A 115,343-nucleotide genomic window follows, 5' to 3' on the forward strand; every position below is an offset into this window, starting at 1 on the left:
ACACCGGCAGCTTACCCTGAAAACAGAACATGCCTTCCGGTCTTCCCAAAACCATTACAGAATCAGAAAAACAGAAAACCTTCGATAAAAATATTGGGAAACCTCCAAAAATGAAAAAGCCGCCTCAGTTATTTTTGAGACGGCCTCTTTTTTATTTTACACAAGGGTTAAACTGAAAACATACGAAATCTTTTAAAAGCGAAAGCCGCCGTTATTTTATGCATTAAATACAATTAAATTTATTTAAATCGTTAACTTTGAGACCGAAACTACAATACTTTTTTTATGCAATACGACGTAATCGTTATAGGAAGCGGTCCCGGTGGATATGTAAGCGCCATTCGCTGTGCCCAACTTGGACTTAAAACGGCTGTAATCGAAAAATATAGCACTTTTGGTGGTACCTGTCTGAATGTAGGGTGTATTCCATCCAAAGCATTGTTAGATAGCTCAGAGCATTATCACAATGCGGCGCACAATTTTGAATCACACGGCATCGGTTTAAGCAACCTAAAAATAGATGTGAAAAAGATGATGGAACGTAAAAATGAGGTCATTTCACAAAATACGGCTGGTATTACGTTTCTTTTTAAGAAAAACAAAATAGACACCTATGAAGGCGTTGGCTCTTTCATCGATAAAAACACCGTTAAAGTAACCAAAAACGACGGTAGTTTAGAAGAACTAAAAGCAAAAAATATAATCATAGCCACAGGTTCAAAACCTACAGCACTTCCTTTTTTGCCAGTTGACAAAAAACGAATTATCACTTCCACGGAAGCATTAAATCTCCCTGAGGTGCCAAAACACCTCATCGTTATCGGCGGCGGTGTAATCGGGCTGGAATTGGGTTCTGTTTACGCTCGCCTTGGTGCAAAGGTGTCGGTCGTAGAATTTGCTAAATCGATTATTGGCACAATGGACGGCGGCTTAGGGAAAGAGCTGCAACGTGTGCTAAAGAAAAATCTAGGTATGGAATTTTTCTTAGGGCATAAAGTTACAGGTGCTACTGCAAAAGGCAAAAAGGTGACCGTAACCGCTGAAAACCCCAAGGGTGAGACTGTTTCCATAGAAGGGGACTATTGTATTGTCGCCGTGGGAAGGACGGCCTATACAGAAGGTTTAGGGTTGGAGAATATCGGTATCCAAACCGAAGAACGAGGAAACAAGATCTCGGTTAATGAGCATTTGGAAACTTCGGTAAAAGGTGTTTATGCAATCGGCGACGTCGTAAAAGGGGCGATGCTTGCGCACAAAGCAGAAGATGAAGGCGTCTACGTGGCAGAGCATATCGTGGGCCAGAAACCACATATCGACTATAATCTAATCCCCGGTGTTGTATACACTTGGCCAGAAGTGGCTTCCGTGGGAAAAACAGAAGAACAACTGAAAGAAGCGGGTTTAAAATACAAAAGTGGCTCGTTTTCTTTTAAGGCATCCGGACGTGCGAAGGCTTCTGGAGACACTGATGGTTTCATCAAGGTTTTGGCGGATGCTGAAACAGATGAAGTATTAGGCGTACACATGATCGGTCCACGCGCGGCTGATATGATTGCAGAAGCCGTTGTAGCAATGGAATACAGAGCATCAGCTGAGGATATAGGCAGAATATGCCATGCCCATCCAACATTTACCGAAGCTATAAAAGAGGCTGCATTAGCCGCGACGGCAAACAGAGCAATTCACGCTTAAATCATAAAAGGCAAGATCGATCATCTTGCCTTTTACTTTTTTGGACAATAAAACGAAAAACACAAACCTTTATGAATTTTCACACCCGAAAATGGATAAAACCGGAGGACTTAAATCCCAACGGATCGCTATTTGGTGGCACGCTACTGCGCTGGATTGACGAAGAAGCCGTCATCTACGCGATTGTGCAACTTGGTAACCCAAAGGTCGTCACAAAATACATCTCGGAAATTAATTTTGTAAGCTCCGCACAGCAAGGAGATATTATAGAGATGGGCATTGAAGCTACCAATTTCGGACGAACATCTATCACAATGCGCTGCGAGGTCAGAAATAAAATTACCCGCAAAACCATTCTGTCGATTGATAAATTAGTGTTCGTCAATTTGGACGAAGACGGCACCCCTGTCCCACATCATAAAACCGAAATTACATATGCTTATATGGGTATTGAGAAAACCGGAAAATAAATCCTACTTCTCAGGAGAAATGATTAATTTCTTTACATCTCGCTCAACCCAAAAGGACACAATCGGTATTAACGATGCAAGAAAGTACTTTATTACCCGGCTAAACGGCCACTTATATTCGTTCCAGCACATAATTAGTAGGATGACAAAAAGCACGACGAGAAAACCGTGAATGGAGCCGGCGACACGAACGGCCTCCGGAATATTTGCTAGATATTTTAAAGGCATAGCAACAAAAAAGAGAACAACAGTGGAGACAGCTTCCCACAACGCAATCTGTTGAAAAATCCGTAGCATAGTGATCGATTAAAAGTTTTCGCAAACTTACGGTCTAAAGTCCAATAGCGTCGCATTTTAATTATCTATTGACCAAAGTTTGACATGCAGGTCAAAACATCTTGTCCTGGCCTATCGTCAAACACGAAAAACGGTGTTTGATACGGATAGCTTCATCACCTTAAAAACATTTATACAGATGAAAAAAAATATGTATTTTTGGAACGTTCGCTATGCGCACAAGTCTTTTACTACAAAAACATTTAAATTATATGCACACTTGGAATATACCATGTACAATGCATACGCTTAAAAATAACACACATTATGAACTACGACATCATAGTAATCGGTAGTGGTCCAGGAGGATATGTCGCTGCTATCCGCGCCTCTCAATTAGGCTTTAAAACAGCAATTGTAGAACGTGAAGCGCTCGGCGGTATCTGCTTAAACTGGGGTTGTATCCCGACCAAAGCTTTATTAAAAAGTGCACAAGTATTCGAATATTTAAATCATGCCGAAGAGTACGGAATCAAGGTTCAGGGCGGCGAAGCGGACTTCTCTGCGATTGTGAAGAGAAGCCGTGGCGTAGCTGACGGCATGAGCAAAGGTATTCAGTTCTTGATGAAGAAGAATAAAATTGATGTCATCATGGGTACTGCTAAGATTAAAAAGGGCGGCAAGGTCGAAGTAAAAGGTGCCGACGGTTCAACAAAGGAATACAACGCTAAACATACTATATTGGCGACCGGTGCGCGGTCCCGTGAGTTACCTAACCTACCCCAGGATGGTAAAAAAATCATCGGGTACCGACAAGCAATGAATCTTCCTAAACAACCCAAATCACTAGTTGTTGTAGGCTCGGGAGCTATTGGCGTTGAATTTGCCTATTTTTACAATGCTATCGGTACAAAAGTGACCATCGTAGAATTCATGGACAGAATTGTGCCTGTGGAAGATGAAGAGGTTTCCAAGCAATTGGAAAAATCATTAAAAAAAGCAGGTATCGATATCATGACTAAATCCGAGGTACAATCAGTCGATACCAAGGGCGACTTGTCGAAAGTTTCCATCAAAACGGCGAAAGGCACGGAAACGATTGAAGCGGAGGTTGTTCTTTCTGCTGTCGGTATCAGCCCAAATATTGAAAATTTAGGTCTAGAAGAAGCAGGCGTTAAAACGGATAAAGGCCGCGTAGTTGTAGACGATTTTTACAAGACAAATGTTGATGGCGTATATGCTATCGGTGACATCGTAAAGGGTCAGGCCCTAGCACATGTCGCTTCTGCAGAAGGAATAACTTGTGTGGAAAAAATCAAGGGTCTACACGTTGAACCTATTGATTACAATAATATTCCCGGATGTACGTACTGTTCACCGGAGATAGCTTCAGTAGGTTATACGGAAAAAGCGGCTAAAGAAGCTGGCTATGAGCTAAAAGTCGGTAAGTTCCCGTTCTCAGCGTCGGGTAAAGCTTCTGCAGCCGGAGCCAAAGATGGATTTGTTAAATTGATTTTTGACGCTAAATATGGTGAACTTCTTGGAGCTCACATGATCGGTGCCAATGTTACGGAAATGATTGCAGAAGTTGTTGTTGCCAGAAAATTGGAAACCACAGGACACGAAATGATTAAGGCCGTTCACCCACACCCAACCATGAGTGAAGCCATTATGGAAGCTGCTGCAGCGGCTTATGATGAGGTCATTCATTTATAAGAGCATGCGAAGCAACTTGGATACGCCGAGTTGCTTCTCCTATTTTAACACCAGTTTTGATTCAAAAACCACCGTTTCTGGCTCGACTTGATCGTCCGAACCAATACGATTGAATAAAATTTCTGCAGCTTTACGTGCCTGTTGGTCGGGATATTGTTCTATACTCCCCATAGGTGGATTCTCCATGTACTTCCATAAGGGATAATTGGCGTAGCTGATGAAAAACACATCTTTCTTTTGCACTAGCCCTTTCTGACGAACGTATTTAATTACATCTAACGTGACAAAATCGTTAAATGAAACGATGGCGGACGGACGCTGGGGCAACGTCAGCAATTTGTCTATCGCCTCGACATTCCCTTGTTCCGTTAAATCCGTATGAATTACATAGCGCTCGTTATATACTAGCCGTTCACTTTCCAGCCCATTTTTGTAAGCTGCAGCACGCTCCTGTGACGCTAGTAAATTCGCTGGCCCATTAATCAACGCAATATTCTGATGCCCTATCGAAGCAAATGCTTGAATGGCTTCCCGCATGCCGGTAGCAAGGTCACTATATACTTTATTGACCCCTTCAATTTTTGGAACACAATCGAAGAAAACAATTGGAATTTCCGCATCGTTTAACATTTCGACAAAACTCAGATCTTCTGTATTTTTCCCTAAAGACATTAAGATACCGTCCACTCGATGTTTTTTAAATGTCTGAAGTATCTTTAGTTCGCGCGCGGCATCGTCATGCGATTGTCCCATAAGCACTGTATAATCGTGTTCTCCCGCGACTTTTTCAATTTCGCTGATAGCAGAGGAAAAAAAAGGTTCCGAAAGACTCGGAAGAATGACACCAATCGTGAACGTTCGACGCTGTTTAAAAAAAATAGCTGTCTGATTCGGTTCATAGTTCAGTTCTTCGGCAACTTTTTTCACGCGCATCGTGGTTACTAATCCAATACTTGGGTGGTCGTTTAATGCCCGTGAAACGGTGGAAGGCGATATCTTCAATCTACGCGCAATTTCTTTTATCGTTGCCGGTTTTTTCTTCATACTGTGTTCTTTTTATTGGTAAAATCATCTATCAAAACTCGAGTCTTTTCGCCGTAACGACTTGAATTTCTTCTGTCGACACCTGATACTCCCCCATCAAATAGTCAATAGGATTGATATTTCGGAATTCCAATTCGCGTATAAAAAACACTTTTAGCGAAGGCAGAAATGCTGACAGCTCTTGCCAGTCGATGTGTTTAAGTTTATTTAGTTGCTCTACCGGGTTTCCATTTGTCAGGATCCCCACATTTTTTTCTTTCTCGAATAAAGATAACAATAATGTTTTAATATCGTCGTTTAAAAAAAGTTTCAATGGTAAATGAGCATTAGCTTTCAGCCTTTCGAAATTTTCACAATATCCCTCATTTAGTCCAAAATGTAGTATTGTCTTTTGCAGTACTGCCTTCTCTCCCACTGTTTCCAAAGCTTCTTTCATAAAGTGCACAATATCCGCTGATAAAGCCCGTCCTTCCGTATATTCTACAAAATTCGAAAACAAATAATATATCTGTAGCAGGTAATCCCGTTTGGGATACAACACGTCGTCGATTTCAAAAACGTAAACCGACTTATCTAAAGAAAAATCACTATTACTCATCATCTAAATTAAACACAGAATCGGATCTTCACCTGAATCAGACAACATGCCCACACCCGAAAAGGAACCATCACACAATTGTTCGTCGGTCAACATATCTTTGCCAGCTTTCATTACATGAACCGCTCCAGATGGATTTTCAAGCATGAAGCAATCTTCTAGATTTCGAGGTAATAGTACCGTTATTCCATACTCGTCCAATAATATCTCAGCCTCGTTCAATGGCTGCAATTCCATGTTACCCAAAGGGAGTATCATCTGGTACCCATTATCCAAACACAGTTTCAACATTTCATGTGCAAATGTCGGGTTTGCTCCCGTAGGAATACGATGGTAGCTTTGCTTTAACAATATATCTGGAAATGGTTCCGAACTGGCGTAAGCTATTTCATAACGAGAAGACAATAGCCTACCCACACGCTGTGCGAAAGGTCGGGTCCCGTATGTAATTAAAATCGTGTCCATCATTTATCCAGAATCTCTCCATCACGCATATGAACCGTCCTGTCCGAGATATTGGCTAACTCTTCATTGTGCGTAACGATGATAAATGTTTGATCAAGCGAGGCGCGCAACTCAAAAAACAACTGATGTAAAGAAGCGGCATTCTCCGAATCGAGATTGCCGGACGGCTCGTCTGCTAAAATTAAAGAGGGGTTGTTTATCAAAGCACGTGCTACCGAAACCCGTTGTTGTTCTCCTCCCGACATCTCTGACGGTTTATGTTGGGCTCGATGTAGAACTCCTAACCGTTCCAAAAGCTCCATACCTCTTGTTTCCGCCTCTTTTTTTCCTACATTGCTGATAAATGCCGGGATACAAACATTTTCGAGCGCAGTAAATTCGGGCAATAGATGATGAAATTGGAAAACAAAACCGATATGCTTATTGCGAAATAAGCTCATCTTCTTTTCATTCAGCTCACTTACGTTGGTGCCGTTAATGGCGATGCGTCCGCTATCCGGCCTGTCCAATGTACCGATAATATGCAACAATGTACTTTTACCTGCCCCCGATGCGCCTACTATGGAGACAATCTCTCCGGTGTCCACCGACAGGTCTACACCGCGCAAAATCGGCAACTTTCCGAAAGACTTATATATTTGGTTTGCCTCCAATATCATAATGCGAAGGTAAGAAACCGCCTTGATTTTCGAAAATCACATCGTATTATATTTAATTCATGGCAGCTTCATCGCCTTCTGTAGACAAACTACGTTAATGAAAAAAGGAAGAAAAGATTACTTGCCCTTTCCATTTAAAAACCATATTTTTACCACAAATTTTTTAAGATGAACATTCACGAATATCAAGCAAAAGAAATACTTAAAAGTTTTGGCGTAAGAGTTCAAGAAGGAATCCTTGCAGAAACTCCGGAGCAGGCTGTCGAGGCGGCACAAACACTAAAACAAGATTTTAATTCGGATTGGGTGGTTGTAAAAGCACAGATCCACGCGGGTGGCCGGGGTAAAGGAGGCGGCGTGAAACTGGCTAAAAACCGTGACGAGGTATCTCAGCGTGCGACAGACATCATCGGCATGCAGTTGGTTACTCCGCAAACAGGCCCCGAAGGGAAAAAAGTAAGTAAGGTTTTGGTTGCGCAGGATGTATATTACCCTGGAGAGAGTGAAGTCAAAGAATTTTATGTTTCAGTTTTACTAGACCGGGCAACAGGACGTAATATCATCATGTACTCTACCGAAGGAGGTATGGATATTGAAGAGGTTGCGGAAAAAACACCTCACTTGATCTTCAAAGAAGAAATAGATCCTAAAGCAGGCTTACAAGGTTTCCAAGCACGTAAAATTGCTTTCAACCTAGGTCTTTCCGGCGCTGCACATAAGGAAATGGTGAAATTTATCGCCGCTTTGTATAAGGCTTATGATGCTATCGACGCTTCGTTGTTTGAAATCAATCCTGTATTGAAAACATCCGATGATAAGATATTAGCTGTTGATGCAAAAGTTAATTTTGACGAAAATGCATTATACCGTCATGCAGACTACGCTGCTTTGCGTGACTTGGCGGAAGAAGACCCTACGGAAGTAGAGGCGGGAAAATCCAACTTGAATTATGTAAAGCTGGATGGTAACGTGGGTTGTATGGTAAATGGAGCCGGTTTAGCTATGGCTACTATGGACATTATTAAAATCGCTGGTGGTGAACCCGCGAATTTCTTAGATGTAGGAGGCACAGCAAACGCAGAAACGGTAAAAGCTGGTTTCAATATTATCTTGAAAGATCCGAATGTAAAAGCGATCTTGATTAATATCTTCGGTGGTATTGTTCGTTGCGATCGTGTAGCACAAGGAGTAATCGATGCTTATCAAGAAATTGGAAATATTCCGGTGCCTATCATCGTTCGCCTTCAAGGTACAAACGCCGCAGAAGCAAAGAAACTGATTGATGATTCTGGCTTACAGGTTTATTCTGCTATTTTATTGAAAGAAGCAGCAGAATTAGTAACGAAAGTACTGAAAGGATAGTAAAGACAATATTATAAAAAGCCGGTTTCCTTTCGAAAACCGGTTTTTTTTATTAAGAGGTTATTTAACTTCTTTTTTTCGCTCAAAAAAAAGAAGCAAAAAAAATCGTCGCTTCGGATATTTGAGATAATGGGGTAGTACTAAGAATGAGTTCCTACAGACCTCAAACATCCGGATGCGACATCAGAGGTTAAGAGGGGGATGGTGCATTGCGTGCTGAAAGACAAACTGGCCGTGTGTACTGCGTAAATAAATGCGATCAGTAAGGTAAGTAACGACGCGGACTAAAACGACCTTATATTGTTCTGCGGCCATTTTTATGCAGACTATTCCGTTAAAAACAGCATGCTGTTTGAGCGAAGCGAGTTTCATGCTGTTAGGCATAGGCAAACAAAAATAGCAGAACCATATTCAGTCTTGATTTTTTTGCTTCGTTTTTTCATCGAGGAAAAAATGAAGTGAATCTTTTCATCAAGAAAAAAATGAAGAAAAGAAAATATTATTAAAATGGAACACACACGTATAAAAGACTTATTAAAATCAGAAGAATTCGATAAAGAAGTCATCGTAAAAGGCTGGGTACGAACCTTCCGCAACAACCAATTTATTGCTATCAACGACGGTTCGTCCGTAAACAATATCCAAGCTGTTGTAGATTTTGAGAATACAGAAGAGGCTTTGTTGAAAAGAATAACAACGGGTGCGGCGGTACGCGTAAAAGGACAACTTGTGGAATCGTTGGGAAAGGGCCAGCGCGTAGAAATTAAAGTGAACGAGCTGACTATCCTAGGGGATTCAGATCCGGAAAAATATCCGTTGCAACCGAAAAAACATAGCTTAGAATTCTTACGGGAAATAGCACATCTACGTTTCCGTACAGGTACATTTAATGCCATCTTCAAGGTCCGTAATGCACTGGCATTTGCCGTACATAAATTCTTCAACGAGCGGGATTTCACATATATGCATACGCCCATTATTACCGGATCTGACGCGGAGGGCGCTGGCGAAATGTTTCAGGTCACGACCTTGGATTTGAACAATCCCCCTCGCACGGAATCGGGCGAAATAGATTTTAAAGAAGATTTCTTCGGTAAACCGACAAACTTGACCGTATCGGGCCAATTGGAAGGTGAGCTTGCGGCGATGGCATTGGGAAACATCTATACATTTGGCCCTACCTTTCGAGCAGAAAACTCCAATACAACACGCCACTTAGCTGAGTTTTGGATGATAGAACCAGAAATGGCTTTCTATGAACTAGACGACAACATGGATCTTGCTGAGGATTTGTTAAAATACGTCATCAAATATGCCCTCGACACCTGTCCTGAAGAAATTGAGCTGCTGAACAACCGTCTACTGGAGGAAGAGAAGTCAAAACCTCAGAACCAACGTGCTGAAATGGGGCTGATTGAAAAATTGAATTTCGTTGTCGAAAACAATTTCGAACGTGTTACCTATACGGATGCGATTGAAATTCTGAAACGGAGCAAGCCTAACCAGAAAAAGCAGTTCAAATACCTTATCGACGAATGGGGCGCTGATTTGCAATCAGAACATGAACGCTATTTAGTAGAGAAACACTATAAAAAACCGGTGATTCTTACTGATTATCCGCGCGAAATAAAATCGTTTTATATGAAACAGAACGAGCCGGATGCACAGGGGCGTCATACCGTACGTGCGATGGACATTCTGTTTCCGGGGATTGGTGAGATGGTGGGAGGTTCACAACGTGAGGAAAATCTGGACAAGCTGCTCACACGTATGGCAGAAGTGGGCATTCCCGAAGAGGAAATGGATTGGTTTTTAGATACGCGTCGCTTTGGGTCTGCTCCACATGCTGGTTTTGGTGTGGGTTTTGAGCGTCTTGTGCTATTTGTAACCGGCATGACTAACATCCGGGATGTCATTCCATTTCCGAGAACACCCAAAAACGCAGAATTTTAACAAATACAGATTAGAGACGCAACTTTTTGCGTCTCTACGTTGTTATAATGGTATGCTAGTCAGAATATACGAGGAAAACCCCAACCCAAAATTTATCGAACAGGCAGTAGATGTCCTTCGAAAAGGTGGCGTCATTATATACCCTACGGACACCGTATACGGTATAGGTTGTGATATCACGAACCAGAAAGCTATCGAACGCGTTTGCAAAATACGGGGTCTTAAACCGGAGAAGTCCAACTTATCTTTTATATGCTATGATTTAACTGACATTTCACAGTATACCAAACCCTTCGATACCGCGGTGTTCCGCGTGTTGAAAAAAACACTGCCCGGTCCTTTTACGTTTATTTTTAATGCCAGCGGCCAAGTCCCCAAACTGCTAAGCACCAAAAAGAAAACGGTGGGTATCCGTGTCCCTGACAACAATATTGTTCGAGAAATTGTCAAAGAGTTGGGCAATCCGATCGTTACTTCTTCTATTCGTGATGAAGATGATATCATCGAATATTCGACCGACCCGGAGCTCATTCATGAGAAATACGAGGACCTGGTCGATCTCGTAATTGACGGCGGATATGGCGACAATATAGCATCTACTGTAGTCGACGTGACATCAGGTGAATTTGAGATCTTGAGAGAAGGAAAAGGTATTCTCGAAGTGTATCTATAGAATTACGAATTCTTCCACGACCACGTGCCCTACATATTCGTTCACACGTCCAATAATCTGACGGCGCATCAAGGCCAACTCATTTTTAATCACTGCTGATTCTACCTTAACAAAGAGTTTTTTATCGCGAATATAAATCTGCTGCGTGCGATTCGCAATGGCTTTTCCGATAATATCGGGCCAAGCATTGACTATCGACGATTCATCGTATTTGGAGCGTAAGCGATAGGTCTCGATCCATTTTTCGATAACCTCCTTAATGCCTATGTCGTCTTTCGTAGGAATTTCATCCAGCTTCTTCTTGTACATCTATAGTTCCCTCTTTCACCTCAAAAATACGAATTGGCTGCGCTATTTCATCGAAAATATCTTTTATTCTTTCTGCGTCCGTGTCTGTAATAAAAATCTGTCCAAATTCGTCTTCTGAAACAAGCTGCATTAATTTTTTCGTGCGGTTGGCGTCCAACTTGTCAAAAATATCATCCAATAGCAGTATCGGCTTGCATGTCTTGTTGTTTCGGAGGAAACTGTATTGCGCTAATTTAAGGGCAATTAAAAATGACTTTTGTTGGCCTTGTGAACCGAATTTCTTTAATGCCATATTATCATGAATGGTAAATAAAAGATCATCTTTATGGATCCCTTGCGAAGTTCGCTCCAGGACACGATCTTTCTCCATACTATCGCGAAGCAGGGTTGCAAAATCTGTCCCCATCAATGGAGACTCGTAAACCAATGAAACCTCTTCTGCTCCTTCTGTTAGGAACGCATAGTACCGTTCAAATTCAGGCAGGAATTCGGCCATAAACTGTATTCGTTTTGCAAATATCCGCTCGCCTACTTCTGCCAGCTGAAGGTTTAGGATATCTAATAATCCAAGATCCAATACCCCTTTTTCCTTGACCTGTTTGAGCAGCACGTTGCGTTGCAAAAGAATCTTATTATATTGAATAAGGATATCTAAATAATGGTTATCGGTTTGAGAAATAACATTATCCATAAATTTGCGCCGTTCTTCGCTTCCTTCAGTCACGATAACAGCGTCATTAGGAGAAATCATGACCAATGGGAATAAGCCAATATGATCTGCAAGACGTTGATAATCTTTTTTATTACGCTTAAACTGCTTTTTCTGATTTCTCTTTAAACTGCAAGAAATAATATCAGGCATCTCATTGCGCTCGAACTCACCTTGCACCATGAACCAGTCAAAGCCTTTTTTTATATGTTGAGAATCTATTGGGTTGAAATAAGACTTACATAGAGCGAGATAGTGGATAGCATCAAGTAAATTGGTTTTCCCTGCCCCATTAGCGCCAGCAAAAGCATTTATCTCTGGCAAAAATTCCAAAGATGATTCTGTATAATTTTTAAAATTGAAAACAGCGAGTTGCTTCAACCACATTTTGCAAAATCAAAAGTAAAAGAGTGGGATAGCAAATCGATCATTTAATCTCTTCGAATTCGATAAATTCCCCCGCAGTCTGTGTGCCTTTCTTTAATTTAGCTTCCTCTCGTGGCACGTAGTCCACACGTACCTCTCCCTCATTTTCAGGTGGTGTTTGTTGCTTAAATTGTTCAAAGGGGTTTCCTCCGGTAGTATAAGAATATGTCCCGCTCCGCCCTCCTGCAGATTGTTGCTGTTGCGCTTTATTCGTGAGGCGTTCCATCATTTTACGCAAAGCAAAAGGCATCAGCAAGCGGAACAAATATTTCAATCCATAAAAGACCAGCAAAAATATAGCGAGTATTTTAAGTAATTCCATGCTTTTTTAACGTTTTCCTCAAATTTACTAATTTAATTCGTTTTCCTCCGTCAACAGAATGTCAGCATCAAAGTCCTTAACAAAATTTAAGTATTCAACCTTCGTTTAGCTTCCATAACCGCTCGAGCTAGTTCTTCTGCTTTATGCGAACCAATAATATATGTCAAACCTTCTTTATCCGTCAGCCACACTGCATCTTTCCCACCAGAATAAAAACGGATTTTCCCTCCTTTATGCAAATTGTAAACCGGATTATTGAAAATAAAAGTATTATACGGTTTTAATTCCACTTTCGCAATATTATACAGGTCAATTTTAACTAGCTTAGACGACCACAGGCCACTCAGGATCAAGAATTTACCTTCTACTGTTGTTTTATAGTGCACCATGTAAATCATGATGATAGAGATTACAATGATACTTGTCCCCACGATGAAGAACAATTGTCCTGAGGGCAGATTCTCTATATTTAAATAATATGCCACAAAACAAAACAAAGCCAAAATCATCCGCACACTAACCCACGTAGCATCCCGTCCTAAATACTGCTTTTCCTGAAAAAGATAATGTCCGTTCATAGCTTCTATTTACAAACTAAAGTAAAGACTTTTTTTGTACTTTTCGTTATCTTGTACCGATTATCTGCACGATAATTGACAATCCATAAAACATCACCATTTCCGTTTATTAAGATAGGAATCGTATCCTTCTCATACCGTCCTATTTTCTTCTGGATAAAGTAGTCACTTACTTTTTTACGTTTCCCTCCCATGCCCAGTGGATAAAAATAATCACCTTCTTTCCAGAAACGTAATACCAATGGAAACTGCAATTTCTCAAAATCCGCCTGTAAAACATTCTCTGATCGACGAAGTGACGTATCCCCGTCTATCGAAACTGCGAACTCCCTATTTGCAAAAGAAAACGCAGCCGTGTCTACATGGATTTTAACAACATGAGAGCACTGTTTTTCCTTTTGCACTTTCAGCCAGACGTCTTCCCTATCCAGTAACAGCTCATATTGCGTAGAACAAAATATTTTACCCGGTTCTCCATTCCAATGCTTCCGCATATCCGCTAAAACACTCTTCGAAAAACCATACGGCTTGAACAGTTCAAATAATAAAGGAAGTCGTTGAAGATGAGGTTCCAATTTTGCTTTGCTAATTCGAATTAAACTGCCTACGGGAATAAACGACTCGTTTCGGATCGGTACAACAAATGATTGGAGCAAATCATACGCTTCTTGAAAATGAACAATATTCTCGCACATGATATCGTCAAACTCTGGACTGATTTCCCTGAATTTCGGAATGATTTCCAGGCGTACTTTGTTTCGGGCATATTTTGTAGAAAAATTTGATTGGTCATCCCGAAATGGAATCTGCAATTCCTCTACACTGGTTGTGATCTCTTCCGATGACAAAAAGAGTATGGGTCTAATTATGTTTCCTCTTTTAGGAAGAATACCTTGTAGACCTTGCAAACCTGTCCCCCGTGTCAGATTAAGCAACACCGTTTCAATATGATCATCCTGATGTTGCGCAATGGCAATCCACAGGGCTCCTTGCTGTTCACGTAATTCCTTAAACCAAGCATAGCGCAGCTCACGTGCCGCCATTTGGGTGGATAGGCCGTATTCTTCTGCATAATCATTGGTCTGGAAATGCCGCACAAAAAAAGGCACTTTATGTTGTTCAGCAAATTCTTTTACCAGTTGCTCATCCAAATCAGCATCCACTTCCCTCAAGTGAAAATTACAATGAGCTATCACACAAGGATAACCTGCCGCTAAAAACAGGTGGGCCATTAACATAGAATCCCGCCCACCACTAACTGCTAGCAACACTTTATCATTCACACTAATGCCCAGTGTTTCTTGCATATATCGTTGAAAACGGTGAACTAGATTCATAAGTCAAAGTTAATAGATGTTTTTCTTAAACAACTTTTTTTAGAAAAAAGTTGTGCAAAAAAGCGTCCTTCGAATCTTTGAGAAGGGGGATATTACTATGGACGTCAGAGATTAAGGGGGGATAATACAATTGCGTGAACCCTTCTTTAACCTCTAAATGCCACATATAAAATTTTGAAATATGTAGAAACATTATAGATACACTATCCCCTCCATTCAAAATTTTAAAGTGGCGAGCTTTTATGGATAAGTGTTTATTTTGGCATCCATGAGCTCACTTCGTTCGGTTTGGTTCTTTTCGCGGGGGAAAAAGAACATGAAAAATTTACTTTAACAAATTTTTGCTATTTAAATACCTATTTTTGCTCCCGTGAAATACTGCTTTGCGCTTATCTTAAATCTCATATGGCTCACATCGTTGTTTGCTCAGGAAGAGTTGCGTTTAATCTCTTCTAGGTATAGTACGATTATTGACCAACAGGGGTTCAGCAGTATTCAGCCTGTTTACGCGCACAAGGGTAATACGTTATCCGCTGATAGCGGCATTATCTACGAAGACGAGGTTGGTCGGCAGTTCTTTGAGGCGTTTGGAAATGTAGTTATTACCCAACCGTCCGGAACAATTATCTATTCCGATCGGCTGCATTATGATGCCTCCCCGCAAATTGCAACGTTAACGAATAATGTACGGATGGTTGATGCGAATTCGGTATTGACAACCAATCATCTCATCTATAAGATGCGCGACAAAATAGGCAACTATACCGGCGGTGGAAGGATTATATCCAAAGGTGACACCATTACCTCCCGAAATGCCTACTACTTCGAAAACACGCAAGATGCCTATTTTCGCAATAAAGTCGTGGTGCGCACGCCCGATGTAAAGATCTATACCGATACGATGCGTTACAATTCCGACCAGCGCATGACCTATTTCTTTGGACCAACAAACATCAAAGGAAATAACGGAGAGAACCTATATACCGAAAGAGGTAATTACAATACAGAAAAAGGTGTCGCCAACTTCAACAAAAACAATTTATATACCGAAGGAACGCGTTTTTTAAAGGGGGATAGTCTTTACTATGATCGTGCTACGGGTGTAGGAAAAGCATATCGGAACGTCGTATTTGTCGATACCTTGGATAAATTCTATGCCTACGGTGGCTACGGCCTATATGATCAAGCGGATGAGTCTATTACCATGACCGACAAGCCTGTGATCACAATGGTGGTAGAAAACGACTCTACCAGTACCGTACCTACCGACAGTTCCGCAATCGCTTCAGTAGATTCCCTTGAATCCAATCTAACTGCAACAAAGGAGGACACTGTAGTGCAGGAAGAAATCGTACAAATCGAAGAGGACGATATCGTTGCCGACAAAGAAATTATCACCGCAACAGATTCTACACAAACAGCACTTCCCCGAGACACCGCTAAGGTAGATTCTGTATATATGACGGCCGATACGCTCTATTCGCGCATGATTATGCTTCGTGATTACGAAGCGCTAGACTTCAAACTGGATCGAAGCGGCGGAGAAATTGAGACTGACGACGATGTCGATTACGGAGACGAGGAAGACTATGGATCGGACGACGAGGGCATGGCTATGGACAGCATTTCTATGGATAGTATATCCATCGATAGCACAATGATTAATCGTATTGACGCAGATAGCGTGGAGGCCGCCGTGGCAAAAAAAGTGGAAGAGAAGGTAGCCATCGCGAAGCCGGCGGAAATCAAGAAAGCAATACCGGTTGACTCCAGCAAAAAACTGGCTATGAAGGAGACGGCGCGGGCAGATATTGCACGGAGCATGGCCCAGGATTCTATATTACGACAACAAGCTGACATGCCCAAAGAAGCAACCGCAGACAGCCTGATCAATAAAGCCATATCGGTTGCACAAATGCCCGACACAACGTTCAAAGACACCACCGACCAAGCATATTTGGATACCGCCAGGACACGTATTGTCAAAGCTTACTACAATGTCCGGATGTTCAAATCTGACCTGCAAGCGGTAGCTGATTCCGTTTATTATGGGATGGCAGATTCTATGTTCCGTTTTATGGGTCGGCCCATGATTTGGGCAGAAGGATCACAAATTTCGTCCGACACGATCTATATGCAGATTCGAAACCAGCGAATGGATAATGCGCTATTGATTAATAACGCCTTTATGGTAAACGCCGTGTTGGACACCGTTAAATTCAACCAGCTTAAAGGCCGAAAAATCACCGCTTTCTTTGCCAACAATTCCATTGATAGGATGTATGTGGACGGGAATGCGGAGAATTTAAGCTTTGCCACGAACGATAAAACCCACCGGATAACAGAGATGTTCCACGACCGCGGCGCACGTATCAAAATCAAGATGGAGGGTAAAAAAATTATTGACTACATCACCATACGGAAAGTAGACCAAAAGCTTTATCCCTTCAAGCAGGTGACGCAGGAAAATGAAGTTTTGCCTGGGTTTGTCTGGCGACCGCAGGATCGGCCGAAATCGAAAGAAGACATGATGAACCGGAAAAGGGAGGTCGAAAAACCAGCGGCTTCTACTGAAAATCCCGGAGATGAAAGCTCCACTGGAAATGTCGATGACATTGTAGAAAATGTGGAAGAGACATCAACGCCGGTAGAGGAAGACGAAACAGCAGCTCTGCAAGAGGAGGAGGCTCCAATAACTACTGGAGAAAAAGAAGCGATGCCGAAGGAAGTCGCGCCTGTGAAGCCGATGGAGGAAGAAAATACGCCTCACACGGAGTAACGGTTATGAACAATCGTGAATGCGCATATGGGGGCGCCATCAGGCTCTTGAGGTATCTCAAAATGACAGAAATTCCGCTAACTTCCCTACCGCGATAGCTCGATGACTGATTTGATTTTTCTCTTCGGCCGTCATTTCCGCAAACGTTCTGTCATACCCTTTAGGAATAAAAATAGGATCGTAACCAAAACCGCCCGAACCCCGACGTTCCGGAATGATATCTCCTTCGATAACACCTTCGAAGAAATGTTGCTGTTTATCTCGAAAAAGGGAAATGACCGTTCGAAAACGGGCAGTTCGGTTCGGATTATCGCCTAATTTGGCTAGCACCAAATCGATGTTTTTTTCCATATCACGTGAACCGGAATAACGTGCGGAATAGACACCAGGTTCTTTATTGAGCGCATCTATCTCCAATCCGGAATCGTCGCCGAAACAATCCAGCCCGTATTTATGGAAAAGATAATCTGTTTTCTGTTTGGCATTCTCTTCAAAGGTCACGCCTGTTTCGGGGATATCATCCGAACAACCGATATCGGTTAAAGATTTTATAGTAAATTTATCCCCAACAATCGCTTGAACTTCTTCAAGCTTATGGGCATTATTCGTTGCAAATACTAACTCCATGTTTACGATACAATAAATGTCTTGAATTCATTCCAAAATAGCCTTTTCTTTTGCACGTCTGCAAACATTTCCTCAAAACTAAACGTATTGAACACCGTTGCGACCTTGCCCTTCATATACGCGTTGTGCGCAATTTCGGGTAGTTTAAGTGAGATAGGTTCTACGCCAAGCAAGGTAATTTTAGTCGGTTGAAAAAATTGCATGATCCGCTTGAAATCATTGGGATTGTGCGGATTCGCTAAGTTAACGACCGCAACATTTTCAAACGAAAAGTTAAGCGCTCCCAAAGTTTTCACAAAGGCGTCTTCCGCCTGCGGTGAAAAATAAGGATAGTCCGGGTAACGCAAGATAAACAAGATGCCGGTCGATTTATCTCCTTGATAAATAAACTCTTCTGCTTTTTCTCTGCTTGCATCATCCACTACACTGCCTACAGGTGAAACCGCTGACTCCACTTTCTCTTTTGGAATAAAAAGCGTCTCCGATAATAGGGCTTGTAGTGCAATAGGGTTGTCTGTTTTTAAATGGCTCATCGGTGGGGAGAAAGGTTAATGAAAGAAACGATGAGTAAGACTACAGCATGTATAGCCCTACTCATCACTTAATTCGACACGCTGCTAATGTCCTAAGATATAGGAGAAAATCAACGGTGCCACTATAGTAGCATCAGACTCCACCACAAACTTCGGTGTGTCTATATCCAATTTACCCCAAGTAATTTTTTCATTGGGAACAGCCCCCGAATACGAACCATAGGAAGTTGTTGAATCCGAAATCTGGCAGAAATAAGACCAAAAAGGTACGTCTTCCCATTCTAGATCTTGGTACATCATCGGCACTACACAAATAGGAAAATCACCCGATATACCGCCACCAATTTGAAAGAACCCCACACCTTTTCCACTAGAATTTTCACGATACCATTCGGTTAAATAGATCATATATTCGATACCTGACTTCACTGTGCTGGCTTTTAGGTTACCTTTAATCACATTCGAAGCAAAGATATTTCCAGTTGTCGAATCTTCCCATCCTGGACACACAATAGGGAGATTTTTCTCTGCCGCTGCCACAATCCAAGAGTTCTTTGGATCAATTTCGTAATATTGTTCCAACACCCCCGAATTCACTACTTGATATAGAAACTCATGAGGTAGATAACGTTCACCATTCTCTTCTGCAGCATGCCAAACATCTTCCAAATGTTTCTGTAAACGACGAAAGGCTTCCTCTTCCGGAATACAAGTATCCGTTACCCTGTTGTAATGCTGATCTAGCAATCCACGCTCTTGTTCGGGCGTTAAATCACGATAATTCGGCACACGTTTATAATGTGAATGGGCCACTAAATTCATCACATCTTCTTCCAAATTCGCGCCTGTACAAGAAATGATGTGAACTTTGTCCTGGCGAATCATTTCTGCCAATGAAATTCCCAACTCAGCGGTGCTCATAGCACCGCCCAATGAGATTAACATTTTTCCACCCTCCAAGAGGTGTGTCTCATATCCTTTAGCCGCATCTACCAAGGCAGCTGCATTGAAGTGCAGGTAGTTTTTCTCAATAAATTGCGAAACAGGACCTTTTTGTGTACTCATAGTCTCAAATTTTCTATTCTATGAACAAAGGTACGGATTACTTCCTCTTCAACAAACGACTAAAAACAATCCCAAAAAAAATCAATATAAATACCAAAATAGATACAATAACAATCTCCTCTCGACCTATTGTCCATATAAGTATATCCATATCCAAAGGTATTAATTTATAACATCAAGATAGCTTTCAAAAACCTATTTTTAAAATCCAACCATAGATTGTATATTTGTTTAGGTTACAAATTCTCGGAAGATATGCCGTACAAAGAACGTGAAATAAATAAGCTCTATTATACCATGGGTGAGGTGACGGCCATGTTTGGTGTGAACGCGTCACAGATACGTTTTTACGAGCGGGAGTTTGATATTATACAACCGAAGAAAAATAAAAAGGGAAATCGGCTTTTCACACAAGACGACATCGCCAACCTAAAAATCATATTCAATCTTGTCAAAGACAAAGGGTACACATTGCAAGGCGCGAGAGATTACATCCGTTCTAATAAAAATGAAGTAAAAGAGAACCAGCGAGTTATCGATTCACTGGAACGTTTAAAGAAATTCTTGGTTGAGGTCCGGGACAGCCTGTAAGCTGTTGCGTTATCGTATTCCCAATTCGATCACTTCCATATTCTCTATCTTATCACGGTTAATATCAAAACGCATCAATGTACGCACCTTATGCCACCCTTGTTTCCCTGCGGCACCGGGGTTGAGATGCAACAAACCCAGTTTAGGATCAAATTGCACCTTTAAAATATGGGAATGTCCACAAATAAAAACCTTGGGTGGGTGGAGAACAATTTCAGGTTTTACTTGCGCCGCGTAACGCCCCGGATACCCTCCGATATGGGTCATCCACACATCCACGTCTTCGCAATAAAAACGTAGGTGTTCCGGGCATACTGCACGGACGTCCTTCCCATCAATATTACCCCATACACCCTTGAAAGGCTTAAAGGCCGCTAGGGAATCTATTATAGCGACAGATCCGAAATCTCCTGCATGCCATATCTCATCACACTGGTCAAAGTATTTGAAAACGGCGTCGTCCAAAAAACCATGGGTATCCGATATTAGTCCAATCTTTGTCATATCAGAACGCTAAAAAATAAGGTTTCACTAATGCGCTATATTGAGCAGAATAAGTTCCTTTTTCCGCATAAATAGCAAAATCGTGTACTTTTAAAGGTACTGCTTTCTTCCCAATACCCCATATTTTCCTCATCGGTAACTCCCCTGCAAAAGAAGATATCCTCATTTCATGCTGCACATGCAATTGATAGTCGGAAAGTATAGGGGCAATTTCCTCATCTGCCAACGTAGCTGGAATAATCAGCCTAAATTGGCCTTTATTTGTAAGGTAGTGCGACACGAATGACAACAACCGCTTAAAAAATAATATGTCCGTGTGTTTAGCCAAACGTTTTCGCGCATCTGGATTATGTAATGAATTTGTATAAAAAGGTGGATTAGATACAATTAAATCATAACACCCAGCTGGCTTCATGTCGATAAACGAGCCCCGGAAAACTTGCAAACGATCCGAAAAATCAGAAACCTGAAAGTTTATTTTAGCTTGCCCGTACGCATTTTCATCAATTTCGACCGCATCCACACGAGCACGGGGGTGGCTTTGCGCCAGCATAAGGGCAATCACACCAGTGCCTGTGCCTATATCCAATATGCGCTCCGCTTCCGGAAAACAAGTTGACCCGCCTAACAACACACCATCCGTATTGATCTTCATCGCACAATTGCCCTGGTCTATCTCAAACTGTTTAAAACGAAAAATGGAACGCATACTGCAAAAGTACCTTTTTTAACTTCTTTTTCCCGTAAAAAGAAGCAAAACCTCGTCGCTTCAAATCTTTGAGGAAAGGGATAGTACTAAGGATGGGGCTCTACAACCTCAAAAATTTGCATGCGACATTCAAGGTTAAGAATGGGACAATGCATTAATGTACAAACCCTCCCTTAACTTTAAAATGTCGCATTCGAATGTTTTACAATGTACAAACTAATTCTTAGTACTATCCCTAATGTAAAACATTCGAAGCGGGAGTTTTTTTGTTTACTTTTTTTTCCGCAAAAAAAAGTAAAATAAAATTAATTTCCTTACTTTGGACAGCGATTTGTTGCACCATGGCTAAAATTTTAACTGTTCTTCTGTTTCTACAACTTGTTTGTACTTCTTTCTATAGTTATGGGAACGAAGAATATGATACGCCGGGGAAATCGCAGGACTGTGAGCAAGTCACAAATGTAGCCTTGAAAAAACTTGTCGACATTTTCCGCAAAAATGATTTTGAAAGCCTAGATCCTGTTTTAAATACGATTCAGAGCGGCTGCGGTGAAAATGAATTTATACAGCGCCTCCGTATTCTCCGTTTATTGATCGAGAAAAAAACGACAGGAGACATTATTGCTGATTATCTATCCAAGAATTATCAGGAGGTATTGGTGATGCGCTGGGACTATTCTGAGGAAGAAAAGTATGCACAAATTTACCAAAACAACAAAACTGATTTTGACTTTGTCCCGCTACGTCATGCTATTGATTCATTGACCAAGATTAAGGCTTTAGCGCTGTTAAATTCATCATCTTATACACTTACCGAACAAGAAGAAAAAATAGCTTTGTTATTTGCTGACCATATCGAAGAATTTTATCAAGTACACAAGCAAACAGCACCTCAACCGTCAAGTAAAAGTAAAGAGGGGCCGGCATCTGACAGGTATTACGGTAAATACCGTCATGGCGTCAACGTTTATGCAGGGGCAGAATTCCCATTAACAGGATCAGATCCTGTCTTTAAAACAAGCCCGACATTAGGCGTCTTCTTTTCTTCCAGGCTCTCCAATCCTTTCCTGTTTGAGGCAGGAGTAAAGGTACGCATCAACAGCAACGACAGGGAGGTAGAATATAGGTTATATGATGAGGTAGAAGTCATTCGATCGATGGCAAGTCTTGGCATTGGCGGTACAGTGGCTTATAAGATTTTCGACAACGATAAATTTATTATTGCCCCTAAAGCAGGTTTATTCTGGGAAATGGCAACGACAGGGCTTTCAGAAGTCAATGAAGGCTACTACGATGATGGTTATGACTACTACGAAACACGATCCGTCCGTCATTTCTATATAAATACCATGCGCAGTACCTTGGCGCTGGCTGCTATGCGCCATCTTTCGAGAAAAACGTATATAGGTCTCGAAGCTGCTTATCATTTCGTTCCCTACAACTGGGACAGTAACCTTATTACATCGATACAACCCAATTACGGCAGCTTGCAACTGTTTTTTAGATTCTAGACAAAACTTCAATATTCTACGGTCGCACTCCCCCCTTCTCTATCCTATGCTTATTGCACAAAGAAAATAACGCGCTATACGAGATTGCACTACCCTTCCTTAACCCTAAAAAAGTCGCACCCAGATGTTTGAGGCATGTAGAAACTCTTCTTAGTACTATCCACTATCTCAAATATCTGAAGCGACGAGCTTTTTGTTTCTTTTTCGCGGGAAAAAGAAAAAACCTAATTCTTTAATAACCGCTGTATTTCATCCAATTTCATCAATGCTTCCACCGGTGTCAGGGTGTTTACATCCAGGTTATTCAACATATCCCTTATTTTTTCCAAGACAGGATCATCGATAGCAAACATCTGTAATTGATAGGCCTGCTTTTGTATTTTGCGCATACTATCTTTAATCTGTTCTCCCCCTGTACGTTCTTGCTCCAACCGTTTCAGAATCTCGTTGGCACGTGCGATTAATTTCGCTGGCATCCCGGCCAATTTCGCAACGTGAATTCCAAAACTATGTTCTGATCCGCCAGGAACAAGCTTCCGTAAGAAAATCACTTTATTATTCATCTCCTTGACGGTTACATTGAAATTTTTGATACGCGTCATCGAATTCGTGAGCTCATTAAGTTCATGGTAATGCGTTGCAAAAAGCGTCTTAGCACGAGCAAATGGATGATTGTGAAGAAACTCCGCAATAGCCCAAGCGATAGATATCCCGTCATAGGTGCTTGTTCCCCTTCCAATCTCGTCTAATAATATCAGCGACCTGTCAGATAAATTGTTCATAATACTGGCGGTTTCATTCATCTCCACCATGAAGGTAGATTCGCCGGATGAAAGATTATCCGAGGCACCTACCCGTGTAAAAATTTTGTCCACCAAACCGATGGAAGCTTCTTTTGCGGGCACAAAGCAGCCTATTTGTGCCATCAATACAATGAGGCCTGTTTGGCGCAATAACGCTGACTTACCAGCCATATTGGGTCCGGTGATGATGATAATTTGCTGAGTTTCGGGATCCAATAAGGTGTCATTTGTAATATAATCTTCGCCTATTGGTAGATGCTTTTCGATAACCGGATGTCGACCTCCCTTGATATCAAGCACTTTCCCTTCGCTGAGTTGGGGCTTGACGTAATAATTCCTCTCTGCAATCAATGCAAAGTTCAACAGCACGTCCAACTTAGCTATTAATTGTGCATTCAATTGAATAGGTTTGATGTAAGCAGCGATGTCGAGCAAGAGTTCAGCGTAAATACGATTCTCAATAGCCTGTATTTTCTCTTCCGCGCCTAAGATCTGCTCTTCATACTCTTTCAACTCTTCCGTGATATAACGCTCGGCGTTTACCAGCGTCTGTTTTCGAAGCCAAGAAGCAGGCACTTTGTCTTTGTGTGTATTAGTCACTTCCAAATAATATCCAAACACATTGTTGAACGCGATCTTCAAAGACGGTATACCCGTTGCTTCCGATTCCCGGCGCTGAATTTCCAGTAAATAGTCCTTTCCGCCAAAAGCTACTTTGCGTAATTTATCCAGTTCGTCATTCACACCATCTGCAATCACATTTCCTTTGTTAAGAGCTACTGGCGGTTCAGCTTGTAGAGTTTGCTCCATTTTATCCCGGATGATCTCGCAAACGTCCAGTTGTTCCGAAATGACACGCAATGCGTCGGAGGCTTCTTGATTCGTCAGGGCTTTGAGCTTTTCTACGGCATATAAAGCCCGTTTTAACTGTGTTATTTCACGGGGGTTCGCTTTTTGAAGGCCAATTTTAGAAATCAAACGCTCCAAATCGCCAACCTGCTTAATTTCTTTTATCAGCTCGTCCCGTATTTCACGGTTACTATAAAAATACGCCACAATGTCCAGTCGCTCGTTTATAGATTTCAAGTCTTTCAACGGCATCACGATCCAACGTCTCAGCAGGCGTGCTCCCATAGGTGAGGCAGTTTCATCAAGTATGTCACCTAACGTAGCAGCATTTTCATTCGTTGAACCGATAAGTTCCAAATTACGTATTGTGAAACGATCCAACCACATATGGTTGTCCTCCTCGATACGAGAAATATTCGATATATGTTGCAGATTGCGGTGCTCCGTTTCGTTAAGATAATGTAGGGCCACGCCGGCAGATAGTGTACCTAGTGGCATCCGGTCAATACCGAACCCTTTCATGGATTTAACCTCAAAATGTCTTAACAGAGTCTCTGTAGCGTAATCTCCTGTATAAGGCCATTCATCTAATGTATAGGTATAATACTGGGTACCAAACTGCTCCGAAAAATCTTTATATTGTTTTTTAGGGAGGATAATTTCTGTCGGTTTAAATCCCTGTAAAAGTTTATCTACATAGTTAGCACTTCCCTGAGCTACCAGAAACTCCCCTGTCGATATATCCAGAAAAGCCACTCCACACTGTCCCTTATCATTAAAAATCGATGCCAAATAATTATTGGCTTTCTGTTGCACGATGTTATCGTTGTAGGATACGCCGGGAGTTACAAGTTCTGTGACACCGCGCTTGACAATGGTTTTAGTCTGTTTAGGGTCTTCCAGTTGATCACAAATAGCAACACGCTGTCCTGCCCGCACCAATTTTGGTAAATAAGTTTCTAAAGAATGGTGCGGAAAACCTGCTAGCGCTGTTTCCGATTCCGTTCCATTCCCTCGCTTAGTCAATACGATGCCTAAGATTCCCGCCGCCTTGACGGCGTCTTCTCCGAAAGTTTCGTAAAAATCACCTACACGAAACAGCAATAACGCCCCAGGATATTTCGCCTTAATTGTATTATACTGCTGCATTAAAGGTGTTTGCTTCTTCGCCTTTGCCAATGGTTTTATGATTTTTAATGAACCGTAAAAATAAGGGAAATGAAGTGATTTGACAAGATGAATGCTATTTTGAAAAAAATCTTCTAGTTTTGCTTATCGAACCAGAAAAAAATGGCAATCAAACGGTCATCGACGAAAAAAAACACCAAGAAAAAAACAACCCGTAAGGCGTGGCGTACATCGATTAAAAAATGGTCGATACGTCTTATTATCGGCTTTTTTGGCCTGACTATTACCTGGGTCATACTACTTACCTTCATCAACCCTCCTCTCACCTATCTCCAGATTAAACGGGCTTTTGAACGAAAAGCCGTTGGCAAAGAATGGAAAATAGACAAAAAATGGTTGAGCTACGAGGATATATCAGATAATCTCAAGCGCGCCGCTATCGCCGGGGAGGACGCCCACTTCCTAACCCATAGCGGCTTCGATACCAAAGCGATTCAGAAAGCAATGGAAAGAAACCAAACAGGGAAATCACTACGCGGTGGCAGTACCATTAGCCAACAGGTCGCTAAAAATGTATTTCTATGGCCGCAGCGTTCCTGGCTACGAAAGGGGTTGGAGGCTTATTTCACCGTGCTGATAGAAGCTCTGTGGACCAAAAAACGCATTTTGGAAGTATATCTGAATGTCATCGAAATGGGGCAAGGAGTATATGGAGCAGAAGCTGCAGCACAGTATTATTTTCATAAATCCGCTAAAAGCTTAACCAGAAAAGAAGCCGCATTGATTATTGCCATTCTGCCGAGTCCGCAAAAGTGGGACGCTAAACGCCCGTCAGCTTATGTTAACCGACGGGCAAATGGCATTGTACGGTATATGCGTCATTATAACATACCGGAATAGTATGTATTACAGATTTTTGTTGGGTCGAGCGCCCATCTTAAACTGCAAGTGTCCGCCGTTCATAATATCGTTGTGTTTAATGGTAAAGCCTTTTAGCGGTTTACCGTTCAGCAAGACTGCCTGGACATACATATGCTTAGTACTTTGATTAATAGCCTCAACACGGAAAACCTTTCCGTTTTCCAAATGAATAGAAGCCGACTCGACGATTGGCGCACCCAACCAATATTCATCCGATGCGGGGGCAACAGGATAAAAGCCCAAACTGCTAAATAAATACCAGGCGCTCATTTGTCCACAATCATCGTTACCTCCTAATCCATCATAACCATTATGGTACTGATCCTGGAGAATTTTCCGAACCCATTCATGTGTTTTCCATCTTTCTCCCGTGAGTTGATATAAATATACGACATGATGTGCGGGTTCATTTCCATGTACGTAATTACCAATAATACCTTCTCGGGTGATATCTTCCGTGTGTTCAAAGAATTTATCCGGTAAGTACATAGTAAACAAGGAATCCAAATAAGTTGACAGACGTTTCTTCCCACCAAGCAGTTCCATCAGCCCCTGTGGATTATGTGGAACGTACAGACTATAGTTCCAGGTATTGCCTTCGATGAATCCTTGTCCGTGTGTTTCCAGCGCATCAAACTTCTCACGGAATTTACCCGTTGCATCTTTCGGGCGCATAAAACCAATAGAGGTATCAAAAACACTTCGCCAATTTTCGGCACGTGCTGAAAAGGTTGCATATATATCCTCTTGGCCCAAGTATTTAGCCAGTTGTGCTATGCACCAGTCGTCATACGCATACTCCAACGTGTTGGACACAGAAGTACCATTCTTTTCATCGGGAACATACCCCAGATCAATATATTCTCCTATTCCTTCATAGCGACGGAAGTTAGCCGTAGCTACACAAGCATCCAACGCTTTATTGGCATCTCCTGTATAAACCCCTTTAATAATTGCGTCCGCAATGACAGACACGCTATGATAGCCGCTCATACACCAATTTTCATTCGCATAATGGCTCCAGATAGGTAGTATCCCTAATACGTTCTGTTCATAATGTGCCATCATCGACTGCACCATGTCTGCATTTCTGGATGGATTAACTAAATTCAAGTAAGGATGGAAAGCCCTGAACGTATCCCATAGTGAAAATGATGTATAGTTGGTAAATCCTTCGGCCCGGTGAACCTGATGATCCACTCCCCGATAGTCTCCATTCACATCCATATATGTTGTCGGCATTAATGCCGCGTGGTACATGGCCGTATAGAAGTTGATATAATCTTCCCGCCTAGACATCTTGACTTCGATGCGGCGGAGTTCCTTTTCCCACAGCTCTTGCCCGGTATTTTTTATTTTATCAAAATCCCAATGTGGAACTTCCTCCTCCATATTAGCGAGCGCGTTATCCATACTAACCGGAGACAACGCAAACTTTACAAGTAGCTGTTCACCAGCTTCCACGTCAAAATCAAAATGCATCCGGAGTTTGCTTCCGGCAAGATCAGCAAAATTATCCGTCTGATCAAACTTCCGCCAAAACCCTTTATATACCTGATCTTTTTCAAAGTTTCGGCTACCGTAGTTCTTGAAAGGTTTAGAGAGACGCATGGCAAAATAGACAACACGGGTTCGAGCCCAGCCATTTGTCTGCCTATAGCCGACGACGGTACTATCGTTTAATATCCGCGCTACACTCCAAACGGTCTTCCCGTCATAATTATAGATGCCGTGCATGAGGTCCAAAATGATATGGCTTTCCGCAGGTTTTGAAAATGTATACCGATGGAAGCCGACACGGCTGCTGCTCGTTAATTCCGCTGTAATGTCGTGCGCGTCCAGTTTAACTTTATAATAATTTGCAGCAGCATACTCGTTATCGTGGCTATACCGTGAACGGTACCCCTTATCTGGCGCATCAGCTGTTCCTGGATTCAACTGGAGAGCACCACTCGTTGGCATCAGCAGAAAATCACCCAAATCAGCATGTCCTGTGCCACTAAAATGTGTATGACTAAAGCCGACTATAGTGGGGTCATCATACTGATATCCTGCGCAGTATTTATAAACATCCGCATTATAACGACCGTTGACAGCGTAAGGAATCGTGTCGGTATCGGGACTCAATTGCACGGCACCGAATGGCACGGTGGCGCCGGGGAAAGTATGCCCCATCTTGGCCGTACCGATCATGGGATCTACATAATCGACTAACCGCGCAGACTGTCCTTGCGCAGAAGCAGCAGCCAGCACGAAAAAGCCACAGACTAGACTCACGCAACTTATTATGTTTGGAAAAATTCTCATTGTCTGTCGTTCTATTCTGCCGCTATTTCCCAAGTAAGCGAATAAGGTAGATCATCCTGTGTTATCCCCCTATTTCTATTCGGTTGGGCACTCATGTCAAACTCCATCTTGGCTCCCTCCAGCAGATCTTCATGTGTAAGGTAGTTTTTGGTATAATGCTTACCGTTCAACGACATCCTGTCGATATACCGTTTGTCCTCGCCATTTTCTTTTGCGACAATAGAAATAGTCTCTCCATTTGTCAGAGTGATCTCCGCATTCTCAAACAGCGGAGCACCTATAATATATTGATTTGTCGCTGGACAAACAGGATAGAACCCTAAGGCAGAAAACACATACCAGGCCGAGGTCTGTCCATTATCCTCATCGCCACAATATCCGTCGGGATAGGGCGTATACATCCGATCTAAGGTTTCACGAACCCAATGCTGTGTTTTCCAAGGCTCCCCGGCATAATTGTACAGATAAGTCATATGTTGTATCGGTTGGTTACCATGCGCATATTGCCCCATATTTGCCACTTGCATCTCTCGAATCTCATGGATAACGCCGCCATAGTAACTTTCATCAAAGATGGGAGGAAGGATAAATACCGAATCAAGTTTATTAACGAATGCCTTATGACCACCCATTAACCTTGCGAGCCCCTCGATATCGTGGAATACCGACCAAGAGTAATGCCAACTATTTCCTTCGGTAAACGCATCTCCCCATTTAAATGGACTGAAGGGTGCTTGAAAGGATCCATCTTTATTCTTTCCTCTCATCAATCCACTAGACGGATCAAACAGATGACGGTAATTCTGACTACGCTTACGATACAAATCCAGGTCTGCCTTTGGTTTCTTCAACTTTTTTGCCAACTGATAAATCGCAAAATCGTCGTAAGCGTACTCCAACGTACGAGCCGCATTTTCATTAATTCCGACATCATAAGGCACATAACCCAAATCAACATAGTAGGGAGCCCCCGCCCTGCCAACGGCTGTCATAGGGCCTTCGTTATTTGCACCCTTTAACAAGGCTTCGTACAGAGTTTCGATATCATATCCGCGAAGGCCTTTAATGTAGGCATCCGCGACAACCGAAGCTGAATTATTTCCTACCATAATATTAGCATATCCGGGACTACTCCATTCCGGTAGCCAGCCACCTTCTTTGTATGCATTGGCTAAGCCTTCCTGCATCTCCACATTGATTTCGGGATAGACCAGATTTAGAAAAGGATAAAGTGCTCTGAAAGTATCCCAAAATCCGGTGCCACCAAACATGCGGCCCGGCAATACCTTGCCATTATAAGGACTCCAATGAATTATCTCGTTCTCTTTGTTTATCTCATACAACTTATTAGGGAACAGCACAGTTCTATAAAGACAGGAGTAAAATGTCTTAAGCTGATCATGGCTACCACCAGAAACCTTGACACGGCTCAACGTGCTATGCCACAAATCCTTTGCCTGCTGTTTCACCTGTGCAAAACCCCTTTTTCCTATTTCGCGGTCGAGGTTAATCTCCGCCTGTTCATAGCTGATGAAGGAAGAGGCAACCCGCATATTCACTGTTTCTCCACGCTTGGTCTTAAATCCAACGATCGCTCCAGTATGATTTCCTTTAGTTTCAGCTAAAGATGCTTGTTGAAAGACACTGTCCTTCCATATCTTCGTAAACTCGATATCTTTATCAAAATATATAACAAAATAATTCTTGAAGTTTTCGTACTTGCCCCGGCTGTAGCGACTAGAATAACCAATGACTTTATTCTCTTCGGGAAAAACCTTTATTTCGCTTCCCCTATCAAATGCGTCAATGCTTACAAATGAGCTATCACTTTCGGAAAACGTAAAGCGGAACATAGCTGCCCTTTCTGTAGGCGTTATTTCCGTGGTTACGTCTGCATCGGCTAAGTATACGCTGTAATAATAAGGCGTGGCAGTCTCCGACTTATGCGAAAACCAACTCGCGCGCTGATCTTGATCGATAACAGGTTTATGGCTCCCCGGCATAATCGAAAACTGTCCGTAATCATTCATCCAAGGAGAAGGTTGATGCGTCTGTTTAAAGCCGCGGATTTTATCTGCAGCATAAGTATACATCCAACCGTCTCCCATTTTACCGGTCTGCGGGCTCCAGAAATTCATACCCCAAGGCACGGCTATCGCCGGATAGGTGTTCCCATTGGAAAAAGAAACTTTAGAATCTGTACCCATTAAAGTATTCACCCACTCTTCGGGACGTTCGACATCGTGAATTTTTTGCCCGTATAGATTGACACAACAAATCAGCCACAGCGCGAACAAATAAATTTTTCTCATATCAGGTGGTATTTTATTATTCTAAATTACTATTTTAAATTGGAAGTGCTATACATGTTCCACAATTGGTCCAGGGTTTTACCCGTATTCTCCATCCAGATATTCGCTGTGTATTTCTTATCCCGTAGCGCTGTATCCAATTTCTTGATCAGCCCTCTTTTTTGCGTAGATTCTGCCCAGTCCAAAAATCGGGCGGCAATTCGGTAGCTATTCGTGTAATGATGTTCCTCCTTAAAATCAGGAAGCCGCCAATTTGCTGCACCGTTATCCACGCCGTATTTATAGCGCACATAATCGGCAATGCCCTCCACCAGCCATCCCGGCCCGCTACCGCCAGGATAGTCTTGCACGATATGCATGACCTCATGCGTGACTATATCAATATCATGTGGGTTCTTGACAAACCATGCCGGATTAAAACGCACGATACCTCCAGCCGTAGCAGCGATACCTTCGTAATCAGGATCGATCACAAACGTGATTTCTTTTCTGGTATATCGATTGTATTTCTTCGCCAATTTTGGATAATTGACGAAATGAACGTCGATTAACCGCTCTTTTAGTTGGAGATCAAAATCTTTATCCTTGTTAATCCAGATCAAGGTAAACCCCTTTTTCTTGATCGTATCCACTTCGACTGCAACCTTGCGATCGTCGTCGGTATGACGCCAGTTGTTTTGGGCATGTAGTACACCGATGTTTATCATAAAGAAAAACACAGTAATCCACTTTACTATCCGTTTGTTTCCCATAAAATCGTTTCCGTTTAAGATGTTTCAGACACCATCATCTGTGCCAAAACTATGCGTAGATGATATACCAAATTGTTAAGTGGATGTTAACGCATGAAGAAAAGGATCAATCTTTATCTCTTCATTAACCAGTCGTTAACAAATCGTGAGCGCTCTACGCATAACTTCGTCTATACAAATAAACTTAAAAGCAATTTTTGGAAAAGCTCGTAAACACTACTACGATCGCCTTCTATGTGCACGGCTCACCATAAATGCAAAAAAGAAGTTGTGCGTCACAATCGATTAGGGCCCGCAAAAACTGATAACTAAATATATACTCTATGAGAATAGCTAAACTTAAACAAGAAAAGATCCATCTTCTGACCAGAAAGTTCGTTCTACTACTGTGTGTTACCCTATGTTGTGTGACGAGTGTTCAGGCACAACAAACAGCCGTTGAAGGAACTGTCAGAGACGCGAAAACAAAGGATGCTTTGGCGGGAGCCACTATCCAATTGAAGGGAGAAAGTACAAGTGTACAGACAGATCAATCAGGAATCTTTAAAATCAATGCGGCACCTTCCGATATTCTGATCATCTCTTATATGGGATACAAAAGCAAGGAGAGTAGTATCGACAATCAGCGTTCCATCGACATTTTACTGGAATCTCAATTTACGGAAGTCGAAGAAGTTGTGGTTCAGGTGGGATACGGAAACCTAAAGCAACGTGAGGTAACGTCTGCTGTCGCCCATGTGGACTCTTCCCAATTTAGACAGAGTGGCGCCCGTAGTCCATTGGATTTAATACAAGGAAAAGTTGCCGGTATGCAGGTTACCAGAACGAGTGGATCAAATCCCAATTCAAGCCCTAATGTACAATTACGTGGCGTCGTTTCGGTCGCGGGTTCAGCAAGCCCTTTATATGTCATTGACGGTATCCCTGGAGGAAACATGGACCTGCTTCAGCAGGATGACATCTTGTCTATTGACGTTTTAAAGGATGGCTCAGGAGCTGCTATTTACGGCTCAAGTGCTAACGCCGGAGTTATTCTCGTTACAACAAAAAAAGGGAAGGCTGGCCCTGCACAATTTTCTTACAACAATTACATCCGTAAAGAGTATTTACAAAGAAGACCTGACGTTTTGTCCGCACGAGAATTCAGAGAAAAAATCGCTACGGGGGAACTCCCTGAAAGCGTAGCCGATCGAGGTTATAACACCGACTTCTACGATATGATCATCAATCATAACAATATTTCTCATAACCATAACTTAGCAATGAGTGGGGGAACTGCCGAAACAAACTACAGGGCGAGTGCTAATTATAGAAACCTCGAAGGCATTGGGCTGGAGAATGGCAGGCAGGAGTTTGGCGCTAGGTTAAATATTAATCAACGCGGCCTTGACGATAGACTAAATATTATGATGAATCTTGCCACAAACTTCAACAACGCAAATTTGCTAGGGGGCGGTGGATGGGAAAGTGAAGCGTTTAAAAATCCTACATTCTCTAATTTTAATGATGATGGATCTTATTATTTCGACCTCCAAAGCACGAACCAATACGCCCGCCTTATGCAGGAGACAAGTCGCAGGAAACAACAGACGACATCCGCGGACTTCAAAGCCGACCTAGATATCCTACCCGGATTAAAGGGATCAGTATTCGGGTCTTATCAACGGAATGCATACAACGATAGCCAATACGCTCCCCAAAACAGCGAAAGTTCGCTCGAGAATACCGATTATCCAGGGGGCGCATATGCAGCAAAAAGCGACTTTCTTTCACAGTCTTATGCTTTCGAACCGACGCTCCATTTCAGCAAGCTATTGGGAACACAGCACAATTTTACAGCTATCGGTGGATACAGCTATCGGTACTATATTGAAGAAGGAATGAATGCTTCAAATCGAGGCTTTATTAACGATCTTTTCCGTGAAGATAATCTAGGTCAGGGAGAAGCACTCATCGATGGAAGAGCTACCATGGGTAGCTTTAAAAACGATAACACCTTAATAGCTTTCTTCGGTAGGGTTAACTATTCCTTTGCAGATAAATACATGTTTCAAGCAATTGTGCGCAGAGAGGGATCAAGCCGTTTTGGCGAAAACAACAAGTGGGGAACATTTCCTGCCGTGTCCGCCGGCTGGAATTTATCCGAAGAAGATTTTATGGAAGAAATGGATTTTGTAGACTTCTTGAAACTGCGGCTGGGATATGGCGTTACCGGGAATTCAGGATTTGCCAACAATGCCTCTCGGGTCACATTAGGTGGAGGAGGTCGATATCTGTATCCTGACGGCCAGTATAGAGAGACGTATGGTCCGAACAGAAACCCAAATCCCAATTTACGTTGGGAGACCAAACACGAGGTAAACCTCGGTGTGGATTTTACCCTTTTCAGACAGCGATTATCCGGGAGTTTGGATCTGTTCCAAAGGAAAACAGTCGATCTATTGGATACGTATGACTCTCCCCAACCGCCATTCATACAATCATCCATTTATACCAACGTGGGAACGATATCTTCAAGAGGCATAGAGTTAGCTTTTAATTACAAAGCTATTACAAAAGAACATTTCAAATGGGGTATTGACGTAGCAGCTAGCACAACACGAAATGTATTAGATACCTATTCCAATGATGTATATACCCGGGAATATAAAGATTTCGGAAGTATCGGTGGCGCAGGAGATCTAGGAAATGCCTTCATTACGTATGAGGGCGAAAAAGTCGGTCAGTTTTGGGGGAAACGCTTCGCAGGTTTTACAGATGAAGGAAAGTGGTTATTCTATAATAGGAATGGAGAAGCTGTCCGTAACGATCAGATAAACTACTCGAAAGATAGGGACATGACCGACCTCGCCCCTATAGGAAATGCTGTTCCAAAGTACTATCTATCCTTGAACAACAGTTTCAACTATAAACGTTTTGATTTTCGGGTGTTTATGCGCGGAAAATTCGGTTACGACATATTAAACACCACTGCTTTGACCTACGGAAATAAAGTCTGGACAGGCAACCTCCTAAGAGATGCGTTTACAAAATATGATGAAATTGATGACACTTACATGTATTCTGACTATTATCTAGAAAACGGTAGTCATTGGAAACTTGATGAAATAACTGTTGGCTATACCTTTAATATACCTTCAACAACGATTAAAAACCTCCGTGTTTATTTAACTGGCCAAAACTTGGCAACCATTACAAGTTACTCTGGTAGCGATCCTGATTTTATTTCTGATACGGGACTAGGAAACGCAGATGCAAACGGCCGGTCCCTGGGGATAGACAGCCGAGGTGCTTATCCCAGTACACGCTCGTTCTTGTTTGGAATCAATTTTGGCTTTTAGCCATAATCCTTGGCGAATTATCGAACTACCTATTTAAATTAATTAATATACGAAGCTCTTGAGCACCTCTTTGTTAAACGTCGGTAAACCAATTGGTAGCTTCATCACTATTAAAATTTTATACGAATGAAAAAATTTATAATAATAACATACGTCATTGCGGGTCTTTTCGGGGCAACCGCTTGTACAGATTTGACTGAAAATGCATATGATCAACTGCTCACAGATAACTTCTACAACAATAGAAACGAAGTCATATCAGCTGTTTTGCGTCCTTACACACACGCAAACGCATGGATAACACCGTCTGGACAGGACGGCTGGTGGCGACCCGCAGAACTTTCAGCTGACCAGCTAGCTTGGCCTACTAAGGGCCGGCACGGGGAAGATGGAGGAAAATGGAAGCGACTACACTACCATACGTGGACCGTTGATGAAGGTGGACTCGCAAACGCGTGGCGATTAATGTATTGGGGTATGGGGTTATGCAACGATCCAATCGCAAATATTACGGAGCGCGCAAGTGCTGACATGGGTATTACAGATGAGGAAAAAGCATCTTTTATCGCAGAACTGAAGTTGCTACGTGCATTCCACTACCTTAAAATAATGGATCTATTCGGAAACATTCCCGTGGTCACGGTAGTTGGTGAACCCCAGCAACCAGAAACAGTAGTTCGGGAGGAGGTCTTCCATTTTATAGAATCGGAGATTTTAGAAAACATCGAACTTGTACCCGAACTCTCTTCCGCCATGCTTGGAAGAATGTCCAAAGCCGGAGGTTATGCTATGCTCGTAGAGCTATACCTTAATGCAGAGGTTTGGACAGGTACGCCAAGATGGGACGATTGTATCGCCGCGGCGGACCATCTTATAAATGGACGAGGTGGCGCTCAAAATGGTGTAATGGAACTAGACCCCAATATTGAGGATCAGTTTGGCACCACCAACCATTTGTCAAAGGAAGTTATTTTTTCTATTGCTTATGACTATTCCAGAGCGAACTTCCAACCGTCGTGGACTGGCGAATTCTATCATTTCCAACAACGTGAAATCTATGGTGGCGGTCGAAATGGGAACAATGGTGTCGTCGTGATCCCAGGAGTGTATGAAAAATATGCAGATGAAGATTTACGAAAATCTTCTTGGCTTCTGGCCGGGGATCAATTAAATTTCGCTACCGGCGAACCTGTTCTTGGATCAGAAGAATATAATGGGAGGCCTCTCGTATTCGTAGACGAAATAAGGCGGATATCGGCAGGGGGTATATCCTCGACCATGAGCGATGGTGAGGAAAATTCCGGTATCCGCTTTAACAAATATAAGCTTGGTAATCAGCTTGAAGGAGTCGACGGGACGCCTATCGATGAAAACTATAATAACACGGATTGGAATGTATACCGTCTGACATGGATATATTTCGCCAAAGCTGAAGCGCTTATGCGCAAAAACAATGGTATAGCTACGCAGGAAGCGGTTGAGCTAATTAATCTGTGCAAAGAAAGAGCCTTTACGGAGACTGACTGGCAGGATCATGCATACACAACAAGTAGCCTAACGTTAGAAGAACTGCTCGAGGAAAGAGGAAGAGAATTTATTTTCGAAGGTTTTCGACGGAACGATCTCATACGCTTTGATAAGTTCCATAGCACGACCTGGTGGGATCACAACACAAGCGATGCTTACCGCACATTATTTCCTATACCACAACAACAACGAGATATGAATCCCAATCTCCAGCAAAACTCGGGGTATCCAGGATAGCAACGATAAAACGATAGCGATACTTCCTATGTTTGTGGTTAACAAATGTAGGAATATCCTATCCTGTTTAAAAAGATCGCGCTTTCATAATGAATCCCACTTTAAATACTGTTTCCAATTCCACAGATTCGGAGAATCGAAGAATTTTGCGTATCCGACTGATAAACACATCCAAGCTACGCCCCAAGAAATAGTCATCATTGCCCCATATTTCTATCAAAATATCCGATCTCTTCAACACGGTGTTTTCGTGTGCGAGCAGGAACTCCCACAATTCGAATTCCCGCGTAGTGAGCCTATACTGTTTTTGCCCGCCAATAGTCAAACGCATCGTATTACGGTCTAGCACTACGTCACCTAGTCGCAATTCTCCACGTGTAGCCTCGCCGCTATTCCTGTTTAAAATGTTATGGATACGCCATACCAGTTCTTCGGCGTCGAAAGGCTTGGTTATGTAATCAGCAGCCCCCAGTTTTAATCCTCTTAATCGGGTCTGGCGTTGGTTTCTAGCTGTCAGGAATAAAAAATCCACCGATGACTTTATTTTCCGTATGTCCTCAATCAATTCAAACCCATCCATGCCGGGCAACTGTATATCAATAATCAGCAGATCAAAATCCTCCGCTTTACAACTCTCTATGGCTCCAAAACTACTAGGTACCAATCGTGTCGTGAAGCCTACTGCGTTTAGATAGTTTTTCACCTCCTGACCTAGATCTTGATTGTCTTCTATCAATAAAAGCTTCCCTTTCATCCTCAAATAGGTCTTAAAACCGAACTTTACGTGATTGCCAGCTAGCGGCTTTAGCTAAATGGAGTCGCCTAAATCTCCCGTTTGTTCCACCAAAGCTAGCGTTCATCCCTCCGTAAACTTGTTAACGAAATGTTAACAACAAAAAGAGAACCAATACGGGGAGAAAACAAAGTTATTTCATTATTTATAGGATCTCTTACGGAATCATGATGGTAATTACCGTGCCACCCTCGGCTTTATTTTTCATCTCCAGTTTCCAGCCGTGAATACGTATCATTTGCTCCACATAGTAAAGTCCCAAACCAAGGCCTCCCTTTTCTTTACCCAATTTTCCTTGATAAAACTTCCCGAAAACGTGATGCCGTTCCAAACGGTCTATCCCCACCCCATTGTCCGAAACCTCTATGATAATATGGTTATTTTCCAAAAATAACCAGACCGTGACTTCTTTCTTTTCATTATCATTATGCTTTACGCCATTATCTATCAAATTATTGATCGCCGTTGTCAGCAGAAATAAGTCGTAATTTGCAAAAAAATCATCTTTTCCCACTTCTAGATCAAGGAAAACATCCGGTGCATGAACATATTTCAAACGCAAATCGTACACGATGGTGTCCAGATCTTCCGACAGACTCCGATATTCCATAGACACTTGATGGGGATTGAACATCGATATACCGATTGCCTGGTCAATCAAGTGATCGATGCGTTGCGACTGCCTTTCAATAACCTCTATGCTCTGCGATACACGCTTGTTATGGAGGCCTTGTGTTTCCCGAACCAGATTTTTTACGGAAACGGCTATAGAAGCTATAGGTGTTTTAAATTCGTGGGTAATACTATTCAAGAAATCTTGTGAGATCTCATTTAGCTTTTTCTGCTTCTGCCAATTGCGAAATGTACGTATATACGTAACAGCTATTACCAACACACTGATCGCTGAGAGCGCCAACAATGGAAAGATCTTTCTAAAAACCTCGTATCCATGGGTTAGATTCAGACCATAAAGGGTAAACTTAACAAGATAGCTATATGCTGAAGAAGAGCTTACAGAAACCGAGCTAATGATATTATTGGAACTGACATAAGTACTGTCACCGTCAATAAGTGCAGGCAGCGGTCGATCCTGCGCAACCAGACTGAAATAATTTCTGCCATCCATCGATACAGCTAAATCATCAAGCGTTAGAGCATAGCCATACATTTCGCGATCCAAATGCAACGGTTCCAAAATAGCACATAATAAAGAATCTATGTTCGATTTTATACGTAATTCGGCAACCACATGGCGGTGGATAGCCCGCAAAGAATCGGTTAACACAATATGGCTGCTACTGTCCGCCCGATATAACGACTGCAAAATCTCCTTAGACAGGTAGCGGTCAATTACTTCCTGTCCGCCCGGGTATAACTTATCGTTGATGATGGCGTGTTCGTACGCGTCTTTTACGCCCTTTTTCTCTGCTTTCGAATATTCCCTATTTTCAATTTCGTAAGAACTTGACAGGAGTTTATATTGAAGACAAAGCAGCACGAAAAAACAGACTGTCGCTAATACCCGCAATATGCGGTCACGCTCCATGTTGTTAAGAAACCGTTTTTTCATCTCATCTATCTTGCCCTTACGAGATTGTACTCATGTGCATAAAGGCTGAGCGTCTAAAATAACCTCCCGAAATCAGTGCTTAATGTCCCGAAGACGCCGTTACTGTCTTAGTGCTACCGTCCAAACCTTTTCTAAAACAGTAATATCCAAAGTACACCAAATATAGATAACAGACCGCAGGGAGCAGAAAAGATTCGTTAAGCCCAATATAGTCGGCTATTGCCCCTTGCCCCAACGGCACCAAAGCGCCTCCTAATATCGACATAACCAAAAGCGAAGACCCTTGGCTGGTATATTCTTTCAATCCTGAAATCGCTAATGTAAAGATATTTGACCACATGACCGAGTTGAACAATCCAATAGCCACTATTGACCATAAGGCTAACGCTCCCGGACCAAAAACAGTCAGTAAGATTAGCAATACATTCATCATAGCAAAAAACAGCAAAGTTCTTGACGCAACAAACCTCCCCACATAAAATAGTATTAGGTTGCCTAACACCAACAATCCGAACATCCAAACCTGCTGCAACGGTAAATCGACGATACTGAAAATAAGCCCAGTAATGGCGCAGGCAACGCACAGCATATACACGATTTTTTTTGTTAACGAGATCGCATTGTTAAAGGAAATAGCCCCAAGAAAACGCCCTATCATTGCGCCTCCCCAATATAAAGAAAGGTAATTTTTGGCTACAGCTTCGGACATGCCCCCTATCTCGGGTAAGTTTAAAAAGTTAATTAAGAAACTTCCGATAGCCACTTCCGCGCCTACATAGCAAAAAATTCCGATGGCACCCAATCTAAGTTGCGGAAACCGAAGGGCGCCAAGTCCAAGAGCGGAAGTATCATCGTTTTTGAACACAGGCAGCTTGACAAGTTTCACGAGGATAAAAAGCAATAGGAACACTACGCCGAAGAATAAATAGGGGAACTTTGTTTCTGATCCCGTTATTTCTGTACCGTCAGCAAACAGTTCAAATATCAAATATCCTCCTAATATTGGTGCAATAGTGGTCCCCAACGAATTAAATCCTTGAACCAGATTCAGCCTACCTGATGCCGTATGCTGCTCACCCAAAAGAGCTACAAACGGATTTGCCGTAATCTGTAACAAGGTAAAACCGATACCCAAAATAAAAAAAGCTGAAAGGAACAAACCATACTGTACAAAAGCCGCCGCCGGGTAAAACAAAAAACAACCTATAGCCGATACGAGTAGCCCCAATAAGATACCGTTTTTATAGCCTATCCGATTTATTGGATCCGATTTAAAATAAGAAATCAAAAAATAGATCAAAGATCCGATAAAATAGGCTCCAAAAAAGCAAAATTGAACAAGCATAGCCTGTAAATAGGATAACCGAAACAATTCTTTTAAATGTGGGATCAATATGTCGTTCATACACGTAATAAATCCCCACATAAAAAATAGTGACGTAAGTGTTGCCAACGCTAAACGATGGGTGGTTTGTTTTCTTTCCATATACACAGATTGATTATTCCTATAATAAAGCTTTAAAGATAGTCTTTTTCAAAAAGGAAGGATATTGGTTAACAACTTGTTAACACTAATCCTCCGTATCTTCCCACCAGTCCGATTTCAAATCGTCAATTTCCCGACGGTCTTTTTTGGTAGGCCGTCCTGTCCCTTGATCGCGTTTCAGAACCGGCGCGTGAAAGGTAGATTTATAGGCATACGTTTCTTCTTCCGGTGTCTTGTCTTCATAAAATTGTACGGCTGTTTTAGCATCAACCCGTCTTTCCAATAACCCGGTCACTTGAATCATTTTGCGTTCGATACCTTTTTGAACGGAATAAAGCTCCCCTATTTTCACCATATAGGAAGGCTTTACGTTCTGTCCATTGAGTTTTACACGCCCCGCTTTACATGCCTCCGTAGCTAGGCTTCTCGTCTTGAATATACGAATCGCCCATAGATATTTATCGATTCGTAGTTTTTCCGTTTCTACTGCCATATAGCAAAAGTAAGATTTTTCGGGGAAGGTTTAATATTTTGCTATTCGGTGTTCGGGAATCGAAGCATTTTATATAAGTTTGTATTCAACCTTTCATTTTATAATACAGTAATTAAATGGATTTACACAAATTGCAAAAACTAATTGAGGACGCTTGGGAGAACAGGCAATTATTAGAATATAAAGAACATTATGAAGCTGTCAAAGTAGTGATTGACAAGCTTGACAAAGGAGAAATACGTGTGGCGGAGCCCATTGGTAGCCGCTGGCATGTAAACGATTGGATCAAAAAGGCCGTTATTCTTTACTTCCCTATTCAGGAAATGAAAGAAATAAGTAACAAACCTTTCGTTTACCATGATAAAATGGAGTTAAAGACCAATTATAAAGCCCTTGGCGTGCGTGTTGTTCCTGGGGCGAGTGCCCGCTACGGCGCGTATTTGTCAAAAGGTGTTATTATGATGCCTTCTTACGTAAACATCGGTGCTTACGTAGATGCAGGAACAATGGTCGATACCTGGGCTACCGTTGGCTCTTGCGCCCAAATCGGTAAAAATGTACATTTGAGTGGTGGTGTAGGTATCGGAGGTGTTCTCGAGCCCGTCCAAGCAGCACCTGTCATCATTGAGGACAATGTATTTGTAGGGTCCCGGGCAATTGTCGTCGAAGGTGTACATGTGGAAACGGAGGCCGTTTTAGGCGCGAACGTTGTATTGACGGCATCTACAAAAATCATTGACGTATCCGGTCCCGAGCCAGTGGAATATAAAGGTCACGTTCCAGCACGTTCGGTCGTTATACCAGGTTCTTACACCAAGAAATTTGCCGCTGGCGAATATCAAGTTCCTTGTGCATTGATTATTGGTCAACGTAAAGAATCGACAGACAAAAAAACATCTTTGAATGACGCACTACGCGATCATAACGTCGCTGTTTGATGAGATACGACGCGGTACATAAAGAAGATCTAGACAAAGCCCTCGAAACGTTGAAAAACGGAGGGCTTATTCTTTATCCTACGGATACTATTTGGGGTATTGGGTGCGATGCGGCAAATGCAGAAGCTGTAGAAAAAGTCTTTGCCTTGAAAGGGCGCGAGCAACACAAAAGCTTAATTATACTGCTACACAGTGACAATCAACTTGCTAGTTATGTAAATGACATACCGGAGGTGGCTTACGAATTGATCGAGTACGCCGAAAAGCCGCTGACAATTGTGTATTCTAACGCAAAAAATCTAGCTCCAAATGTTGTTGCCCCGGATGGCAGTATTGGTATCCGTATTGTACAACATCCTTTCTGCGAGCAATTATTGAAACGGTTTCGTAAACCTATCGTGTCTACATCTGCGAATATCAGCGGAGGGATTTCTCCTTCCTGTTTTGAAGATATTTCCGAGCGAATCAAGACAGGAGTTGATTATGTGGTAGCATACGGTCAAGATGAAAAAGGGGATGGCAAATCTTCTACTGTAATGAAACTAGACCCAAGCGGTAAATTCGAGTTCCTACGGAAATGACATTTACACAATCTATTAACGCTAACGGTCGGCTGATAACATTTGAGAAACCGCTCATTATGGGGATTCTAAATGTAACACCCGACTCGTTTTACGATGGCGGAAAACATAACAGCGCGGAACAAGCTTTAGTAAAAGCAGAGGAACTTATTACAGCGGGAGCTGATATAATCGACATTGGGGCTTACTCCTCCCGGCCTGGAGCATCTCCTGTTTCTCCGCAGGAAGAAATAAATAGAGTCGTACCGGTTATTCGCGAATTGTCTAAAAGACAGCCTAACATCACACTATCCGTTGATACGTTTCGCGCGGACGTTGCGGAAGTTTGTATAGCCGCCGGCGCGCACGTGATCAATGATATTTCGGGCGGTACGCTTGATAAAGATATGTTTGCTACAGTAGCCCGATTACAGGTTCCGTACGTTTTGATGCACATGCGCGGCACACCGCAAACGATGCAAACATTAACAGCTTACGACGATATCGTTGAAGATGTGGCAACAGCGCTGGGCGAAAAGATTGCAACCTTGCGCGCCTTAGGCGTCAAAGATATTATTCTTGACCCCGGTTTTGGATTTGCGAAAACCATTGAACAAAACCACGAACTACTACATCGTGTTGACGAACTACACTACTTTGGGCTTCCATTGTTAGGCGGAATATCACGCAAGTCGATGATCTATAAAAAGCTCAACACTACTGCCGAGGACGCTCTAGTCGGCACTATTGCGCTAAACACTGTATTGCTTACAAAGGGCGTCCAGCTCCTTCGTGTACACGATGTAAAAGAAGCAAAGCAACTAATTGAATTATTATTTTAAACATTATCAAATTTTATTTTGGGAAAGATACGAGATATTACGACAATAGGTTTTGCCTTATTTGCCATGTTTTTTGGAGCAGGAAACTTGCTGTTGCCCCCGTTTATCGGTCTACAAATAGGTAGTCATGTTTGGGTAACCATCTTAGCATTTGGTCTTACCGGTATCTTACTCCCTTTTCTTGGCATTTTATCCGTCACCAATTCCGGCAATGATTTCAACGATTTAGGCCATCGTATTAGCAAGAATCTCACGGCTATCTTAGGAGCAATTATCATGATCTGTATCGGACCATTAATCGCCACCCCACGAACCGCCGCGACCACGTATGAAGTGGGAGTCTTGCCTTTCTTTCCAGAAAGCGATCCCATTTGGACCTCTATTATTTTCTTCTGCATCGTTTGGCTGTTGGCTATTACTCCCACCAAAGTGGTGGATATCGTTGGGAGCTTTTTAACACCTATTCTCTTAGTTATCCTGACCGTATTGGTCGTATTAGGCCTTACAAATCCCATCGCACCTACAGAAGAAACCGCATTATCTGGCTCGACTTCCTTTACGCTCGGTTTTGTTGAAGGCTATCAAACGCTAGACGTACTCGCGTCGGTGATTTTCGCCGGAATTATTATCGCTGCGACCCGCGCCAAAGGCTACAGTAGCGTGGCAGAGAAAAATAAAATCGTTATTTCCGCAGGTATACTCGCAGCTATTTTTCTATTTTTTATCTATGGCGGGCTCATTTACCTCGGTGCAACTTCAGGCATAGAAAACAACGATATCAGCAGGTCAGCCTTGCTTCTACACATCGCCAACAGCCACCTAGGGCAGTATGGCACTGTCGCCATCGCCGTTAGTATTGGGCTGGCTTGTCTCACGACAGCTATCGCTTTAACCACGGGTGTTGGGTTCTTTTTTACCAAACTGACAAAGGGAAAGCTGAGCTACAAGCTACTGGTTACATTGACGTGCATCATCGCAGGAATTCTATCCGTTACTGGTGTAGACAATATTATTCAGTTTGCTTATCCCCCGCTGGCTTTCGTCTACCCTATTGTCATTACGCTGGTTTTATATATTGTTATCTTCGGGCGGCTCGTGAAGTCGAAGCTACCGTATGCGCTAGCATTAGTTGCTTCTACCATCATCGCGACGTTGAATGTCATGAAAATAGTGGACATCCTACACGCCGATATCTTGGCGTGGCTCACCCATATCCCCTTCTTTGCTTATGAGCTTGGTTGGGTAATACCTTCACTTATCTTTTTTGTCGTTGGGGTTCTCATAGGTTGGATCAAAAACCCTACCGTACCGAGCTCCCGGGCTTAATTGCGGTTGTTGGGTTTACAAAGTCCAATCTGCCGTCCGCATCTTCCGCCATCAAAATCATCCCTTGGGATGTGATGCCCTTGATAACCCTCGGTTCAAGGTTCACAAGAATAGATACCTGCTTACCAACAATATCTTCTGGATTAAAAAACTCCGCGATTCCGGAAACTACTGTTCGCTGATCGATGCCCGTATCGATTTTGAGCTTTAATAGCTTCTTCGTTTTAGCAACTTTTTCTGCTTCCAATACCGTACCCACACGGATATCCATTTTTAAGAAGTCATCATAACTGATATTTGCTTTTGCCGGTTCAGCTGGTGTTGCCACCGCCGCATTCTTAGCTTTAGCTTCTTGTAGTTTCTGCAGCTGAAAATCCACCTCCTCGTCGGTAATCTTTTCGAATAACAACTGGGCCTCACCGAGCATATGCGTTGAGGGAATAAGGTCCGGCTGCCCAGCATGCGCCCAATTCTGCGATTCCAACTTTAACATGGCGAATAACTTACGTGCCGTCTTCGGTAAAAACGGCTGCGCTAATACGGCTAAATTTGCAACAATCTGCGCTGCCACATATAAAACGGTTTTCACGCGAGCAGGATTTTCCTTGAATATTTTCCATGGTTCTTCATCAGCTAGATATTTATTACCCAAACGTGCTGCATTCATGAAGTGGCTCAATGCTTCTCGGAAGCGGTATTGACTGATCGACTGCGCGATGAGCTGGGGATAGTTCCCAAGCTCTTCCAGCACCGCCTGGTCACCTTGTGTTAGCGGTTCCTCCAACGAAACCTCCCCCTCAAAATACTTATGAGACAAAACCATTACCCGGTTCACAAAGTTACCTAAAATAGCGACTAGCTCATTATTTACACGTGCTTGAAAGTCTTTCCACGTGAACTCACTGTCGGATGTTTCTGGCAGAGTTGATGTCAGCACATATCGCAACTCGTCTTGTTTTTCAGGGAATTCCGCCAAATATTCATGTAACCATACCGCATGGTTTCGCGAAGTAGATAACTTATCGCCTTCTAAGTTTAAAAACTCATTCGCCGGAACATTTTCAGGCAGTATATATTCACCATGGGCATGCAATATTGCGGGAAAGGTAATACAGTGAAACACAATGTTATCCTTTCCAATAAAGTGAATCAAGGTGGAGTCATCTGACGCATCAGCCTGTTTCTTCCAATATTTCTCCCAATCTCGGTCGTTATCGATAGCCCATTGCTTCGTAGCCGAAATATAGCCGATGGGCGCATCCAGCCAAACATATAATTTCTTTCCTTGTGCTTCGCTAAGGGGAACATCAACGCCCCAATCTAAATCACGTGTCATCGAACGCGGCTGCAAACCCAGTTTCAACCAGGATTGGCACTGTCCAAAAACGTTCGATTTTAGCACGTCCTTTTTTCCCTCAATCAGCCATTTTTCCAACCAAGGTTGATATTTATCCAACGGAAGGTACCAATGCTTAGTCTCCCTCAATACAGGTGGCTTACCACTTAATGTGGATTTCGGGTTTATAAGGTCTGTTGGATTTAGTGAGGTGCCGCATTTTTCACATTGATCGCCGTAAGCTCCTTCATTATGGCAATGCGGACATGTGCCCACAATATAGCGATCGGCTAAGAACTGCTGGAACTCCTCGTCAAAATACTGTTCAGAAAACTTTTCTATAAACTCGCCTTTTTGATATAGGTTCATGAAAAACTCCTGCGACAGTTCGTGATGCACCTGCTCCGAGGTGCGATGATATATATCGAACTCGATACCAAACTCGGCAAAGCTCTCCTTAATTTGTTGATTGTACTTATCGATAATCTCCCGAGGCGTTACCCCTTCTTTCTTTGCTTTTATAGTGATCGCCGCTCCGTGCTCGTCCGAGCCGCAAACAAACACAACATCTTTATTATTTAGGCGTAGAAAGCGTGCAAAAATATCAGCTGGAACATATGCCCCGGCCAAATGTCCGATATGTAAAGGACCGTTGGCGTATGGTAAAGCCGAAGTAATAGTAAAACGATTTTTAGTGAGAATACTCAACGTATAATGATTTTTAAGTTGACAATAGCAATGAAAAAAAACAAATACTTGTTTCTTTGACAAAGATAACTCAAATTGCGCGTATAATAATAAAGGTTTGATATGAAAACACCAGAATTTCTTAAAGAAGGAGACAAAGTCGCTATCATTTGCCCAGCGAGCTATATCAAAGGTAACATTGATATAGCGCTAAAAATCTTTAGTGATTGGGGACTTCAGGTGGAAGTTGGCACCAGTGTGACTACTAGGTTCCATCAATTTGCAGGAACAGACGAGGTGCGAAGACAAGACTTACAAGCGGCGCTCGACAACCCAGAAATTAAGGCTGTTTTCGCCGCTCGCGGAGGATATGGTACGGTTCGGATTATAGATCAGCTAGACTTCAGGAAGTTTAAAAGGCATCCAAAGTGGATTGTCGGCTTCAGCGACATTACCGTGCTACACGCTCATCTCCATCATCAGGTCGGCGTATGTAGCATACATGGTCAAATGCCAAAATCATTCGATGAAAGTACCAAAGACGCACTAACTTCGCTAAAGTGTGCACTTTTTGGACATGGCATGGATGGTCAATATACCCAATGTACATTTCCTAACCGTTCAGGAGAAGGCTCCGGCCAATTGATAGGCGGAAATCTCGCCATCCTCCACAGTATGCTGGCCTCCCCCTCTGACGGCCTCTATGATAATAAGATCCTTTTTATCGAGGACGTTGGCGAACAGCACTATAACATCGACCGAATGTTATGGACCCTTAAAAGAGCAAATAAATTTGCTAGGCTAAACGGCTTAATTGTAGGAAGCTTTACGTCACTAAAAGACAGCAGCCCTTCCTTCGGTCAACGGTTCGAAGAAATAATCATGGATAAAGTTGCCGAATACGATTTTCCCGTTTGCTTTGATTTTCCCGCTGGCCATATCGACAACAACCATAGTCTTATTATGGGGAAAGAAATTACACTGAAAATAAATCAAGAAAGGACTTGGATAAGGTACAGTTAAAAATAAGCAGGGCTCGCCGCTACAAAAATAAATACACGCCATAAAAAACGAAGAAAATTTTACAATCCACCCATTAGAACAGATTTATATTTCGATTTTGACATTTATACATTTACATTAAATTCCCAATACGCTAGTTTCAATTTCGCTGAAGTTCGCTTTTCAATGCGCAAATGATAAAAATTAATCTATTTTGTTCGTTTTTTCGCGAAAATTATTCTATCTCTTTTTTCTCTAGATATTCTCCATACCTTAGTTCCGTAAAACTAAATAATGATTATTATGGTGATGGTAGACACCTCTTCTTCAAATGTTTATCTTAATCAAGATGCAAAAACCTTAGTCCAGCAGACGTTGACGCGTGGACAAGGAAAACTTAATGACACAGGCGCATTATGTATTCAAACGGGAAAATTCACAGGCCGCTCACCCAAGGACCGCTTTATCGTCCGTGATGAGATAACCTCCGATACGGTTGACTGGGGCGGAATTAACATTCCTATCGCTACCGAAGTCTTTGACAAGCTTCTAAGTAAGATGAATACTTTTATTCGAGGCCGCGAAATTTGGATGCGTAATTGCTATGCAGGAGCAGACCCCTCCTATCGACTCAGCGTCACCGTAATCAATACGACTCCCTGGGCAAACCTGTTCTGTCATCATCTTTTCCTGCGACCTTCAGATCGCGAAATGGACAACTACAAACCAGAATGGGTTATCTTTCAAGTACCAGAATTTCTAGCAGATCCCGACATCGATGGCACACGGCAAGAAAATTTTACTATTATTAATTTTGCCAAAAAAATGATTCTGATCGGCGGATCTGCCTACACCGGCGAAATGAAGAAAGGTATATTTTCTGTGTTAAACTTCGTGTTACCACACCAACACGGTGTACTCCCGATGCACTGCTCTGCAAATGAAGGTGAACAGGGCGACATCGCGCTATTTTTCGGCTTGAGCGGTACAGGCAAGACAACATTATCGGCCGATGCGAGCCGTAAATTAATCGGTGATGACGAACACGGCTGGACAGATCGCGCGGTATTTAATTTCGAAGGAGGCTGCTATGCCAAATGCATCGATCTAAGCGCCGATAAAGAGCCGCAGATACATGCGGCGATAAAACATCCGGCACTCTTAGAAAACGTAAGCTTTAAAGATGGGACTTCTACTGTGGATTACAGCAATGCCGATCTTACCGAGAATACACGGGCAGCATATCCTATTTATCATATAAAAAACGCCAAGAAACATTCTATAGGAAACACGCCGAAGAACATCTTTTTTCTGACTTGTGATGCTTTCGGCGTCCTACCACCTATTTCAAAGCTGACGCCTGCACAGGCAATGTACCACTTTCTATCTGGATATACGGCCAAGGTTGCTGGGACAGAAGTCGGCATCCGCGAACCACAACCTACATTTTCTGCATGCTTTGGAAAAGTTTTTTTGCCGCTCCACCCGACGGTTTATGCAGAACTAATGGGAGAAAAGTTAAAGGAGAATCCAGAAGTTAGGGTTTGGTTGGTTAACACGGGCTGGACCGGAGGAGCCTATCCAGCGGGAAAGAGGATCAGTTTACAGTATACACGCGCTATGGTACAGGCAGCCATCCAGGAAGAATTCGCCCTTCAGACGTTTAGACCCCACCCGTATTTTGGAATCCTTATACCTGAAGCGTGTCCTAGTGTCCCTACTGGAATTCTTAATCCAAGAAATACGTGGGAAAACAAGTTAGCATATGACCGACAAGCCCAAAGTCTGGCCGAGCTTTTCATTCAAAATTTCGATCAATATAAGGCGGAAGCAAGCGAAGAGATCAAAAACGCCGGTCCGAAATTGATACAAGTAGCGCTGTAAAGCATTGGGGCAACCGTAACGGATTGCCCCAAAAATAAATATAACGATCATCAAGCGATCACGTGGTGACCATAGCATGTTATAAAAAAACCTTGCCGTGCCAACTATCTTTCATTGGCACTTCCCATTTCATATCTAGCTCCTGCACTGAGGTTATCATATTGTTGAAAACAACCACCCTGTCGTGATCAATCTCGCCCGTCCGCAACAACTCTCTAAAATTCTCTTGGGAAACCACTTGAATAGGTGCATTAGCCTCTCTGCGGTAGGCGAGCTGCAACCGATCAAATAGAGAAATGCCGAGTTCTTGCTCTATCTTTTTCAGGAGATGAACTGACTTATCAATGGAACACCCAGTAACCATCGCTTTCTCTTCATCCACCTTTAATATGATGAATAAACTGTAACGGATCTCATATGAACCGGCCAGTTGACTACCATGCGCAGTCCATTGCTGCACAAATTCTTCTAAGATTTGTTCGATTTTCTGCACCTCTTCCGTCTCGAAGAAACGATTGCTTTGGTATATCCAGACTCTTTGCATAACTATTGTAAGTTAGATTAACTATAGTACGGCGAAATCATTAAATAGACAATCACACCTGTTACCGCGACGTATAACCACATGGGGTAAGTAATACGTGCTAGTCTCCTGTGTCGCTCGTACGCGCCAGCAATACCGCGTACAAAAGTAAAGAGCACAAAGGGAATAATAATCACCGACAAGACAATGTGGGTAATCAAAATAAAAAAGTATACATAACGTATAGTACCTTCGCCACCGTAGGACGTGGACTCGGAGGTCATGTGATAGGCTACATACATGACAAGAAAAGCGGCTGAGCAAGCCATACACGCTTTAATCAAGTTCTCGTGCAATCTTTGATTACCTCGTTTGATAGCGGCTACGGCCACAACCAACAATATAGCCGTCAACCCGTTAATCGTCGCATAAATAGGTGGCAAAAAAGTCAACGGTTCAACATCGAGCCCCATCCTACGTAGATTAACGCCAAACAAAGCCGCCACCACCAGGGGGATTACGATAGACAGCGCCACAATCCATTTCTTATACTTTTTCTCTTCTGCTGTAATCATACGTACCTATTTCGCTTTTTCTATTTTTAGTGATTTATTCCGAATTTCCTCCACCGCAAGCAATTTTATCTCGTCTTCCAGTCGATCTATTTCTCCCTTTAGACTGATATCATAAAAACCTCGAATACGGCTTTTAGCGTCCAATAACACGAGCTGGTTACTGATCAAAAAACGAGTCGAATCAGCTGGATCGGGCATGGCATCGATTAGCAATTGCTCCTGCGCATAACCAAAGATATCCACAGTAGGATTACTTACTAAGTTCCAATGCTTCGCTTCTATATTCCTATATCGATCGGCAAAGGCCTCCAGATCAGCTCGAGTATCCGTACTGTCTACCGAAATAGAGAAGAACTTTACCATCGGATTTTCTTGAAAACGTACTGCTAACATATCCACGTGGTCAAGCATCAAACGTGAAAAAGCAGCATCTCGAGTGTAAAAGAGATGAGCGACACTAATACAAGTATCACCCGCAGGAAAAGCAATTTTTTCACCAGCCGCGTCTTCAAAATAAATACGGTTTGCGGTATGAAAAATCGTATCCGGATACTCTCTACCCCAGTTACGCTTCATTTCACCACTCAATTCCTTATCTCCGAAAACAGGTAGTGACGCATATTCATTAAAGCCAAATCTATTAACGGCTATATATAAAAATCCTGGCACAAGTAAGATTAATGCCAGGATAATTATTGTTGATCTATTTCTTTGAGTGCGCTTACTCATTCAGCCCTCTCTTCATTTAACTAGTTATTGGGAAATAATGGATGGTCCTGTAAATGATACAATAGGTAATCTCCCTCAATTAACATCAGTACAATAAAATACACGATGAATATAAAGCCAATACTCACACAGACGATAAAACCTGATTTTTCAAATTTCAAGTGCATGAAATAGGCAACGATGTAATACGCTTTTAGCAACGTCAACGCAATGTAAATAACATTGACGAACATTCCTTTTTGAAGTACGCCCCAATGGTGTACAAAACCTAAGGCAATTAAAAATTCGAGTGCTGTCAAGGCCAAGAGGATAAAGAATACTTTCCAAATTCCCTTTTTATCCATACCACCATGGTCGTGATGGTCGTGGGCAGCAGCTATATTTTCGTTATGATTAGACATATCCTTGTTAAATATTAAGTTTTTAAATCGATTAAATCAAATAGAAGAACGTAAACACGAATACCCATACCAAATCCACAAAGTGCCAATAAAGACCTACCTTTTCTACCATAAGGTACGTGCCTCTTCTTTCGAATGTGTTATTCAGCGTCATGCTCAAAATGATGATATTAAGCAAAATCCCTATAGATACGTGGAACCCGTGAAAACCTGTAATCGTGAAAAAGAGATTAGAGAACTGTAAGGCTGCCGTGTAGGATATATCCCTTGTAAAATAAGGTGCCAATGCTTCCGCTACCGCTTCACCCTCTAAACCTGTGGCTGGATTTCTTCCAAACCAAAAACCCTGGTGATGTAAGTGCGTCCACTCAATAGCTTGACAACCAACAAAGGCCAAACCACCCAAAATCGTCCACAACATCCATTTCACAACCTCGTCTTTCCTATTCCGATGTCCCGCGTCAACGGCTAAAACCATGGTTACTGAAGACATAATCAAAATAAAGGTCATAATACCCACAAACACCAGAGGTTGTCCAGATTCAGCTATGCCAGGAATAGATTGGAACACTTTATCTGCATCGATCCACGTCGGCTGGGCAAATTTTTGCGCACCATAGTAAATCAAAAATGCAGAAAACGTAAAGGCGTCCGACACCAAGAAAAACCACATCATGATTTTTCCATACTCCAAATTCCAAGGTGACTTGCCACCACTCCAAGGGCCGTCTTTTACCTTATCCAATTGCGATACAGTTGTTGTACTCATTTTTTACTATTATTGATTCAAAAGTAAGAAAACATAAATATAAATCCACAAAAGATCGAGAAAATGCCAAAAAATACCGGCTAAATTCATGCGGAATTGGTTCTCCGGAAATGGGATTGGCTTCATAGCTCCCCATAAACATCTTACCAACACGATCAAACCCGCAATAATATGTGCCAAATGCATCCCTGTAAACACATAAATAAATGATTGTGATGCATTATTATTTACAAAATAAATACCTCTATCCGCCAATACTGACCATGCATCCGTCTGCAATACAAAAAACGCAATGCCCAGTGCAATAGTGAGCAGCAGATACAGCTTTTGTTTACCTATTTGTTCACGTTTGGTTGCGCGATAAGCGAAGTGTAGCGTTAAGCTACTTACCAAAATAACAATGGTACTATATATAAACGTGTCGGGCAAAATTGTCTTGATCCCCTTATCCACTCCGCTAGCCGTATACACGATGAATCCACTGGATAATGCAGCGAACATCATAAACATGCCAATCATACCCAGCCAAAGGTTAAACTTCTTAGCCTTCCTTGACTGAATCAACTCTTCTGTTGTATAATCCTCCGTATGCTCCATCTATTTTAAAGGAATAAAATCAAATAACAAAACCAACTGCGTCAACGGTAAATAAATGAATGACGTAAACATCACTTTTCTTGCCGTAGCATCGGTCATCTCTTTTATGTGCTTAAAACCATAGTAAGCAAACAACAACCCGCCAAACAGCGATATAACTGTAAATGCCCAACCACCGAAACCATAATATAAAGGCAGTATGCCTACCGGAATCATCAAAACCGCTGAGATAAAAATCATCCAAGCTGAAATTGTGTCTTTCTTTGTCGTCGGTAATAGCCTAAACCCCGCGCGTTTGTAATCTTCGTCTGCAACCCAAGCTATCGCCCAAAAATGCGGAAACTGCCAAAAAAATTGAATTAAAAACAATACCCACGGTGTAATGACAATCGCCGCTTCACTAACTGCCGCATATTCAAACCCAAACCCTGCTGATTTAAAGGCAGCGTAATAACCGATCAATGGTGGTAATGCCCCGGGAAACGCACCTACAAAAACAGCAATAGGCGATTTCTGTTTTAATGGTGTATACACGAAGGCGTACAGAATAATAGCGAAAACCGATAACAGCCCCGCTAAGAAATTAAGTTCGACTAATAATAAGGTTCCAAAAATCCCCATAAACAAACTTAACACCAATGCCTGTCCTGTAGTCATTCTGCCCGCCGGTAATGGTCTATCTTCGGTCCGCTTCATCAACTTATCAAGATCCCGCTCAATAATTTCATTAAAACCATTCGCTGAACCTGTAATTAAAAATCCGCCGATTGTTAAGATCAACCAATTTATCCAGATAATATCGCCCTGTTGCTTAGCTCCAATTAAAAATGCAATAGAAGCTGAAAACACGACCGTAAGCGTCAGCCTAAGTTTAACTAATTTATTGAAATCGGAGATGAATTGCTTCATGAAAATTTTATCCTCGTCTAAAAAATGAACAAATATGCATTTAGACCACAAATGTCTGCAACTTCGCCCATACTATCGTTTTAATTTTGTCATTAAAAGCATCAAATAATACAAGGCGCCAAAAAACAAGCTAGCAATAACCAAATGTGTTGTTTGTGCTATCGCAGGCACATTAAAACGAGCTAAAACAATCCCGGATATCATCTGAATTCCAACCAAGATCAGTACAATCCAAGCGTACTTACTTTGTAATGTCAATGAACTAAATTTATTTTTTACCAGAAAGAACAGCACTATGGTCGTTCCCAATGATATATAGGCCAGTGTACGATGTAAATCGTAAGACGCCCCTAATCGGGATATCCATTCGTGACGAGGAACACCCTGATCATTTAAATGGTCAATTGCTTCTCTAACCCCGGTTCCATACACTACTTGCACCACCGTCGATACCAACAGGAATATCGCTATCCCTTTCAACAAATCAAAGCGATGGTTAATCAAGATGCTTGTATTCCGCATCGTTGTAGCTAGATAAAATGTATATATACTAATTGCTACAATAACCAGTGCCAAAAGCATGTGTACGGTAATAATCCAAGGCATCAAGTTCGTAGAAACCACGATGGACCCCAACCAAGCTTGGATAATTACCACAAAAACATTCAGAACGCTCCACCATACAATAGATGGCTTACTTTTAGAGTAGGTAAACGAGAACACCGCAGAAAATAACAAGCAAAAGCCAACAACGACACCAACCAGTCGGTTAATATACTCTGTCCAGGTTTTTGCCGCATTAAACTCCTCGTGCTGCAGGATAGTCTCATCGTGGCGTATCTTATCAGCCATATCCGGATAACCGAAGAACGCGACTATTCTCGCAAAACGTTGATTTTTTTTTGCTCGCCCTTCAATATATTGTTTCTCGTACCCTTCTGGTAGCTGCGAAACGTGTGTAGGAGGAATTATCCGATTAAAACATTTCGGCCAATCCGGACATCCCATCCCAGATCCTGTGCTCCTAACGATTCCCCCTGCTGTAATAACAAGGAACAAAACAAGAATTGTAATTCTATTTGCCCTAATGAACCGTTTCTCTGTAGCAGGATACATCACACACCTCTTCTCTCTTTTTATAAGGCCTTCTATCCTTCTTTAACCTCTCTATTATTTGCTTTGTTCCACTCTTCCTGAATACGAATAGCCTCTTCATTTCCCTCAAAATCATGCGGCAAATTTGAGCTCATTGTTTCAGAAAACGGAACAGTCTGCGGGATGAAATCCGTATCATGCCCTGGCTTACTATAATCGTAAGGCCAACGATAAACAGTAGGAATTTCGCCCGGCCAGTTTCCATGAATATGCTCTACCGGCGTAGTCCATTCCAACGTATTAGAATTCCAAGGGTTTTGTGTTGCTTTCTTGCCTTTCCAAATCGAAGCAAAAAAGTTCCACAAGAAAGCCACCTGCGCTAAACCAGCTACAATAGCAGCCCAAGTAATCAACAAGTTCACGGAAATCCATTTATCCATAAAAGGGAATGCTGTAAAGGTATAGTACCGACGAGGTACGCCATCTATTCCCATAAAGTGCATTGGAAAGAACACTAGGTAAGCTCCAATAAATGTAAGCCAGAAATGAAGATAGCCCAATTTCGTATCCATCATACGTCCAAACATTTTTGGATACCAATGATAGACACCCGCTAACATACCGAAAATAGACGCTGATCCCATTACCAAGTGGAAGTGAGCCACCACAAAATAGGTATCATGTAAGTTAATATCTAATGCAGCGTTACCCAAATATAGACCTGTCAGACCACCCGATACAAAGAATGAAACCATTCCAATAGCGAACATCATTGCTGGGGTAAAGCGTATATTACCGCGCCATAATGTGGCAATATAATTAAAGGCCTTCACGGCAGACGGCACCGCTATAATCAACGTCGTAATCATAAATACGCCTCCTAAGAAAGGATTCATACCGGTTACAAACATATGGTGTCCCCAAACGATAAACGACAAAACTGTAATACCAACCAAAGAGTACACCATCGCATGGTATCCAAAGATTGGTTTTCGAGAATTTGTAGAGATAATTTCGGAAGTCAGACCCAATGCGGGCATCACTACGATGTATACCTCTGGGTGGCCTAAGAACCAGAATAAGTGCTGGAATAAAATCGGCGACCCGCCTTCATTTGGTAAAATCTCACCTTGAACCACTAAGTCCGACAGATAGAAAGATGTACCCACTGAACGGTCAAAGAATAAAAGAACAACCGCTGACACCAATACAGGGAAAGACAACAAACCAACAATAGCTGTCAGGAAAAAAGCCCAAATTGTTAATGGCATTTTCCAAAGATCCATCCCTTTTGTACGCATATTCAATACGGTACTAATATAGTTTACACCACCCAATACCTGAGAAGCGATAAACAAGGTCATACTAACTAGCCACAACGTCATCCCCAAACCAGAGCCAGGAATGGACGTCGGCACCGATGATAATGGCGGATAAATGGTCCATCCGGCAGAAGCAGGTCCACTTTCAACAAAGAAAGAGGCTACCATAATAACACATGCCGTAAAGAAGAACCAATAAGATAACATATTCATTAACGGCGACGCCATATCGCGTGCGCCCAATTGATATGGAATCAATAGGTTACTGAATGTACCTGACAAACCAGCTGTCAGTACAAAGAATACCATCATGGTACCGTGAATGGTTACCAATGATAGGAAAAATTCAGGTTTCATCCGTCCGCCTTCGGCCCATTTGCCCAAAAAGACTTCTAAAATTGGAAAATCTGTATCCGGCCAAGCTAATTGGATACGGAATAAGATAGAAAGCACCATAGCGAAGACTGCCATCACAATACCTGTGATCAAAAATTGTTTCGCAATCATCTTGTGATCCTGACTGAAGATATACTTCGTTAAGAAGGTCTCCTGATGATGATCATGTGCGTCATGATGCGCTGCGCCGTGCGATATAACTGTACTTGACATATTCGTTTAAAATTTCTCTATTTATTTTTTCTTCAATGGCCGAAGAGCGCTCAATATTAATTTAATGAAGCTGTAGTGAGTTCTTTCGAATCTTCAGCATTTGCCGTAGCAAATTCCTTCTGCAAATCTTCCGTAAAATACTTGTTCTGCGTACTCAACCATTCTTTATATTCTTCCTCGGTAACTACTATAACTTTCTTCTGCATGTTGTAGTGACCTGATCCACATATCTTATTACAAAGCATAATAAAATCATACTTCGGATCGTCCATTTTTTCACGCATATCTTCCGTAGTCATCGTTGGAGTAAACTGGAAGTAGTTGGTCATGCCCGGAACGGCATTTATTTGCACGCGGAAATCAGGAATATAAAACGAGTGAATAATATCTTTCGAAATAATATGGAAACGTACTGATTTATTTACAGGGATGACAATGTCCGATGCTTGGATATCATCCCAAGCATGCTTATCATTGAAATCGATACCGTACGAGTTCATAGGCGTAGTCAACTTATAGTTACGCTTGCCTATTACACCATCAGCACCAGGATAACGAACTTGCCATTGAAATTGTTCCCCTAAAACCTCCACCTGAATTGCAGATTTCTGTAATTCTTCAGGAACGTTGGTAATCGATCTCCAAGTAAAGAAACCGAACAATACCAAGACCGTCAACACAATAGCGGGTACAATTGTCCAAATCTTTTCTATTGTATCATTATGTGGATAATAATAGGCTTTCGTGCCCTTGCGCATACGATAGATATACGGAAACGTCAATAACAAGATGTGTACCAATACTAGTACAATAGTGATGATCACCGTGGTTATGATAAACATCGTATCTATACGCTCACCATGCTCTGTAACAGCCGAACGCCATGCCCAGTCGCCCCAAACCGCATATCCATAGTATACAAACCCTAGAAAAGCTACTAGGAATATAACCATCAGGACTGCTTGAAAAGTATTATTCGCAAACGGATTATATCTTCCATTCATTTTACGGGTAAGCTCGTAAATGGATAATACCTTACCAACAACTGCCACAACCGTACACAGAATTAAGAATAAAAGAATGTAGTACGTCATATTTTTATAAACCTGTGGGTCTATCTGAGGTCCTTCATCAACTGCCATCGCCGAAGACGATGATGATTTCGATGTTGCTGTCGCGGCCGTAGCCTCTCCTCCTTCTGCCGTACCTGTTGTGTCTGCTGTCGTCGCTGTCGCGGCTGTATCAGCCTGTCCCTCTTCAACTGTATCACTAGCTGCTGAGACAGCAGTATCCTGGGCTAATGAATCTTGCTGAAATGCAAAACTTGGTGTAGAGAACAACAATCCTACAGCTAGTAAGCATCCCAACACGGCTCTGAATCTGTTATTAATTTTAAATTTCATTTCTTATTAAAACGTTTAAACGTATTATTATGCAATGATTAGAAACTATATCTGATGATGTAAACTTTCTTCCAAGAATGGATGATTCTTTGGCGCTAACGCATGTTTACTTAATTTGCTCATTACGAGAAATGTAAACAGGCCAACAAAACCGATAGCAGTTCCGATCTCAATAAACCCAAATCCACGATGATTCTCGACGGTTCCTGGCATAATCATAATATAATAATCTAACCAGTGTCCGCACAACAACAAGATGGCTACAAATAACATCATCCCCTCCTTGCGCTTCACATCACGATCCATCAAAAGCAACAACGGCGCTAGAAAGTTAATAATAACATTCAACCAGAACCAAGGCTTGTACTCCGGTTCCCATCTCTTGTAAAAATATACGGTCTCCTCTGGAATGTTAGAATACCATATCAGCATAAACTGAGCAAACCAAACATATGTCCAAAAAATGGAGAAACCAAATAACAACTTACCTAAATCATGCAAATGGTTTTCATTTACCCACGCTAGGTAACCAGCCTTTCTTACCAATACTAAAATAATAATAATCGCAGCCAATCCACTGACCCACATGGCAGCGAAGTTATACCAGCCAAACATGGTAGAGAACCAGTGTGCTTCTAAGGACATTACCGTATCGAAAGACCAGATAGGCGTTGTAAAACCAAATATAACTAAGAAAAGTGCGGACAATTTAAAGCTTTTCTTATACGAGTTCAATCCCCCCTCTAAATCCTCTTTGTAAGACAACTTAGCCAAAATAAAAGCGAAGATACTATATGAGCCCATGAACAGAATCTGACGGATCAGAAATCCAGGGACATTCAAAAACGCTTGTTTACCAGCTACCAATGCGTCATAGTTTGGACTATTTTCATCCATTAATCCATCAGCATGCCAATGGTGATATAAATTATGTGTAAACAATCCTAAACCAACAATAACAAGCAAGATAATTGCTGCTATTGGCAGTACGCTAGCCATTGCCTGCGGAATACGGATCAAACCAGCTGACCAACCCGATTGCGTAACAAATTGCAACGCTAAGAAAAATGCCCCCGCAGCACATACACAAGTGAAATAATAACCCATCAATAATAGGTTAGCGTATGTACGTTCAACCATAATATGGTCACTTGATAGAAGGCCGAAAGCAACGGCTACAACCCCTACAGCAATTCCAACCAAGCTGAGTATCTTAGCGATACCAGCGAATTGAAATCTTTCGCCGAAATTATAATCGTGATGATGATTGTGAGTTCCCATTTACTATATTGATGTTAGATTATTTTTTTTGTAATTCCTGTACGTACATGACAACCTGCCAACGTTCCTCCGGCGACAGCTGTGAAGCATGAGACCCCATGGAGTTATGACCATAATAAATCGTATGGTATATTTTACCAGCTGTCAATTCACTCATCGCCCCACCGCGTGAAGAATTCGCGCCGTCTGATTTCTGATAAGATGGTGGGGGAGGAAAGTTCTCCAACTGACGAGATCCACGCGAATCCTCTACCGAACGGTCTTGCGTTATCGGACCATCCCCTTTTCCGTCTTTACCATGACATACAGCACAATAGGTGTGATACAAGGCGTCTCCTTTGGCTAAGTTTGCCTCTGTAATTGCTAACGGATTAGACAATTCTCTACCTGCACGCTCATATTCTTCTATCGAATTATCAAACTCAAACCGCTCAAAACCTATTGGAGTTGTATTCTCCGGCGGTAACTGTGCAGTAATTCCATTTTTAAAATTGTTATTAGGTTGATCCGGATTGTAAGCAATCGGATCATACATATTTCTGGAGAATTCCCATCCTGTACTACGCGTCTTTCCATCGCCACAGCTGGAAACTACCGCCGCCAAAGCAAATGCAGCGCATACAGATCCAAGAAAATTCTTCTTATTCATAGCTAACATATTTTCTTTCATTGTATTTAACTTCAACCGCACCAGCATCATTCAATAAAGACTCGATTAGCGCGTGGTCTGTGTTTTCATGAGCATCTATTGCAATAATAAAACGATCATCTGAAGCCCTCAAGTCCATCACCCGAGGCGAACGTCCAGGAAATAAGTGGTTACGGTAGAAGAAAGTTGCCACCATACCCAAGGCACAGAGCAAAATTGTTACCTCAAACGTTACCGGCACAAAGTTTGGCAATGGTAAGGATGGCTTCCCGCCGATATTCATCGGCCAATCATGCGCCATAGTATAATACAACAAACTGAATCCCAAACAGGTACCCAAAGCGCCAAAACAAAACGCAGCGATAGGTAAACGAGATGGTTTTACGCCTAACTTGGCCTCAATTCCGTGAATAGGCATCGGCGTGAAACAATCATATATGTTGATATTGTTTGCCTGTAACTTGTCGATACCGTGCATCATGTCATCGGGATCGGCAAAACTACCTAATATATATTTCGTATTGCTCATTGCTTATTATTTTCTAACGTCTAATGCCTTAATATCTTCCTCAGAAACTGAATCATATTTCTCTAAAGAATCTTGGAAGAACTTAACTTGTTCATCTGGAAACGCGCCCTCTTGTGCTAATTTGGTCTTTTGCTGTAAACTCGCTGACTTCAATAACAACTTAACCTCTGCAATAGCAATACCCGGTAAGAACCGCAAGAATAGCAAGAACAACGTGAAGAACAAACCGATCGAACCGACAAAGATACCTACATCAACCCATGTAGGATAGAACATTGCCCATGAAGAAGGCAGGTAATCACGGTGTAACGAGGTTACAATGATAACGAAACGCTCAAACCACATTCCAATGTTTACCACGATGGACAATACCCAAGAAATCGGAATACTTGTACGAATCTTTTTAAACCAGAACAATTGCGGGGAGATTACGTTACAAGTCATCATGGCCCAGTATGCCCAAGCATAGGGACCCGCGATACGATTTGCAAAAGCATACATCTCATATTCGGAGCCAGAATACCATGCGATAAACAACTCTGTTAAATAAGCGATACCCACGATAGAACCAGTTACCATAATGATTTTATTCATCGCTTCGATATGAAACATGGTAATATAGTTCTCAAAGTTCATCACCTTACGAAGAATCAGCAAGAGTGTCTGAACCATCGCAAAGCCAGAGAAAATCGCTCCCGCGACAAAATACGGCGGGAAAATAGTGGTATGCCATCCCGGAATCACGGAAGTAGCGAAGTCCATCGATACAATTGTGTGTACGGAAAGCACGAGTGGTGTAGAAATACCTGCCAAAATCAAAGAAACGATTTCAAAGCGCTGCCAAGTCTTAACCGAACCATTCCATCCGAATGATAGGACTTTATAAACTTTTTGTTTAAGACCTGTAGCACGGTCACGTACAGACGCAATATCGGGCAAAAGACCACAATACCAGAACACTAGCGACACCGTGAAATAAGTAGAGATCGCAAACGCATCCCATACCAATGGCGAGTTAAAGTTTACCCACAGAGATCCAAACTGGTTTGGCAATGGGAAGATCCAGTATGCCAACCAGGGCCGTCCCATGTGTGCGACAACATAAGTAGCCGCACAAATAACGGCGAAAATGGTCATCGCCTCCGCGGAGCGGTTAATGGAGTTACGCCAGTTCTGACGGAAAAGTAACAATACGGCTGAAATCAACGTTCCGGCGTGACCGATACCTACCCACCATACGAAGTCGGTGATATCCCATGCCCAACCTACCGTTTTATTCAGACCCCAAGCGCCGATACCCGTCCAAAAGGTGTAGCCGACACTCACTACCCACAACATTGCCCCTAGAGCGGCTACAATAAAACCGATCCACCAAGCTTTGTTAGGTTTATTTTCAACCGGAAGCAAGATATCATCTGTCACTTTAGCATAAGTGATATTCTTGCCGGTTACTAATGGTTCTCTTAATATTGATTCGTTATGCGATGACATAGTTGTTTTATTTCAGATTAGAATAAAATTACGCTTCAAATGTGTTTCTAACTTTCGTCATATAACCAATGTTAGGCTGAACGTTGATTTCTTCCAACACATAGTATACACGTTCGTTACGTAAAGCTTTTGAAACCTCTGATTCCGGATCATTAACATCACCAAAGATGATAGCATTTGCCGAACAAGCCTCTTGACAAGCCATTTTTACATCGCCGTCTCTTAACTTGCGATTCTCCATCTTCGCTTGTAACTTACCGCCCTGAATACGTTGGATACACATCGAACATTTCTCCATAACCCCACGCGAGCGTGTAGTCACATCCGGATTCAGCACCAACTGCGTAAATTCGTTGTTCAAATAGTTATCAAAACGAGAATCATTCCAGTAGTTGAACCAGTTGAAGCGACGTACTTTATACGGACAGTTGTTTGCACAATAACGTGTACCGAAACAGCGGTTGTACGCCATGTGGTTAAGTCCTTCCGACGAGTGTACGGTAGCTAGTACCGGGCATACCGTTTCACAAGGGGCATGGTCACAGTGCTGACACAACATAGGCTGGTGAACAACAGTCACATCTTCATAATCGTAGTCCGATGCCTGGGCAATTTCCTTTTCCTTCGTCAATCTGCCTCCTTCCGTCTCCAACGTGTAGTAACGGTCAATACGCAACCAGTGCATCTCACGACGGCGACGAACCTCATCCCTACCTACAACAGGAACGTTATTTTCTACACTACAGGCCACGATACAAGAACCACATCCCGTACACGCGTTCAAGTCGATTGCCATCACCCATTTGTGGCCTGGAGATTCAAATTTATTCCATAAGTCATACGTCTTATGAGAATCTGCAAAACGTCCTGATTCAGAGTTCGGGTCTTTCAAATATTTCGCAAACGTCGTTTCACGAATAATGTTCCTACCTTCGATAGTATGGTGCGTTTGTGTTTGTGCTAACTCGTAGGTACCACTAGCTTTTGTAACATTCGCCTTTGCTTCAAACTGAACGCTGCCATTAACTAGACGGGCAAATGGATAAGCATTCTGTCCTACATTATTACCTGCTTTACCCACTTTCGTGCGACCATAACCAACAGCAACGGAAACCGTGCCTAAAGCTTGACCTGGCTGTAACACCACGGGTAATTCTACAGAATAGCCGTTAGCCTCCACCGTCACTTTACCGTTTTCTCCTAAACCGAGTTTCTCTGCATCACGCGGGTTCAATGCCGCATAGTTATCCCAAGTCACCTTAGATACAGGATCAGGTAACTCTTGCAAAAACGCGTTGTTCGCGTAACGGCCATCGCGCATTACTGTCGATTCGTATAATTTCAATTCGAAATCTCCGACGATAGTTTTTGAAGTTGTACCGATAGCATTTGCTACCGCGTTCACGTCAACATTCGCTGTATAGGAAGACCCTACCGACGAACCTTTGTAGATAAAACCTACTTGCAAGACCTCATTCCACGACTTGCCCGTACCAGCAAGAATATTATCCTCCCAATTCTTTCTTACGAAATCGTAAATATTTGTATTGTCACCCGCCCATACTAATAAACTCTGCTCCGCCTGACGCGTATTGAAAACAGGGTTGATAGTAGGCTGAACAATCGTAAAATAACCTTCTTTTGCAGATGCATCTCCCCACGACTCTAAAAAGCTAGAGGTCGGAGCAATTGCTTTCAATGTAGATGCAGTCTCATCAGCCCGATCAGCAAAAGAAAGGGTGAAATCAATCTTTGAAAGTGCATTGGTTACATCATTCGCTTTAACGTAATCATAAACCGGATTACTGTTTAAGAAGAACGCTGCACCTACCTGCCCCGCAGCAGCTGTTGATAAGAATTGCTGGAATGCAGCATCAGAACCTTGGAATTGTTTAGAATAGTTATCTAGGTCGATAATCGCTCCGTAAGCACCCAACGCACTGTTAATTGCGTTAGCTAAAAGTTGGATATTGACATCGTTAGAGCCTGCGACAACCACAGCATTACCTCTATTATTAGTCAGCTCTTTCGCGGCTAAAGTAATCGCTGTTTGTGCCTTTTTGTTAGAAACACCTCCAGCCAACGACTGTCCGGTAATCGCATTGTACAAAGAAACTAACACAGCGCCCTCTTCAGAAGGTTTTATAGCAATACGCACATCCGCGTTAGAACCGGTCATACTCAAACCTGACTCAAACTGAATATGACGCGACATCTTACCATTCTTTAACGATTTATAATCTCGGTTTCGAATATAATCTTGCGTATGCTCTTCACCTGCCAACCAAGAACCTAAAAAGTCTGCAGCGACCGAAACCACTACATTTGCGTTCGCAAAGTGATAAGACGGTATAACCGCATTTCCAAAACTTGCTCTGTTAGCCTCTATGATACCACTATATGATACAGCATCAACCTGTACGTGTACAGCTGTCGGATATTTGGCTGTAAATGTAGCTATAGCAGCCAAAGCGGTTGGGCTATTCACCGTATTAGATACTATCGCAATTTGCTTTCCTGCTGCCGCAGCCTTATCTAAAGCGTCTATTACTGTTTTATCTAAAGTAGACCAATCTACGTCCTTACCTTCTAACTGCGGGTTTTGCAATTTAGACATATCGTACAGATCCAAAACTACAGCTGAAGTAATTGCGTCCGTACCTTGGTTGAGACCGATTGAATTAGGGTTTGCAGTAAGAGAGATTGGACGCCCTTCACGGGTTCTCACCAATACACTCTGACCATTAAAAGAAGAAGCGTAAAAGTTCGGGATACCCGGCGTCACCTCCTCTGGTTTAATTACATATGGAACTGCTTTATGCACAGGCGTACGATTACATGCCGCCAATGTTACAGCCCCTAAACCGAATCCCAAAGCTTTCAAAAAGTCACGACGGGGTGTCCTCGTGCTTAAACCTGCTTCATTTAATACATCTTCTACAGGAATAGGCTCAGCAAACTCCCCCTTATTGTTCTCTACGAACGCAGGCGTTTGTTGCAATTCTTCCAAACCTTTCCAATATTTTTTATTGCTATCCATTTAAGCTGTATATAAGATTGCGTATTTCTAAATTAATTATTATTAATAATGACACTTACCACACTCTAAACCACCGATCATAGCGGCGGTCATTTTCTCACCTTTCTTCAATTTCTCATGTGCTTCGATCAACTGATCATAGTAAGCATTATCAGCATTCACTTCTGTTGTTTTGTGACAGTCCACACACCATTTCATGGTTAAAGGAGAGTACTGATAAACCTCCTCCATTGTTTCTATTGGTCCGTGACATGTCTGACACTCTACACCAGCCACAGACACGTGCTGTGAGTGATTAAAGTAAGCAAAATCAGGTAGGTTATGAATCCTCACCCACTCAATAGGCTTCGGATTATCCCCATACTCTCTTGTAGCTGGATCATAATCCAACGCTCTGTATATTTTCGCAATTTCGGGCGAAGTTTCGCCGTCATAATGATCCGCAGCAGTAACTGTGTTATGACAGTTCATACATACATTAGCTGAAGGAATAGATGCATTTTTCGATTTAAATGCGCCCCCGTGACAATACTGACACTCGATCTGATTAACTCCCGCATGAATCTGATGAGAGAACTTAATAGGCTGCACAGGCTGGTATCCTTCGTGAACACCGACGTTCCACATGGTATTCCATCCCAACACCCCTAAAAATGCCACCAACATCAACACCGAAAAGCCGACTAGTTTCTTATTGCGTATAAAAGCTCTAGCAAATTTACCGAAACGATCCTCTTCATATGCTTCGTTTTCAGCTTGCGCTGCTTCGATTGCAGCCTGGTTGCTAGCAATTACTTTCTCTAACGTACGGATTACGCGATTTAGGACAACGATTACAACAATTACCAAAACCACGATCGCAATTAGACCAAGAATCATCAGTGTATTCGCATCACTTGATTGCGTCGAACCAGCGCCACCACTAGCGGCATCACCGCCGCCCTCTGCAGCTTTCGCCTCTTCGGCGTCCACATAAGCAATGATACTCTTAATTTGGTCATCAGATAAGTCGGTAAAAGATGTCATTACCAACCTATTCCAATCTTCGAAAAGCTGTACAGCTGTTTCATCACCGGAAGCGATCAACGCCTGCGAATTCTTAATCCAAGAAAGTAACCACTCTTCGGAATGTCTCTCCGACATCCCCGCCAACGCTGGACCAACCATGTTCCTCGACACACTGTGACAAGTTGTACATTTCGATTTGAAAAGGGTCTCGCCCTCTTTAACATCCTGCGCATGCGCCATTGTAACGGCAAACAACAACATCATTCCAACTGACACTGTCTTTGCAAGTCTTCCCAAAACGGATGAGATATTTCTCATATTTAGCACTTTATACTATTTATTTATGATATAAAACTTTTTAAAATACTCGTCTAAGTGGTTTAAACCCTCCAAACAATGCACAAAAGTATAACTATTTAAGCAATCAGTGACAATTTAATGACGCAAATTAACAATTTAAAACCATTCTAAATAATTCGGTAAAACAGCGTAAAAAAGGGGCTTATTAGCATTTAACGCGTCTTTCAATTTTACCATTAGGGATGCTAAAAAAGTGAAATTCTTGACATATACCCAACAAAGTTCTAAAGAAAGTTGACGAACTTAGTATCCATGTTTGATTATCGAATATGTTTATTGTTATTACTGGTTGCAGCGTACGCTTGCAGTCGCGCATCTGTAACACAAACAAACAAAAAGCAAACATCAACTTTTATAACCATGAATGAGAGCACAAAATACAACAAACTCACACCAGAAGAAGAATATGTAATCGTACACAAAGGTACTGAAAGACCCTTTACAGGCGATCTACTTGAAAATAAAGAAGAAGGAACATATGTGTGCAAGCGGTGTGAAGCGCCTTTATATCATTCAAGCGACAAATTTGAATCGCATTGCGGCTGGCCTAGCTTTGATGATGAGATTGACGGCGCGGTAAAACGTGTACGCGATGCAGATGGGCGACGCGTGGAAATTCTCTGCGCAAAATGTGATGCGCATCTTGGCCATGTATTCGAAGGAGAAAGGTTCACCCCTAAAAACACGAGACATTGTGTAAATTCGTTATCCATGAAGTTCGTTCCTGTTAAAAAATAAGCGATTCGCGAACTTCCAACTTGCACGGAACCACTATTTTAGATATTGCTTCCGGTTTTCCTTTGATTTCCGCGGCTAAGGTTTCCAGGAGCTTTTTTGCCAATTGCTCCACGTCTTGAACAACTGCCGAAATGGCAGGCCTATAATGGTTGAATAAGACATGATCATCAAACGTTACTATTCTCGGCATTACTATATCCTTTTCTCTTATCCCGGACAGACCATCAACAGCCAAACAATGGGTCGCAAACAGCACCGCGTCTAATTTATTATCAACTAAAAATTCCGCGATCTGTATGGCTGTTTCAGCCGCGGGACTGTCTGCACTAAGTTTTCTAATAAAAGATTGCATCCGAAACTCATCCATAGCTTCCATATAACCATCTAACCGCCCTCTTATATGGGTATGACTGGAATATAAGGAAACCAGCCCGATGCGCTTATTACCTTGCTCCAATAGATATTTAGTAGCGTTGTAAGCCCCCGTCCGATTGTCAGAAACTACATAACTAGTTTCAACTGTGGGTAGATACCGATCGAACATTACCATCGGGATACGTTGCTTCATTTTTTCGGCAGTCTTTTCGAAATTCTCCGGCGGAACCACAATCAACCCTTCAATTTCTTTTTCTATACACAGTTGGATATACTGATTGGCTCTATTCACATCATTCCTGGTATCGCAATAAAGAACTTGATACCCCAATTCGGCCGCCAATGTTTCGATATGTCTGCCGACTTCCGAAAAAAACGGGTCTGCAATATTTTCAGACAAGAATGCAAGCACTTTCGCTTTCCCTCCCGCTTTCCTTATCGATCGGCTTGGTTTATACCCGACTTGTTTCACATAGTCTAGGACACGTCTGTTTACCGCCTCGCTGATTCTTCTCTCCTTGGCCTTACCATTCAGGATAAAAGACACCGTGGTAATAGAAACACCCACGGCCTTCGCCACATCGCTAATCGAAATCCGTTTTTCACCTGCCATAATGGATTCCAATCTACTAATTTTTTTTATACTGCGTGGTACACTTATTGATAAAGTATGGTAAAAAATATAATAATGAGCGAATTTAACAATGATATCCATATCCAAGACCTTCCGGACGACGAAGGCAACAATGCAGCAGACTTCTACGATAATTTTCGCGCAAAGCTAAATTCCGTTGAACAGTTTCCGTCGATATATACTTTCAAATTTATAATAAAGGCGAAAAACAACGCGGAAAAAGAAGTAAAACAGCTATTTACGCACGATAGCACCAAGTTTTCGGAAAAGGACTCATCCGGCGGAAAATATAAGTCCATCACGGTAGAAACGTTCGTAAACAATGCCGACGATGTAATTGATTACTATAAGAAGGTTTCAAAGATAGAATCGGTCATTATGCTCTAAAAATGTATAAGTAGGGGCGGGCTGTCAATTTGACAACCCGCCCGCCCCTACTTATTGTGACTCAATCATCTATGATATAAAAATACACACGATTGGCCATATAGGGGTTATAATAAGAAATATCAATCTGTTCTCCTCTCAAAAACGTGACTAGCTGCTCCAATTCATTTACAGGGCCTTTATGAAAAACAGGCGCGACATATCTACGGTTTTCATACGCCACAGACAATATTGTACGGACATCCTGCTCTCTAGGCAACTCATAACTAAAACATACTATTTTCTCTTCGCCATTTATAAGTATACGTGTACGGAGTCCTCCATGTTGCTTATACCTCAATTTATCATAATTCATGCCGTAAGACGGTATCTGCAACGCTACATGCTGTACCAAAGGTCGTCCACTCATGATACCGGGCCCCCAGGGCTTTTCACCTCGAATAAATTGTTGAAGCAACTGTCCGGCCTCCGAAGTGTCCCCGCAAACCAGAGATCCGTTTACTTCGACAATCATATATACGAAACTATCAAGACCTATATTTTTATCCTCAAACTTATCGATTCTTTTCAAAGAGTCTAAAAATCCTCCCCACCGTTTCATGAAACGTGTCATTCCACCTCGCGGTTCTGCCATCACATGCATGCCATTAATAAGCAAAGCAGCGCCAACGACCTCCGAGCGGATAAAGATAGCGTTGGTATAGTCGTCAAAACGAATCGTTCCTTTGTATGAAGCCCCTGTTGTTCTAGGCAACGCGTTGACGTTTCTGTCGATTCTAGTACGTAAAGCAGAATCCAGAAAGAGTTGTGGGGCTTGGAAAACATACCCCATTTGTGATGAATCGTACGATAGTGAGTAGGGCACATTCAAGTCCTTGTAGGGTAGTGCTTGCAGTTCGTTTTTCAACAAATCGATATAAGCAGACTCAAAGTCCTGACCCCTAACCAAATATGACGTACGCATGAGCAGCAATAAAAGAAACGCTGGTAATAAAAAACTTTTCATATCTCCATGATGCAATGAAGTACTATATTTCATAAAAAAAGCCTGCTTTTCAACAGGCTTTCTATATAATCTATTGTAACATTACCCTTGCGGTTTATCCTTTGTCTCTGTTTCAGACTTCGGTTTCTCTTCCTTTGGCGGACGAGGCAACAACGCTTTACGGGAGAGTTTAAGCTTCCCTTGTTTATCGATATCCAATAGTTTCACTTTCACGACATCACCTTCCTTCAATACACCGTCCATAGTTTCTAACCGTCGCCATTCGATTTCGGAAATATGCAGTAAGCCATCCTTACCTGGCATGATTTCTACGAAGGCCCCAAATGGCATAATGGATTTTACCTTGCCTTCATACACCTCACCTACTTCTGGTTTAGCAACAATGGCTTTGATACGCGAAACGGCCGCATCAATTGCTGCTTTGTTGTCCGCAAATACTTGTACGATGCCTTTGCCGTCAACTTCTTCGATCGAGATCGTAGAACCAGTTTCACGCTGCATTTCCTGGATAATCTTTCCACCAGGCCCAATAATAGCACCAATAAACTCCTTGTCGATCGTAAAAGACACTATACGCGGCGCGTGTGGTTTGTAATCTTCACGAGGTGTCTCAAGCGTTTTCTTCATTTCATTCAAGATGTGCAGACGGGCTTCTTTCGCTTGATCCAAAGCCTGCGTCAACACTTCCCACTTCAATCCGTTAATCTTCAGGTCCATTTGACAGGCCACAATACCATTTTCTGTACCGGTCACCTTAAAATCCATATCACCTAAATGATCCTCGTCTCCTAAAATATCTGATAAAATAGCATATTTACCCGTTTTCCCATCAGTAATAAGCCCCATGGCAATTCCCGAAACAGGTGCTTTTAATTTCACACCCGCATCCATTAGCGCCAACGTGCCTGCACATACCGTAGCCATAGAAGACGAACCATTGGATTCTAAGATATCAGAAACCACACGGATGGTATAAGGATTTTCGTTCTCTGCAGGTAGCACCTGTTTCAACGAACGCATGGCTAAGTTACCATGCCCTACTTCGCGACGACCTGGCCCACGGTTTGGACGTACCTCACCAGTCGAAAATGCGGGGAAATTATAATGTAATATAAACTTATTGTACCCATGAATAAATGCACCGTCAATCATCTGTTCATCATCTTTTGCGCCTAAAGTCACCGATGTTAACGATTGCGTCTCGCCACGCGTAAAAACAGCTGATCCGTGCGCTGCCGGCAGGTAGTCCACTTCAGACCATATTGGCCGAACGGTACGCGCATCACGACCGTCCAAACGGATTCCTTCGTCTAGGATCAAATTACGAACAGCTTCATACTGCACGTCATGGTAATATTTCTTGGCTAAAAATGCTGTTTCTTCATCAATCTCCTCACCCAATGTAACAAAAAAAGCATCGCCTATCTCCGCGAATTTATCCGAACGCTCGTGTTTTGACGAACCAGATTTTGCTACAGCGTACACTTTGTCGTATGTAGCCGCGAAAATTGCATCGCGCAAATCAGCATTAGAAGGTTCGTGGTTGCCATCACGTTTTACAGTAGCACCAACCAAGTTTGCGAGCTCTATCTGAGCAGCTACCTGTTTCTTTATAGCTTCATGTGCAAAAGCAATAGCCTCTACCATTTCCGCTTCTGAAATTTCCTTCGACTCTCCTTCTACCATCACAATATCCTCAGCGGAGCCTGCTACAATATATTCCAGTGTCGCATTTTCCAATTCCGATAAACGAGGATTAATCACCAGCCCACCGTTAACCTTTGCAACACGGACCTCAGAAATAGGGCCGTTAAAGGGAATATCGGAAACCGCTATTGCCGCTGAAGCAGCCAAACCAGCCAATGCATCGGGCATAATATCTTTATCCGCAGAAATCAAGGAAATCATCACCTGGGTATCTGCATGGTACGTTTCAGGGAATAGCGGACGCAATGCTCTATCTACCAAACGCGAAATTAAAATCTCGTAGTCCGATAATCTTGCCTCCCGGCGAAGGAAACCGCCTGGTATACGACCCGCCGCCGCGTATTTTTCTTGATAATCAACTGAAAGCGGAAGGAAATCCACTCCTTCTTTTGGTTCTTTCGCCGACACTACGGTTGCCAACAGCATCGTATCGCCTTGCTTCAACACTACCGAACCATCAGCTTGCTTTGCCAATTTACCGGTAGACAACTCGATCGGGGCTAAACCATTGCCCAAGTCGATCGTAACTTTCTTTTCGTTATAATTCATTTTAATTCAATTCGACATACGGGTTCATCTTTTTATTACTCTGTCGTATGTCATCTTATTTATAGACCTTTAAAATTCAAACAAAGGTAATAATAATTTTAATTTTTTTTCCGTTGCAAATATCGCGCTATCTCACTCTCCACAATTAACGATTCAAATCAAACATTAAGAGAATTCTAATCCAACGTTAATCTCATACCCCCTAACTTTGTACGGGCATCATATTGTCATATATTATGAGGAAAACGATTAATCTCCCTATTCCATCGAAGAAGCGCGCGCACAGATTTATCGTCGTTATCGTGTTTACCCTTATCTCCCTTCCCCCAAGCTTCTCGCAATCCAAAGAAAAACTACAATTGGAACTACGCAAAGCGAAGATGATTGCGCGACTAAAGCCTGACTCCGCGTACCTTCAGCTGCGCCATATTACGGAATCTACAGAAACTTCCGATAAAACCGGAATTGTCGCTGAGGCGTTGCAAGAGATGGGGAAAATAGCCTATCACTTAGGCAGCTATCCGCAAGCACTTGCTGACTATCTTGAATCATATCAACTATACAGAACGTCCAACAATCAAAAAAAACAAGCCGAACTACTTAGCGACATCGGTATTCTATACTACTACAATCGCCAACCAACAAAAGCTTTCGAATCGTATCGCAAAGCATTGGAGATCTATAAATCGATACAATACGCAGAGGGTATCGCTAATACGTACGGAAAACTGGGGCACTTGTACGAAAAACAAGCTCAATATGACAGCGCACTAAATTATCAGAACATAGCGCTAGATATTTTTCTCGATAGCGGAAACAAAAAAGGGCTAGCCAAGATCCACGAAAATTTAGGAAGCATTTATGAGGACCTTGAGCGTTATGAAGAGGCGACCTTCCATTTTACGGAAGCATTGAGGTTATATACGGAAAAAAACGACGATTTATCAAAAATTGAAGTAATTAATAATATTGGTGACATGTACCGAAAAACCGGAAAGTATAAGCAGGCACTAATAGAAAGTCACAAAGCATTGCATCTGGCACAAACACTTAACGAGGCCTATCAGATTGAAAGTGCATATCGAGATATTGGTAAAGCACATCACCTCCTCGGTCGCGATGATAGCGCTTATCATTATATGGAAAAAAGCCGTCGCTACGCTAGACAACTGTACTCAAAAGAAAACAGCCAACAGACCTCCTTTTATCAAGTGCTATATGATCTAGAAGAAAAAGAAGACAGAATCACCCAACTAAACAATATAAAAAAGATCAGCATTGTCACCGCGACCGCTGTGCTTGTAATAACATTCCTTTTATTCAGATTTCAGACCTCAAAAATCAGAAATGAACGAAGCATACGGCAAAAGAATAATGACCTTCTCCAAACACAGAACAAGCTAATAAAAGCAGAGCTAGCACACAAACAACTAGCAGAACAAGCACTTAAAAAAGAGTTGGAGGCGAAAAGCCATGAACTAAGCTCAAAAACCTTGTATGTGATCAACAAAAATCAATTTTTGGAATCCTTAAGAAACGATCTAACTACCCTGTTGAAAGAAGATAAAAGAGACAACAAAAAACAGCTAAAACGTATTCTTGTACAAATCAACCAAAGTTTTAACAACGATAAATATTGGGAAGATTTCCGTATAGCTGTTGAAAAAGTCCATGGCGATTTTTATCAACGTCTGCAGAAACGCAGTCCAAATCTGAAATCCAACGACCTGCGCCTTGTCGCTTTATTAAGAATGAATTTTTCGACAGAGGAGATTGCTACTCTGTTGGGAATTTCTATTGATAGTGCACGTGTTGCCAGATATCGCCTGCGAAAAAAATTACACCTTGATAAAAACGAAAACCTAACAACCTTTTTGCAAAGCCTTTAAGACATCATGAGATAATATAGGGCTAACATAAACTTAATGGCGATTAAAAAAAACACAACACACTATACACAAAGAACTTAACTAAATAAAAGAGGTCTTTGTTTACATCTAGATTCCTCAGTTATACTGCCCGTTTCCTTTTTGTACGACAAGAAATTCGATTCGTTTTACACAAAAAGTCATTTTTGTCTCAACAAATCAGAACAACCATGTATAACAATACAAACGCATTATTTTACTTTTGGCTTTCCTTCTGTTGTCTTACATCTTTTGCAGCTCATGCGCAAGATATTCGTGGACATGTGGTCGACAAAATTACCGGTGAGCCCATCATAGGTGCGACTGTGGTTTTGGTAGATCAACAAACCTCTGTAAGCACAGGCTTGGATGGTGGATTTTCCTTTCCAGGTCTCCAAGAAGGAACGTATGGACTTCTAGCAACTTATATCTCCTACAAAACCGCTCACGTAAACGTCGATGTTATTTCAGCGAACAAAACAGCCGTAATTATTTCCCTCGAAGACAAAAATAAGAGCTTAGACGAAGTGGTTGTGCACGCCCAATTATCTGGTGCAGGCGAACAAATGGCGAGAATCAGAGAACTAGCAGCAAGTCAAGTTATCAATACGATCTCGGGTAAAGCTATCCAAGCGTCTCCAGATTTAACGGTTGCTAACGCTGTGCAACGGATATCGGGCGTTTCCTTAGAACGAAACAGCAACGGCGATGGTCAGCATGCCATATTGAGAGGCATGGATAAACGCTACAATTACACCCTTGTTAATGGCATCAAAATAGCCAGCCCAGACAATAAATATCGTTACGTCCCATTGGACATCTTCCCAAGTGAGCTTCTTGATCGTCTTGAAGTTTTCAAATCACTGACCCCAGATATGGAGGGCGACGCCATTGGCGGAGCAATCAATATGGTAATGAAAGATGCTCCTGTCAAAAAAACACTTTCGTTCAATTTCGCCACAGGTTATAACCAGCTCTTTACTGAAAGAGATTTCAAAAGTTATGATTTTCGAAACATCGAGCAGAAGTCCCCTTTCGAACGCTATGGAGCAAATCACAGCGCAATAGCCTCGGATTTTGGCAACGCATCTTTGAACTATTCACAACGACGTCCAATGCCTAATATTATTTCAGGACTCACCTTAGGGAATCGCTTTTTTGAAAACAAGCTCGGCGTAATAGTTGCGGGAAGCTTTCAGAACACCTACCGTGGCAGTAATAGCATATTCTTCAACGAAAGGCGAGAACAGGACAACCTCACCTCTGCATTGACCTCGCTAAATGAACGTTCTTTTTCCGAACAGCAGACGCGTTTAGGCATACACTCCAAGCTAGATTACAGGCTAAACGAGGCGCACAAATTCCGATTATACAATGCTTATATGAATTTCCGCAACATCCAAGTTCGCGATATCGAATCAACTAATTTACAGTATGGCGGGTACGATCCAGAAAAAGGGAATGGCAGTATGTCTTTTGCTACGCGCGCACGCCTCACCGATCAGTCGATTTACAATAGTACACTTCAAGCCGATCACCGAATCACGAACAAATTTTCGACAGACTGGTCCATCGTATTCAATAAAGCTACCGGCGCCCAACCCGATAACACAACGGTGTCCACCGTAGGTGAAAAGACAAATTTTGAGCGCAAACAGACCTACGCTTCGGGCGGACGTAGACGCTGGGAAAACAACAGTGATCGCGATTTTAATGCATTGGTGAATCTCCGTTACGAATCCAATTTATTCGATACCCCAACGGTTTGGAAAATTGGCGGGCTATATCGTGATAAGAAAAGAGATAACTTCTTCAATGAACATATTATGCGCACACCGGTTCCTCAACCACTTTTCGGTGAGGACTACCAAACCTATGATCAAATCGACTGGTCCTACGGCGGGCCGTCCTACGCATCTCCATTGACTTATAATGCGTATGAAAAAATTAGCGCAGGCTATTTTCGCACGGATTGGCACCATAAGAAACTTGACATCATCGGCGGTCTTCGTGTCGAACACACCGCTCAAGGGTACGAAATGTTGTACGTCACGACCTTACCCAATGGAACGCAGCGTTATACCGACATTTTACCATCTATCAGCTTTAAATATAAGCTCCGACCCAACAACAATATAAGAGCCTCCTATTACCGTTCGATAAACAGACCCGGCTTCTTCGAAATTGTCCCTTACTCCATCGTCAACGAAGATTATACGGAACGGGGAAATTCTGACCTAAAAAGAGCTATAGCAGATAACTTTGATCTCCGCTACGAATTGCTTTCTTCGACCATCAACCAATTCATGGTTGGGTTATTCTACAAACGTATACAAGACCCCATCGAATATACACTACAGGCGGACGCCATCCGAGGACAAGATATCTACTATTCTCCAGGCAATTTTGGCAATGCAGACAATCTTGGTCTGGAGGTGGATTTCACCAGGTATTTTAACAAAATCGGTATCCGAGCCAATTACACGTACACGCACTCATCCATTACAACAGATAAATCTCAACGCATTAGAGATGAAAATGGCGATTTCGAGTTGATTAACGTCAAACAGAGCAGACCCCTGTTTGGCCAATCTGCGCATATAGCAAACTTATCCACCTTGTACAAAGACACACGAAACGGTTTCGATGCGCAACTAACGGCTAATTACACCGGAGAGCGTATATTCATGGTAGCACAGTTTATAGACGCAGACCACTGGCAAAAAGGATTTTTACAATTGGATGCTTCGTTAGAAAAAAAAATAAAACAACGAACATCATTATTCATCAAAGCGCAAAATTTACTAAACACCCCTATGGAAGTATATCAAAAAGGATCTCCAACGAACGCTGGTGTCCCTTATCAAAATCTAGCCGGCAAAACCTTGATTCAACGAGATTATTACCAACGTTCGTATCTGTTGGGTATCAGAGTAGATATTTAAATAAAAATTTATAACTAAAATCATCAAAACATGAAAATTACCAGCTTAGCATTACTGACCGCTACTATCGGTCTCGGCGCAACGACAACCTTTACGTCCTGCTCGAAGTCAAATCCTGAAGCCGAGATTACAGACGACAATATACAAACGCCTACAGAGGCTTCCGTTTCGGGAAATGTCTCTGGTGTCTGGGAAAAAGGCAGCACCATATACGTCACAGGGCACGTGGTTATCCCTCGAGGCGAAAGTTTAACCATTGAAGAAGGAGTTACCGTAATCATGGACTCAAATATAGCTCCAGAAGTACTTATTGAAGGCAACCTCTACTCCATGGGAACCGCAGAAAACCCAGTATTAGTGAGTGTACAAGAATCAGAACGTACCGAAGAAAACGCGCTTGGAGGACTCTGGGGAGGCTTTCTGGCTGCTCCAAGCAGTGAGGAGATCTTGTTGGAACATACTATTATGGAATACGGCGGCGGCGAAACCACAGAAGCATCCCCATCCGTTCTCGGTCAGTATTACAAAGCTTCTGCTGGCGCAAATGTTCCTGCTTTGTGGACATCAAATGTCGATGCAAAAGTCGTCATCATGAACAGCACCTTCCGTCATTTCAAAGACGACGCATTTTACCTGGAAGGCGGAAAGACCATCATTGCCAACAATAAGTTTTATGCAAACGGTGAATCGGGCGGAGAAGCAGTTAACACTAAATCGGGCGTCGTAGCCGACATTGCTTTCAACCTCATGTACAGTCCGAATACCAATGCACTCAAGCTATCTAACTCAGGAGACCGGACACCTCAAGGCTACATCAAGGCGTATAACAACACCATATTAAATGCAGGCTGGAGGCGACCAACATCTAAAGGAGGATCCATTTGGGTAGAAAAAGAAGTCCGCGCAGAGATCTATAACAATCTTTTGGTAAACAACCGTTATGGAATAAAATACGACAGCCCTACGGGACCGGATGAACGAAATATATATACAAACAATTTCTACTACGGATACACGCAGCAATCTGTGGATCAATTCCAGAAAGATGAGGCTAACGTGATTATCGGTACGGATGAAATTCGCGGGACAGCGGCCGGTGAAAACAGTCCTCTCTTTGTCAATTATCCATTAGATATGGATCAAAATAATGCCGCTTTCGATCCACAATGGGATTTCCATTTAAAAACAGAATCTCCCGCTTTGGGTATAGGAAGAACAGATATCCTTCGTAACTTCCCTAACGGTATCACCATTAAAGGCAACAACTATACTGCTCCGCAAGCCGAGGCCTATATAGGAGCCTTTGGCGCATAAGCAACGTAAAGAACTTCGCACAAAAAAAGCCGCTTATTTTCACAAGCGGCTTTTTACTAATCTCCTAAAAGCTTATTTTTTGATGATATCACGTAAGCTCAATGCTTTGATAATAGCACGGTAGCGCTCGATATCTTTTTTGTGCAGATAAGCTAATAATGAACGACGTTTACCTACTAATAACTGTAGGGAACGTTGTGTGTTAAAATCTTTTCTGTTTTTTTTCAAATGCTCCGTTAAGTGAGCAATTCTTTTAGTGAATAAAGCTACTTGTCCTTCTGTAGAACCAGTATTTGTTGCTGAACCCGCAAATTCTGCGAAGATGTCAGCTTTGTACTCTTTACTTAAATACATTTCTTGAATAATATTAAAGCGTTAAAAAAAATTATTAATTGAGCGCAAAGATAGAAATTAAAACTAAAAATTCCTCAAACTTTAATATAAATCTTCTTCTTGTCCAGTACATAGCAGATTCCCCACATGATCCCCAAAAAACAAAGAGAATACACAAAAGAGCCCAATTCCGGCGGCCCGGGAATTTTCGCACACACATATTTATAAAACCACGATAAGGCCGTTAAATACTGTGGTACGCCTTCGGAAGATACACCGTCAGAAATCCGAAATAAACCCAAAAATCGTGGCAGCAAACCACTGAGCACAAAGATAAACAACGGGTTCTTTCCAAATACGTCAAAAAATCTTGTTAAGGCATTCTTTACACCTTGTACTTCGATAAACCAAATCATTACACCCAATGAAAGGATGCCCAGCCCTGTTGTATAAAGCACATAAGAACTTGTCCATATTTTCTTATTAATAGGAAAACCTAAAGACCAACCCCAACCCAATATTAAAAGGATAAACCCCGTCGTCATCAACGCCGCCAACAACTTGAAATGAACCTCTGTTGTCTTGGGTACTTTTGTCCACAGCCAATCCACTTCTCCTTGTTTTCGAATAAACGTCCCAGCTAGGTAACCAAAAACGACCTGTACAATAGCCGGTATGGTGCTCATCAAACCTTCTGGATCAAAAGGTATTCCTTCTCCCTTATACATATGGGCAACACCCAATACTTGTTTATCAATAGCCGTCCCAAACCAACCTTCCAGCGAGTACGGATCCCCCTCCCCTAGAAATGCACAGAGCCCCCAATAGCCTAGCAGTATTAAAGCGGATAGGTAAACTAAACTCTTCGGCTTAAAGAAATAAACCAAAATAGACGCAAAAAAATAAGACACAGCGATACGTTGCAAAACACCGAAGATACGGACACCGCGTTCGCCGCTACCTGAATCTACCCATTCCCGGAACTGCAGACCATCCCCTACCCATTGCACAAACGGCCACCAGTTTAAAAACAGACCGATGGCAAAAATCAGCAAAGCCCTTTTTATCACTTTCCTCCAAAATACGGCCTGTCCAGCATCTTGCAGCCTGGGAATCACAAACGCCATCGCATTTCCGACAGCAAATAAAAAGAATGGAAATACCAAATCGGTAGGCGTACAACCATGCCAAGCTGCATGCTTTAAAGGTGTAAACATGTGGGCCCAAGTGCCAGGATTATTAACTAGAATCATGAGTGCCACGGTTGCTCCTCTGAACACATCAAGAGAATAATAACGTTGTTTTGTCATCAACATTTAGATTTTATTATAAGAGCTAAGCTATGAAATAAGCCAAATATCCTCTTATTTGACCACATCTTTGTTACAAAGTGACGAATGTTTATGTATAAGACAGACTTTAAACGCATACTTTAAAAAATATTTAAAAAGTATTTGGATGTTAATATTAAATACATATATATTTACGATTAATAAATAATTAAGTTAAGAAGCCGACACAATAGTTATGAGACCATGAATAGCCTAAAACTTGCGATTTTACGGGCATTATACTTTTCTCCTAATCCATCCATTGCAGAATTGAGCGATTGGATCGGAAAGAGTATTCCACTTATTACAAAAGCAATCAACGAACTTATTGAAGATGAGTTGGTAGTAAGTTGCGGACTTCGAGCCTCGACTGGTGGACGACGTGCGATGCATTTTATGTTGAACACCGACAAACAGGGCTGTATTGTTGTTATAGCGATGGACCAGTATGCTACGAACATCACCGCCGTTAACCTCGCCAATCGGCAACTCCTGCCTGTTAAGAAAATAACGAGCCATCTATGGGATGATCCAGATACCTATACCAAAATAGTTGATTCCTTAACAACAGTCGTTTCTGAATTCCCAAAAGATAAAGTCTTAAGCATTGGCATAACCATGCCGGGTTTCGTGGATTCAAAAAAAGGTATCAACAGTTCTTTCTCGTCAAAGTCTCCACTGTACAACCTCCGGGAAAATATTCAGTCACACTTTGGAATTCCCACTTATCTTGAAAACGATTCGGCCAGCATTGCAATTGCCGAAAAGAATTTTGGCTTGATAAAAGAGGCTAGCAATGCCCTCGTTGTGAACTTAAACTGGGGCGTCGGGCTGGGTATGATCGTCGATAGCAAGCTCTTTAAGGGACACAGTGGGTTCGCTGGTGAATTCAGTCATATACCTTTAGCTGATGAAGACAAGCTTTGCTCATGCGGCAAAAAGGGTTGTCTGGAGGTAGCAGCATCTTTATTATGTGCCATAGAATACATCATAGAGGCCATAGAAGACGGACAACGTTCTTCACTTGAAAAAACCTATAACGAGCGCCGTGACCTTACCTTAGAAGATGTTCTTGAAGCCTACCTAAAGGGTGACCAAGTAACCATTATTGCTATCAGAAGAATAGCATACATGCTGGGAAAAGGGATAGCAACGCTTATTCACATTCTGAACCCAGAAGCTATCGTTATTAGCGGAAAGGGCGCCATGTTTGGCGATGTATTATTACCACAAATCCAGTCTTCCATACAAGAATACTGCATACCGCGCTTAGCAAAATGCACGACCATACAAATATCGGAAATTAACGACGTCCAGTTGCTTGCATCGGCCTGCATAGCGGTGCAGCGGATGCGTTGGGACAACACACAACATAAACAATTAACTAAAGCAAAACTATGAGCAAACTTTACAAACAATGCTGCAGTTTAGCGCTGATTATGCTACTTAGCGTAACAACGTTATTTGCACAGCAGACCGTTACGGGGAGAGTGACGGATGCAAACGGGGCACTCGCCGGCGTTACGGTGGCTGTCGTCGGTACGACAGTAGCCGCGCAGACCGACGCGGGTGGAAATTACTCCATCCAAGCCAACAATGGGCAAACCTTGAGATTTTCCACCATTGGCTATATTTCACGTGAATTCACCGTATCCAGCACGAACTTGAATGTGACGTTACAAGAAGACTCGGGTGCGCTGGATGAGGTGGTTGTAACGGCCATGGGGATTAAACGCGCGCCTAAGGAATTAGGATACGCCATGAGTACCGTTGGTGGCGAAGAATTAACAAAAACGGGTTCCCCGAATTTTGCGGGAGCACTGTACGGAAAGGCACCAGGAGTGCGAATTTCGGCAGCTCCAGGAGGAGCGACATCGGGGATTAATATTAATATTCGTGGTATTAACTCAATTGCCAATAGTTCACAACCTCTCGTTATTATTGATGGTGTTCCAATGCGACAATCCTCGTTTAATAATTCGGATTATTGGGGAGACCAACGTGCGCGGGGAAATGGTTTAGAGGATCTAAACCCCGAAGATATCGAATCTATAAGTATCCTGAAAGGAGCATCTGCAGCAGCGCTTTATGGTTCGGAAGCCATGAATGGTGTCGTTTTAGTTACTACTAAATCGGGCAAAGGAGGCGAAGGATTTTCTATCGATTTCAATGCAACCTATACACACGATAAAGTCGGATATCTGCCACGTTTCCAAGATGTGAGAGGCTCGGGTTATGACGTGTCGTACGCAGACATTGGGCAAAGTGAAGACATGTTTTTCTATTATCCTGATGGGGTGAGGGGCATGGCTAACACGACGTTTAACTTTGGGCCAAAATTTGACGGACAACCAGTAAGATCGTGGGATGGAGAAATACGACCGTACCAGGCGCAAAATGCATATAGTAACCTGTTCAATAATCCGAACAATACCATCTTTAATGTTGCTTTAGGGCATACAACAGAAAAATCTAACGTAAGATTTTCTGTGACGCGTCAGGATAATCAAATGACAGCTTTGGATTCTTATAACAAGAGAAATATTGCAAACCTAAATAGTTCCTTTAAGCTCTGGGAAAATTTCACAACAGATGTGGTGGTTAACTATATTAATCAGCACACGCACAACCGTCCAACCTTGACGGACAGGCTAATAAACAATTTTGCAGGTATGATTTCCACCTTCGACAATCCCGATTGGTATGCAAACAAATACCAGACAAGCATGGGGTACAAATACGTAATCCAAGGACCTAACGTACAAAGCTTTACACCCGAAGAAAACATCCGCTACAATGGATATCGGGTAGATGTATTAGATTACTACTGGAATAGTTTAGCGAGATCAGCCGATGAATACTCTAATCGTGTCATTGGATCGTTTACCAACACGTGGCAAATAACAGATAATTTTTCTGTAAGGGGAAGGTTCTCCGCAGATATGACCAATATGCGTACCGAAGAACGCGAACCAAACGAGATTCCTCTCACATTTGGAAATAGCGGAGCATTTCGGTTAGGGCAAATGTCTGGCAATGTATACTACACAGACTTATTGGCGACCTACAAAAAGGATATCAATGAAGACTATTCCTTTGGGGTAATGGGTGGATATACCGGAACAAGGACACAAGAAAACTTTGTGCAACGACAAACGGAAGGTGGGCTGCACATTCGTGACTGGTATGATCTGAATGCATCCGTCAATTTAGTGCGTGGGAATGAACGCTGGAATTACCGTAGAAATGTATTGCGCGATGCCGTTTTCGGGACAGTAAACTTTGATATGAAAGATTATTGGTTCGTAGAAGGAACCTTAAGACGCGAACGTATTTCAACTATGCACCCAGACAACAATGTGCTGTATTACCCATCGGTTAACTCCAGCTTGATCCTTTCTGAAGCATTTGAATTACCAGCTATTTTTGATTACGCAAAGTTGAGAGGTTCGTGGGGCGTAGTAGGGAACTACCCTACAGTTTACCAAAGTCCTATCAGCTACAAGGTTGGAAATGTAGGCAATCAAGGTACCGGCACAGCTGTATTACACACTTTAGTTCCAACAGAAAATTTTGGCAATGAATCCATTAAGCCAGAAACAAAGACCGAGATCGAGTTTGGTCTCGAGACGAGATTTCTTAATGGAAGACTAGGACTTGATGTGACCTATTACAATGGCTTGATCAGAGATCAAATCCTGTACTACACATTACCTAACTCAACTGGTGCGAACGCAGTATTGGCGAACGCCGGATCATTGCGTAATAGAGGGTGGGAGTTTGCAATTACCGGCACGCCTATCAGCGGTGAAAACTTCCGTTGGAATACAGTATTGAATTTCTCCATGAATAAAAATGTTGTTGAGGAGCTCCCTGGAGATTTGACACAGTTGTTGCATAGAGATTACGACGGGGCTGCTGCTCAATTGGTCTCTAAAATAGGGTCGTCCATAGGCGATATTATGGTAAGACCTATTGCGACGGATGCTGCTGGCAATAAACTTGTAAACGGTTTAGGCTTATACCAGGTAGATGCTGACAATTGGATTAAAGCGGGAAATTATATGCCCAAGGCTGTCGGTGGATTTGTTAACAACTTCAATTACAAAAACTTTTCTTTGGACGTCTTGCTAGATTTCAGGTGGGGTGGTCAGGTGATGCCGACAGGCGTCTCTTGGATGACTGGACGTGGTCTTACCCAGGAGAGTTTGAACTATATGGACGCTGCTAGTGGCGGTATCAGCTATTATATCAACGCCGATGGCAAAGGTGTTGCATACGCTGGGGAAACAGGTCCAGCTGGAGAACGGATTCATCACGATGGTATGTTGATGGAGGGTGTATTGGCTGACGGGTCCGAGAATACCAATGTTATCTCACACGTGCGGTACTATGCCCAGACCTATAACTGGGGAGGTCCTCAATATTCAAATTCGCGTTACGAACTATTTGTAAAAGATAATAACTATATCAAAATGAGAGAGCTCTCCATAGGTTACAGATTGCCTACCGAGATGGCTTCTAGATTAAGAGCCAAGAATCTTCAGATATCAGCCTTTGGAAGGAACTTGTTCTTTATATATCGCTCAATCAAAGATATTGATCCAGAACAGATGACAGGGGGGTCGTATTGGGTGAATCAAGTAACGAATGCTGGTACTGGTCCGGCTACAAGAACTTTTGGTGTTATGTTACGTGCTAGTTTTTAAATGAAAAGATGATGAAAAAGTTTTTTATTATAATAGGGTTAGTTTCCACCTCATTTGTGACCCTCTTTACTTCGTGTAAAAAAGACAGTTTCGATGAATTCTACAGAGATCCATCAACAACAACAGAAACAACAATAGATAAACAGTTTGCAGGGATAACCTATGATTTTAGAGAATTGATTTTTCCTAGCTACTGGAATTATTTCGTTATTCTTAGAACAACCGCAAATCGCTATATACAGGCCGTCGGATGGCAAAATGGGCCAAACCAACTACTTCCCGGTGCTGCGGGGGTTCAGGATAGGTGGGCTAACTACTACAGGGGACTCGCTCAATACAAGGAATTTGAACGTGTTTTTGCTGCAGAGCCAGAAGAAGAACAGGAACAGTCACGTATATATTATATCGCTGCCAAAATATTGTTCTATGATCAAACCCAACAAATGGTAGACCTGTATGGAAACTTACCCTGGTCCAAAGCAGGGACGTTGAACGCTAATCCTGCTGATTATACGACATCGTATGCAGCATACGACAAAGGAGAAGATATATATACGATTATCTTGGATGATTTAAAGGCTATCAGTACAGAATTAAATACCTTGACTATTCCCCAGGTAGTAATGACTAAATTTAGAACACAAGACATCATAAACGGTGGTTCTTTGGATCTTTGGAAGAGGTATTGTAATTCCCTTCGTTTAAGGATGTTAACACGCATATCGGATGCTCCTTCGTTTTCTTCAAGAGCACAAACCGAGTTAGCAGAGATCATTGGCGATCCATCGACATATCCGCTTGTCACGACCAATGATCATAACATCCAATTGGAAATTTTTGATAACACTAACGACGCTTACCATTCAAGAGGGTTCAGGGACGGGATAGAGTCAGAGAATGGCAACATCGCCGGAAAAGCCATGATCGATTACATGGTTGATAAAGCAGATCCTCGTTTGCCTTTTATGTTTGAAAAAGGTGCACTTTCTCCAAATGCATATGTGGGATTGGACCCTACCTTAACTACAGGTGCACAACAACAATTAATCAATGGAAACAGTGATGGAGAATCCATTTTGTCTATTTATAATCGTTCCACTTATTCAAGAAATCAAAACTTTCCAGGAATAATCATTTCCGCTTCAGAAGTCAACTTTTTGCTTGCAGAATACCATGTTAGGAACAGTGGAGATGCCCTAGCTAAAGATCTATTTGAACTAGGTATTAAGGAATCTATCGCTATGCTTCAGCAAATTAGACAGGGTAGTAATAATGACGATGCCCCAGCCCCTACTGCTCCGACATCCACTGCCATAAATACCTATATTGCAAACGTTGGCTGGTCAGGCAACAAAATCGAATTGATTGCCAGACAGAAATGGCTGCATTTTAATATTATCCAACCATTGGAGTCATGGGCGGAAGTTAGACGCTTAAACTATCCGACATTTACGTTCAGAGTCGAACCTGCAGATTTACAAAAAGAAGTACCTAATAGATGGATGTTACCATCATCTGAGGTTACCTATAATACAGATCATTATAATGCAGTGAGAGATCAGGACAATGTAAACAATAAACTTTTTTGGGATGTAAATTAAAACGATTAAGTAAAAGAGCCTGTAAAATCAGGCTCTTTTACTATTGACATTTTGTAAACTATGGTTAAAAAAAAACATATACTGTCTATCAGCTACCTATTTATAATTTATAGTAGCCTCTTTCCCTTCTTAACATATGCGCAGAGCACTTACCATTTCAAAGAAGCGCTCTACCTACCTCTCCCCCATACTTATGGACGGGAGGCCATGTATACGGACGAGTTTCTTTGGAATTACTATAACAATATTGTTAGCAAGCCGAAAGCAGGACAAGATATACAAGGCGAATTAGATCCCGAACAATCGACTTGGATACCGCTAATAGCGGATACGTCTGGTTTTTTCCGTCCTTCACCTGGCGCTGGGGGTAATCTTCGCAATCCCAACAACCCTGCTGGACCGGGAAGAATCGAAAGGGTGTCAGCAACAAGGTCTAATCAGCCGACATCATTTCAGCGGCGAGGATACGGAACGGGCTATCTATACATCACATACAATGCTTCAAAAATCCAAGATGCCGTATTAAATATAAAGGGAAACAGCGCTGTACTTGTCGATGGTGAGCTCCATGCAGGCGATCCCTACCGTATGGGTTGGATGAACATACCGATCCGCTTAAAAAAGGGAATCAATGAGTTTTATATTCGAGGTACGCTGGTAAGTGCGCAGCTACAGTTCCCTACTCGCCCTATATACATCCAAACAGAAGACGCTACGCTACCCGATATTGTGCTAGGGAAAGATCAAAGGAATCTGATAGCCGGTATCGTCGTCGTTAACACATCAGCGGAAACACTTAACGATTTACACGTCAACAGCACGATTAAAGGCGTTCGGGCTACTGCAGAAATCCCCTCAATTCCCCCTCATAGTACCCGGAAGATTGCGGTACCGCTCAACGCATCACTTATAAGCGAAACGAGCAATGTAGCTGCCCGTATCACCTTATCTCAAAAGAACGAAACACTGGATGAGCAGGAAGTCAGCTTACGTGCCCTGAAAGCTGATCAACCCTATCGTGTCACATTTATTAGTGAAATCGATGGCAGCGTGCAATATTACGCCGTAAACCCCGCCATAGGAGGTGAAAAAGCAAACGATGCGCTTTTCTTCTCCGTCCATGGTGCCGGTGTCGAAGCGATTGGACAGGCGCAGGCTTATAAAGCAAAAGATTGGGGAACACTGGTCGCACCGACCAACCGTAGGCCACGCGGATTCAATTGGGAAGATTGGGGACGCCTCGATGCATTGGAAGTGCTTACGCTTGCCAAGCAAACGCTACAGCCCGACTCTCAACGTATTTATCTTACCGGCCACTCTATGGGCGGACATGGAACTTGGTTCCTCGGAGCAACCTACCCGGACAAATGGGCTGCAATCGCCCCCTGCGCCGGCTACCCAACGCTGAAAGGCTACGGATCTGCCGACGGCATCGTTCCTGAACAGGGGCGAAACGAAATGGAGAATACCTTGCTGCGCGCCAGCAATCAAAGTGATGTGATTGCCTACGCTACCAATTATAAGCCCTTGGGGGTTTATGTGCTTCACGGCGATGCGGATCGCACCGTGCCAGTATATTACGCAAGGCAAATGCGGGAGGTGCTTGGTCAATTTCATCCCAACTTCAGTTATTACGAATATCCCGGTGGATCACACTGGTACGGCGACGAGAGCGTAGATTGGGAACCCCTATTTGATTATTTTAAGTGGCATAAACGCAAAGCGGACACAGCCGTTCATACGATCGATTTCAAAACGGCCAATCCAAATATCTCCGCCACGTATTATTGGGCATCTATATGGCAACAGCAGACGCCATTGGATTATGCGCATCTTGTCCTTCATCGCGACGTCGAGAAAAGCCAGATAACAGGAAAAACAGACAACATTGAGCTGCTACAATTAGATTTAAGCATCTTCCCAAAGGGGCAGACTGTTCAAATTTTGCTAGATAGTCTAAATGAGCTCAGCTACACATGTCAAGATAATAACACATCGATTTTTCTACAAAAAAATGCCAACACCTGGCAACTTCTAGAGAAGCCGTCCAGAAGCGATAAAGGGCCACATCGGAACGGAATCTTTAAGGAAGCCTTCAATCACCGTATGGTTTACGTATACGGCACCAACGGAAACAAAGAAGAAAATAAATGGGCCCTAGCCAAAGCTCGCTATGATGCTGAATCGTGGTATTACCGGGGTAACGGATCTTTCGAGATCATTCCAGATCACGAGTTTCAGGCAGAAAATTACCTTCATCACAATATTATTCTAGTTGGCAATGCCAAAACAAATAAGGCTTGGTATGCATTACTAAACGATTGCCCAATCGTTGTCGATGCGACGGGGGTTACAGTTGGCACGGAATACCACAAAGGAAATGATCTCGGCGGATATTTTACCTGGAGAAAACCAGGAAGCGACACACATACCGTCGGAATAATAACCGGTACAGGCATTAAGGGTATGCAAGCCGCAATGGCCAATCAATATTTTGCTGGGGCCAGTGGTTTCCCAGATTATATGTTCTTTCGTTTTGATATGTTAAAAAACGGATCTGATGGTCTTGTAGATGTTGGATTCTACAACAATCAATGGAAAGTTAAATAATTTATATCTTGAAACGTCTTAAATGAATATACAAAAATGACATATACACGAAAAAGAAATCTGCTTTTATCACTCATTAGTTTATGCTGCTTGTCGGCCTATACCCAAGAACACAACGTATCCGCAGGCTATCAGAAGCCTACTGACCCCGCTGTTCTTGAAAACTTAGAAACGTGGCAAGATCTGAAATTCGGCCTCTTTATGCATTGGGGTACTTACAGCCAATGGGGGATTGTTGAAAGCTGGAGTCTCTGTCCAGAAGACGAGGGCTGGACCCAGCGTAAACCCGAACATGGGGAAACCTATTTTGAATATGTGAAGAATTATGAAAATCTACAAAAAACATTCAATCCAGTTGATTTCAACCCACAAAAATGGGCCAATGCTGCAAAAGCAGCCGGAATGAAATACGTGGTTTTCACGACGAAACACCATGATGGTTTTGCCATGTTTGACACGAAAGAGTCTGATTACAAGATTACGTCGCCTAACACGCCGTTTTCTACAAACCCAAAAGCAGACGTCACCAAAGAGATTTTCTCCACCTTTAGAAACGAAGGTTTTAAGATTGGCGCTTATTTTTCCAAACCAGACTGGCACACCGAATATTACTGGTGGCCCTATTTCCCTCCAAAAGACCGTAACGTAAACTACGACCCGTTGAAATACCCTGACCGTTGGGAGAAATACAAAACATTCACCTATAACCAGATAAACGAGCTGACGTCTAATTATGGTAAAGTTGATATTCTTTGGTTGGACGGCGGCTGGGTGAGACCATTCAAGACAATAGATCAAAGCGTTGAATGGCAACGTACCATTAAAGTGGAACAAGACATCGACATGGATAAGATCGGAAATATGGCGCGTAACAACCAGCCGGGAATCATTGTGGTAGACCGGACCGTTCCAGGAGAATGGGAAAACTACGTCACTCCGGAGCAAGCGATACCCGAACATCCCCTCGATATCCCGTGGGAAAGCTGCATCACCATGGGTAATTCATTTTCCTATGTCCCGAACGATCACTACAAACCCACCCAGAAAATCGTAGAAACATTGGTCAAGATTATCTCACGTGGCGGGAACTATCTGCTGAACATCGCTCCTGGCCCTAATGGCGACTTTGATCAGGCTGCATACGACCGTTTAGAAGAACTGTCGTCTTGGGTGGCAATTAACGAATCCGCGATTTATGCGACTCGTGCCATTGCCCCCTACCACGAAGGAAATTACTATTATACCCGTAGTAAAGATTCCAGAACCGTGAATGTGTTCCACCTTTCCGAAGATAAAGAATATCAGCAACCGGAAACATTCCAGTTTACCATACCGGACAATTTCGAGGTAAAAGATGTAAAACTCTTAGGCTATAAAGGAAAGATAAAATGGACTAAAAACGACAATAAATTGATAATTAAAGCACCGAAAATGGATGTGAAATATGCGAGTGTCATTCAGTTGACATCGAAATAGAAACATTTTATATGCAACTTTTTTCTAAAAAGTTGCGCAAAAATCGTCGCTTCGTATGTTTTACATTTGGGGCAATACTAAGGATGAGTGTGTACAGTTGTAAAACATCCGGAGGCGACCTCGAAGGCTAAAGAAGGGATACTACAATTGCATGAACCCTCCCTTAACTTTAATTGTCGCATCCAGATATTTGAAGTATGTAGAAGGCTATCCTTAGTCTATCCATTCCTCTCAAATATCTGAAGCGACGAGTTTCTTTTGGTTTCTTTTTTTTTCCTCAAAAAAAAGAAACAGCCATGCCGCGGCTCGAGTGGCAAAGAAATTTGCTTAAAAAAATGGTTCTTTTAGCTCTAGCACTATCTAAAAGACCGCAGCAATTCAATTGTTGCGGGATCAAAATCCGACTCGCCAAACAGAGATACGCCGGCAGCTCCATTATCTTTTGCTAACATGATGCCCTGTCGCAATTCCTCCAAATTCTTAAAATCCGGCAGATACAAACCGGCATATAGCGGAAATTTACCATGTAGTCCCTCTACCCCTTCCGCTACCGCGGTACCGATCCAATGTACAGGTTCTTTGTAAAAACCATGATAGATCATCGGAAAGACACCCGATAGATTCCAGTTCGTCCAATCTTGACGCACGATCCTCCTAGCCAAATCCGGCGTGGGAAATACCGCTGCCGTAACAGGTTTTTTGTATTCTTTAGCTACTGCACAAATGCGGTTGACCACTTTATTGATTTGTCTATAACGAAAAGATCGCCAAGACGGGCTTTGCTCGGGCCTTTCCACCTTATCGATATCGATGCCCGTTTCCTTCAGAAACGCCTCCTTGCTATACTTACTATAACAAAAGTCATAAGCGGGCAGCTCGGTAGATTGATCCAAATCATAGTTCTCCCATAAATTAACAGGCAGTACCACATCCGGGTAGCGGATATAGTCCAGATGCAAGCCATCTACATCTTCCTTTTCCATTTGCTCCCTTGCCTTTTCCTCCAGGTATTTCGGTACATCCGGATGCGAGGGACATAAAAAACGATAATACCCAACATAGGGTGGCTGGTCCGCACAGGATTGTCCTAGTCGATTAACGGCGTAATATTCGGGATGTTTTTCCAAAAGTTCCTTTTCCCCTCGGTTCATCGTCCACATCCAACGATGGGTTTCCAGCCCGTACTCTTTCGCCAGCTGAAAATGCCGTCTGCTGTAATCTTCAAAAAATATGCCCCGAATTCCAACATCCTTATAGCTTTGGTAACGCTTTTTGAGCTGTTCTGTCGTATCACTGTCCTGCGGCCTTACCCAAAGCCAAAAGTCAAATAACAGGGAGCTACTATTGTCAGCGCTCCACAATTCAACAGGCTTTAACTGCAATGCAGCCATTCCTAAACCCGCTGTCTTAATAAAATTTCTTCTGCTATTCATAGTTAATAGTGTAATGTCCGAAATTATCCAATGTCACCGTAAGACGATGCTTTAAGTCCTTTACTTCTACAACATATCCTGCTTCACGACGGTTAGAAAATATTTCATAAATCAAATCTGTCCGATCCATATCCAGCAGACGTTGATACCCCTTGAGTTCCGTAATACCAGCAGCAAAATGTTTATGCTCTTGTTTGTACAACTGCTGCAGATAAAAAATATTCCACACAGCTTTTTCTGCGTCATAGGATCGGGGGAATGCAACTTCCGTATCAGAAGAATCAATAAACTTCAGATATCCCCACCTTTCCGGATAATGCATATTGATAATCCCAATTGGTGACCATACCCAATTATCTTCTGGCATAAGTTTGTTGTTTTTGGTCTTTCTGGAATACGCACCGTCGTTAAGCTCGTGTTGCCATTGCACGCGCGAAAAATTAATCCTCCAATAATCACCGAGCTTCGGAATAGCTTTTCTGCTGAAAGTTGTTAAGGAATTAAAAGGAATTGCCATTTCAATAGACCAATATTGATCCGTATCGTCTGGATCGTTTAATGTTCCTTCTACATGAACGGCCGATTTCAGGTTTTTGACATCCCAGTGCATCAAAGCGTCACCTCCAAAACGATACGGTTTGGGCATGACCAAGTCCAGAATCGTGTTCAACGGATTAACTTCTATTTCGTAATAAAAAGACGGTTGTTCGAAGGGCTTTATGAAGATTTCAAAATCGTTATCATGGTAGATAATGGTATCGCGTTTGGTCAAGTATCCCCAAACATGAGGCTCTTCCATTCTTGCATAGATAAATAGATGCGTGTCGTCCCACAACATTTTGACTTTTGTCGTATAGACCGGAACCGCCTTTGCATCACCTTCGATATCGACAAACGCTTCCGTCCACGGAGCCAGAGCCCAGGCCTTTTCATCATCCTTGCCATCTATTGCAATGGGCATATTAGTCTTCATCACCCCGTAGCGTCGTGGCGAAGCTTGCATATTTTCAACTTGAGCTAGATTTGTCTGTGCATGTAACCCTGATACCGTTAACAAAATGGAAATACTACTGAATAACCCGAGTAACCACATAGCCTTAAAATTTATAATCCTTTTCCAACTCGAACCTCTCCATCAACAGCGTATTATCCGAGGATGGTCCGACAAGTACCTTAAACCTTCCCTTCTCCGTTTTCCATTTCCGGTCAGCTCCCCACAACTTCAGATCCGCCTTCGTCAGTTCAAAAATAAATGGCTGGGTTTCTCCCCTTTTTATCGACTGACGAGAAAAACCTTTCAGTTGTTTGACAGGCGTAACCACACTGCTTACCTCATCGACTATATAGAGTTGCGCCACTTCCTCTCCGTCGCGATCCCCGACATTCTTCACATCGAATCGGATAGAACATGTAAAGTCATCATCCCCTTCTTTGATCTCCACCTGTAGGTTATCGTAGGCAAACTCAGTATAGCTTAAACCGTATCCAAAAGCATATAACGGTTTTGCATCGATCTCCACATAATCGTGGTGCTTTGGTTTCAGCTGATTGTAATATACGGGCAGCTGCCCAACAGAACGCGCAACCGAAACCGGCAACCTGCCTGCCGGATTATAGTCGCCAAACAGCACATCTGCAATGGCCATTCCCCCCTCCTGTCCCGGATACCAAGCGTTGATAATCGCGGGAACATGTTCTGCTGCCCAATTCAGGTTCAAAGGCCTTCCCATGATAGTCACTAAAACAACTGGTTTACCCGTAACCACGATGGCCTGCAGCAAAGGTAACTGATCTCCAAGTAAATCCAGTGTCGCCCGGTCAAACCCCTCCCCACTTTCCATATCACTGACAGACGGTGCCGCACTTTCGACGTGAGCGGCTCCCGTGGCCTGATAAGAAGTTTTAAAATCCCGCGCGCTCGAACCACCCAATACCACAACCGCAACATCAGCCGAATTTACAGCCTTTACAGCAGAAGCGATATCCGTAGCACTCGTATCGCGAATAGCGCAGCCTTTAACGTAATCTACATAGGTATTTTTAGACACCGCAGCACGCACACCTTCCAATACCGTTTTTATCTTTTCCGTTGCCTGCGGCGCCGTGTAGTCGCCTAGTTGGTTATATATATTATCGGCATTGGGTCCGATTACCGCGACCCGATCCAAGGACTTGCTCAGTGGTAAAAGATTAGATTCATTCTTTAACAAGACAATAGCCTCCCGGGCAACCTCTCTCGCTATAGCGATGTGTTCCGAAGTGCCCACCTTCTGTTTCACTAGATTTTCATCTACATAGGGCTTTTCAAAAAGACCCAAAGCAAATTTCTGGTATAACAAACGCGAAACGGCTTTATCCACGTCCTGTATATCGACCTGTCCTGATTTCACCGCTTCCAATAGGTTCATTCCGAAACCCGAACCACTCAAATCCACGTCCAACCCGGCTTCTATGCTTTGTTTTGCCGCGTCAACCGCATCCCCTGCGGTGGCATGGCTACCGGTCAGACCGGAAATACTCAGCAGATCCGATACCACGAATCCTTTAAAGCCCCATTGCTTCCTCAGAATTTCATCTAACAACCAAGGATTCGAAGAACAAGGGACTCCGTCAATCGAATTATAAGCTGTCATTACAGATCCCGCACCGGCTTTTACCGCCTGTTCAAATGGAGGTAAAAAGCTCTGAAGCAAAGCCCTTTCGCCGACACTTACACTACCTCCATTATGACCACCCTCCGGAACACCATAAGCGACAAAGTGTTTCAGCGTAGCTATTATTTTATCCTCGTCTCCTGCGATCTCGCCTTGGAATCCCTTTACCATAGCTTTCCCCATCTGCCCAACCAGATAAGGATCCTCACCATAAGACTCTTCCGTTCGCGACCAACGCGGGTCTTGCGCCAAATCCAGCACAGGCCCATAACCATTCTTTCCTCCAACTGCATAAGTCTCCCGTGCAATAACCGATGCCATTCGTTCAATTAGCCGCGGGTTCCACGTGCTTGCTTGTCCGATCGCCGTAGGAAACACCGTAGCACCGATGGCCATGTGACCGTGCGGGGCTTCTTCCGATAAAAGTAACGGAATTCCCAGGCGCGTACTATCTACCATATAGCGCTGTATCGCATTCGTCGCTTTCGCGGCCTCCTCTGGATTTAATCCATTTTCCAACGTTTTTTGTGTCCACGGGTCGGCGCGCAAAGTAGCCCAAAGGAGTCCGATGTGCTGTTTTTTAACTGCGTCTTTTAATTTATCGCTAACACGTATGCCTGCCTCATCTTTCTCATACATCTCCCAGCCCAGTAGCTTCGAAAGCTGTCCTACTTTTTCTTCCAACGTCATCCGTCCTATTAGATCCTGAACCCGGTCTTCGATAGGCAATTGACTATTTTTGTAGGGTAAAACCTGCGCTTGGAGCCCGCCTCCAACGCACAATAATCCACCTAATATTATGTATTTTAATTTCATCCGTCTAATTTAAAACTTCCTCCTAACGAGCAGACTTCGGCCTGCTTTCTGCTGTCACACCAAAAGTGGTCGAAGGCGCATTTCCCATATCGAACTCAAGCTTGCCACCTTTCATTAAGTCTTCGTATGATATGTAGGATTTTGTATATGGTTCCCCATTAAGCCGAACCTCCTGGATATATTTATTTTCTTTACTATTGCTATGCGCTACAAGTTCCAAGGTTTTTCCTTCACCCAAGGCAACCGTTGCTTTATCAAACAACGGGCTTCCAAAAATAAAAGGGCCTCCAGCCGGCGATACCTGATAAAATCCTAGCGACGATAGCACATACCAGGCTGACATCTGCCCTACGTCTTCATTACCGGAAAGGCCGTCTACTTGATCTGTATACATCGTTGCTAAGGTTTCCCGAACACGCTCCGCAGCCTTCCAAGGTTGGCCTGCATATGGATACATATAAATCACATGGTGGCTTGGTTCATTTCCATGGGCATATTGACCGATCAATCCGCTGATGTCCGGCGAGGCGTCTTCCCCCAAATCCCCTTCCACTACAAACAAAGAGTCCAACTTCGCGATGAACCTATCCTCTCCGCCGAAAAGATCCATAAATCCATTGACGTTATGTGGTACCAGCCAAGTATACTGCCAAGCATTGCCCTCGGTGTAATCGTTGGCCAAATGTGCAGAATGAAAGGGGTCAAACGTGCCTGGCCTAAAATTCCCCTCCGAGTCTACACCACGCAAGAACTGCAAATCTGGGTCAAAGTAATGGTGAAAGGCGTCGCTGCGCTTTATAAAATAATCATAATCCTCCTGCTCCCCCCGTAATTTAGCCACTTGAGCCAAACTCCAGTCTGCAATAGCAAATTCCAATCCCTTAGCCACCGATTCCACTTCTTCTTTATCGTAAGGGACATATCCATATTGCTTATGCCAGTTAAGTCCTCGATCGTCCTTCATGGCTGAAACTTTCATTGCCTCGTATGCGAGATCCTTGTCAAATCCTTCTACCCCTTTCAGGTAAGCATCCGCTACGACAATAATTCCCGGATTACCAACCATACAATCCGTCTCATTTCCTACCAAATGCCAAACAGGAAGCTTGCCCTGCTCCTGGTAGATACGAAGCATGGAATTCACCATGTCCGGTACACGGTCCCGATGGATAATGCTCATTAATGGATGTGCTGCTCTATAGGTATCCCAAAGGGAGAAGGTCGTATAATTTTCGCCTGTCGCCAACTTATGTGGTTTAAAATCGCTTCCCATATATTCGCCATTCACATCACTAAATACCGAAGGCGCGATCATCGTATGATAAAGCGCCGTATAAAAGATTTTGCGCGCAACGGTGTCTTTCGTTTCAATTTTTACTTTCTGCAGCTGTTCATTCCAAGCCGCATCTGCCGCTTCTCTCGTTGCAGCGAAGTCCCAACCAGGAAGTTCTTCTTGCAAATTCAGTTTGGCGTTCGCTATACTCACTGGCGACAACGCTACTTTCACCATCACCTCTTGAAATTCTTCTACTTCCCCAAAACCAAGCTCCGCATATGCACGGGAAGCCGTAATGCTATTTCCTTCCTGGATAGCCGTACTGTCAGCTAATCGCGTACTAACAATCGGTTGCGAAAAGGTCGCCGTAAAGTAAATCTTTTGGTTTTTAGCCCAGCCCTTTGAATATCGATAGCCGGAAACGACGGTATCATTCTCTATGGTTATCTGGCCTTCTTTCTCGCCTTCCCAACCTATACCCGCATCGAGATTCATCAATACTTTTGGTGTTTCATCCTTTTTATAGCTGTATTTGTGAAAGCCTACACGCGAGGTGGCCGTCAGTTCTACATCGACATCGAAGCGATCCAGATGCACAGCATAATAACCCGGTCTGACGCGTTCGGTGTCTCGATTAAATAGTGAATAAGCTCCGGTCTGCTCATCACCATGCTCTCCGCGGTCAAACCGGATATCACCGGTAAACGGCAATAACACAATATCACCCAAATCACCAATCCCCGTACCACTCAAATGTTGATGCGCAAATCCGATAATCGTCGAATCAGAAATATGATAGCCCGAGACCCAGTCCCAACCAGTCGAAAGGTTAGACGGTCCGAGCTGAACCGCTCCATAAGGAACATTTGCACCCAGGAAGACATGTCCATGTCCACCGGTACCGATATAAGGATCGACGTGCGCTGTTAGTGAACCCGATTTTTGATATTCCGAACCTGTACCACATGATCCCAAAGTCTGGAGTATCCCTCCAAGAAAAGCTAGTTTCGCTACAATATTGTTAAAATTCATCATCTTTAATTTTGCCACAGCCCGAAGCATTCTGCGAATTACATCATACATCACTGTTTGGTTCCCTAAAATAAGGTTTTAGCAGACAACAAAAGCAACTATACGCACTTTTTTACAAGTTAAGGGAGGGTTTATGCAATTGTATCGTCCCATATTTGCTATTTTAGAGGTATTAAATTTCTAAATATGTTTCAACAAAGGAAGCTTAAAAGCTATTTCGCTATCATTATATTGTATTTTTTAAGTATTTCCGCTACACAGGCGCAGTCTTCCCGCACTGAATGGTTCGAAGACGCACGTTACGGCATGTTCATCCATTGGGGACTGTATAGCGCTGCCGAGGGAATGTGGAAAGGAGAACCGCTGCGGTATGCCAACAATTACGCAGAATGGATCCGATACCGTAACCGTATCTCCAAAGAAGAATACGGCGAGCTGGCCAAACGCTTTGTTTGGGATAAGATTGACCCTGAAGACTGGGTCTTGCTGGCTAAGGAATCGGGCATGAAATATATCATCATTACCGCAAAACATCACGACGGTGTCGCCTTATGGAACACGAAAGTAGGGAATTATTCCCTATCCAAATTATCTGGTGCAAATAGGGACGTCATCAAGGAAATTGCCGACGCATGCCGTAAGCATGATATGAAACTTGGTTTCTATTATTCGCATTGGATCGATTGGGAACACCCTTATGCCTGGGATCACAACCAAGAACTGACTGGGCACGTCACGGACGAACAATTCAACCAGTATTGGCAGGAAAAGGCGATTCCGCAGATGCGAGAACTGCTGACTAATTACGGCGATATCGCTATCATGTGGTTCGATATGTGGATTCCCTATGAAAAGACAATATTTAAACGCGAACAACTGGAACAAGCGGTAGCGCTGATCCGCGAATTGCAGCCCAATTGTTTGATAAATTCCCGATTGGGATTGCCAACGGATGCCAACTATGTAGACTTTGAGACTTTAGGAGACAACCAGTTCGGCACAAGCTACATCGACCACCCCTGGGAAACACCAGGCACGATAGCCCATTCGTGGGGCTACAACGGGCAAGAAAAAAACTGGAAATCAACAGGCCAACTTTTTGAATCCCTTATCAGCAACGTCGCACTTAATGGCGGCTTTACCTTAAATATCGGACCAAGAGCCGATGGTTCGGTGCCCTATGAGAGTATCAGCCGGCTACGCGATGTCGGTAAATGGCTGAACAAATACGGTGAAGCGCTTTACAACAACACGGGACTAGATCTGCAAGTCAATCAACACGATTGGGGCAAAATCACAAAAAGTAGAAAAAGTAATACGGTTTATCTCCATGTATTCAATTGGCCACTAGACGGAAAGCTTCGTCTATCAGGAATAAACAGCAAACCTCAAAAAGCAGAATTGTTATCCGCCGATGGAACCCGACCCTTATCGTTCAAACAATATGGTCCCCTTACACATATACAGCTACCGCAGCAACAGAGCGATCCGTTCGTATCGGTCGTGCGCCTGACGTACGATTCCATAGAAACGGTTCCATCCATTGTTGCAGAGTCTACTTTTGGCGGTTTTGCATTAACCGGTCGTAATGCGCAGCATAAGGAAAAGCTCCAATTAATTGAGGAAGATTATACGCGTCCGGCTTATGTACAGACAACTGGCGGGAAAATAACCTGGGAACTGTATCTTCCCGAAGCTGGCGTTTACCACATCGATCTATCGGCGCACAACCCAACCAAGAAAAATATTGTGATATCAATAGGCATATCGGGTAACAATTTGCAGGCCGCTATTACTCCAAACGGAAAGGTCGTTGCAGAGCCCAATGAAGACAATTACACGGATGAATTCGTGGACACCCCTATTGGCGAAATTACCGTCGAGCAAGCAGGTCGATACAAGGTCGAATTTCAAGCAAAAGAAAATCAAGAATTATGGCTAAACCGGATATGGATTGACAAGGTCGAACAAAACGCTTACCAAACGAATGCAGTCGCACAAGCAAAACCACTTGTCATTGAAAAAATTAACGACAAGCTTTATCTCTACACCACTTATCAGGAGTATGAAGGCACAAAGGTGTCTGCGAACGCATTGTACCTTCTTACCCAAAAAGGCGCTATCCTCTTTGACACGCCTTGGGACGCTACACAATACCAACCGCTCCTAGACAGTATCCAGGAAAAGCACGGTATGCCCGTCATTGGTGTATACGCTACCCATTGGCATGAAGATCGTGCAGGCGGTTTCGGTTATTACAACAAAGTCGGCATCCCGACTTATGCCACAACGCGTACCAATGCATTATTGCGTGCCAATGGTAAACCGCTGGCCACGCGTAAGATCGAAGAGGGAAAAACCTATTCAATAGGTGGAGAGTCTTTTGTATTCGATTTCTTCGGACCGGGACATTCCCTAGACAATGTTGTCGTCTGGTTTCCCAAATACAAGATCTTAGATGGTGGCTGTTTTATCAAGAGTGCCGACGCCAAAAAGCTCGGTTTTACGGGCGACGGCGATGTCAAGGCATGGAAACCTGCTATGGCAAGACTACTAGCCCACTATCCCGAGATCAACTTGGTGATACCTGGCCACGACGACTGGAAAGTTTCCCAAAAGCATATTGACAACACTTTTAAGCTTTTGGACGAGGAGCGCTAAAATAGGCTTTACGGACTAGTGCTCCTTTGTCTGTCAGTCTTAAATTTGTTATCTTGCATTATTATTAAACAGCTTTAAATCTGAGAGCAATCTTATTTTTTGCAACTTTGGGATTAAAATGTGCAGATCAAAAGAAATCCCTCGCTTAGAATACCTACAAAGTTAATAGAGACGAATCATTATTAGGTTATAACTCAATAAAAGTATCGATCTAGGAGCTCCCAGAAAAACTCTTCGTCCGTGCCGTATTGCTCCAGGATGCGCTTCCGGGTTTCCTTACCAAACTGAATCTCATTCCCAAAACTATCTTTATAAATCCACCTATCGAATATATCTTTATCGAAAGAAGCCTTATTGCTATCCCGAGTGTACTCTAGGCCTCCCCTCAGATTTCTTTTGAGCCGAATTTTGGAGCCATTCACCCGCTCTTCCACATTGATATGCCCGAAGATATCCTTTCCTTCCTCCAGTTTATAGCTTTTATTATCCTCAATTATAGTCATATCAAAGATATCCACCTTGAAAGTAGCCCTATAGTCGGCGTGTCTACTATTCTCCCTTACCAATCTCCTTAGCAGTCTGACCTGAGCATCCTTATTTCCTCTCAAACCAGGTTCTATTTTGTCTAGATACTTCTTTTCGTACTGCAGCTTATTATTACGGCTATCTGTAAATATCAAGTCATCAAATATATTTTTTTCGAGACTGGCCTTATATCTTCCGTCGGCAGATTTATACTGGAGTGTTCCAAAAATGTCCGTGTCTATAGCACCTCGCTGTGCAAACAGAACAGAAAACGACAATACCAATGCCACACAAATGAAAAGCTGCTTCATATCAACGAAATCTTTACAAGGATAGACTATATACTTGAGAATTGGTTTATTCTCTTTCAATAAAAACGTCAGCTCAAACTTGGTTAAGGATACAGCGTTGGCCACTTATCTATATTCAGATATGGATTAGCTATTTTGCATAATTAATGATAATTCGTATATTTGATCGTATGGACACTGTAGTAATTCATCCTAAAACTAAAGAGCAATTGGCAGCAGTTAAAGCTTTTGCTAAGGCGCTGAAAATGGAGTTTGAAATAACGCAGCCAACTAGCCAGTACGACCCAGAATTTGTCAAAAAAATTCTAGACGCGGATAAATCCGCTAAAAAAGGCAATGTCACTAGAATTAAAGATGCTAAAAATATATGGGCAGATATTCTGTAGACATTGAAAAGAAAGCAAAAAAGCAATTAGCAGACGTTTACAGGTCAGGCAATAAAGCAGATATAAAAAAGATCGAAATTATAATTGCCGAACTCGAAGAACATCCTGAAACAGGCACCGGTAACCCCGAACAATTAAAGTATGAATTATCTGGTTTTTGGTCAAGACGAATTAACGCTAAAGATCGGATCATATACACGATAGACAAAAGGGTTTCCTATTTCCTGCGGGTGTAACCTCCTTGGGAAATAGTCATAAGGTGTAGGGTTTGCAAATGGCATATAATATAATCGAAAAAGTTAGTAATCTTCGTGAAAACAATACCTATCTCCATTACTTCTTACCACTATTTTAGCTTGTTGAATCAAAAGATAGACACCTTGTTTAACGTGTTGAGGACGAATCCGATGATGGTATAATTCCGTTTTCTTAATACGTTCAAAAATGTCGATGGCTGTCTGCCTGACTTTAAAAAAGTTAAGTTTCAGCAATTTCTCCAATTCTATGCGCACATGTAATAATGTGTCTGATTCTATTTGAATATCCTCGTCTTTTTTCCATTCTTCAAAAACCAGCGAAGGTTTAGGAGGTTTCTTTTTACCAACTGCAAACTCCCAAGGGATCGATATGTTATAATTCTTCCACTGTCCCTTGTCTTCAATAACTAAACGAACCATTCTTTCTTCATTTATTTCATAATCATTCTTATGAAATTCCATTCTCTCGGTAAAAACCTCGCCGTATATTCTCCTTATTAATCCGTCTTCTTTTACCAAGAAATCGTCTACTTTAAACATTTTTTCAAAATCAGCATAGTAATAAGGAGGTTTTCCGAGAAGGAAAGATAAATCCTCCACAGTCCACTCGTTATCTAGTCGCTTTTTCAAACATGCGTACCATGCTTTAAAATCATGTGTATACATCATGCCAGAATAGGAGACGTTATTCTTCGATTCTATATCCATTGTGCTCTAATTTTAAACTTTTATACCTAACCCCACAGCTTCTCTAACATGATCATATCGTACGTTCTCAAAAATGGGCTCTGCAAGCCCCTCCTATCTGCCGGGTTCATCACTAAAATTAAGTGCTGCTGCTCCTTACTTAAAAAAGAATAGGAGAAAAGAAAGATACGGCCCAGGTCCATCTGTTGCACCAACCGTTCGACTAAAAGTTGTTTGTTTGCCATTATCGATTTACAAAGAGTTAGTTATACATATATTCTATACAAACATACAGATAAAGTAACAATATACAAATTATTTATATATTTTTTCTATACGTTAGTTAGCTTTATTCATATTATTGAACAGAAAATATGACAGCGTTAGGAGAATTTTTAGCAAAGCGATCGGTGAATATGGTAGCCAAAAGAATAGGCCTGAACATAAAGATAAACCGGCGAAGAATACTTTGGAGCCGTTCGTTAATTCTTCGCCCTAGCGTCTGCATGAGGCCGATACCTCCCCGTGGTGAGCCCGTCTTGAGTCCGTGTTCCAGTTGAAGTCAGTATAGTTGCATCTTTCTTGCATCACCCGAACATCCCGAACGTCGGCCCAAGTAAGACCCTTGTTATATCAAAGCCCTACAAAGGAAAACCTAAACAAGCCCTTGTTGCTATTTTCATATTGCCTCTCGAAGCCACATTATGAAGTTCTAAAATACCCATCGAAGGTTGGTTTCGATTCTCCTAAAAATCAAAAAAAGTTATTAATCAACAACATATAACAATTAACTTCGGGGTATGGCAGTAAATGAAAATGGATATCTGAGAGGACAGGTGGGAAACTTGGTCTCTCGCAAAGTAGGTACGAAAAACATTGTACAGACCAAACCAGGTCGTAAAATTCGACAAACGGAATCTAGTAAATCCGCAGCCACTGACTTCGGATATGCGAGTGCTGCCGGAGCGTTAATCCGTAACGCCTTCGTGTCCACCCACCGGCAATTGTGCGACGATAAAATGCATAATCGCTTGATAAAATATGTACAGCGTGTTATGCGCACCACAGCTCGACCTATATTAGGCTATAATAACATAGAAAAAGGTAATATCAGCAGATTGGTCGGTTTCCAGTTTAATGAAAACTGTCATTTGCACGATTATCTCTATCTTGATCCGATAGTAAACCTAAGCGATAAAAAAATTGATGTCCATTTCCCGGAATTTTATCCAACTGAACATTTGCTTTTACCGAAAAATTGCAGACATATAGTGATGCAAATCGAGGTCTTTGGCTTTCTATTCAGGAGACGAAGCTATTTTAGACAAGGTGTACATGAGATCGAAATTGATATACCCCGGGAAGGTAAAACAGTAGAAGAACAAACAGTGGTTTTCGATGCCCCTTCGGAGCCATACGACACCCTTTTAGTGGCTTTAACGATATTGTATTTGGATGGAAACGGACCCCGAAGTTTTCTTTACAACAATAAGAATCTTCATCCTGCAGCTATCATAGGTGGTTTTAATTATCAATAGAGCGAGACATGCTTTCCGCCAATCTCGCTCGTATTTAATTGATTATTATTTCATCATACCCCGTTACGAAATACTTTTCGTCTTATCCTTCAGCCACGCCGTCTCCTCGTCGCTTAAATGAGGGGCTAACTTTTCGAACACCCACGCGTTATACTCGTTGAGCCACGCTACATGTACATCATCTAACAACGATTCATCCACCAGGTCTGTCGCGATATAGCAGATGGTCATGGTCTCAAAATCCATAAAATCACCAAATTGATTGGAAGCGATTTCTTTACTCAACACTAAGTTCTCGATACGAATACCATATTTACCCTCACGATATAGTCCAGGTTCGATGGACGAAATCATCCCTTCCTCGACAGGAATATCGACATTTGTCGGATTGAAAGTATGTGGCCCTTCATGTACATTTAGGAAAAAGCCTACCCCGTGTCCGGTGCCGTGTCCATAGTTGCGTAATTCATCCCAGAGTGGACGTCGTGTAAGTGCGTCTATCTGGTATCCCCGGGTGCCTTTCGGAAATACGGCTGTCGATCCCTCGATAAGAGCCTTTAACACCAACGTATAATCTTTTTTCTCCTCTTCGGTGATATTCCCCAACGAAACAACCCGCGTAATGTCGGTTGTACCATCCCGGTATTGTCCACCCGAATCCACCAACAATAAACCCTCGGCTTTTAAAGCTGCGTTACTTTCTTCGGTTGCTTTGTAATGTGGTAATGCACCATGCGCGCGGTAACCGGCAATCGTATCAAACGAAATATCCACGAAATCTTTTCCCTCGGCACGTATATGCTGCAACTTATCGGCAATCGAAATCTCCGTTAATTCTCCCTGCCGCACTTCTTCTTCCACCCATTTGAAAAAACGTGTCATGGCTATACCGTCTTTAACCATGACATTTCGGGTATGTGCGACCTCCACCTCGTTCTTCACCGCTTTCATTAACGTAGATGGATTAAGGTCTTCTACTATTTTAGTTGATTTCGGAACCGCATCGTACATCGCGAAGCAAGTCCGTTTGGGATCCAGCAAAATGGCGTCAGCGTCTAACGACGAAACTGCTTGGAACGCTTCAGCGTAAGGTTTTATATGTACACCTGCCTGCTCCAATGTTGCTTTATCCTCCTCGCCCAATTTATCGGGATCGATAAAAAAGGTCGTTTCATTCCCCTTTAACAACACGAATCCCAACACCACGGGATTACATGGCACGTCATTCCCCCGGATATTTAATAGCCACGCCAAATCATCTAAAGAAGAAACGAGATGTGCGGACACATGTTTAGATTTCATTTTCTGACGGACGCGATTTAATTTATTTACCGTACCCTCCCCTGTAGTGGATTCATCCAACAGAAATGCCGGAGATGTCGGTAGTGCTGGTCGGTTATCCCAGATGGTTTCCAAAATATCTACATGTCCATTTACTTGGATATCCAACGGTAAAAGAGCATCCTTCACGGCTTGCGCTAAGGCAACAGAGGCTAAATTACCGTCGAACGCCACGTTGCTACCGGCAGGGAGTTGTTCCGCCAGCCAATGCGCATATTCCGCCGCACCCTGCGTCTTCAATTTCACAAGCTCGAAACCTGTTCCTTCTAATTGTTCACCCGCCTGTACGAAATACCGTGCATCTGTCCATAAACCCGCAAAATCTGCGGTAATAGCCAACGTTCCTGCCGAGCCCGTAAAACCGGAAGCCCAAGCGATACATTTATAGCGATCGGGTAAATACTCGCTGATATGCGGGTCTGAAGACGGAATGATATAAGCATCAATCCCTTGCGACTTCATCTCTTTCCTGATAGCATCTAAGCGTTCTCTATATGTCATATTCATTCATTTCTGGTGTTTGGCAAGTTAATTTATTCTTTTTTCTTTGCAAAAAGATAATGGAAAAAGAAGGTTTTCTTTCGTCTTTTTTGCCGCTCGAGCCGCGGCGGGGCTCTTCCTTTTTTTTCCGCAAAAAAAGGAAGCAAAAAAACTCCCCACTTTAAAATTTGATGCGACCCTCTACCCCGCACTTCTCCCGCATCGAGAATAGTTTATATGTGGGGTTTGTAGCTTAATAAGGGGACAATACAATTGCATGAACCCTCCTTAACCTTCAAGGTCGCATCCAAATATTTGAGGTCTGTAGAAATTCATCCTTAGTACCACCCCTATCCTCAAATATTTGAAGCGACGATTTTTTAAGCAACTTTTTTTTAAAAAAAGTGCTTAAAGAAAACCTTCTATTAATTTTTTAAGTTTGTACAACTACATATTAAAAATATGGTAAAAAGAAAAATATATTCCACTTGGATAGCGACAATACTATTGCTATCAATGCAGATAAGCTATGCGCAATCATTGAAGAATAATATCGATCATGCCTATCAACAGTTTGTGAAGAGCGGTAAATTCCCGAATGGTATTGCGTCGCTGACGGTACTGGACGGTAAAACAGGACAGCCCGTATTTACGCAGAATCCCGCCATCGGGTTGCCCACTGCCTCGACAATGAAAGTCATCACCTCCATCACGGCGTTAGATATCTTAGGCCCGAATTATACCTATCAAACCAAGTTGGCTTATACAGGTGAAATTGACAGCCTGGGTGTGCTACACGGCGACATTATCGTGATCGGTTCCGGCGACCCTACCCTAGGTAGTGACCGCTATGCCGCCAGCAAAGCGGAAACTATACTGAACAAGTGGGCATATAAAATCCAACACGCCGGCATACGCCACATCAACGGCCGGGTGATAGGCGACGATCTGTATCTGAATGGAAACGATGTCCCGCCCACGTGGAACTGGCAAGACATAGGGAATTATTATGGTGCCGGAATATCAGGATTAAATTGGCGAGAAAACAAAGTCGGCATTGTTATTTCCCCGCATACCGTTGGGAAACCCACTTTTGTTGCCTCGACGTCCCTGCCCTTGAGGGGGATTACGCTCATCAATGAGGTAATAACGGGACCAAATGGGTCTGGTGACAATGTCTATGCTTACTCCGCACCCTACTCCAACATTATATATCTACGTGGAACGTATGGTAGAGATCTGAAGAAGGTTATTGAAATAGCTGTGCCGGATCCTGCATTGGCGTTGGCGCAGCAGTTGGCGACCTCGTTATCGGATGCAGGTATTACGGTAGATAGCATACCGACCACAGGAAAGCGGCTGTTAAACCAAGGAATAGCCCTAGATAAGCGTCAAAAAGAACTTGACATCCATCAATCTCCTACCTTGAGCCAAATAGTACATTGGTTCAATCAAAAAAGTATCAATCTGTATGGTGAAGCCATGCTCAAAAGTTTTGGTATCGTCAGCCACAACGAATCTACTACCTTGGAGGCAGCATCGTTGCTAAGCAAGTATTGGGAACAAAAGCTGCGTATCCCGAACAGTGAGTTGAACATTCAAGATGGCTCTGGGCTTTCTCCGCAAAACCGTGTTACCACGCTAGCTATGGCTAAAATCATGCATTATGCACAAAATAGGCCGTGGTTTACCGATTTTCAAAAAAGCCTGCCCACTATCAATGGTATAACAATGAAAAGCGGTACTATCGGCGGCACGCTAGGATATACCGGTTTCCATACAGGTAAAACTGGTACGCCGGTTACGTTCTCGCTTCTAGTTAATAACTATACAGGAAGCACGTCCGCCATGCGGCAAGAGATGTTTAAATTATTGGATAGTCTTAAATAACATTAAAAATTCGCTAATCTTCTTTTGAAATTTTAGCTTTGTATCCATAGAACTTATATTATTCATAGTCGGATTAAGACGCAGACTTCAAGGAAGATCGACGCTCCTCCATCAGTTTCGTTTTAGTTCAACTTAGGTGATTCACTTTTACTTAAACAAATGAGTATCAACAGAAAAAAAGACGCTTTGGACTATCATTCCAAGGGAAGACCTGGCAAAATTGAAGTCGTTCCGACAAAGCCTCACAATTCGCAGCGAGATTTATCATTAGCTTATTCACCGGGTGTAGCTGAACCTTGTTTGGCTATTGCTGAAAACAGTGAAGACGCATACAAATATACTTCTAAAGGAAATCTGGTTGCCGTTATTAGTAACGGAACCGCCGTATTGGGTCTGGGCGATATCGGGGCACAAGCAGGCAAACCTGTAATGGAAGGAAAAGGCTTGTTATTCAAGATTTTTGCGGACATTGATGTCTTCGATATCGAACTCGACACCAAAAATGTCGACGAATTTGTCAATATCGTAAAAGCACTCGAACCGACTTTTGGTGGCATTAATTTGGAAGACATAAAGGCTCCTGAGTGTTTTGAAATCGAGCGTCGTCTGAAAGCAGAGATGAACATCCCTGTCATGCATGATGACCAACACGGTACAGCCATTATTTCGGGCGCGGCGTTAATTAACGCCTGCGAATTGATAGACAAAGATATCAGTCAAGTCAAAATCGTCGTAAACGGGGCTGGTGCTGCCGCCATTTCGTGCACGGCCATGTATATGGCTGTAGGCGCCCTAAAGGAGAACATTGTCATGCTGGATAGTAAAGGGGTGATCCGGAAAGACCGCGAAACGCTGGATGCCACAAAGGCAGAGTGGGCAACCGACCGTGATATCAATACCCTCGCCGAAGCTGTAAAAGATGCTGATGTTTTTATCGGACTATCCGCAGCAGATGTATTAACACCGGAAATGCTGCTTTCTATGGCGCCTAGACCGATTGTGTTAGCCATGGCGAATCCGAATCCCGAAATCGCCTACGATTTGGCGTTAGCTACACGTGCCGATGTCATTATGGGTACCGGACGGTCGGATTATCCGAATCAAGTTAATAACGTATTGGGATTCCCCTATATTTTTAGAGGGGCTTTAGACGTTCGCGCTACCGCCATTAACGAAGAAATGAAAATCGCTGCGGTTCATGCCATAGCGGCGCTAGCAAAGCAACCTGTTCCGGAAGAAGTCAATCAAGCTTATGACACCAGTAATCTGAAGTTTGGGGCAGAGTATATTATTCCCAAACCAACGGACCCCCGTTTAATTACCGAGGTATCCATAGCGGTAGCCAAGGCGGCGATGGCTTCTGGGGTGTCCCGAATAGAAATTCAGGATTGGGAGCAATATAAAGAGGACTTGCGTAAACGTTTAGGTAAGGATGATCGGATTATCCGAAATTTGACAAGCAGGGCCAAGAAAAACCCTAAACGGGTTGTCTTTGCAGAAGCGGACAACTACAAAACGCTTCGAGCTGCACAGATCGTCAAAGAAGAGGGAATTGCGTTTCCTATCTTGTTAGGTAGTAAGGAAAAAATCCAAAGCTTAATTCAGGAATACGACTTCGATTTCGGTGACGTAGAGATCATCAACCCTGCCGAAGAAAAAGGTTCCGAGCGCTTCAAAAAATTTGTACAACACCTTTATACCAAAAGGCAGCGACGCGGTATGACAGAGCACGAAGCAACCAAATTGATAGCCACGAATCGGAACTATTTTGCTGCGAGTATGGTCCAATTTGGCGAAGCGGATACCTTGATCTCTGGATTAACACGCAACTATGCAACAACTATCCGCCCCGCGTTACAAGTTATCGGTGCGAAACCGAACAGTCGGGTAGCGGGTATGTATATCATGCTTACCTCCAAAGGACCTCTTTTCTTTGGTGATACCACCGTTAATGCTGATCCCACACCCGAAGAACTTGCGGATATTGCTATATTGTTGGACGAAGCGGTAAGACGCTTTAACATAACACCGCGTGTCGCTCTGTTATCGTATTCCAATTTCGGATCGAATGACGGACGGACGGCGAATAAAGTTCGGGAAGCCGCGAAAGCACTACGGGAAAAAGCCCCACACATCACTGCGGATGGTGATATACAAGCAAATTTTGCTTTAAATAGTAGTCTTTTAAAAGCAAATTTCTCATTCAGTACACTAAACGGCGAACCTGCAAACACGTTAGTATTCCCTAATTTGGAATCGGGTAACATTGCGTACAAGCTGCTGCAGGAAGCAGGAGATGCGGAAGCCGTAGGACCTATTCTGTTAGGTATGAACAAGCCGGTACATGTATTACAACTGGATAGCTCCGTGCGCGAGATTGTCAACATGATCACTATTGCGGTCGTGGATGTGCAGGAACACGAGAAAAACAAATAGACATGTACGATTATTTTAATGGGAAATTAGTAATCAAAGCCCCCACCCATGTTGTCCTTGACGTGGGTGGGATTGGCTATCACATCCATATTTCTCTGACCACCTATAGCCAGATCAAAGATCAAGAGCAGTGTAAGCTATACATTTCTTTTCAGGTTCGGGAAGATTCGCAGACACTTTATGGCTTTGCAACGGAAGGCGAGCGTCAACTGTTCAATCACCTTATTTCGGTATCGGGTATCGGACCCAATACGGGGCGCATGATGCTTTCCTCGATTACACCAGAGGAAATCCAGCGTGCCATCATCAATGGCCAAGTACAGATCATCCAAAAAATAAAAGGGATAGGTCCAAAATCTGCGCAGCGTGTTATTTTGGAATTGCAAGACAAGCTAAAAAAGCAAGGACCAGATGCACTCATCCCGCTTCCTCTCGCAAAACAATCCGTACCCGAAGAAGCGCTTACCGCATTGGTTATGTTGGGTTTCGGAAAACCCCAGGCAGAGAAAGTGCTCAACAGCTTAGCGGCGAGCGATCCCGAGCAAACGGTGGAACAATTGATCAAAGCCGCATTGAAACGTTTATAAAAAATTCACATCATGGCAGAAGACTTGCAGATCGCAACCGGAACAAAAGAAGACCAGTACCGCCTACTTAGCAAACAAATAGAGGCGCTCATCAGTGGTGAGAAGGATATCATTGCTAACCTCGCAAATATCGCTGCTGCCCTCAAAGAACAGTTTAACTTTTGGTGGGTTGGTTTCTATTTAGTGAAAAATGAGGAGCTCGTGTTAGGGCCTTTCCAGGGACCTGTAGCCTGTACGCGTATTGGTTACGGAAAAGGTGTCTGCGGCTCGGCTTGGAAAGCTGGAGAAACATTGGTCGTTCCCGATGTAGAGGCATTTCCGGGACATATCGCGTGTAGCTCCTTATCAAAATCGGAAATTGTCGTGCCTTTGTTCCACGAAGGACAATGTATCGGTGTACTGGATGTAGATAGCGAACATCCCGATCATTTTGATCATGTGGACAAGAAATACTTAGAAGCTATTTGCCGGTTGATTGCGCTTTAAAGCGTCTTTTATACCACTTCTTACAGGGATACATCCCACACCTTCACCAACTTATCATCACCGGCTGTGACCAGTTGATTATCAACCCAGGTTGCGGTATTGATAGATAAACGATGGGCGTCATAGCCCCGTTCTATGCTTATGTTTTTAAGCAACGACAATGACAGCCCGTCCCATATTTTTATTGATTTATCCCGACTGATAGTAGCGATAATGGGTAATGTAGGATGTGGGAGTATACCGTATACCGTAAACATATGCGGGGTTATGGATTGCAGGACTGATAAATCTTTTTGTGCTAGCCGGACGAGTTTCGCATCCCGTCCGCCCGAAAGCAAACTGGTATCGGTGGCTGCCAATGCCGTAACGGGTAGACTATGGATCTGTTGTTTGGTTATCTCCCGAAAGTCCGTTGTATCATATAAATGTACAAAGCCGTTTTTATCGCCGAAGGCTACTTGATTCACTTGCGGATAAGGCTCTATAACACGTACCGTGGTGTCCGCTACATGAAATCTATACAACAGCGCATAGCTGTCCAACGACCATACATAGGCAACACCTTCCTCTCCAGTGGCGATGAGCTCTCGTTTTGCCGTAAGCACTTTTATCGCAAACACCGCCCCCTTCTCCGTTTGGGTCTTAGCGACAAGAGCTTGCTTTTCAATGTCCACAAACCACACCTCACCATTCCGCAAACCGACTACTAAAATTCCTTCCTCCTTTAGGAGGTGCAAAGCATATACCGAGGCCGGAACAGCACACAAAATACGCTTGAATTTACCGTTTATCAAATCCCATTCCACCACACCTTTATCGTTTCCAGCTGTGAAAATCGTTGTAGAATCCATCCCCGGAGATACAACAAAAATCGGGTTCTGATGACCAGATAGCGTATGAGATAACGTAACATCGATTGTATGCATATCCGCCGTTATTGATGTCTGCTTTCCAAGTTCTTAGCAATCGTCTGTAAATCCAACCCTTTTTCCCGAAGTAGGACTAGGAGGTGGAAAAACAGGTCCGAAGACTCATTGATAAAATCGTGCTCTGTTTCTGCTAATGCAGCAATCACTGTTTCCACAGCTTCTTCGCCTACCTTTTGTGCTATTTTATTCAACCCGCGCTGACGCAGCTTATTAACATAAGATTCTTCGGTTGGCATCTCGTATCGCCGTTGTACGATACGTTCCAATTGCAACAGGAAGTTCTGGTTGTACTCCGTCTGGAAGCAACTGCGAGCACCTGTATGGCAAGTAGGACCTGCCGGTTTAACTTTTATTAATAACGTATCTTGGTCACAATCTATATGAGAAGAAATTACTTCCAAAAAATTACCGCTTTCCTCTCCTTTTGTCCACAATCGATTTTTGCTTCGCGAGTAAAAGGTTACCCGTCCCTCTTGCTGGGTTTTAGCCCACGCTTCCTCATTCATATACCCTAACATCAACACTTCTAGTGTTTGATTGTCTTGTATAACAACGGGAATTAATCCGTCTCCTTTCGCGAAATCTACCTTCATGTCTTTTCTATTGTTAAAATTATCGTACCACAATTCCATTTGTCCGCAACGTTTCTTTCAGATCCGGGATCAAGATTTCCCCATAGTGAAATACAGACGCTGCTAAAGCCGCATCCACATCCGCCTGTTGAAATACGTCCACAAAGTGCTGCTGCTGTCCAGCTCCGCCCGATGCGATCAGGGGAATATTGATGGTGTCGTTAATCTTTTTTAAAAACGTATTGTCGAAGCCATTCTTTGTTCCGTCATGGTCCATCGACGTTAATAAAATCTCCCCCGCTCCGCGCTGTTCAGCTTCCCTAACCCATTCCTCGGTTTGTATTTCCGTCTTATCGCGTCCGCCGCGTAGAAAAACAAAGTTCTTGCCGTCAATCAGACGCGTATCTATCGCTACCACCACAAACTGTCGACCAAACGAACGAGCTAGTTCATCAATCAATGTCGGATTCCGCACCGCAGCGGAATTAATTGAAATCTTGTCCGCCCCCGCGTTAAGCAGCACTTCAGCGTCGCTCAATTCATTGATTCCACCACCGATCGTAAACGGGATGTTGACCTGACGTGCTACCGCTTTGACTAGTTCTATGGTCGTCTTCCGCTTTTCGTGCGTAGCCGTAATGTCTAGAAACACCAATTCGTCCGCACCTTGTTCCGAATACTGCCAAGCGAGCTCAACAGGATCGCCCGCATCCCGAAGGTCGACAAAATTGACCCCTTTCACTGTACGACCGTCTTTTACATCCAAACAGGCGATGATACGCTTCGCTAACATATTAAATACTGATAAGCGCTTTCAAGTTCCAATCCTTAATCTCATCGATGGAAATCTTATTTTCGTAGATAGCTTTACCCACCACACAGGATTCCATTCTGGCTAACGCGTTCAAAGCTCGGATATCGTCCATAGAGCTGATGCCACCCGAACCAATTAATTTGATGATCGGTGAATGATCTAAAAGCTTTTGATACAGTTCGACACCGGCCCCGCCCAGTTTACCATCTTTACTAATGTCCGTACAAAGAAAACGGAAAAATCCCAACGAGAGACACTTATCTATATACGAAACCAGCTTAATAGGCGAACTTTCTAACCAACCGGAGTATTTAATGACCTCGTCCAACACATCAATCGCGATAACGATATGGTCAGCATATTTCACACGCCCTTCGTTCAGCTTGCTCAGTTCCTCTAAGAAAGTGGGATTGGTAATAGCTTGTGTTCCGACGATAACACGATAAATGCCCGCGTCAACCAGTTCCTTTACTTTCTCAATACTTCTCACCCCTCCACCATACTGCACTCTCATATCCGTTTTACGGATAATGTCAAATAGGTAATCCTGATTACTGAAATCGCCCTTTGCGCCATTCAAATCGATGATGTGCACGATTTCGGTACCGTTGGCATGATACATTTTGATTTGCTCTTCCAATGATATGTCATACGTTGTGACGTCATCGTAATTGCCCTCTCTTAGACGGACAACCTTTTTATCCAAAACATCAATAGCAGGAATGATATACATATTTTAAAGTAATAAGTTAAAAGTCAAAAATTGTAACGTCGACCGTTAATGATCGACAATTATAAACAATATCCCCTATAATCGGGAAAAATTAAGCAATATCTGCTCGCCAGCTTTTCCGGATTTCTCGGGGTGAAACTGTACACCGTAAAAATTCCCTTTTTGTATCGCGGCCGAAAAAGTGACATCATACGTGCAAAATGCACAAGTATATTGTTCATCCGCCTGGATAAAATAAGAATGCACAAAATAAAAATAGCTATTATCTGTAATATTCTCAAAAAGAGGACAATCCATTTTAGGCGATATACTATTCCATCCCATATGGGGGACCTTTTTGCCCACACGCTTATCAAAATGTAACGTCTTCAACGGTACAATATCCAAAAGATCGGCTTCGCCTTCTTCCGAAAAAGACGTTAACAATTGCATACCTACGCAGATTCCTAGTACAGGTTTTTTCAGGGATATGATATACTGTACTAACCCTGTCTCTTCAAGCTTTTGCATGGCAGCGCCGGCATGTCCTACGCCCGGAATGATAATACGGTCGTACTGGTCAAAATCATCGACATTGTTGACCAT

General features: G+C 42.7%; 94 protein-coding genes and 1 pseudogene (1 of these 95 running past the window's edge). 37 read left to right on the forward strand and 58 right to left on the reverse strand.

Annotation, left to right across the window (positions count from 1 at the left end; genetic code table 11):
• Positions 1-285 precede the first annotated feature (285 nt).
• Together lpdA (C5745_RS00005) and C5745_RS00010 are read left to right on the forward strand one after the other, a co-directional pair.
• Positions 286-1,692, forward strand: a complete 1,407-nt coding sequence (gene lpdA, locus C5745_RS00005; protein WP_105714909.1) for a dihydrolipoyl dehydrogenase — start codon at positions 286-288, stop codon at positions 1,690-1,692.
• A gap of 71 nt (positions 1,693-1,763) precedes the next feature.
• Positions 1,764-2,162, forward strand: a complete 399-nt coding sequence (locus C5745_RS00010; RefSeq protein WP_105714910.1) for an acyl-CoA thioesterase — start codon at positions 1,764-1,766, stop codon at positions 2,160-2,162.
• A 3-nt stretch (positions 2,163-2,165) separates the two neighbouring features.
• Here the strand turns inward: C5745_RS00010 and C5745_RS00015 are convergent, their stop codons facing one another.
• The gene (locus C5745_RS00015; protein WP_105714911.1) at positions 2,166-2,459 is read right to left on the reverse strand and encodes a DUF3817 domain-containing protein; all 294 of its coding nucleotides are present in this window, start codon (positions 2,457-2,459) and stop codon (positions 2,166-2,168) included.
• Between the two features lie 306 nt (positions 2,460-2,765).
• On the opposite strand from C5745_RS00015, the gene lpdA (C5745_RS00025) reads away from it, so the two are divergent.
• Positions 2,766-4,154, forward strand: coding sequence for a dihydrolipoyl dehydrogenase (lpdA, locus tag C5745_RS00025; RefSeq protein WP_105714913.1), 1,389 nt, complete (start codon positions 2,766-2,768; stop codon positions 4,152-4,154).
• 39 nt (positions 4,155-4,193) lie between these two features.
• Here the strand turns inward: lpdA (C5745_RS00025) and C5745_RS00030 are convergent, their stop codons facing one another.
• The 4 genes from C5745_RS00030 to C5745_RS00045 are packed head-to-tail and all read right to left on the reverse strand — an operon-like array spanning position 4,194 to position 6,920.
• Complete coding sequence (locus C5745_RS00030) at positions 4,194-5,198, reverse strand: LacI family DNA-binding transcriptional regulator (protein WP_105714914.1); 1,005 nt, start codon at positions 5,196-5,198, stop codon at positions 4,194-4,196.
• A gap of 31 nt (positions 5,199-5,229) precedes the next feature.
• Positions 5,230-5,799, reverse strand: coding sequence for an HAD family hydrolase (locus tag C5745_RS00035; protein ID WP_105714915.1), 570 nt, complete (start codon positions 5,797-5,799; stop codon positions 5,230-5,232).
• Positions 5,800-6,264, reverse strand: coding sequence for a hypothetical protein (locus tag C5745_RS00040; RefSeq protein ID WP_105714916.1), 465 nt, complete (start codon positions 6,262-6,264; stop codon positions 5,800-5,802).
• Positions 6,261-6,920, reverse strand: coding sequence for an ABC transporter ATP-binding protein (locus C5745_RS00045; RefSeq protein WP_105714917.1), 660 nt, complete (start codon positions 6,918-6,920; stop codon positions 6,261-6,263). Before C5745_RS00045 ends, C5745_RS00040 begins: the two co-directional genes overlap by 4 nt.
• A gap of 168 nt (positions 6,921-7,088) precedes the next feature.
• Here C5745_RS00045 and sucC point away from each other — a divergent pair, with 168 nt between their 5' ends.
• The 3 genes from sucC to C5745_RS00065 all read left to right on the forward strand — a co-directional run bounded on the left by sucC (position 7,089) and on the right by C5745_RS00065 (position 10,908).
• A complete protein-coding gene (gene sucC, locus C5745_RS00050) occupies positions 7,089-8,282 on the forward strand; it encodes an ADP-forming succinate--CoA ligase subunit beta (protein WP_105714918.1) in 1,194 nt (397 codons plus the stop codon).
• Between the two features lie 507 nt (positions 8,283-8,789).
• Entirely contained in the window at positions 8,790-10,235 is a 1,446-nt protein-coding gene (gene asnS / locus C5745_RS00060; protein ID WP_207795667.1) for an asparagine--tRNA ligase, read from the forward strand.
• Between the two features lie 52 nt (positions 10,236-10,287).
• Positions 10,288-10,908 carry an L-threonylcarbamoyladenylate synthase gene (locus tag C5745_RS00065; protein WP_105714921.1) on the forward strand — a complete coding sequence of 207 codons (621 nt, stop codon included), beginning with the start codon at positions 10,288-10,290 and terminating at the stop codon, positions 10,906-10,908.
• Here C5745_RS00065 and C5745_RS00070 read toward each other — a convergent pair.
• The 5 genes from C5745_RS00070 to tilS form a co-directional block, all read right to left on the reverse strand.
• The gene (locus C5745_RS00070; protein WP_105714922.1) at positions 10,903-11,217 is read right to left on the reverse strand and encodes a DUF721 domain-containing protein; all 315 of its coding nucleotides are present in this window, start codon (positions 11,215-11,217) and stop codon (positions 10,903-10,905) included. The genes C5745_RS00065 and C5745_RS00070 overlap by 6 nt on opposite strands.
• The gene (recF, locus tag C5745_RS00075) at positions 11,195-12,313 is read right to left on the reverse strand and encodes a DNA replication/repair protein RecF (protein ID WP_105714923.1); all 1,119 of its coding nucleotides are present in this window, start codon (positions 12,311-12,313) and stop codon (positions 11,195-11,197) included. The genes C5745_RS00070 and recF overlap by 23 nt, the downstream gene beginning before the upstream one ends.
• 40 nt (positions 12,314-12,353) lie before the next feature.
• Positions 12,354-12,674, reverse strand: coding sequence for a DUF4834 family protein (locus C5745_RS00080; RefSeq protein ID WP_105714924.1), 321 nt, complete (start codon positions 12,672-12,674; stop codon positions 12,354-12,356).
• 86 nt (positions 12,675-12,760) lie between these two features.
• Complete coding sequence (locus C5745_RS00085; RefSeq protein ID WP_105714925.1) at positions 12,761-13,252, reverse strand: hypothetical protein; 492 nt, start codon at positions 13,250-13,252, stop codon at positions 12,761-12,763.
• Positions 13,253-13,257: 5 nt separating this feature from the next.
• Positions 13,258-14,589, reverse strand: coding sequence for a tRNA lysidine(34) synthetase TilS (tilS, locus tag C5745_RS00090; protein WP_105714926.1), 1,332 nt, complete (start codon positions 14,587-14,589; stop codon positions 13,258-13,260).
• A gap of 370 nt (positions 14,590-14,959) precedes the next feature.
• On the opposite strand from tilS, the gene C5745_RS00095 reads away from it, so the two are divergent.
• A complete protein-coding gene (locus C5745_RS00095; RefSeq protein ID WP_243403189.1) occupies positions 14,960-17,368 on the forward strand; it encodes an OstA-like protein in 2,409 nt (802 codons plus the stop codon).
• A 57-nt stretch (positions 17,369-17,425) separates the two neighbouring features.
• Here C5745_RS00095 and C5745_RS00100 read toward each other — a convergent pair whose 3' ends face one another.
• The 3 genes from C5745_RS00100 to C5745_RS00110 form a co-directional block, all read right to left on the reverse strand.
• A complete protein-coding gene (locus C5745_RS00100) occupies positions 17,426-17,995 on the reverse strand; it encodes a non-canonical purine NTP diphosphatase (protein ID WP_105714927.1) in 570 nt (189 codons plus the stop codon).
• A 2-nt stretch (positions 17,996-17,997) separates the two neighbouring features.
• Positions 17,998-18,528: a hypothetical protein gene (locus C5745_RS00105; protein WP_105714928.1), complete on the reverse strand. Its 531-nt coding sequence runs from the start codon at positions 18,526-18,528 to the stop codon at positions 17,998-18,000.
• Positions 18,529-18,612: 84 nt separating this feature from the next.
• Positions 18,613-19,593: a deoxyhypusine synthase family protein gene (locus C5745_RS00110; RefSeq protein ID WP_105714929.1), complete on the reverse strand. Its 981-nt coding sequence runs from the start codon at positions 19,591-19,593 to the stop codon at positions 18,613-18,615.
• A gap of 255 nt (positions 19,594-19,848) precedes the next feature.
• Here C5745_RS00110 and C5745_RS00115 point away from each other — a divergent pair, with 255 nt between their 5' ends.
• Positions 19,849-20,184 carry a MerR family transcriptional regulator gene (locus tag C5745_RS00115; protein ID WP_105714930.1) on the forward strand — a complete coding sequence of 112 codons (336 nt, stop codon included), beginning with the start codon at positions 19,849-19,851 and terminating at the stop codon, positions 20,182-20,184.
• 9 nt (positions 20,185-20,193) lie between these two features.
• On the opposite strand, the gene C5745_RS00120 is transcribed toward C5745_RS00115, so the two are convergent.
• The gene (locus C5745_RS00120; RefSeq protein WP_105714931.1) at positions 20,194-20,688 is read right to left on the reverse strand and encodes a metallophosphoesterase family protein; all 495 of its coding nucleotides are present in this window, start codon (positions 20,686-20,688) and stop codon (positions 20,194-20,196) included.
• A gap of 1 nt (position 20,689) precedes the next feature.
• Positions 20,690-21,397: a tRNA1(Val) (adenine(37)-N6)-methyltransferase gene (locus C5745_RS00125; protein ID WP_105714932.1), complete on the reverse strand. Its 708-nt coding sequence runs from the start codon at positions 21,395-21,397 to the stop codon at positions 20,690-20,692.
• Between the two features lie 341 nt (positions 21,398-21,738).
• Between C5745_RS00125 and C5745_RS00130 the strand changes: the two genes are divergently transcribed.
• Positions 21,739-22,908 carry a hypothetical protein gene (locus C5745_RS00130; protein WP_105714933.1) on the forward strand — a complete coding sequence of 390 codons (1,170 nt, stop codon included), beginning with the start codon at positions 21,739-21,741 and terminating at the stop codon, positions 22,906-22,908.
• A gap of 224 nt (positions 22,909-23,132) precedes the next feature.
• Here the strand turns inward: C5745_RS00130 and mutS are convergent, their stop codons facing one another.
• The gene (gene mutS / locus C5745_RS00135; protein WP_243403190.1) at positions 23,133-25,709 is read right to left on the reverse strand and encodes a DNA mismatch repair protein MutS; all 2,577 of its coding nucleotides are present in this window, start codon (positions 25,707-25,709) and stop codon (positions 23,133-23,135) included.
• Between the two features lie 141 nt (positions 25,710-25,850).
• Between mutS and mtgA the strand changes: the two genes are divergently transcribed.
• A complete protein-coding gene (gene mtgA, locus C5745_RS00140; protein ID WP_105714935.1) occupies positions 25,851-26,588 on the forward strand; it encodes a monofunctional biosynthetic peptidoglycan transglycosylase in 738 nt (245 codons plus the stop codon).
• Between the two features lie 6 nt (positions 26,589-26,594).
• On the opposite strand, the gene C5745_RS00145 is transcribed toward mtgA, so the two are convergent.
• The 3 genes from C5745_RS00145 to C5745_RS00155 are packed head-to-tail and all read right to left on the reverse strand — an operon-like array spanning position 26,595 to position 31,980.
• Positions 26,595-28,916, reverse strand: a complete 2,322-nt coding sequence (locus tag C5745_RS00145) for a GH92 family glycosyl hydrolase (protein ID WP_105714936.1) — start codon at positions 28,914-28,916, stop codon at positions 26,595-26,597.
• Positions 28,917-28,927: 11 nt separating this feature from the next.
• Positions 28,928-31,228 carry a GH92 family glycosyl hydrolase gene (locus tag C5745_RS00150; RefSeq protein WP_105714937.1) on the reverse strand — a complete coding sequence of 767 codons (2,301 nt, stop codon included), beginning with the start codon at positions 31,226-31,228 and terminating at the stop codon, positions 28,928-28,930.
• A gap of 29 nt (positions 31,229-31,257) precedes the next feature.
• On the reverse strand, positions 31,258-31,980 hold the full coding sequence (locus C5745_RS00155; protein ID WP_105714938.1) for a basic secretory protein-like protein: 723 nt from the start codon (positions 31,978-31,980) through the stop codon (positions 31,258-31,260).
• A 323-nt stretch (positions 31,981-32,303) separates the two neighbouring features.
• Between C5745_RS00155 and C5745_RS00160 the strand changes: the two genes are divergently transcribed.
• Both C5745_RS00160 and C5745_RS00165 read left to right on the forward strand, forming a co-directional pair.
• Positions 32,304-35,321, forward strand: coding sequence for a SusC/RagA family TonB-linked outer membrane protein (locus C5745_RS00160; RefSeq protein WP_105714939.1), 3,018 nt, complete (start codon positions 32,304-32,306; stop codon positions 35,319-35,321).
• 126 nt (positions 35,322-35,447) lie between these two features.
• Positions 35,448-37,085 carry a RagB/SusD family nutrient uptake outer membrane protein gene (locus tag C5745_RS00165; protein ID WP_105714940.1) on the forward strand — a complete coding sequence of 546 codons (1,638 nt, stop codon included), beginning with the start codon at positions 35,448-35,450 and terminating at the stop codon, positions 37,083-37,085.
• A gap of 67 nt (positions 37,086-37,152) precedes the next feature.
• Here C5745_RS00165 and C5745_RS00170 read toward each other — a convergent pair whose 3' ends face one another.
• The 4 genes from C5745_RS00170 to C5745_RS00185 all read right to left on the reverse strand — a co-directional run bounded on the left by C5745_RS00170 (position 37,153) and on the right by C5745_RS00185 (position 41,427).
• Entirely contained in the window at positions 37,153-37,839 is a 687-nt protein-coding gene (locus C5745_RS00170) for a response regulator transcription factor (RefSeq protein WP_105714941.1), read from the reverse strand.
• A 196-nt stretch (positions 37,840-38,035) separates the two neighbouring features.
• Positions 38,036-39,448, reverse strand: a complete 1,413-nt coding sequence (locus tag C5745_RS00175; protein ID WP_105714942.1) for a sensor histidine kinase — start codon at positions 39,446-39,448, stop codon at positions 38,036-38,038.
• A gap of 79 nt (positions 39,449-39,527) precedes the next feature.
• Positions 39,528-40,934 (reverse strand): sugar MFS transporter, encoded by a 1,407-nt coding sequence (locus tag C5745_RS00180; RefSeq protein WP_105714943.1) that lies wholly within the window; start codon positions 40,932-40,934, stop codon positions 39,528-39,530.
• Positions 40,935-41,019: 85 nt separating this feature from the next.
• Positions 41,020-41,427 (reverse strand): RNA-binding S4 domain-containing protein, encoded by a 408-nt coding sequence (locus C5745_RS00185; protein WP_105714944.1) that lies wholly within the window; start codon positions 41,425-41,427, stop codon positions 41,020-41,022.
• 116 nt (positions 41,428-41,543) lie between these two features.
• On the opposite strand from C5745_RS00185, the gene C5745_RS00190 reads away from it, so the two are divergent.
• The 4 genes from C5745_RS00190 to brnQ are packed head-to-tail and all read left to right on the forward strand — an operon-like array spanning position 41,544 to position 45,093.
• Positions 41,544-42,365: a 2,3,4,5-tetrahydropyridine-2,6-dicarboxylate N-succinyltransferase gene (locus tag C5745_RS00190; RefSeq protein WP_105714945.1), complete on the forward strand. Its 822-nt coding sequence runs from the start codon at positions 41,544-41,546 to the stop codon at positions 42,363-42,365.
• Positions 42,365-42,946: an L-threonylcarbamoyladenylate synthase gene (locus tag C5745_RS00195; RefSeq protein ID WP_105714946.1), complete on the forward strand. Its 582-nt coding sequence runs from the start codon at positions 42,365-42,367 to the stop codon at positions 42,944-42,946. Before C5745_RS00190 ends, C5745_RS00195 begins: the two co-directional genes overlap by 1 nt.
• On the forward strand, positions 42,943-43,767 hold the full coding sequence (gene folP, locus C5745_RS00200) for a dihydropteroate synthase (protein WP_105714947.1): 825 nt from the start codon (positions 42,943-42,945) through the stop codon (positions 43,765-43,767). Before C5745_RS00195 ends, folP begins: the two co-directional genes overlap by 4 nt.
• 18 nt (positions 43,768-43,785) lie before the next feature.
• A complete protein-coding gene (gene brnQ, locus C5745_RS00205; protein WP_105714948.1) occupies positions 43,786-45,093 on the forward strand; it encodes a branched-chain amino acid transport system II carrier protein in 1,308 nt (435 codons plus the stop codon).
• Here brnQ and metG read toward each other — a convergent pair.
• Positions 45,068-47,137 carry a methionine--tRNA ligase gene (gene metG, locus C5745_RS00210; RefSeq protein ID WP_105714949.1) on the reverse strand — a complete coding sequence of 690 codons (2,070 nt, stop codon included), beginning with the start codon at positions 47,135-47,137 and terminating at the stop codon, positions 45,068-45,070. The two genes, brnQ and metG, sit on opposite strands and share 26 nt — an antisense overlap.
• A gap of 102 nt (positions 47,138-47,239) precedes the next feature.
• On the opposite strand from metG, the gene C5745_RS00215 reads away from it, so the two are divergent.
• Positions 47,240-48,139 (forward strand): S66 peptidase family protein, encoded by a 900-nt coding sequence (locus C5745_RS00215; RefSeq protein ID WP_105714950.1) that lies wholly within the window; start codon positions 47,240-47,242, stop codon positions 48,137-48,139.
• A gap of 273 nt (positions 48,140-48,412) precedes the next feature.
• Positions 48,413-50,002 (forward strand): phosphoenolpyruvate carboxykinase (ATP), encoded by a 1,590-nt coding sequence (gene pckA, locus C5745_RS00220; protein ID WP_105714951.1) that lies wholly within the window; start codon positions 48,413-48,415, stop codon positions 50,000-50,002.
• 79 nt (positions 50,003-50,081) lie between these two features.
• Here the strand turns inward: pckA and C5745_RS00225 are convergent, their stop codons facing one another.
• The 16 genes from C5745_RS00225 to C5745_RS00300 form a co-directional block, all read right to left on the reverse strand.
• Complete coding sequence (locus tag C5745_RS00225; protein ID WP_105714952.1) at positions 50,082-50,546, reverse strand: ABC transporter ATPase; 465 nt, start codon at positions 50,544-50,546, stop codon at positions 50,082-50,084.
• Between the two features lie 17 nt (positions 50,547-50,563).
• Positions 50,564-51,100, reverse strand: a complete 537-nt coding sequence (locus C5745_RS00230; RefSeq protein ID WP_105714953.1) for a DUF420 domain-containing protein — start codon at positions 51,098-51,100, stop codon at positions 50,564-50,566.
• Positions 51,101-51,106: 6 nt separating this feature from the next.
• A complete protein-coding gene (locus tag C5745_RS00235) occupies positions 51,107-51,769 on the reverse strand; it encodes an SCO family protein (protein WP_243403191.1) in 663 nt (220 codons plus the stop codon).
• An 80-nt stretch (positions 51,770-51,849) separates the two neighbouring features.
• Positions 51,850-52,230, reverse strand: coding sequence for a cytochrome C oxidase subunit IV family protein (locus C5745_RS00240; protein WP_105714955.1), 381 nt, complete (start codon positions 52,228-52,230; stop codon positions 51,850-51,852).
• A gap of 31 nt (positions 52,231-52,261) precedes the next feature.
• On the reverse strand, positions 52,262-52,999 hold the full coding sequence (locus C5745_RS00245) for a cytochrome c oxidase subunit 3 (protein WP_105714956.1): 738 nt from the start codon (positions 52,997-52,999) through the stop codon (positions 52,262-52,264).
• A 9-nt stretch (positions 53,000-53,008) separates the two neighbouring features.
• On the reverse strand, positions 53,009-53,596 hold the full coding sequence (locus tag C5745_RS00250; protein WP_105714957.1) for a cytochrome c oxidase subunit 3: 588 nt from the start codon (positions 53,594-53,596) through the stop codon (positions 53,009-53,011).
• Positions 53,597-54,505, reverse strand: a complete 909-nt coding sequence (cyoE, locus tag C5745_RS00255; RefSeq protein ID WP_105714958.1) for a heme o synthase — start codon at positions 54,503-54,505, stop codon at positions 53,597-53,599.
• 72 nt (positions 54,506-54,577) lie between these two features.
• On the reverse strand, positions 54,578-55,621 hold the full coding sequence (locus tag C5745_RS00260) for a COX15/CtaA family protein (RefSeq protein ID WP_105714959.1): 1,044 nt from the start codon (positions 55,619-55,621) through the stop codon (positions 54,578-54,580).
• Between the two features lie 32 nt (positions 55,622-55,653).
• Positions 55,654-57,531 (reverse strand): cytochrome c oxidase subunit I, encoded by a 1,878-nt coding sequence (locus C5745_RS00265; RefSeq protein WP_207795668.1) that lies wholly within the window; start codon positions 57,529-57,531, stop codon positions 55,654-55,656.
• Positions 57,532-57,587: 56 nt separating this feature from the next.
• Positions 57,588-58,934 (reverse strand): cytochrome c oxidase subunit II, encoded by a 1,347-nt coding sequence (locus C5745_RS00270; RefSeq protein WP_243403193.1) that lies wholly within the window; start codon positions 58,932-58,934, stop codon positions 57,588-57,590.
• Positions 58,935-58,979: 45 nt separating this feature from the next.
• Positions 58,980-60,215 carry a quinol:cytochrome C oxidoreductase gene (locus tag C5745_RS00275; RefSeq protein ID WP_105714960.1) on the reverse strand — a complete coding sequence of 412 codons (1,236 nt, stop codon included), beginning with the start codon at positions 60,213-60,215 and terminating at the stop codon, positions 58,980-58,982.
• 19 nt (positions 60,216-60,234) lie between these two features.
• Positions 60,235-60,864 carry a c-type cytochrome gene (locus C5745_RS00280; RefSeq protein WP_317046823.1) on the reverse strand — a complete coding sequence of 210 codons (630 nt, stop codon included), beginning with the start codon at positions 60,862-60,864 and terminating at the stop codon, positions 60,235-60,237.
• Entirely contained in the window at positions 60,857-61,393 is a 537-nt protein-coding gene (locus C5745_RS00285) for a DUF3341 domain-containing protein (RefSeq protein ID WP_105714962.1), read from the reverse strand. The genes C5745_RS00280 and C5745_RS00285 overlap by 8 nt, the downstream gene beginning before the upstream one ends.
• 6 nt (positions 61,394-61,399) lie before the next feature.
• Positions 61,400-62,884, reverse strand: a complete 1,485-nt coding sequence (nrfD, locus tag C5745_RS00290) for an NrfD/PsrC family molybdoenzyme membrane anchor subunit (protein WP_105714963.1) — start codon at positions 62,882-62,884, stop codon at positions 61,400-61,402.
• Between the two features lie 28 nt (positions 62,885-62,912).
• On the reverse strand, positions 62,913-65,924 hold the full coding sequence (locus C5745_RS00295; protein WP_105714964.1) for a TAT-variant-translocated molybdopterin oxidoreductase: 3,012 nt from the start codon (positions 65,922-65,924) through the stop codon (positions 62,913-62,915).
• A 42-nt stretch (positions 65,925-65,966) separates the two neighbouring features.
• On the reverse strand, positions 65,967-67,250 hold the full coding sequence (locus C5745_RS00300) for a cytochrome c3 family protein (RefSeq protein WP_105714965.1): 1,284 nt from the start codon (positions 67,248-67,250) through the stop codon (positions 65,967-65,969).
• A gap of 294 nt (positions 67,251-67,544) precedes the next feature.
• Between C5745_RS00300 and C5745_RS00305 the strand changes: the two genes are divergently transcribed.
• The gene (locus C5745_RS00305) at positions 67,545-68,030 is read left to right on the forward strand and encodes a methionine-R-sulfoxide reductase (RefSeq protein ID WP_105714966.1); all 486 of its coding nucleotides are present in this window, start codon (positions 67,545-67,547) and stop codon (positions 68,028-68,030) included.
• On the opposite strand, the gene C5745_RS00310 is transcribed toward C5745_RS00305, so the two are convergent.
• Positions 68,020-69,018, reverse strand: coding sequence for a LacI family DNA-binding transcriptional regulator (locus C5745_RS00310; protein ID WP_165792977.1), 999 nt, complete (start codon positions 69,016-69,018; stop codon positions 68,020-68,022). The two genes, C5745_RS00305 and C5745_RS00310, sit on opposite strands and share 11 nt — an antisense overlap.
• Before the next feature lie 75 nt (positions 69,019-69,093).
• Here C5745_RS00310 and C5745_RS00315 point away from each other — a divergent pair, with 75 nt between their 5' ends.
• On the forward strand, positions 69,094-69,426 hold the full coding sequence (locus tag C5745_RS00315; RefSeq protein ID WP_165792978.1) for a DUF493 domain-containing protein: 333 nt from the start codon (positions 69,094-69,096) through the stop codon (positions 69,424-69,426).
• A gap of 61 nt (positions 69,427-69,487) precedes the next feature.
• On the opposite strand, the gene C5745_RS00320 is transcribed toward C5745_RS00315, so the two are convergent.
• Together C5745_RS00320 and pnp are read right to left on the reverse strand one after the other, a co-directional pair.
• On the reverse strand, positions 69,488-70,432 hold the full coding sequence (locus tag C5745_RS00320; RefSeq protein WP_133166258.1) for a hypothetical protein: 945 nt from the start codon (positions 70,430-70,432) through the stop codon (positions 69,488-69,490).
• Between the two features lie 81 nt (positions 70,433-70,513).
• A complete protein-coding gene (gene pnp, locus C5745_RS00325) occupies positions 70,514-72,688 on the reverse strand; it encodes a polyribonucleotide nucleotidyltransferase (RefSeq protein ID WP_105714969.1) in 2,175 nt (724 codons plus the stop codon).
• A gap of 236 nt (positions 72,689-72,924) precedes the next feature.
• Between pnp and C5745_RS00330 the strand changes: the two genes are divergently transcribed.
• The 3 genes from C5745_RS00330 (at position 72,925) to C5745_RS00340 (ending at position 78,854) form a co-directional block, all read left to right on the forward strand.
• Positions 72,925-74,577 carry a tetratricopeptide repeat protein gene (locus tag C5745_RS00330; RefSeq protein ID WP_105714970.1) on the forward strand — a complete coding sequence of 551 codons (1,653 nt, stop codon included), beginning with the start codon at positions 72,925-72,927 and terminating at the stop codon, positions 74,575-74,577.
• A gap of 209 nt (positions 74,578-74,786) precedes the next feature.
• Positions 74,787-77,540 carry a TonB-dependent receptor gene (locus C5745_RS00335; RefSeq protein ID WP_105714971.1) on the forward strand — a complete coding sequence of 918 codons (2,754 nt, stop codon included), beginning with the start codon at positions 74,787-74,789 and terminating at the stop codon, positions 77,538-77,540.
• Positions 77,541-77,570: 30 nt separating this feature from the next.
• The gene (locus C5745_RS00340; protein WP_105714972.1) at positions 77,571-78,854 is read left to right on the forward strand and encodes a right-handed parallel beta-helix repeat-containing protein; all 1,284 of its coding nucleotides are present in this window, start codon (positions 77,571-77,573) and stop codon (positions 78,852-78,854) included.
• A 72-nt stretch (positions 78,855-78,926) separates the two neighbouring features.
• Here C5745_RS00340 and rpsO read toward each other — a convergent pair whose 3' ends face one another.
• Positions 78,927-79,208, reverse strand: coding sequence for a 30S ribosomal protein S15 (gene rpsO / locus C5745_RS00345; protein WP_105714973.1), 282 nt, complete (start codon positions 79,206-79,208; stop codon positions 78,927-78,929).
• A 74-nt stretch (positions 79,209-79,282) separates the two neighbouring features.
• A complete protein-coding gene (locus C5745_RS00350; RefSeq protein ID WP_105715249.1) occupies positions 79,283-80,497 on the reverse strand; it encodes an acyltransferase family protein in 1,215 nt (404 codons plus the stop codon).
• Between the two features lie 225 nt (positions 80,498-80,722).
• Here C5745_RS00350 and C5745_RS00355 point away from each other — a divergent pair, with 225 nt between their 5' ends.
• The 5 genes from C5745_RS00355 to C5745_RS00375 are packed head-to-tail and all read left to right on the forward strand — an operon-like array spanning position 80,723 to position 90,914.
• Complete coding sequence (locus C5745_RS00355; RefSeq protein WP_105714974.1) at positions 80,723-81,919, forward strand: ROK family transcriptional regulator; 1,197 nt, start codon at positions 80,723-80,725, stop codon at positions 81,917-81,919.
• Positions 81,916-85,227: a SusC/RagA family TonB-linked outer membrane protein gene (locus C5745_RS00360; protein WP_105714975.1), complete on the forward strand. Its 3,312-nt coding sequence runs from the start codon at positions 81,916-81,918 to the stop codon at positions 85,225-85,227. The genes C5745_RS00355 and C5745_RS00360 overlap by 4 nt, the downstream gene beginning before the upstream one ends.
• Before the next feature lie 8 nt (positions 85,228-85,235).
• On the forward strand, positions 85,236-86,828 hold the full coding sequence (locus C5745_RS00365) for a SusD/RagB family nutrient-binding outer membrane lipoprotein (protein WP_243403194.1): 1,593 nt from the start codon (positions 85,236-85,238) through the stop codon (positions 86,826-86,828).
• Between the two features lie 60 nt (positions 86,829-86,888).
• Positions 86,889-89,438, forward strand: coding sequence for a carboxylesterase family protein (locus tag C5745_RS00370; protein ID WP_243403195.1), 2,550 nt, complete (start codon positions 86,889-86,891; stop codon positions 89,436-89,438).
• Between the two features lie 36 nt (positions 89,439-89,474).
• Entirely contained in the window at positions 89,475-90,914 is a 1,440-nt protein-coding gene (locus C5745_RS00375) for an alpha-L-fucosidase (RefSeq protein WP_105714976.1), read from the forward strand.
• Between the two features lie 356 nt (positions 90,915-91,270).
• Here the strand turns inward: C5745_RS00375 and C5745_RS00380 are convergent, their stop codons facing one another.
• The 4 genes from C5745_RS00380 to C5745_RS00395 are packed head-to-tail and all read right to left on the reverse strand — an operon-like array spanning position 91,271 to position 98,128.
• Positions 91,271-92,347 (reverse strand): family 10 glycosylhydrolase, encoded by a 1,077-nt coding sequence (locus C5745_RS00380; protein WP_105714977.1) that lies wholly within the window; start codon positions 92,345-92,347, stop codon positions 91,271-91,273.
• A complete protein-coding gene (locus tag C5745_RS00385; protein WP_105714978.1) occupies positions 92,340-93,440 on the reverse strand; it encodes a carbohydrate-binding family 9-like protein in 1,101 nt (366 codons plus the stop codon). Before C5745_RS00385 ends, C5745_RS00380 begins: the two co-directional genes overlap by 8 nt.
• 4 nt (positions 93,441-93,444) lie before the next feature.
• Entirely contained in the window at positions 93,445-95,817 is a 2,373-nt protein-coding gene (locus C5745_RS00390; protein WP_105714979.1) for a glycoside hydrolase family 3 N-terminal domain-containing protein, read from the reverse strand.
• A gap of 22 nt (positions 95,818-95,839) precedes the next feature.
• Complete coding sequence (locus tag C5745_RS00395; protein ID WP_105715252.1) at positions 95,840-98,128, reverse strand: GH92 family glycosyl hydrolase; 2,289 nt, start codon at positions 98,126-98,128, stop codon at positions 95,840-95,842.
• A 183-nt stretch (positions 98,129-98,311) separates the two neighbouring features.
• Here C5745_RS00395 and C5745_RS20780 point away from each other — a divergent pair.
• Positions 98,312-99,349: pseudogene (locus C5745_RS20780) on the forward strand (alpha-L-fucosidase); the annotation flags it as partial.
• Positions 99,350-100,072: 723 nt separating this feature from the next.
• Positions 100,073-100,786, forward strand: coding sequence for a BlaB/IND/MUS family subclass B1 metallo-beta-lactamase (gene bla / locus C5745_RS20785; RefSeq protein ID WP_207795688.1), 714 nt, complete (start codon positions 100,073-100,075; stop codon positions 100,784-100,786).
• Between the two features lie 194 nt (positions 100,787-100,980).
• Here the strand turns inward: bla and C5745_RS00405 are convergent, their stop codons facing one another.
• Positions 100,981-101,622: a hypothetical protein gene (locus tag C5745_RS00405; RefSeq protein ID WP_133166259.1), complete on the reverse strand. Its 642-nt coding sequence runs from the start codon at positions 101,620-101,622 to the stop codon at positions 100,981-100,983.
• A 170-nt stretch (positions 101,623-101,792) separates the two neighbouring features.
• Here C5745_RS00405 and C5745_RS00410 point away from each other — a divergent pair, with 170 nt between their 5' ends.
• Positions 101,793-102,008 carry a DUF2683 family protein gene (locus C5745_RS00410; protein WP_133166260.1) on the forward strand — a complete coding sequence of 72 codons (216 nt, stop codon included), beginning with the start codon at positions 101,793-101,795 and terminating at the stop codon, positions 102,006-102,008.
• Entirely contained in the window at positions 101,990-102,244 is a 255-nt protein-coding gene (locus tag C5745_RS00415; RefSeq protein ID WP_105714982.1) for a Txe/YoeB family addiction module toxin, read from the forward strand. Before C5745_RS00410 ends, C5745_RS00415 begins: the two co-directional genes overlap by 19 nt.
• Positions 102,245-102,307: 63 nt before the next feature.
• Here the strand turns inward: C5745_RS00415 and C5745_RS00420 are convergent, their stop codons facing one another.
• Positions 102,308-102,973 carry a hypothetical protein gene (locus tag C5745_RS00420; protein WP_105714983.1) on the reverse strand — a complete coding sequence of 222 codons (666 nt, stop codon included), beginning with the start codon at positions 102,971-102,973 and terminating at the stop codon, positions 102,308-102,310.
• Positions 102,974-102,999: 26 nt separating this feature from the next.
• Positions 103,000-103,197: a hypothetical protein gene (locus tag C5745_RS00425; RefSeq protein WP_105714984.1), complete on the reverse strand. Its 198-nt coding sequence runs from the start codon at positions 103,195-103,197 to the stop codon at positions 103,000-103,002.
• A 555-nt stretch (positions 103,198-103,752) separates the two neighbouring features.
• Here C5745_RS00425 and C5745_RS00430 point away from each other — a divergent pair.
• Positions 103,753-104,490 carry a hypothetical protein gene (locus C5745_RS00430; protein WP_105714985.1) on the forward strand — a complete coding sequence of 246 codons (738 nt, stop codon included), beginning with the start codon at positions 103,753-103,755 and terminating at the stop codon, positions 104,488-104,490.
• 63 nt (positions 104,491-104,553) lie between these two features.
• Here the strand turns inward: C5745_RS00430 and C5745_RS00435 are convergent, their stop codons facing one another.
• Positions 104,554-106,332: an aminopeptidase P family protein gene (locus tag C5745_RS00435; RefSeq protein ID WP_105715253.1), complete on the reverse strand. Its 1,779-nt coding sequence runs from the start codon at positions 106,330-106,332 to the stop codon at positions 104,554-104,556.
• A 441-nt stretch (positions 106,333-106,773) separates the two neighbouring features.
• Here C5745_RS00435 and dacB point away from each other — a divergent pair, with 441 nt between their 5' ends.
• The 4 genes from dacB to C5745_RS00455 all read left to right on the forward strand — a co-directional run bounded on the left by dacB (position 106,774) and on the right by C5745_RS00455 (position 111,710).
• On the forward strand, positions 106,774-108,201 hold the full coding sequence (dacB, locus tag C5745_RS00440; RefSeq protein WP_243403197.1) for a D-alanyl-D-alanine carboxypeptidase/D-alanyl-D-alanine endopeptidase: 1,428 nt from the start codon (positions 106,774-106,776) through the stop codon (positions 108,199-108,201).
• Between the two features lie 159 nt (positions 108,202-108,360).
• Positions 108,361-110,637, forward strand: coding sequence for an NADP-dependent malic enzyme (locus C5745_RS00445; RefSeq protein ID WP_105714986.1), 2,277 nt, complete (start codon positions 108,361-108,363; stop codon positions 110,635-110,637).
• Between the two features lie 2 nt (positions 110,638-110,639).
• Entirely contained in the window at positions 110,640-111,224 is a 585-nt protein-coding gene (ruvA, locus tag C5745_RS00450) for a Holliday junction branch migration protein RuvA (protein ID WP_105714987.1), read from the forward strand.
• 12 nt (positions 111,225-111,236) lie between these two features.
• Positions 111,237-111,710, forward strand: a complete 474-nt coding sequence (locus C5745_RS00455) for a GAF domain-containing protein (RefSeq protein WP_105714988.1) — start codon at positions 111,237-111,239, stop codon at positions 111,708-111,710.
• Between the two features lie 20 nt (positions 111,711-111,730).
• Here C5745_RS00455 and C5745_RS00460 read toward each other — a convergent pair whose 3' ends face one another.
• The 5 genes from C5745_RS00460 to hisH all read right to left on the reverse strand — a co-directional run.
• The gene (locus C5745_RS00460; RefSeq protein ID WP_105714989.1) at positions 111,731-112,636 is read right to left on the reverse strand and encodes a WD40 repeat domain-containing protein; all 906 of its coding nucleotides are present in this window, start codon (positions 112,634-112,636) and stop codon (positions 111,731-111,733) included.
• A gap of 8 nt (positions 112,637-112,644) precedes the next feature.
• The gene (hisIE, locus tag C5745_RS00465) at positions 112,645-113,232 is read right to left on the reverse strand and encodes a bifunctional phosphoribosyl-AMP cyclohydrolase/phosphoribosyl-ATP diphosphatase HisIE (protein ID WP_105715255.1); all 588 of its coding nucleotides are present in this window, start codon (positions 113,230-113,232) and stop codon (positions 112,645-112,647) included.
• Between the two features lie 19 nt (positions 113,233-113,251).
• Positions 113,252-114,004 carry an imidazole glycerol phosphate synthase subunit HisF gene (gene hisF, locus C5745_RS00470; protein ID WP_105714990.1) on the reverse strand — a complete coding sequence of 251 codons (753 nt, stop codon included), beginning with the start codon at positions 114,002-114,004 and terminating at the stop codon, positions 113,252-113,254.
• Between the two features lies 1 nt (position 114,005).
• Positions 114,006-114,758, reverse strand: a complete 753-nt coding sequence (locus C5745_RS00475; protein WP_105714991.1) for a 1-(5-phosphoribosyl)-5-[(5-phosphoribosylamino)methylideneamino]imidazole-4-carboxamide isomerase — start codon at positions 114,756-114,758, stop codon at positions 114,006-114,008.
• Between the two features lie 75 nt (positions 114,759-114,833).
• Positions 114,834-115,343, reverse strand: partial view of an imidazole glycerol phosphate synthase subunit HisH gene (hisH, locus tag C5745_RS00480; RefSeq protein WP_105714992.1) — the 3' portion only. Its footprint extends 81 nt past the window's final position; 510 of the gene's 591 nt are visible here — the last part of the coding sequence; its start codon lies off the right edge, out of view; its stop codon occupies positions 114,834-114,836.

The sequence above is a fragment of the Sphingobacterium haloxyli genome (assembly GCF_002980525.1).
Classification (GTDB): Bacteria; Bacteroidota; Bacteroidia; order Sphingobacteriales; family Sphingobacteriaceae; genus Sphingobacterium; species Sphingobacterium haloxyli.

Bases quoted from the DNA above. Each gene is read 5' to 3' on its own strand.
- C5745_RS00460 (WP_105714989.1), bottom strand. From the start codon at position 112,636: ATGCATACAATCGATGTTACGTTATCTCATACGCTATCTGGTCATCAG.
- C5745_RS00125 (WP_105714932.1), bottom strand. From the start codon at position 21,397: ATGCGTTCCATTTTTCGTTTTAAACAGTTTGAGATAGACCAGGGCAAT.
- hisIE (WP_105715255.1), bottom strand. From the start codon at position 113,232: ATGAAGGTAGATTTCGCGAAAGGAGACGGATTAATTCCCGTTGTTATA.
- lpdA (WP_105714913.1), top strand. From the start codon at position 2,766: ATGAACTACGACATCATAGTAATCGGTAGTGGTCCAGGAGGATATGTC.
- C5745_RS00390 (WP_105714979.1), bottom strand. From the start codon at position 95,817: ATGAAATTAAAATACATAATATTAGGTGGATTATTGTGCGTTGGAGGC.
- C5745_RS00330 (WP_105714970.1), top strand. From the start codon at position 72,925: ATGAGGAAAACGATTAATCTCCCTATTCCATCGAAGAAGCGCGCGCAC.
- C5745_RS00370 (WP_243403195.1), top strand. From the start codon at position 86,889: ATGGTTAAAAAAAAACATATACTGTCTATCAGCTACCTATTTATAATT.
- C5745_RS00105 (WP_105714928.1), bottom strand. From the start codon at position 18,528: ATGAGCCATTTAAAAACAGACAACCCTATTGCACTACAAGCCCTATTA.
- C5745_RS00250 (WP_105714957.1), bottom strand. From the start codon at position 53,596: ATGGAGCATACGGAGGATTATACAACAGAAGAGTTGATTCAGTCAAGG.
- sucC (WP_105714918.1), top strand. From the start codon at position 7,089: ATGAACATTCACGAATATCAAGCAAAAGAAATACTTAAAAGTTTTGGC.
- hisF (WP_105714990.1), bottom strand. From the start codon at position 114,004: ATGTTAGCGAAGCGTATCATCGCCTGTTTGGATGTAAAAGACGGTCGT.
- C5745_RS00225 (WP_105714952.1), bottom strand. From the start codon at position 50,546: ATGCAAAGAGTCTGGATATACCAAAGCAATCGTTTCTTCGAGACGGAA.
- C5745_RS00035 (WP_105714915.1), bottom strand. From the start codon at position 5,799: ATGATGAGTAATAGTGATTTTTCTTTAGATAAGTCGGTTTACGTTTTT.
- C5745_RS00160 (WP_105714939.1), top strand. From the start codon at position 32,304: ATGAGAATAGCTAAACTTAAACAAGAAAAGATCCATCTTCTGACCAGA.
- C5745_RS00265 (WP_207795668.1), bottom strand. From the start codon at position 57,531: ATGTCAAGTACAGTTATATCGCACGGCGCAGCGCATCATGACGCACAT.
- C5745_RS00120 (WP_105714931.1), bottom strand. From the start codon at position 20,688: ATGACAAAGATTGGACTAATATCGGATACCCATGGTTTTTTGGACGAC.
- C5745_RS00300 (WP_105714965.1), bottom strand. From the start codon at position 67,250: ATGAGAAATATCTCATCCGTTTTGGGAAGACTTGCAAAGACAGTGTCA.
- C5745_RS00070 (WP_105714922.1), bottom strand. From the start codon at position 11,217: ATGTACAAGAAGAAGCTGGATGAAATTCCTACGAAAGACGACATAGGC.
- C5745_RS00350 (WP_105715249.1), bottom strand. From the start codon at position 80,497: ATGACAAAACAACGTTATTATTCTCTTGATGTGTTCAGAGGAGCAACC.
- C5745_RS00285 (WP_105714962.1), bottom strand. From the start codon at position 61,393: ATGAGCAATACGAAATATATATTAGGTAGTTTTGCCGATCCCGATGAC.
- mutS (WP_243403190.1), bottom strand. From the start codon at position 25,709: ATGCAGCAGTATAATACAATTAAGGCGAAATATCCTGGGGCGTTATTG.
- C5745_RS00010 (WP_105714910.1), top strand. From the start codon at position 1,764: ATGAATTTTCACACCCGAAAATGGATAAAACCGGAGGACTTAAATCCC.
- C5745_RS00040 (WP_105714916.1), bottom strand. From the start codon at position 6,264: ATGATGGACACGATTTTAATTACATACGGGACCCGACCTTTCGCACAG.
- C5745_RS00180 (WP_105714943.1), bottom strand. From the start codon at position 40,934: ATGGAAAGAAAACAAACCACCCATCGTTTAGCGTTGGCAACACTTACG.
- C5745_RS00315 (WP_165792978.1), top strand. From the start codon at position 69,094: ATGAGCGAATTTAACAATGATATCCATATCCAAGACCTTCCGGACGAC.
- C5745_RS00420 (WP_105714983.1), bottom strand. From the start codon at position 102,973: ATGGATATAGAATCGAAGAATAACGTCTCCTATTCTGGCATGATGTAT.
- C5745_RS00130 (WP_105714933.1), top strand. From the start codon at position 21,739: ATGGCTAAAATTTTAACTGTTCTTCTGTTTCTACAACTTGTTTGTACT.
- pnp (WP_105714969.1), bottom strand. From the start codon at position 72,688: ATGAATTATAACGAAAAGAAAGTTACGATCGACTTGGGCAATGGTTTA.
- dacB (WP_243403197.1), top strand. From the start codon at position 106,774: ATGGTAAAAAGAAAAATATATTCCACTTGGATAGCGACAATACTATTG.
- C5745_RS00065 (WP_105714921.1), top strand. From the start codon at position 10,288: ATGCTAGTCAGAATATACGAGGAAAACCCCAACCCAAAATTTATCGAA.
- C5745_RS00175 (WP_105714942.1), bottom strand. From the start codon at position 39,448: ATGAAAAAACGGTTTCTTAACAACATGGAGCGTGACCGCATATTGCGG.
- C5745_RS00380 (WP_105714977.1), bottom strand. From the start codon at position 92,347: ATGAATAGCAGAAGAAATTTTATTAAGACAGCGGGTTTAGGAATGGCT.
- C5745_RS00405 (WP_133166259.1), bottom strand. From the start codon at position 101,622: ATGAAGCAGCTTTTCATTTGTGTGGCATTGGTATTGTCGTTTTCTGTT.
- C5745_RS00425 (WP_105714984.1), bottom strand. From the start codon at position 103,197: ATGGCAAACAAACAACTTTTAGTCGAACGGTTGGTGCAACAGATGGAC.
- C5745_RS00240 (WP_105714955.1), bottom strand. From the start codon at position 52,230: ATGTCTAATCATAACGAAAATATAGCTGCTGCCCACGACCATCACGAC.
- C5745_RS00150 (WP_105714937.1), bottom strand. From the start codon at position 31,228: ATGAGAAAAATTTATTTGTTCGCGCTGTGGCTGATTTGTTGTGTCAAT.
- C5745_RS00190 (WP_105714945.1), top strand. From the start codon at position 41,544: ATGGATTTACACAAATTGCAAAAACTAATTGAGGACGCTTGGGAGAAC.
- C5745_RS00185 (WP_105714944.1), bottom strand. From the start codon at position 41,427: ATGGCAGTAGAAACGGAAAAACTACGAATCGATAAATATCTATGGGCG.
- C5745_RS00385 (WP_105714978.1), bottom strand. From the start codon at position 93,440: ATGTGGTTACTCGGGTTATTCAGTAGTATTTCCATTTTGTTAACGGTA.
- C5745_RS00100 (WP_105714927.1), bottom strand. From the start codon at position 17,995: ATGGAGTTAGTATTTGCAACGAATAATGCCCATAAGCTTGAAGAAGTT.
- lpdA (WP_105714909.1), top strand. From the start codon at position 286: ATGCAATACGACGTAATCGTTATAGGAAGCGGTCCCGGTGGATATGTA.
- nrfD (WP_105714963.1), bottom strand. From the start codon at position 62,884: ATGTCATCGCATAACGAATCAATATTAAGAGAACCATTAGTAACCGGC.
- C5745_RS00280 (WP_317046823.1), bottom strand. From the start codon at position 60,864: ATGAATAAGAAGAATTTTCTTGGATCTGTATGCGCTGCATTTGCTTTG.
- C5745_RS00165 (WP_105714940.1), top strand. From the start codon at position 35,448: ATGAAAAAATTTATAATAATAACATACGTCATTGCGGGTCTTTTCGGG.
- C5745_RS00145 (WP_105714936.1), bottom strand. From the start codon at position 28,916: ATGAGAATTTTTCCAAACATAATAAGTTGCGTGAGTCTAGTCTGTGGC.
- ruvA (WP_105714987.1), top strand. From the start codon at position 110,640: ATGTACGATTATTTTAATGGGAAATTAGTAATCAAAGCCCCCACCCAT.
- C5745_RS00085 (WP_105714925.1), bottom strand. From the start codon at position 13,252: ATGAACGGACATTATCTTTTTCAGGAAAAGCAGTATTTAGGACGGGAT.
- C5745_RS00260 (WP_105714959.1), bottom strand. From the start codon at position 55,621: ATGTATCCTGCTACAGAGAAACGGTTCATTAGGGCAAATAGAATTACA.
- C5745_RS00230 (WP_105714953.1), bottom strand. From the start codon at position 51,100: ATGATTACAGCAGAAGAGAAAAAGTATAAGAAATGGATTGTGGCGCTG.
- pckA (WP_105714951.1), top strand. From the start codon at position 48,413: ATGATTATTATGGTGATGGTAGACACCTCTTCTTCAAATGTTTATCTT.
- C5745_RS00365 (WP_243403194.1), top strand. From the start codon at position 85,236: ATGATGAAAAAGTTTTTTATTATAATAGGGTTAGTTTCCACCTCATTT.
- C5745_RS00335 (WP_105714971.1), top strand. From the start codon at position 74,787: ATGTATAACAATACAAACGCATTATTTTACTTTTGGCTTTCCTTCTGT.
- C5745_RS00410 (WP_133166260.1), top strand. From the start codon at position 101,793: ATGGACACTGTAGTAATTCATCCTAAAACTAAAGAGCAATTGGCAGCA.
- C5745_RS00455 (WP_105714988.1), top strand. From the start codon at position 111,237: ATGGCAGAAGACTTGCAGATCGCAACCGGAACAAAAGAAGACCAGTAC.
- C5745_RS00080 (WP_105714924.1), bottom strand. From the start codon at position 12,674: ATGGAATTACTTAAAATACTCGCTATATTTTTGCTGGTCTTTTATGGA.
- C5745_RS00030 (WP_105714914.1), bottom strand. From the start codon at position 5,198: ATGAAGAAAAAACCGGCAACGATAAAAGAAATTGCGCGTAGATTGAAG.
- cyoE (WP_105714958.1), bottom strand. From the start codon at position 54,505: ATGAAGCAATTCATCTCCGATTTCAATAAATTAGTTAAACTTAGGCTG.
- rpsO (WP_105714973.1), bottom strand. From the start codon at position 79,208: ATGTATTTAAGTAAAGAGTACAAAGCTGACATCTTCGCAGAATTTGCG.
- C5745_RS00155 (WP_105714938.1), bottom strand. From the start codon at position 31,980: ATGGGAAACAAACGGATAGTAAAGTGGATTACTGTGTTTTTCTTTATG.
- C5745_RS00270 (WP_243403193.1), bottom strand. From the start codon at position 58,934: ATGAAATTTAAAATTAATAACAGATTCAGAGCCGTGTTGGGATGCTTA.
- C5745_RS00430 (WP_105714985.1), top strand. From the start codon at position 103,753: ATGGCAGTAAATGAAAATGGATATCTGAGAGGACAGGTGGGAAACTTG.
- C5745_RS00435 (WP_105715253.1), bottom strand. From the start codon at position 106,332: ATGACATATAGAGAACGCTTAGATGCTATCAGGAAAGAGATGAAGTCG.
- C5745_RS00215 (WP_105714950.1), top strand. From the start codon at position 47,240: ATGAAAACACCAGAATTTCTTAAAGAAGGAGACAAAGTCGCTATCATT.
- recF (WP_105714923.1), bottom strand. From the start codon at position 12,313: ATGTGGTTGAAGCAACTCGCTGTTTTCAATTTTAAAAATTATACAGAA.
- C5745_RS00415 (WP_105714982.1), top strand. From the start codon at position 101,990: ATGGGCAGATATTCTGTAGACATTGAAAAGAAAGCAAAAAAGCAATTA.
- C5745_RS00310 (WP_165792977.1), bottom strand. From the start codon at position 69,018: ATGGCAGGTGAAAAACGGATTTCGATTAGCGATGTGGCGAAGGCCGTG.
- C5745_RS00475 (WP_105714991.1), bottom strand. From the start codon at position 114,758: ATGTATATCATTCCTGCTATTGATGTTTTGGATAAAAAGGTTGTCCGT.
- C5745_RS00305 (WP_105714966.1), top strand. From the start codon at position 67,545: ATGTTTGATTATCGAATATGTTTATTGTTATTACTGGTTGCAGCGTAC.
- C5745_RS00295 (WP_105714964.1), bottom strand. From the start codon at position 65,924: ATGGATAGCAATAAAAAATATTGGAAAGGTTTGGAAGAATTGCAACAA.
- C5745_RS00015 (WP_105714911.1), bottom strand. From the start codon at position 2,459: ATGCTACGGATTTTTCAACAGATTGCGTTGTGGGAAGCTGTCTCCACT.
- C5745_RS00375 (WP_105714976.1), top strand. From the start codon at position 89,475: ATGACATATACACGAAAAAGAAATCTGCTTTTATCACTCATTAGTTTA.
- C5745_RS00110 (WP_105714929.1), bottom strand. From the start codon at position 19,593: ATGAGTACACAAAAAGGTCCTGTTTCGCAATTTATTGAGAAAAACTAC.
- tilS (WP_105714926.1), bottom strand. From the start codon at position 14,589: ATGAATCTAGTTCACCGTTTTCAACGATATATGCAAGAAACACTGGGC.
- C5745_RS00320 (WP_133166258.1), bottom strand. From the start codon at position 70,432: ATGAAAAGTTTTTTATTACCAGCGTTTCTTTTATTGCTGCTCATGCGT.
- C5745_RS00045 (WP_105714917.1), bottom strand. From the start codon at position 6,920: ATGATATTGGAGGCAAACCAAATATATAAGTCTTTCGGAAAGTTGCCG.
- C5745_RS00275 (WP_105714960.1), bottom strand. From the start codon at position 60,215: ATGGGAACTCACAATCATCATCACGATTATAATTTCGGCGAAAGATTT.
- C5745_RS00340 (WP_105714972.1), top strand. From the start codon at position 77,571: ATGAAAATTACCAGCTTAGCATTACTGACCGCTACTATCGGTCTCGGC.
- C5745_RS00360 (WP_105714975.1), top strand. From the start codon at position 81,916: ATGAGCAAACTTTACAAACAATGCTGCAGTTTAGCGCTGATTATGCTA.
- C5745_RS00195 (WP_105714946.1), top strand. From the start codon at position 42,365: ATGAGATACGACGCGGTACATAAAGAAGATCTAGACAAAGCCCTCGAA.
- C5745_RS00445 (WP_105714986.1), top strand. From the start codon at position 108,361: ATGAGTATCAACAGAAAAAAAGACGCTTTGGACTATCATTCCAAGGGA.
- C5745_RS00115 (WP_105714930.1), top strand. From the start codon at position 19,849: ATGCCGTACAAAGAACGTGAAATAAATAAGCTCTATTATACCATGGGT.
- C5745_RS00170 (WP_105714941.1), bottom strand. From the start codon at position 37,839: ATGAAAGGGAAGCTTTTATTGATAGAAGACAATCAAGATCTAGGTCAG.
- C5745_RS00245 (WP_105714956.1), bottom strand. From the start codon at position 52,999: ATGAGTACAACAACTGTATCGCAATTGGATAAGGTAAAAGACGGCCCT.
- folP (WP_105714947.1), top strand. From the start codon at position 42,943: ATGACATTTACACAATCTATTAACGCTAACGGTCGGCTGATAACATTT.
- asnS (WP_207795667.1), top strand. From the start codon at position 8,790: ATGGAACACACACGTATAAAAGACTTATTAAAATCAGAAGAATTCGAT.
- C5745_RS00395 (WP_105715252.1), bottom strand. From the start codon at position 98,128: ATGATGAATTTTAACAATATTGTAGCGAAACTAGCTTTTCTTGGAGGG.
- C5745_RS00355 (WP_105714974.1), top strand. From the start codon at position 80,723: ATGAATAGCCTAAAACTTGCGATTTTACGGGCATTATACTTTTCTCCT.
- mtgA (WP_105714935.1), top strand. From the start codon at position 25,851: ATGGCAATCAAACGGTCATCGACGAAAAAAAACACCAAGAAAAAAACA.